The 113246-nt window shown below is 64.2% G+C and carries 110 protein-coding genes and 1 tRNA gene (1 of these 111 cut by a window edge); 57 read left to right on the forward strand and 54 right to left on the reverse strand.

The window, feature by feature from the left end; genetic code table 11:
* The first annotated feature begins 43 nt into the window (after positions 1-43).
* Entirely contained in the window at positions 44-1606 is a 1563-nt protein-coding gene (locus P9217_RS10100) for a sugar ABC transporter ATP-binding protein (protein ID WP_278086924.1), read from the forward strand.
* Positions 1606-2601 (forward strand): ABC transporter permease, encoded by a 996-nt coding sequence (locus P9217_RS10105; RefSeq protein WP_278086080.1) that lies wholly within the window; start codon positions 1606-1608, stop codon positions 2599-2601. Before P9217_RS10100 ends, P9217_RS10105 begins: the two co-directional genes overlap by 1 nt.
* Before the next feature lie 142 nt (positions 2602-2743).
* Here P9217_RS10105 and phnN read toward each other — a convergent pair whose 3' ends face one another.
* The 9 genes from phnN to P9217_RS10150 all read right to left on the reverse strand — a co-directional run bounded on the left by phnN (position 2744) and on the right by P9217_RS10150 (position 12421).
* Entirely contained in the window at positions 2744-3370 is a 627-nt protein-coding gene (phnN, locus tag P9217_RS10110) for a phosphonate metabolism protein/1,5-bisphosphokinase (PRPP-forming) PhnN (protein ID WP_278086079.1), read from the reverse strand.
* Complete coding sequence (locus tag P9217_RS10115) at positions 3367-4506, reverse strand: alpha-D-ribose 1-methylphosphonate 5-triphosphate diphosphatase (protein WP_278052251.1); 1140 nt, start codon at positions 4504-4506, stop codon at positions 3367-3369. Before P9217_RS10115 ends, phnN begins: the two co-directional genes overlap by 4 nt.
* Before the next feature lie 30 nt (positions 4507-4536).
* Entirely contained in the window at positions 4537-5244 is a 708-nt protein-coding gene (locus P9217_RS10120) for a DUF1045 domain-containing protein (protein WP_095799078.1), read from the reverse strand.
* 149 nt (positions 5245-5393) lie between these two features.
* Complete coding sequence (iolB, locus tag P9217_RS10125; protein WP_095825587.1) at positions 5394-6206, reverse strand: 5-deoxy-glucuronate isomerase; 813 nt, start codon at positions 6204-6206, stop codon at positions 5394-5396.
* A gap of 14 nt (positions 6207-6220) precedes the next feature.
* Positions 6221-6433: a hypothetical protein gene (locus P9217_RS10130; protein WP_067003268.1), complete on the reverse strand. Its 213-nt coding sequence runs from the start codon at positions 6431-6433 to the stop codon at positions 6221-6223.
* Positions 6434-6495: 62 nt separating this feature from the next.
* Positions 6496-7410 carry a myo-inosose-2 dehydratase gene (iolE, locus tag P9217_RS10135; RefSeq protein ID WP_278086078.1) on the reverse strand — a complete coding sequence of 305 codons (915 nt, stop codon included), beginning with the start codon at positions 7408-7410 and terminating at the stop codon, positions 6496-6498.
* A 173-nt stretch (positions 7411-7583) separates the two neighbouring features.
* The gene (gene iolD / locus P9217_RS10140; protein ID WP_127215321.1) at positions 7584-9434 is read right to left on the reverse strand and encodes a 3D-(3,5/4)-trihydroxycyclohexane-1,2-dione acylhydrolase (decyclizing); all 1851 of its coding nucleotides are present in this window, start codon (positions 9432-9434) and stop codon (positions 7584-7586) included.
* A gap of 51 nt (positions 9435-9485) precedes the next feature.
* The gene (gene iolC, locus P9217_RS10145; RefSeq protein ID WP_127240034.1) at positions 9486-11420 is read right to left on the reverse strand and encodes a 5-dehydro-2-deoxygluconokinase; all 1935 of its coding nucleotides are present in this window, start codon (positions 11418-11420) and stop codon (positions 9486-9488) included.
* A gap of 155 nt (positions 11421-11575) precedes the next feature.
* Positions 11576-12421: a MurR/RpiR family transcriptional regulator gene (locus P9217_RS10150; protein ID WP_067323921.1), complete on the reverse strand. Its 846-nt coding sequence runs from the start codon at positions 12419-12421 to the stop codon at positions 11576-11578.
* A gap of 158 nt (positions 12422-12579) precedes the next feature.
* On the opposite strand from P9217_RS10150, the gene P9217_RS10155 reads away from it, so the two are divergent.
* Complete coding sequence (locus P9217_RS10155) at positions 12580-13689, forward strand: Gfo/Idh/MocA family oxidoreductase (protein ID WP_067323919.1); 1110 nt, start codon at positions 12580-12582, stop codon at positions 13687-13689.
* Positions 13690-13701: 12 nt separating this feature from the next.
* Here the strand turns inward: P9217_RS10155 and P9217_RS10160 are convergent, their stop codons facing one another.
* Positions 13702-14403, reverse strand: coding sequence for a YafY family protein (locus P9217_RS10160; protein WP_067323916.1), 702 nt, complete (start codon positions 14401-14403; stop codon positions 13702-13704).
* Positions 14404-14530: 127 nt separating this feature from the next.
* Here P9217_RS10160 and P9217_RS10165 point away from each other — a divergent pair, with 127 nt between their 5' ends.
* Positions 14531-15166: a LysE family translocator gene (locus P9217_RS10165; protein WP_278086077.1), complete on the forward strand. Its 636-nt coding sequence runs from the start codon at positions 14531-14533 to the stop codon at positions 15164-15166.
* A 21-nt stretch (positions 15167-15187) separates the two neighbouring features.
* Here the strand turns inward: P9217_RS10165 and P9217_RS10170 are convergent, their stop codons facing one another.
* The 10 genes from P9217_RS10170 to P9217_RS10215 form a co-directional block, all read right to left on the reverse strand.
* Positions 15188-16279, reverse strand: a complete 1092-nt coding sequence (locus tag P9217_RS10170) for a 3-deoxy-7-phosphoheptulonate synthase (protein WP_127240036.1) — start codon at positions 16277-16279, stop codon at positions 15188-15190.
* 87 nt (positions 16280-16366) lie between these two features.
* Positions 16367-16549, reverse strand: a complete 183-nt coding sequence (locus P9217_RS10175; protein WP_127240037.1) for a hypothetical protein — start codon at positions 16547-16549, stop codon at positions 16367-16369.
* Positions 16550-16564: 15 nt separating this feature from the next.
* Positions 16565-16987 (reverse strand): type II toxin-antitoxin system VapC family toxin, encoded by a 423-nt coding sequence (locus P9217_RS10180; protein WP_127240038.1) that lies wholly within the window; start codon positions 16985-16987, stop codon positions 16565-16567.
* Entirely contained in the window at positions 16984-17250 is a 267-nt protein-coding gene (locus P9217_RS10185) for a type II toxin-antitoxin system Phd/YefM family antitoxin (protein WP_067323907.1), read from the reverse strand. The genes P9217_RS10180 and P9217_RS10185 overlap by 4 nt, the downstream gene beginning before the upstream one ends.
* Positions 17251-17404: 154 nt before the next feature.
* The gene (locus P9217_RS10190; RefSeq protein WP_095825527.1) at positions 17405-18199 is read right to left on the reverse strand and encodes an SDR family oxidoreductase; all 795 of its coding nucleotides are present in this window, start codon (positions 18197-18199) and stop codon (positions 17405-17407) included.
* Positions 18200-18231: 32 nt separating this feature from the next.
* Positions 18232-19224: an inositol 2-dehydrogenase gene (gene iolG / locus P9217_RS10195; protein ID WP_067002875.1), complete on the reverse strand. Its 993-nt coding sequence runs from the start codon at positions 19222-19224 to the stop codon at positions 18232-18234.
* 83 nt (positions 19225-19307) lie between these two features.
* Entirely contained in the window at positions 19308-20078 is a 771-nt protein-coding gene (locus P9217_RS10200) for an ATP-binding cassette domain-containing protein (protein WP_067003269.1), read from the reverse strand.
* A gap of 2 nt (positions 20079-20080) precedes the next feature.
* Complete coding sequence (locus P9217_RS10205) at positions 20081-21157, reverse strand: ABC transporter permease (protein WP_067323903.1); 1077 nt, start codon at positions 21155-21157, stop codon at positions 20081-20083.
* Positions 21158-21337: 180 nt separating this feature from the next.
* A complete protein-coding gene (locus tag P9217_RS10210) occupies positions 21338-22279 on the reverse strand; it encodes a sugar ABC transporter substrate-binding protein (RefSeq protein WP_067323901.1) in 942 nt (313 codons plus the stop codon).
* Between the two features lie 369 nt (positions 22280-22648).
* Positions 22649-23680, reverse strand: coding sequence for a LacI family DNA-binding transcriptional regulator (locus P9217_RS10215; protein WP_127241363.1), 1032 nt, complete (start codon positions 23678-23680; stop codon positions 22649-22651).
* A gap of 176 nt (positions 23681-23856) precedes the next feature.
* Here P9217_RS10215 and P9217_RS10220 point away from each other — a divergent pair, with 176 nt between their 5' ends.
* Genes P9217_RS10220 through P9217_RS10235 form a run of 4 tightly spaced genes read left to right on the forward strand, consistent with a single transcriptional unit; the run spans position 23857 to position 27405 of the window.
* Positions 23857-24963 (forward strand): fatty acid desaturase family protein, encoded by a 1107-nt coding sequence (locus P9217_RS10220; protein WP_127241364.1) that lies wholly within the window; start codon positions 23857-23859, stop codon positions 24961-24963.
* A gap of 46 nt (positions 24964-25009) precedes the next feature.
* Positions 25010-25324 (forward strand): MocE family 2Fe-2S type ferredoxin, encoded by a 315-nt coding sequence (locus tag P9217_RS10225; protein WP_067002880.1) that lies wholly within the window; start codon positions 25010-25012, stop codon positions 25322-25324.
* Positions 25325-25340: 16 nt separating this feature from the next.
* The gene (locus P9217_RS10230) at positions 25341-26558 is read left to right on the forward strand and encodes an FAD-dependent oxidoreductase (RefSeq protein ID WP_245322441.1); all 1218 of its coding nucleotides are present in this window, start codon (positions 25341-25343) and stop codon (positions 26556-26558) included.
* A 37-nt stretch (positions 26559-26595) separates the two neighbouring features.
* Positions 26596-27405, forward strand: coding sequence for a 3-methyl-2-oxobutanoate hydroxymethyltransferase (locus P9217_RS10235; RefSeq protein WP_067323895.1), 810 nt, complete (start codon positions 26596-26598; stop codon positions 27403-27405).
* An 18-nt stretch (positions 27406-27423) separates the two neighbouring features.
* On the opposite strand, the gene P9217_RS10240 is transcribed toward P9217_RS10235, so the two are convergent.
* The 5 genes from P9217_RS10240 to hslV form a co-directional block, all read right to left on the reverse strand.
* Positions 27424-28383 (reverse strand): DUF1402 family protein, encoded by a 960-nt coding sequence (locus P9217_RS10240; protein WP_278086076.1) that lies wholly within the window; start codon positions 28381-28383, stop codon positions 27424-27426.
* A gap of 129 nt (positions 28384-28512) precedes the next feature.
* Complete coding sequence (hslU, locus tag P9217_RS10245; RefSeq protein WP_067323891.1) at positions 28513-29823, reverse strand: ATP-dependent protease ATPase subunit HslU; 1311 nt, start codon at positions 29821-29823, stop codon at positions 28513-28515.
* A gap of 5 nt (positions 29824-29828) precedes the next feature.
* Positions 29829-30428, reverse strand: coding sequence for a DUF2585 domain-containing protein (locus tag P9217_RS10250; protein WP_067002893.1), 600 nt, complete (start codon positions 30426-30428; stop codon positions 29829-29831).
* 5 nt (positions 30429-30433) lie between these two features.
* A complete protein-coding gene (locus tag P9217_RS10255) occupies positions 30434-30958 on the reverse strand; it encodes a GNAT family N-acetyltransferase (RefSeq protein WP_067324669.1) in 525 nt (174 codons plus the stop codon).
* A gap of 49 nt (positions 30959-31007) precedes the next feature.
* Positions 31008-31559, reverse strand: a complete 552-nt coding sequence (hslV, locus tag P9217_RS10260) for an ATP-dependent protease subunit HslV (protein WP_067002895.1) — start codon at positions 31557-31559, stop codon at positions 31008-31010.
* A gap of 203 nt (positions 31560-31762) precedes the next feature.
* Here hslV and hisB point away from each other — a divergent pair, with 203 nt between their 5' ends.
* The 9 genes from hisB to coaA all read left to right on the forward strand — a co-directional run bounded on the left by hisB (position 31763) and on the right by coaA (position 37536).
* On the forward strand, positions 31763-32362 hold the full coding sequence (gene hisB / locus P9217_RS10265) for an imidazoleglycerol-phosphate dehydratase HisB (protein WP_095825521.1): 600 nt from the start codon (positions 31763-31765) through the stop codon (positions 32360-32362).
* A gap of 4 nt (positions 32363-32366) precedes the next feature.
* Positions 32367-32840, forward strand: coding sequence for a DUF2628 domain-containing protein (locus tag P9217_RS10270; protein WP_127216636.1), 474 nt, complete (start codon positions 32367-32369; stop codon positions 32838-32840).
* A 1-nt stretch (position 32841) separates the two neighbouring features.
* The gene (gene hisH, locus P9217_RS10275; protein ID WP_095827266.1) at positions 32842-33492 is read left to right on the forward strand and encodes an imidazole glycerol phosphate synthase subunit HisH; all 651 of its coding nucleotides are present in this window, start codon (positions 32842-32844) and stop codon (positions 33490-33492) included.
* Positions 33493-33789 carry a DUF1330 domain-containing protein gene (locus P9217_RS10280; RefSeq protein ID WP_067323883.1) on the forward strand — a complete coding sequence of 99 codons (297 nt, stop codon included), beginning with the start codon at positions 33493-33495 and terminating at the stop codon, positions 33787-33789. It abuts the gene before it with no gap.
* Positions 33786-34532 carry a 1-(5-phosphoribosyl)-5-[(5-phosphoribosylamino)methylideneamino]imidazole-4-carboxamide isomerase gene (hisA, locus tag P9217_RS10285; RefSeq protein WP_127239625.1) on the forward strand — a complete coding sequence of 249 codons (747 nt, stop codon included), beginning with the start codon at positions 33786-33788 and terminating at the stop codon, positions 34530-34532. Before P9217_RS10280 ends, hisA begins: the two co-directional genes overlap by 4 nt.
* A complete protein-coding gene (locus tag P9217_RS10290; protein WP_095799059.1) occupies positions 34529-35368 on the forward strand; it encodes an arginase family protein in 840 nt (279 codons plus the stop codon). Before hisA ends, P9217_RS10290 begins: the two co-directional genes overlap by 4 nt.
* Positions 35365-36159, forward strand: a complete 795-nt coding sequence (hisF, locus tag P9217_RS10295; protein WP_278086923.1) for an imidazole glycerol phosphate synthase subunit HisF — start codon at positions 35365-35367, stop codon at positions 36157-36159. Before P9217_RS10290 ends, hisF begins: the two co-directional genes overlap by 4 nt.
* A gap of 9 nt (positions 36160-36168) precedes the next feature.
* Positions 36169-36492 carry a phosphoribosyl-ATP diphosphatase gene (locus P9217_RS10300; protein ID WP_278052198.1) on the forward strand — a complete coding sequence of 108 codons (324 nt, stop codon included), beginning with the start codon at positions 36169-36171 and terminating at the stop codon, positions 36490-36492.
* Positions 36493-36576: 84 nt separating this feature from the next.
* Positions 36577-37536: a type I pantothenate kinase gene (coaA, locus tag P9217_RS10305; protein ID WP_067002907.1), complete on the forward strand. Its 960-nt coding sequence runs from the start codon at positions 36577-36579 to the stop codon at positions 37534-37536.
* Between the two features lie 114 nt (positions 37537-37650).
* On the opposite strand, the gene P9217_RS10310 is transcribed toward coaA, so the two are convergent.
* The 4 genes from P9217_RS10310 to P9217_RS10325 form a co-directional block, all read right to left on the reverse strand.
* Complete coding sequence (locus P9217_RS10310; RefSeq protein ID WP_067323875.1) at positions 37651-38775, reverse strand: phosphatase PAP2 family protein; 1125 nt, start codon at positions 38773-38775, stop codon at positions 37651-37653.
* A gap of 58 nt (positions 38776-38833) precedes the next feature.
* The gene (locus tag P9217_RS10315) at positions 38834-39454 is read right to left on the reverse strand and encodes an alpha-ketoglutarate-dependent dioxygenase AlkB (protein WP_067324667.1); all 621 of its coding nucleotides are present in this window, start codon (positions 39452-39454) and stop codon (positions 38834-38836) included.
* Between the two features lie 86 nt (positions 39455-39540).
* A complete protein-coding gene (arfB, locus tag P9217_RS10320) occupies positions 39541-39978 on the reverse strand; it encodes an alternative ribosome rescue aminoacyl-tRNA hydrolase ArfB (protein WP_067002912.1) in 438 nt (145 codons plus the stop codon).
* Between the two features lie 81 nt (positions 39979-40059).
* Complete coding sequence (locus P9217_RS10325) at positions 40060-41670, reverse strand: phosphoenolpyruvate carboxykinase (protein ID WP_278086075.1); 1611 nt, start codon at positions 41668-41670, stop codon at positions 40060-40062.
* A gap of 341 nt (positions 41671-42011) precedes the next feature.
* Here P9217_RS10325 and P9217_RS10330 point away from each other — a divergent pair, with 341 nt between their 5' ends.
* From P9217_RS10330 to P9217_RS10390, 13 genes are all read left to right on the forward strand, one after another.
* Positions 42012-42713 (forward strand): response regulator transcription factor, encoded by a 702-nt coding sequence (locus P9217_RS10330; protein WP_006201274.1) that lies wholly within the window; start codon positions 42012-42014, stop codon positions 42711-42713.
* Between the two features lie 116 nt (positions 42714-42829).
* The gene (locus P9217_RS10335) at positions 42830-44614 is read left to right on the forward strand and encodes a sensor histidine kinase (RefSeq protein WP_278086074.1); all 1785 of its coding nucleotides are present in this window, start codon (positions 42830-42832) and stop codon (positions 44612-44614) included.
* A gap of 25 nt (positions 44615-44639) precedes the next feature.
* Positions 44640-45101, forward strand: a complete 462-nt coding sequence (locus P9217_RS10340) for an HPr kinase/phosphorylase (RefSeq protein WP_278086073.1) — start codon at positions 44640-44642, stop codon at positions 45099-45101.
* Positions 45102-45266: 165 nt separating this feature from the next.
* Positions 45267-45668 carry a PTS sugar transporter subunit IIA gene (locus P9217_RS10345; RefSeq protein ID WP_067002921.1) on the forward strand — a complete coding sequence of 134 codons (402 nt, stop codon included), beginning with the start codon at positions 45267-45269 and terminating at the stop codon, positions 45666-45668.
* Positions 45665-45961: an HPr family phosphocarrier protein gene (locus tag P9217_RS10350; protein ID WP_067323867.1), complete on the forward strand. Its 297-nt coding sequence runs from the start codon at positions 45665-45667 to the stop codon at positions 45959-45961. The genes P9217_RS10345 and P9217_RS10350 overlap by 4 nt, the downstream gene beginning before the upstream one ends.
* Before the next feature lie 171 nt (positions 45962-46132).
* Positions 46133-47533: an adenosylhomocysteinase gene (gene ahcY, locus P9217_RS10355; RefSeq protein ID WP_127239634.1), complete on the forward strand. Its 1401-nt coding sequence runs from the start codon at positions 46133-46135 to the stop codon at positions 47531-47533.
* A gap of 188 nt (positions 47534-47721) precedes the next feature.
* The gene (locus tag P9217_RS10360) at positions 47722-50277 is read left to right on the forward strand and encodes a PAS domain-containing sensor histidine kinase (RefSeq protein WP_278086072.1); all 2556 of its coding nucleotides are present in this window, start codon (positions 47722-47724) and stop codon (positions 50275-50277) included.
* Positions 50278-50283: 6 nt separating this feature from the next.
* On the forward strand, positions 50284-51795 hold the full coding sequence (gene tsaE / locus P9217_RS10365) for a tRNA (adenosine(37)-N6)-threonylcarbamoyltransferase complex ATPase subunit type 1 TsaE (RefSeq protein WP_127239636.1): 1512 nt from the start codon (positions 50284-50286) through the stop codon (positions 51793-51795).
* Positions 51792-52553, forward strand: a complete 762-nt coding sequence (locus tag P9217_RS10370) for a nucleotidyltransferase family protein (protein ID WP_095799049.1) — start codon at positions 51792-51794, stop codon at positions 52551-52553. Before tsaE ends, P9217_RS10370 begins: the two co-directional genes overlap by 4 nt.
* Positions 52554-52613: 60 nt before the next feature.
* A complete protein-coding gene (gene addB, locus P9217_RS10375; RefSeq protein WP_278086071.1) occupies positions 52614-55733 on the forward strand; it encodes a double-strand break repair protein AddB in 3120 nt (1039 codons plus the stop codon).
* Positions 55730-59242: a double-strand break repair helicase AddA gene (gene addA, locus P9217_RS10380; protein WP_278086070.1), complete on the forward strand. Its 3513-nt coding sequence runs from the start codon at positions 55730-55732 to the stop codon at positions 59240-59242. The genes addB and addA overlap by 4 nt, the downstream gene beginning before the upstream one ends.
* Before the next feature lie 74 nt (positions 59243-59316).
* Positions 59317-59640 carry a thioredoxin gene (trxA, locus tag P9217_RS10385; RefSeq protein ID WP_041000044.1) on the forward strand — a complete coding sequence of 108 codons (324 nt, stop codon included), beginning with the start codon at positions 59317-59319 and terminating at the stop codon, positions 59638-59640.
* 130 nt (positions 59641-59770) lie between these two features.
* Complete coding sequence (locus P9217_RS10390) at positions 59771-60052, forward strand: cupin domain-containing protein (RefSeq protein WP_067002933.1); 282 nt, start codon at positions 59771-59773, stop codon at positions 60050-60052.
* A gap of 18 nt (positions 60053-60070) precedes the next feature.
* Here the strand turns inward: P9217_RS10390 and P9217_RS10395 are convergent, their stop codons facing one another.
* The 6 genes from P9217_RS10395 to P9217_RS10420 form a co-directional block, all read right to left on the reverse strand.
* The gene (locus tag P9217_RS10395) at positions 60071-60490 is read right to left on the reverse strand and encodes a VOC family protein (RefSeq protein WP_127239640.1); all 420 of its coding nucleotides are present in this window, start codon (positions 60488-60490) and stop codon (positions 60071-60073) included.
* Positions 60491-60519: 29 nt separating this feature from the next.
* Entirely contained in the window at positions 60520-61845 is a 1326-nt protein-coding gene (locus P9217_RS10400; RefSeq protein ID WP_095827280.1) for a folylpolyglutamate synthase/dihydrofolate synthase family protein, read from the reverse strand.
* 215 nt (positions 61846-62060) lie between these two features.
* Entirely contained in the window at positions 62061-62987 is a 927-nt protein-coding gene (accD, locus tag P9217_RS10405; protein WP_095799044.1) for an acetyl-CoA carboxylase, carboxyltransferase subunit beta, read from the reverse strand.
* A 97-nt stretch (positions 62988-63084) separates the two neighbouring features.
* Positions 63085-63924 (reverse strand): tryptophan synthase subunit alpha, encoded by an 840-nt coding sequence (trpA, locus tag P9217_RS10410; protein WP_067002941.1) that lies wholly within the window; start codon positions 63922-63924, stop codon positions 63085-63087.
* A gap of 2 nt (positions 63925-63926) precedes the next feature.
* The gene (gene trpB / locus P9217_RS10415; RefSeq protein ID WP_095831871.1) at positions 63927-65177 is read right to left on the reverse strand and encodes a tryptophan synthase subunit beta; all 1251 of its coding nucleotides are present in this window, start codon (positions 65175-65177) and stop codon (positions 63927-63929) included.
* An 89-nt stretch (positions 65178-65266) separates the two neighbouring features.
* Entirely contained in the window at positions 65267-65926 is a 660-nt protein-coding gene (locus tag P9217_RS10420; protein WP_278086069.1) for a phosphoribosylanthranilate isomerase, read from the reverse strand.
* A gap of 110 nt (positions 65927-66036) precedes the next feature.
* Here P9217_RS10420 and P9217_RS10425 point away from each other — a divergent pair, with 110 nt between their 5' ends.
* Positions 66037-66255, forward strand: coding sequence for a hypothetical protein (locus tag P9217_RS10425; RefSeq protein ID WP_278086068.1), 219 nt, complete (start codon positions 66037-66039; stop codon positions 66253-66255).
* Between the two features lie 44 nt (positions 66256-66299).
* Here P9217_RS10425 and P9217_RS10430 read toward each other — a convergent pair whose 3' ends face one another.
* The 4 genes from P9217_RS10430 to P9217_RS10445 form a co-directional block, all read right to left on the reverse strand.
* A complete protein-coding gene (locus tag P9217_RS10430) occupies positions 66300-67058 on the reverse strand; it encodes a M48 family metallopeptidase (protein ID WP_278086067.1) in 759 nt (252 codons plus the stop codon).
* A 118-nt stretch (positions 67059-67176) separates the two neighbouring features.
* Positions 67177-67659 (reverse strand): DUF2852 domain-containing protein, encoded by a 483-nt coding sequence (locus tag P9217_RS10435; RefSeq protein WP_067002952.1) that lies wholly within the window; start codon positions 67657-67659, stop codon positions 67177-67179.
* Positions 67660-67775: 116 nt separating this feature from the next.
* On the reverse strand, positions 67776-68918 hold the full coding sequence (locus P9217_RS10440) for a benzoate/H(+) symporter BenE family transporter (protein WP_278086922.1): 1143 nt from the start codon (positions 68916-68918) through the stop codon (positions 67776-67778).
* A gap of 2 nt (positions 68919-68920) precedes the next feature.
* Complete coding sequence (locus P9217_RS10445; protein WP_067324660.1) at positions 68921-69691, reverse strand: alpha/beta hydrolase; 771 nt, start codon at positions 69689-69691, stop codon at positions 68921-68923.
* Between the two features lie 214 nt (positions 69692-69905).
* Between P9217_RS10445 and infC the strand changes: the two genes are divergently transcribed.
* The 8 genes from infC to P9217_RS10485 all read left to right on the forward strand — a co-directional run bounded on the left by infC (position 69906) and on the right by P9217_RS10485 (position 77100).
* Positions 69906-70442: a translation initiation factor IF-3 gene (infC, locus tag P9217_RS10450; RefSeq protein WP_067003282.1), complete on the forward strand. Its 537-nt coding sequence runs from the start codon at positions 69906-69908 to the stop codon at positions 70440-70442.
* Positions 70443-70847: 405 nt separating this feature from the next.
* The gene (locus tag P9217_RS10455) at positions 70848-71495 is read left to right on the forward strand and encodes an isoprenylcysteine carboxylmethyltransferase family protein (protein ID WP_067324658.1); all 648 of its coding nucleotides are present in this window, start codon (positions 70848-70850) and stop codon (positions 71493-71495) included.
* Positions 71496-71734: 239 nt separating this feature from the next.
* Positions 71735-71938, forward strand: coding sequence for a 50S ribosomal protein L35 (rpmI, locus tag P9217_RS10460; protein WP_027166935.1), 204 nt, complete (start codon positions 71735-71737; stop codon positions 71936-71938).
* A 38-nt stretch (positions 71939-71976) separates the two neighbouring features.
* The gene (rplT, locus tag P9217_RS10465; RefSeq protein WP_040968947.1) at positions 71977-72378 is read left to right on the forward strand and encodes a 50S ribosomal protein L20; all 402 of its coding nucleotides are present in this window, start codon (positions 71977-71979) and stop codon (positions 72376-72378) included.
* Positions 72379-72563: 185 nt separating this feature from the next.
* The gene (gene pheS, locus P9217_RS10470) at positions 72564-73616 is read left to right on the forward strand and encodes a phenylalanine--tRNA ligase subunit alpha (RefSeq protein ID WP_067323841.1); all 1053 of its coding nucleotides are present in this window, start codon (positions 72564-72566) and stop codon (positions 73614-73616) included.
* Positions 73613-74053, forward strand: coding sequence for a GFA family protein (locus P9217_RS10475; protein ID WP_278055028.1), 441 nt, complete (start codon positions 73613-73615; stop codon positions 74051-74053). The genes pheS and P9217_RS10475 overlap by 4 nt, the downstream gene beginning before the upstream one ends.
* Entirely contained in the window at positions 74050-76458 is a 2409-nt protein-coding gene (gene pheT, locus P9217_RS10480) for a phenylalanine--tRNA ligase subunit beta (protein ID WP_278086066.1), read from the forward strand. Before P9217_RS10475 ends, pheT begins: the two co-directional genes overlap by 4 nt.
* Before the next feature lie 39 nt (positions 76459-76497).
* Positions 76498-77100 carry a nucleotidyltransferase family protein gene (locus P9217_RS10485; RefSeq protein ID WP_278086065.1) on the forward strand — a complete coding sequence of 201 codons (603 nt, stop codon included), beginning with the start codon at positions 76498-76500 and terminating at the stop codon, positions 77098-77100.
* An 81-nt stretch (positions 77101-77181) separates the two neighbouring features.
* Here the strand turns inward: P9217_RS10485 and P9217_RS10490 are convergent, their stop codons facing one another.
* On the reverse strand, positions 77182-78177 hold the full coding sequence (locus tag P9217_RS10490; RefSeq protein WP_278086064.1) for an aldo/keto reductase: 996 nt from the start codon (positions 78175-78177) through the stop codon (positions 77182-77184).
* A 96-nt stretch (positions 78178-78273) separates the two neighbouring features.
* Between P9217_RS10490 and P9217_RS10495 the strand changes: the two genes are divergently transcribed.
* The 6 genes from P9217_RS10495 to P9217_RS10520 all read left to right on the forward strand — a co-directional run bounded on the left by P9217_RS10495 (position 78274) and on the right by P9217_RS10520 (position 84818).
* Positions 78274-79164 (forward strand): LysR family transcriptional regulator, encoded by an 891-nt coding sequence (locus tag P9217_RS10495; RefSeq protein WP_127215307.1) that lies wholly within the window; start codon positions 78274-78276, stop codon positions 79162-79164.
* 64 nt (positions 79165-79228) lie between these two features.
* Entirely contained in the window at positions 79229-79801 is a 573-nt protein-coding gene (locus P9217_RS10500) for a cytochrome b (RefSeq protein WP_278086063.1), read from the forward strand.
* A 67-nt stretch (positions 79802-79868) separates the two neighbouring features.
* Positions 79869-80444, forward strand: coding sequence for a YceI family protein (locus tag P9217_RS10505; protein ID WP_278086921.1), 576 nt, complete (start codon positions 79869-79871; stop codon positions 80442-80444).
* A 267-nt stretch (positions 80445-80711) separates the two neighbouring features.
* Positions 80712-81698 (forward strand): Gfo/Idh/MocA family oxidoreductase, encoded by a 987-nt coding sequence (locus P9217_RS10510; RefSeq protein ID WP_278086062.1) that lies wholly within the window; start codon positions 80712-80714, stop codon positions 81696-81698.
* 32 nt (positions 81699-81730) lie between these two features.
* Complete coding sequence (locus tag P9217_RS10515; protein WP_278086061.1) at positions 81731-83386, forward strand: FAD-binding dehydrogenase; 1656 nt, start codon at positions 81731-81733, stop codon at positions 83384-83386.
* Positions 83387-83624: 238 nt separating this feature from the next.
* Complete coding sequence (locus tag P9217_RS10520) at positions 83625-84818, forward strand: caspase domain-containing protein (RefSeq protein WP_278052134.1); 1194 nt, start codon at positions 83625-83627, stop codon at positions 84816-84818.
* 232 nt (positions 84819-85050) lie between these two features.
* Here P9217_RS10520 and P9217_RS10525 read toward each other — a convergent pair.
* Both P9217_RS10525 and P9217_RS10530 read right to left on the reverse strand, forming a co-directional pair.
* Positions 85051-85127, reverse strand: a tRNA-Arg gene (locus P9217_RS10525).
* 202 nt (positions 85128-85329) lie between these two features.
* On the reverse strand, positions 85330-86823 hold the full coding sequence (locus tag P9217_RS10530) for a HAMP domain-containing sensor histidine kinase (protein ID WP_067002984.1): 1494 nt from the start codon (positions 86821-86823) through the stop codon (positions 85330-85332).
* A 255-nt stretch (positions 86824-87078) separates the two neighbouring features.
* Between P9217_RS10530 and rpmH the strand changes: the two genes are divergently transcribed.
* Genes rpmH through yidC form a run of 3 tightly spaced genes read left to right on the forward strand, consistent with a single transcriptional unit; the run spans position 87079 to position 89415 of the window.
* On the forward strand, positions 87079-87213 hold the full coding sequence (rpmH, locus tag P9217_RS10535) for a 50S ribosomal protein L34 (RefSeq protein ID WP_008833937.1): 135 nt from the start codon (positions 87079-87081) through the stop codon (positions 87211-87213).
* A 16-nt stretch (positions 87214-87229) separates the two neighbouring features.
* Entirely contained in the window at positions 87230-87583 is a 354-nt protein-coding gene (gene rnpA / locus P9217_RS10540; protein ID WP_067323826.1) for a ribonuclease P protein component, read from the forward strand.
* A 14-nt stretch (positions 87584-87597) separates the two neighbouring features.
* Entirely contained in the window at positions 87598-89415 is a 1818-nt protein-coding gene (gene yidC / locus P9217_RS10545) for a membrane protein insertase YidC (RefSeq protein WP_067002989.1), read from the forward strand.
* 347 nt (positions 89416-89762) lie between these two features.
* Here yidC and P9217_RS10550 read toward each other — a convergent pair whose 3' ends face one another.
* The 3 genes from P9217_RS10550 to P9217_RS10560 are packed head-to-tail and all read right to left on the reverse strand — an operon-like array spanning position 89763 to position 92972.
* On the reverse strand, positions 89763-91304 hold the full coding sequence (locus tag P9217_RS10550) for a DHA2 family efflux MFS transporter permease subunit (protein WP_278086060.1): 1542 nt from the start codon (positions 91302-91304) through the stop codon (positions 89763-89765).
* The gene (locus P9217_RS10555) at positions 91301-92593 is read right to left on the reverse strand and encodes an HlyD family secretion protein (protein WP_278086059.1); all 1293 of its coding nucleotides are present in this window, start codon (positions 92591-92593) and stop codon (positions 91301-91303) included. The genes P9217_RS10550 and P9217_RS10555 overlap by 4 nt, the downstream gene beginning before the upstream one ends.
* Positions 92586-92972, reverse strand: coding sequence for a hypothetical protein (locus tag P9217_RS10560; protein WP_245466600.1), 387 nt, complete (start codon positions 92970-92972; stop codon positions 92586-92588). Before P9217_RS10560 ends, P9217_RS10555 begins: the two co-directional genes overlap by 8 nt.
* 35 nt (positions 92973-93007) lie before the next feature.
* Here P9217_RS10560 and P9217_RS10565 point away from each other — a divergent pair, with 35 nt between their 5' ends.
* From P9217_RS10565 to yihA, 3 genes are all read left to right on the forward strand, one after another.
* Positions 93008-93322, forward strand: a complete 315-nt coding sequence (locus tag P9217_RS10565; RefSeq protein WP_278086058.1) for a hypothetical protein — start codon at positions 93008-93010, stop codon at positions 93320-93322.
* 96 nt (positions 93323-93418) lie between these two features.
* Positions 93419-94057 carry a CatB-related O-acetyltransferase gene (locus P9217_RS10570; protein WP_127324171.1) on the forward strand — a complete coding sequence of 213 codons (639 nt, stop codon included), beginning with the start codon at positions 93419-93421 and terminating at the stop codon, positions 94055-94057.
* Positions 94054-94725, forward strand: coding sequence for a ribosome biogenesis GTP-binding protein YihA/YsxC (gene yihA / locus P9217_RS10575; RefSeq protein ID WP_278086057.1), 672 nt, complete (start codon positions 94054-94056; stop codon positions 94723-94725). The genes P9217_RS10570 and yihA overlap by 4 nt, the downstream gene beginning before the upstream one ends.
* A gap of 157 nt (positions 94726-94882) precedes the next feature.
* On the opposite strand, the gene P9217_RS10580 is transcribed toward yihA, so the two are convergent.
* Entirely contained in the window at positions 94883-97336 is a 2454-nt protein-coding gene (locus P9217_RS10580; RefSeq protein ID WP_278086056.1) for a DNA translocase FtsK, read from the reverse strand.
* 216 nt (positions 97337-97552) lie between these two features.
* The gene (locus P9217_RS10585) at positions 97553-98251 is read right to left on the reverse strand and encodes a TetR/AcrR family transcriptional regulator (protein WP_067323814.1); all 699 of its coding nucleotides are present in this window, start codon (positions 98249-98251) and stop codon (positions 97553-97555) included.
* Positions 98252-98386: 135 nt separating this feature from the next.
* Here P9217_RS10585 and P9217_RS10590 point away from each other — a divergent pair, with 135 nt between their 5' ends.
* Together P9217_RS10590 and P9217_RS10595 are read left to right on the forward strand one after the other, a co-directional pair.
* The gene (locus P9217_RS10590) at positions 98387-99571 is read left to right on the forward strand and encodes an HlyD family secretion protein (protein WP_127241619.1); all 1185 of its coding nucleotides are present in this window, start codon (positions 98387-98389) and stop codon (positions 99569-99571) included.
* Between the two features lie 116 nt (positions 99572-99687).
* A complete protein-coding gene (locus P9217_RS10595) occupies positions 99688-101292 on the forward strand; it encodes a DHA2 family efflux MFS transporter permease subunit (protein ID WP_067003293.1) in 1605 nt (534 codons plus the stop codon).
* Positions 101293-101386: 94 nt separating this feature from the next.
* Here P9217_RS10595 and msrB read toward each other — a convergent pair whose 3' ends face one another.
* From msrB to P9217_RS10615, 4 genes are all read right to left on the reverse strand, one after another.
* Positions 101387-101890 carry a peptide-methionine (R)-S-oxide reductase MsrB gene (gene msrB, locus P9217_RS10600; protein WP_067323811.1) on the reverse strand — a complete coding sequence of 168 codons (504 nt, stop codon included), beginning with the start codon at positions 101888-101890 and terminating at the stop codon, positions 101387-101389.
* 195 nt (positions 101891-102085) lie between these two features.
* On the reverse strand, positions 102086-102643 hold the full coding sequence (locus tag P9217_RS10605; RefSeq protein ID WP_278086055.1) for a fasciclin domain-containing protein: 558 nt from the start codon (positions 102641-102643) through the stop codon (positions 102086-102088).
* A gap of 207 nt (positions 102644-102850) precedes the next feature.
* Entirely contained in the window at positions 102851-103573 is a 723-nt protein-coding gene (locus P9217_RS10610; protein ID WP_278086054.1) for an anti-sigma factor, read from the reverse strand.
* On the reverse strand, positions 103570-104109 hold the full coding sequence (locus P9217_RS10615; RefSeq protein ID WP_095831850.1) for a sigma-70 family RNA polymerase sigma factor: 540 nt from the start codon (positions 104107-104109) through the stop codon (positions 103570-103572). The genes P9217_RS10610 and P9217_RS10615 overlap by 4 nt, the downstream gene beginning before the upstream one ends.
* Before the next feature lie 176 nt (positions 104110-104285).
* On the opposite strand from P9217_RS10615, the gene P9217_RS10620 reads away from it, so the two are divergent.
* Both P9217_RS10620 and argB read left to right on the forward strand, forming a co-directional pair.
* Complete coding sequence (locus tag P9217_RS10620) at positions 104286-105782, forward strand: amidase (protein WP_278086053.1); 1497 nt, start codon at positions 104286-104288, stop codon at positions 105780-105782.
* Positions 105783-106022: 240 nt separating this feature from the next.
* The gene (argB, locus tag P9217_RS10625) at positions 106023-106916 is read left to right on the forward strand and encodes an acetylglutamate kinase (RefSeq protein ID WP_067003018.1); all 894 of its coding nucleotides are present in this window, start codon (positions 106023-106025) and stop codon (positions 106914-106916) included.
* 7 nt (positions 106917-106923) lie between these two features.
* Here argB and bchE read toward each other — a convergent pair whose 3' ends face one another.
* On the reverse strand, positions 106924-108492 hold the full coding sequence (gene bchE, locus P9217_RS10630) for a magnesium-protoporphyrin IX monomethyl ester anaerobic oxidative cyclase (protein WP_278086052.1): 1569 nt from the start codon (positions 108490-108492) through the stop codon (positions 106924-106926).
* Positions 108493-108817: 325 nt separating this feature from the next.
* Between bchE and P9217_RS10635 the strand changes: the two genes are divergently transcribed.
* Positions 108818-109888 (forward strand): class I SAM-dependent methyltransferase, encoded by a 1071-nt coding sequence (locus P9217_RS10635; RefSeq protein ID WP_067323801.1) that lies wholly within the window; start codon positions 108818-108820, stop codon positions 109886-109888.
* Positions 109889-110011: 123 nt separating this feature from the next.
* Here P9217_RS10635 and P9217_RS10640 read toward each other — a convergent pair whose 3' ends face one another.
* Both P9217_RS10640 and P9217_RS10645 read right to left on the reverse strand, forming a co-directional pair.
* The gene (locus tag P9217_RS10640; protein WP_278086051.1) at positions 110012-111991 is read right to left on the reverse strand and encodes a GGDEF and EAL domain-containing protein; all 1980 of its coding nucleotides are present in this window, start codon (positions 111989-111991) and stop codon (positions 110012-110014) included.
* Positions 111992-112377: 386 nt separating this feature from the next.
* Complete coding sequence (locus P9217_RS10645; RefSeq protein WP_067003023.1) at positions 112378-112854, reverse strand: Lrp/AsnC family transcriptional regulator; 477 nt, start codon at positions 112852-112854, stop codon at positions 112378-112380.
* A gap of 142 nt (positions 112855-112996) precedes the next feature.
* Here P9217_RS10645 and phhA point away from each other — a divergent pair, with 142 nt between their 5' ends.
* Positions 112997-113246 carry the 5' end (the start) of a phenylalanine 4-monooxygenase gene (phhA, locus tag P9217_RS10650; protein WP_278086050.1) on the forward strand. It continues 584 nt past the right edge of the window, so only the first 250 of its 834 coding nucleotides appear in the window; the start codon lies at positions 112997-112999; its stop codon lies off the right edge, out of view.

The raw sequence follows: 113246 nt of genomic DNA on the forward strand, positions 1-113246 counted from the left end.
TGCAGCCCACCGGCTGCCGATAAGCGCGATGAACAATGGCGTGATGAATTATTCCGACCCATCCATCGTCCAATCCGCTCCGTTCCTGAGCCTCGAGGCCGTGCGCAAGACCTATCCCGGCGTGGTGGCGTTGGACGGGTTCTCGATGGAGGTCAGGCCGGGCGAGGTGATCGGGCTGGTCGGCGAGAACGGCGCCGGCAAATCGACATTGATGAAGATCCTCGGCGGCGTGACGCGGCCGGACAGCGGCTCCGTCACCGTCGACGGCGTCGCGCATGACGGCTTGACCGTGGAAGCCAGCATCGGCTCCGGCATCGCCTTCGTGCATCAGGAGCTCAACCTGTTCGAAAATCTCGACGTCGCCGCCAACATCTTCTTCGGCCGCGAGCCGCTGAAGGCCGGGCCGCTGAAGCTGGTCGACCGCGCCAAACTGCGCGAGATGGTGGCGCCGCTCCTGAAACGCGTCGGCGCCAATTTCTCGGCCGACGCGCCGGTCGCCTCGCTGTCGCTGGCGCAGCAGCAGATGGTCGAGATCGCCAAGGCGCTGTCGATCAAGGCGCGGCTGGTGATCCTCGACGAGCCGACCTCCAGCCTGCCGATCGCCGAGACCGAAAAGCTGCTCGACGTGATCAAGGGGCTGCGGACGGAAGGCATCAGCGTCATCTTCATCTCGCACCGCCTGCACGAGGTCGAGCGGGTCGCCGACCGCGTCGTGGTGCTGCGCGACGGCATGCTGGCCGGCACGCTGCCGAAGAGCGACATCAACCACGACCAGATGGTCAAGCTGATGATCGGGCGCATGCTTAAGGAGCGCGAGAAAGCAGCGGAGGCAGGGCGCGCGCCCGGCGGCGTCGCGCTTTCGGCGACAGCGGTGCGCACCAGCGTCTATCCCGACCACCCGGTCGACCTGGCGCTTCGGCGCGGCGAAATCCTCGGGCTTGCCGGCTTGGTCGGCTCCGGCCGCACGGAGCTCGCGCGCGTCCTGTTCGGCATCGACGAGCGGCTCGGCGGCAGTGTCGCGCTGGACGGCAAGGCGCTCAATGTCGGATCGGCCGCCGACGCGGTGGCGAGCGGCATCTTCCTGGTGCCGGAAGACCGCAAGCTGACCGGCATCCTGCTCGATCTCTCGATCGCGCAGAACATTTCGCTACCCAATCTGCCGGCGCATGCGAAGCGCTCGCTGGTGTCGACCAGCGCGGAGCTCGCCACCGCCGAGAAGCAGAAGAAGGATCTCGGTATCAAGGCGCCGTCGGTCCTGAGCCGCACCGGCACGCTGTCCGGCGGCAACCAGCAGAAGGTGGTTCTGGCCAAATGGCTGGCGATGAACCCCAAGGTGATGATCCTCGACGAGCCGACGCGCGGCATCGATATCGGTGCCAAGGCCGAGATCTACGCGCTGATGCGGGCGCTGGCCGATGCCGGCGTCGCGGTGCTGATGATCTCCAGCGACATGGAAGAGGTGATCGGCGTCTCGGACCGCATCGCGGTCATGCATGAGGGGCAGATCTCCGGCATTCTCGACCGGGACGATTTCAGCCAGGAGAACGTGCTGTTGCTGGCGGTGGGCAAGAAGCCGAAGCTGGCGCAAGCCGCGGGAGGAGCGTAATGAGCAAGAAAGACCTCGGCCTGCTGGTCCTGATCCTGGTGGTCGGCGCGGTGGTCACGGCTATAAATCCGCGCTTCCTGTCGACGATCAATCTCGCCAACACCTCCAACCTGGTCGCGCTGTTCGGCATCCTTTCGATCGGCCAGGCCTTCGTCATCATCACCGGCGGCATCGAGCTTTCGGTCGGTTCGCTGATCGCGCTGCTCGGCACGCTGTTCATCGACTTCATCGCCGTGCGCGAGATGGACTGGCCGTTGGCCTTCGTGCTGATCATCGTGCTCGGCGCCATCATCGGCTTCGTGCATGGCTGGCTGATCACGCGGCTCAAGATGCAGCCCTTCGTGGTGACGCTTTGCGGCCTGCTGATCTACCGCGGCGTCGCCCGTTTCTACACCGCCGACGGCACGGCGGGCTTCGCTTTCGGCCAGAATTTCCCGGATCTGGAATTCCTGACCGCCGGCCGCTCCGGCGGGTTGCCGAATTCCTTCATCGCGCTGATCGTGATCGCCATCATCATGTGGGTGGTGCTGCACCGCTCGGTGTTCGGGCGCTATCTCTATGCCATCGGCAAGAATGAGGAAGCGGCGAAGTATTCGGGCATCCGCACCGGACGCGTGGTGATCGCGGCATACGTGATCTGCGGTGTGCTGACGGCGCTGTCGGCGATCTACTTCGCCATGTACACGCGCTCGATCTCGCCGGCGAGCCACGGCCAGTTCTATGAGCTCTACGCCATCGCCGCGGCGGTGCTCGGCGGCTTCTCGCTGCGCGGCGGCGAGGGCTCGCTGGTAGGCGTCATCCTCGGCACCGTGCTGCTGCAGGAACTGCAAAACCTCGTCAATCTGCTCGGCATCCCGTCCTCCCTGAACTTCGCGGTGATGGGCGGCGTGATCCTGATCGGCGTGCTGGTCGACCAGCAGTGGGGTGTGTTCCGCGCCCGGCGCCGGATGATGGAGGCGTCGCGCCGGAACGTCGCCGGCGCGCCGGCGGAGTAGCTTCCCTCGTCCGATCTCGGCAGGCAGCGGGGCAGATTTCAACTTCGCGTGCTGCACACATTTTTTGGACGTTGGCGCCGACATCAACAAGTCTCGGCCCAACCTCCCACTCGCAAGCCGGCATCACCTGAATCAATACACCTCAGATCATGTCCGAAAGGTCCGAAAACGCCATCGCCTTGCGCAGCACCTCGGCGAAACGGTCGCCGGCGATCTCTCTGGCGCCGCTGTTGTCGATGGAGGTGACATCCAGCCCGGAAAGCGTCACGCTGGTGCTGCGCGCCAGACGCGCCAGCACCTCGCCGCGCGATTCACGGCCGCGCGCCGCCAGCCGCTCGGCGAGGATCTCCGGCGCAGCGGTGATCTCGACCACCGCCAGGTTGGCATAGCGCTCACGCAGCAACGGGATGACGGCACGGGAGACGTTGGCAACGGCAACATGACCATTGGCGATCGCCCAATCGACATCGGCCGGCAGGCCATAGCGCAGGCCGTGCGCGTCCCAGCAGATGGCGAAGGCGCCGTCCGCTTCCGCCTCGGCGAAGGCGGCGTCGGCCAGCGTATCGTGGTCCTCACTGGCGGAGTCGCTCGGACGGGTGATGACGCGGCGGACGAACTCCAGCCGCGTCTCGCCGGCAAAATGCGCCTTGGCGTAGCCGATCACCGTGTCCTTGCCGGCGCCGCTCGGCCCGACCACCGCGACGAACACGCCGTTGCGGATCGGAGGCGTTTCGGTGAGTTCGCGTTCGATCAGCGCAGAAACCATCATGCGACGCACCTGCCCTGACGCCAGACGTTGCGCACGACCGGCACATGCTGGTCGACGCGCACGCGCACGAGGTCGGCGCGCCGGCCGGGCTCGATGACACCGCGATCGCTAAGGCCGACCGCTTCCGCCGGGTTCTTCGAGACCATGGCGACCGCCTGCGGCAGCGAAATGCCTTCCACGACATCGCCGAGGAAGAAGGCGGACTGAATCAGGCTGAAGGGGATATAGTCCGACGACAGGATGTCGAGCAAACCGTCGCCGGCAAGCGAGCGCGCCGACACATTGCCCGAATGCGAGGAGCCGCGCATGACGTTGGGCGCGCCCATCAGCACGCCGAGCCCTGCCGCCTTCGAGGCTCTCGCTGCTTCCTCGGTGGTCGGGAATTCGGCAACGCGCACACCCTGCTCCACCGCCTCGTCGACATGGCCGGCTGTCGCATCGTCGTGGCTGGCAAGCACGATGCCGCGCTCGCGGCAGGCGGCGGAAATGAAGACGCGGTTCGGCCCGGAATTCTTGGCCGATTCGGCCATACGCTTCGCGCAGAATTTCTCGAAGTCGCGGTCGGTCAGCTTCAGTTTGCGCTGGTAGTAATAGGCGTAGGTCTCGAGATCGACGAACTGGCGCTGGCCCGGCGCGTGGTCCATCAGCGAGGCGAGCTTCACCCTGTCGTCGGTCTCGAAATTGGCGAAGGCCTCGAGGCAGTCCGGCGCCGAGACCTCGCAGCGCAGATGGATGAAGTGGTCGGCCCTGAGCCGATCCTGGCGCACGCTGTCCTCGATCGCATCGGCGAGCTTGCGCACGTCGTCGGACTTCAGGTCGGCATCCTCGTCCATGCCGACGCGCAAGGCGTCGAGCACCGTGGTGATGCCGGCGGTCGCCACCTGCGCATCGTGGGCGAGCACGGCGGCGATCGGGTTCCAGCGCACTTTCGGACGCGGCGCGTAATGGCCTTCGAGGTGATCGGTGTGCAGTTCTACGAGACCTGGGATGATGTAGTCGCCGCCCATGTCCTCGCCGGTGCGGGCCGCACCCAGCTCGATCGCGGCGATCAGCCCATCGCGCAGCAGCAGCGAGCCCGCGACGATCTCGTCGGGCAGCACGATGCGGGCATTGTTCAAAACGGTCTCGGCGGTCATTTCAGCAGTCCTATCTCAGGCGGGCGGACATCAGGCGGTTTTTCTGGCCGGGCCGCGTCCAAGCACGTGGTGCGAGAGCACCATGAAGGGCGCGCCCGGTTCGGTTTCGACGAACAGCGTCAGCGCATCCACCGGCACCGGACGCTGCAGCACATCCGCGAACAGGCTGTCGATTGCAGCGCGAAGGCGCGGGCTTTCCTGTGGCCCGACCCGTCCGGAGAGCGTCATGTGGAAGCGGAACGTCTCGAAGACGTAGGGATAACCCCACTGGCAGAGGTTGCGGAACTCATCCGGCTTCAGCGAGTCTGGGCTGCGGCGCTCGATCTCGGCCTCGGTCAGCGGCGCACGGAAGCGGTCGAAAGCGCGCACGACCTCGCCGGCGAAACTGTTGAGCGGCTCGAAAGGACTTCCCGGCACGAGCGCGAAAAAGCCGTCGATCTGGCCGACGACCAGACGCGGGACGACGACTGGTGCCGTGGCCTCGGCGAAATCGTCGAGCGCCGCCCGCAGCGAGGCTTCCGTTTCGCTGGGCGCCAGCCGGAACGGCGCCTTCAGCGTCGCGTGGAACCCATAGCGCCGTGCCGAGGCGGTGTGGAAGGCAACTTCCGCCGCCGACAGGTCACCCACACCCTCGACCGGCCGCGTCGGCGCGCCGAACGGGTCGCGCCCCAGCCAGTTAGCGGCAATCCGCGCCAGCGGCTCATCCTGCCTCGGGGTAAAGTAAATGGCATAGCGCATCGAAAATCCTCGTCAGACCGCTGCCATAGGTGATTTCCATGACGGATTGACGAAGCTTTCATGGGTTTTCGAAGGCAACCCAGGCTCCGGCGGTCCTTAGCCGACGATTTTCCCGAACTGGACCAACAGGTTGAGGGCTATGAAAAATCTCACGCCTTCATCAGCCACTCATGCTCGGCGGCGTTGTGGAATTTCCATGTCCGCTTCGGGCCGGCCATGACATTGAGATAATAGAGATCATAGCCGTGGCAGGCCGCACACGGGTGGTAGCCCTTCGGCACCAGCACGACATCGCCGTCCTCGATCGCCATCGCCTCGTCCAGATCGCGCACGCCATTTCTGTCGGCGTCGGTGTAGACGCGCTGGAAGGCGAAACCCTGCGGCGGGTTGAGGCGGTGATAATAGGTCTCCTCGAGATAGGACTCGGCCGGCAGATTGTCCTGGTCGTGTTTGTGCGGCGGATAGCTGGAGGTATGGCCGCCGGGCGTGATGACCTCGACCACCAGCAGCGAGTCGGCCGGCTTGCCCTCGGGCAGGATGTTGGTGACGTAGCGGGTGTTGGTGCCCTTGCCGCGCACTTCCTGACCGAGATCGTCGGGCGCAATGACGCGGGCGGGCAGGCTGCCGCCAAGACCGGGCGCCGAGCAGACGGCAAGCTCCAGCTCGGTGTCGGCGGTCACTGCCCAGTCGGAGCCTTGCGGCACATAGACCGACCAGGGCTTGCCTTCGAAGGGCGACATGCGCTCGCCGAGCAGGCCGAGATCCTTGCCGCCGGCCGCAGCCTTGCCCTTGCCGGTGACGAACACCAGGCAGACCTCGCGCTCGCCCGTCTTGCCGGCGGCCGTCTCGCCCGGCCGCAACCGGTGGAGATCGAAACCCACGTAAGTCCAGCCCGCGCTTTGCGGGGTGACGTGGGCGACGTGGCCGTGGCCCTTGTCGGCCTTGACGAGCAGTTTCGACATTTTTGTCTCCTGGGTCATTCCTTCGGCTCGGCCGGAGGCTTGGGCTCCTCGGCCGGCTTGTAGAGGTAGAAGAACTGCCACACCGCGTAACCGGCGAAGCCGAGCGCGATTACCCCCCAGAACGGCGTGCCGGAGGCGAATTCGATCACCGACCAGATTAGGCAGACGGCGACGACGGCAATGCGCCGCCACAGCGGTCGGAAGAAGGGGTGTTCATAGTCTTTCATCGCGCCAATCCGGGACTTGTCCAAACGCATCAGATAGAGCGAGCGGCCGGACGATCCACCGCTTACGCCGGGAAGCCCTGCGTCTCGACCGTATAGCCGGCGGCCGTCATCACCCGCATCAGCTCCTTATGGCCGACCTCAGCCATCCTCAGCGGCGGGTTCTTTTTCGGATCCTGCTCGGCCTCGACCACGAACCAGCCTTCATAGCCGTAGTCGGCGAAGCGTTGGACGATCGCGCCGAAATCGAGCGAGCCGTCGCCGGGCACGGTGAAGGCGCCGAGCGCAACGGCATCGAGGAAGGACTGTTTCGTGCGGTCGAGCCCGTCGATCACGTTCATGCGCACGTCCTTCACATGGACGTGGTTGATGCGCTTGTGGTGGTTGCCGATGGCGCGCAACACATCGCCGCCGGCGAAGGCGAGGTGGCCGGCATCGAGCAGCAGCGGGATGCCCTCGCCGGAATGATGCATGAAGGAATCGAGTTCCGGCTCGGTCTCGATCACGGCCGCCATGTGATGATGGTAGGAAAGCGGCATACCCTGGTCGGCGCACCATTCGCCGAATTCGGTGACGCGGCGGGCATAGGCCTTCATCTCGTCGGCCGAAAGCTTTGGCTTGGTGGCAAGAGGCTTGGAGCGGTCGCCCTGGATGGAGCGGCCGACCTCGCCATAGACGATGCAGGGCGCGTTGACCGCCTTGAACAGGTCGATCATCGGCTGGATGCGATCCTTGTTGCTTGCCAGGTCGTCATCGACCAGCGTGCCGGAGAACCAGCCGCCGCAGAGCGTGACGTCGGCCTCTTTCAGGATCGGCAGCATCACCTTCGGGTCGTTGGGGAAGCGGCGGCCCATCTCCATGCCGGTGAAGCCGGCCGAGCGCGACTGGCGCAAACACTCCTCCAGCGACACATCATCGCTCAATTCCACGAGATCGTCGTTCCACCACGCGATGGGAGACATGCCCAGTTTGGCTTTCAAGTCGTCACTCCAGGTTTGGATCGTTCAACTTTCGCTCATCGGCGCTGCCCTCATCCGCCTGCCGGCACCTTCTCCCTGGAAATGAGGGGGAGAAGGGACAGGCTTCAGCGGTGGCGGCCCCCTGCTCCCCGTTCTTTACGGGGAGAGGGCAAGGGTGAGGGGCAGTGCCAGCTTCAATCACCTAAGCTCCGCATGAGCTTTTTCTCGTCATACGCCTTGCGCGCGGCGTTCACCTGCGGCCGCGACGAGACTTCCGGCACGGCAACATCCCACCAGTGGCCGCCGGCCTCGGTCGACACCAGCGGATCGGTGTCGATGACCAGCACGGTGGTCTTGTCGTTGCCCTTCGCCTTGGCGAGCGCCGTCTCGAGTTCAGCAATCGAGGCCACCTTCTCGGCGACGGCGCCGAGGCTGGCCGCATGGGCGGCGAAGTCGACGTCGGGCATCACCTCGTGGCGAGCGTCCTTCAGGAGATTGTTGAAGTTGGCGCCGCCGGTCGCCATCTGCAGCCGGTTGATGCAGCCATAGCCGCGATTGTCGAGCAACACGATGGTGAGTTTCAGGCCGAGCATCACCGACGTCGCGATCTCGGAATTGAGCATCAGATAGGAGCCGTCGCCGACCATGACGACGACTTCCTGGTCGGGTTTCGCCATCTTGACGCCGAGCCCGCCGGCGATCTCGTAGCCCATGGTCGAGAAGCCGTATTCGGCGTGATAGGAACCGGGCGCGCCCGCTTGCCAGAGCTTGTGCAATTCGCCGGGCAGCCCGCCGGCGGCATGCAAAAGCGTGACGCCCGAGCCCATCGCGCGCTGCACGGCGCCGATCACCTGCGCGTCGGAGGGATAGGCGGCGTTGGTCGAGGCCGTCACCTTGGCGGCAGCAGCCTGCCATTCCGTCTTGCCCTTCAGCGCACTGTCGGTCCAGGCGGTCGGCGCCTTCCAGCCCTTCAGCGCGGCGGAAAGCTCGGCGAGCCCCTCGGTGGCGTCGGCAACCAGCGGCAGCGCCCAGTGCTTGCCGGCATCGAAGACCTGGGTATTGAGCCCGATGATGGTGCGGCCGGCATTCTTGAACAGCGCCCAGGAGCCGGTGGTGAAGTCCTGCAGCCTGGTGCCGACGGCAAGAACCACATCGGCCTCTTCCGCCAGCCGGTTGGCCGCTGATGTGCCGGTGACGCCGACGGCCGCCATGTTGAGCGGATGATCGTCGGGCAGCGAGGATTTGCCGCCTTGGGTCTCGCAAACCGGAATGCCGGCGCCCTGCACCAGCTTGGCCAGCTCTCCGGAAGCCTGCGAATAGAGGACGCCGCCGCCAGCGATCACCAGCGGCTTCTTGGCGTTCTTCAGGGCCGCCACGGCGACGGCCAGTTCGTTGCGATCCGGGCGCAGCCGGCGCGGCGTCCAGACGCGCTCGGCAAACAGGCTTTCCGGATAATCATAGGCCTCCGCCTGCACGTCCTGGCAGAGCGAAAGCGTGACCGGGCCGCATTCGGCCGGATCGGTCAGCACCTGCATGGCGCGGTTCAGCGCCGGGATGATCTGCTCCGGCCGCGTGATGCGGTCGAAATAGCGCGAGACGGGGCGGAAGCAATCGTTGACGCTCGCCGTGCCGTCGGAGAAATCTTCGGCCTGCTGCAGCACCGGGTCGGGCAAGCGGTTGGCGAAGACATCGCCGGGAAGCAGCAGCACCGGTAAGCGATTGACGTGGGCGAGCGCCGCAGCCGTCACCATGTTGAGCGCGCCGGGGCCGATCGAGGTGGTCGCGGCCATGAAGCGGCGGCGGAAATTCGCCTTGCCGTAAGCAATCGCCGCATGCGCCATCGCCTGCTCGTTATGGGCGCGGAAGGTCGGCAGCTCGTCGCGGACCTGGTAGAGCGCCTCGCCGATGCCGGCGACATTGCCGTGGCCGAAGATCGCCCAGACGCCGCCGAAGATCGGCACCTTCTTGCCGTCGATCTCGGTCATCTGGCGGCTGAGAAAGCGGGTCAGCGCCTGCGCCATCGTCAGGCGAACGGTGTTGGTCATTGTCGTTTCCTCCGGCTTTCCCTGTGCCGCCTAATATGCTGCCCGTTCTTCTTATGCTGCTTTGCGGCCGCGCGCTGCAAGCCATGCCTCGGTCAATTGCTCGAAGCGCGAGGCCATGTCGGCGACAGCCTCGTCATCCGAGATCTTGCCGGCCAGCCATTGTTCGGCGGCATTGACAAAGATGGTGCGACCGACTGCAAATCCCTTGACGATCGGCGCATTGGCGGTGGCGGCAAAGGCGGCGACCAGCTCATCCTGCGGCGCCTCCAGACCGAGCAGCACGACGCCGCGGCACCACGGATCATTCTTGACGATCACCTGCTCTATCCTGGCCCAGGCGCCTGCCGAGGCCTGCGGCTCGAGCTTCCACCAGTCGGGCTTGATGCCCAGCGCATAGAGTTCTTCAAGGGCGCGCGGAATGGTGGTGTCGTCGAGCGTGCCGTGCTTGCCGGCGATGATCTCGACGAGCAGTTCCCTGCCGACTTTCCGCGCCGCCTCGAACAGGGCTCGCAGTTTTTGCTGCTGCTCTGTCTTCAGCGCCTCCGGATCATCCGGATGATAGAAGCAGAGGCACTTGATGCAATGGTCGACCGGCCATTCGGTGAGCTGCGAGCCGACGTCCTGCGAGAATTCGAAGCGCAGCGGCCGCGATCCGGGCAATTCGACCGGCCGACCGAGCCAGGCAAAGGGATGGCGGGCGAACTCGAACATGGCATCGCGGCCGTATTTCTCATCGATCAGCATGCCGTAGCCGTCGCGACCGGCGGCGACCTTGGCCGCCGCCTTGACGGTGAGCACCTTGAAGTCGGGGATGCGCGAGACATCTGCACCGACCCTGGCGGCGACATCTTCCAGCTGGACGCGGTGGTCGCAAGCGAGCGCCATCAGCGAAGGGATGTCGCGCCGGCGCGTCGTCGCCCAGTGGATGTGGTTGATCGCCTCGTCCTTGCGCAGCGCCAAGTGCTTGCTGCCGTGCTTCAGAAAGAACTGCAGCTCCTCGAAGGTGGGATATTCCGGCGCGCATAGCAGGCGCGACACGGCGAAGGCGCCGCAGGCATTGGCCCAGGTCGCCGCCGTGGCAAAGCTTTCGCCGCCGAGCCAGCCGCGCAGGAAGCCCGACATGAAGGCGTCGCCGGCGCCGAGCACGTTGTAGATCTCGATCGGGAAGCCCTCACCGACGATACCGTCCTCGAGGTCGTCGCTGATCGGCCCGTCATAGACGATGCAGCCTTTGGCACCGCGCTTGAGCACGATGGTAGCGGCCGACAGCGTGCGGATCGTCTTAAGCGCGCTCAGACAATCGTCGGCGCCGGAGGCGATCATGATTTCCTCCTCGGTGCCGACGATGAGGTCGCAATCGGGCAGCACCGTCTTCAGCTGCGCCGAGACCCGGTCCGACTTGACGTAGCGCTCGAAGCCCTCGGCATGGCCGGCGAGCCCCCAGAGGTTCGGGCGGTAGTCGATGTCGAACACGACCTTGCCGCCCTTGGCCTTCATCAAACGGATCGCCTTGCGCTGTGCGGCATCCGAGTTGGGACGCGAGAAATGGGTGCCGGTGACGACCGCGGCGCGCGCCGAGGCGATGAAAGCCTCGTCGATGTCCTCTTCGGCGAGCGCCATATCGGCGCAATCCGAACGATAAAAAATCATCGGCGAGACGCCTTCGTCCTCGACGGAAAGCAGCACCAGCGCCGTCAGCCGTTCCTTGTCGGTCTTCAGGCCGTCGACCGAGACGCCCTCACGCCTGAGCTGCTCGCGGATGAAACGGCCCATCTGCTCGTCGCCGACGCGAGTGAGCAGCGCCGAGCGCAGGCCGAGCCTTGCCGTGCCGACGGAGATATTGGCCGGGCAGCCGCCGACCGACTTGGCGAAGGAGGTTATGTCCTCCAGACGCGAGCCGATCTGCTGGCCGTAGAGATCGACAGAGGCGCGGCCGATCGTGATGACGTCGAGCGGCGGATATTTCGCTTCCACGGCTTCGCCCATTCGAACCTCCCATCGGCTTTGTTGTGCAGAGCAGCGTCGTTTTGGGCAGCACGCGCGAACGGCGGCGTGGCACCGTCAATATGAAATAATAATTCCAATCCATAGTCAATATGGAATGAGTGTTCCCTGATGGAAAAACGCCCGTTCGGGGCCGCTCAGGCCTTGCGCTTGCGGCCGGCGTCGCGCCGCTTTTCGCCGACGGCAACGGTCAGCGCCATGGCAAGCGCCATCGTCGCCGACAAAGAGCGGAAGCCGCCGAAATCGGATTCGGCCACCTCGAACCAGACCTTGGCGAATTGGGCGAGCGGCGAGAACGAGCTGTCGGTGATGGCGACGATGGGCACGCCCTGCTCGGCGATCGAGCGCGTCTCCTCGATGGTCGCAGGCGCGTAAGGCGAGAAGCTGATGGCGATGACGGCGTCGCGCGGCGTGGCGAAGCCGATCATCTCGGCGTTCAAGCCCGCGGCCGACTCGATCAGTTGGTTGCGGATCTTGAGCTTGCCAAGCGCGTAGGCGATGTAGGAGGCGACCGGATAGGAGCGGCGCTTGGCCAGCACATAGATTGTCTCGGCCTTTGCCAGCAGCGTGATCGCCTGTTCGAAATGCGCATCGTTCAGCGCGCGCGAAATGTCGCTGAGCGAGGTGCTGGCGGCAGCCACGAAGCCGTCGAAGATCGCCCGGTGTCCAGCGCCTTCCTCGGCCTTGGCGCGCAGTGCCGCCAACCGCTCGTCATAGGAGGAATTGCGTTCGCGCAGCCGCTCGCGAAACACCTGCTGCAGGCTAGTGAAACCATCGAAGCCGAGCTGCTGGGCGAAGCGGATCAACGTCGAGGGCTGGACGCCGGCGGAAGCCGCGATACTCGCCGCCGTGCCGAAGGCGATGTCGTCGGGATTGTCCAGCGCATAGGCGGCGATCTGCGCGATGCGCTTGGGCAGACTGGTGCGCCGCTCCAGGATCGTCGTGCGCAAGGTCTCGAAATCGCGAGGCACCCGTCCGTCCATCGTCGCTCCGCCCACGGCCATGCTGGTGTTCCCTCTCCTGCCTCATCATAGCGGTTTCGCGCAAGAACACCATAAAAAATGATTTGGACGTTCCATTCTCGGCTGAAATGGATTAATTCATCCATGCGAATTCTTCCCCTTCAGCGGAGACAATCGACATGGTCGGAGTGGGCCTCATCGGCACGGGCTTCATGGGCAAGTGCCACGCCATTGCCTGGAACGCGGTCGGCACCGTCTTTCCCGATGTCGAGAAGGCGAGGCTGGTGCATCTGGGTGAGGTCAATGACGAGCTTGCAAAGCGCAAAGCGGCCGAGTTCGGCTTCACTCGAGGCTCGGGCGACTGGCGTGCCGTCGTCAACGATCCGGAGGTCGATGTCGTGTCGCTGACCACGCCCAACCAGTTCCATCCGGAAATGGCGATCGCCATCCTCGAAGCCGGCAAGCACCTGTGGTGCGAGAAGCCGATGGCACCGAGTTTTGCCGAGGCCGAGGCGATGGCGAAGGCAGCGACCAAATCCGGCAAGGCTGCCGTGCTCGGCTACAACTACATTCAGAACCCGGCCATCCGCCACATCGGCGCGCTGCTTGAGGAAAAGATCATCGGCGATGTCAATCTCGTGCGCATCGAGATGGACGAGGATTTCATGGCCGATCCCGAGGCGCTGTTCTTCTGGAAGCATGAGGCGGCTTCCGGTTATGGCGCGCTCGACGATTTCGCGGTGCATCCGCTGTCGCTGATCAAAGTGCTGTTCGGCCGCGTCGCTCGCGTCATGTGCGACATGGCGAAACCCTATGCCGACCGGCGCGTCGCCTCCGGCGGCCGCCGTGCGGTCGAGACCTACGATATCGCCAGTGTTCTGATGCATCTGGAGAACGGTGTCGCCGGTACGCTGCTGGTCAACCGCTCGGCCTGGGGCCGCAAGGGCCGTATCGCCCTCCAGATCTTCGGCTCGAAAGGCTCGATCCTCTACGACCAGGAGCGAATGAACGAGTTCCAACTTTATCTGACCGCCGACCGGCCGACCGAGCAGGGCTACCGCACGATCCTGCTGGCGCCGCACCACAAGCCCTACGATTCCTTCGTGCCGGCGCCCGGCCACGGCCTCGGCTTCAACGACCTTAAGATCATCGAATGCCGCGAGCTTTTGATGCGGATCGCCGGCAAGCCGGCGCGGACCATCGACTTCGACGAGGGGCTGGAGATCGAGCGGACCGTGCATGCGATGGCGCGTTCGTTCCAGGAACAGCGCTGGGTGGATGTGAGGTGAGCTGGCTCCCCTTCAGGTGCCGGCGGCGGCTGCTGCATTGATCTCCCAGCCGTCCACCCAAACCTGCCGCAGTTGATCGCCTTCGCCTTTGAACCATAGGCCGGTCGGCTGGCAATCCTCGATGCGGTCGCTGCGGAAATTGCGGATGGCCTGGCGCAGTTCGCACCAAGCGACGATGTTGGCGGTCTCGGCGTAGTAGATCAGCGCGATCGGACGGACGATACGCTGTGTGTCGCGGCCGGCTTCGTCGCGGTAGGCAAGGTCGAGCTTCTCCTCGTCGCGGATGGCGCGGCGCACCAGAGCCAGATCGACCGCCGCGGCCGCAGGCGCAAAACCCCAGGCATGAAGTGCGTTGGCGTCGAGCGTCTGGCGCAAGGGCGGCGGCACCGCGCCGGAGATCTTGGCGCCGACGCGCTTTGCCGCCTGCTTGAGCTCGTCATCGCCGGTGCGTTCCAGCAGCGCCAGCGACAGCACGATCGCCTCCATCTCCTCGATCGAAAACATCAGCGGCGGCAGGTCGAAGCCGGGGCGCAGGATATAGCCGATGCCGCGCCCGCCCTCGATCGGCACGCGCATCGCCTGCAGGGCTGCGATGTCGCGATAGACGGAGCGCACCGTCACTTCCAGTTGCTCGGCAATCGTCGCCGCGGTCACCGGCTTCTTGGCCAGCCGCAGGATCTGGATAATTTCGAACAGACGCGAGGCCTTGCGCATTTTTCCACTCGATCGTAACGCAACTGACACACCCCCGTCAGTTGGGACGACCTATAGGGCCGCGCATCGGTTTGAAAATCAACAGATTCCTCAGCGTCCTTGGCGGGCGCTGCGACAGGCAACTGACATGAGTTACACGGAAAATCTCTGGCTATTCTTCATCCTGCTGTTCGGCATCATCGCCGTTCCAGGCATGGACATGCTGTTCGTGCTGGCCAATGCGCTGACCGGGGGGCGCGACAGGGGGCTGGCGGCGACCGGCGGCATTATGCTCGGCGGCGTAGTGCATACGTTGAACGGGGCGATCGGCGTCGGGCTGCTGATTCATTTCGTGCCGGTCCTGTTCAAACCGCTGCTGATCGCCGGCGCCGCTTACATGGCCTATATCGGAATTTCGCTGATGCGCAGCTCGATCACCGTCAGCGATGACGGGCCCGCCGGCAGCCGCTCCGCCTGGAAAGCCTTTCGCCAGGGATTGATCACCTGCCTGATCAACCCCAAGGCCTATCTGTTTATCCTTGCCGTCTATCCGCAGTTCCTGAAGCCGGTTTACGGTCCGATCTGGATGCAGGCGACCATCATGGGACTGCTGACTGTCGTCACACAAGCAGGAATCTACGGCGGCCTCGCCATCACCGCCGGGCGCAGCCGGGCGCTTCTGGTCGGCAATCCGCGGGCAACGGTCATTGCCGGCCGTGCGGCCGGGCTGCTTCTATTCGCGGTCTCGGTATTCACCGCATGGGAGGGGCTGGGGGCCGCGTGAACGCCGCCCTCGCCAGGGTTGTCAGGCGGCGCCCTGACGGGTGGCGAGCAGTTCGCGCTTCACCGACCGGCGCCACTCGACGGCGCCGGCAAGTCCGTGCAGCACCGTTTCGGTGGTCGCCCAATCGATGCAGCCGTCGGTGATGCTCTGGCCGTAGGTGAGCTGCTTGCTGGGCACGACGTCCTGACGGCCGGCGACGAGATTGCTCTCGATCATGACTCCGATGATGCGCTCGTCGCCCGCTGCGACCTGGCCCGCCACGTCGTGCGCGACTTTCGGCTGGTTCTCCGGCTTCTTGCCGCTGTTGGCGTGGCTGACATCGATCATCAGGCGCGGCGCGATGCCGATGCGGCCGAGCTCCGCGGCGGCCGCGTCGACGCTTGCCGTGTCGTAGTTCGGCGCTACGCCGCCACGCAGAATGACATGGCAGTCTTCGTTGCCGGTCGTCGCCGCGATCGCGCTGCGGCCGCCCTTGGTCACCGCCATGAAATGATGCGGCTGCGCAGCGGACTTCACCGCCTCGCCGGCGATTCTCAGATTGCCGTCGGTGCCGTTCTTGAAGCCGACCGGGCAAGAGAGGCCCGACGCCAGCTCGCGGTGGATCTGGCTTTCGGTCGTGCGCGCGCCGATGGCGCCCCAGGCGACGAGGTCGGCGATGTATTGCGGCGTCGTCATGTCGAGGAATTCGGTCGCCGCCGGCAGGCCGAGATTGTTGACGGCGGAAAGCACGTTGCGCGCCATCCGCAAGCCTTTGTCGATGTTGAAGCTGCCGTCGAGGTCGGGATCGTTGATCAGGCCCTTCCAGCCAACCGTGGTGCGCGGCTTCTCGAAATAGACGCGCATGACGATCTCGAGCCGGTCGGCCAGGGCCTCGCGCAGCGCCGCCAGACGGCTGGCGTAGTCCACGGCGGCGACCGGATCGTGGATGGAACAAGGGCCGACGATGACGACCAGTCGATCGTCGGCCCCGGTCAGGATGGAATGGATGGCGTTGCGTGACGCAGCAACGGTGCGCGTCGCCGTGAGCGAGCGCGGTATCTCGCGCATCACGTCGTCCGGCGTGCTCAGGACTTTGAGTTCCTTGACCCGTAGGTCGTCTGTGGTGGTCAACACGGCTTTCTGCTCCTGGTTAGGAGACCTGCCGGCTGAAACGAAAAAGCCGCCAGGTCTGGCGGCTTTTCGGATTAGATGCTGCAATCTTCAGATCGAGCGCAATCCTCCCGCCGCCAGCGAGCTACCGTAGCTAAAGTACCAAAACGAGGCGGTCAGGTGGATCATGCGGCTCATATAGTCGATGCCGAGGCGCTTGTCACGTCCCCATGAAGCTAAGCATTTGCTTGGTTTGCGCCGTGCTCCGTGGCCTCGGGAAAAATAGAGCATCATGCAGCGGTTCACGGTTCATGCAGACCATGGATCGAAAAGTTCGATTGCAAAGCCTTCGAAATCCTTCGAATTACGCGTTGCCAAGGTGAGCTGCTTCGCAATCGCGGTGGCGGCGATCAGACCGTCCATCGACGACAGACCGCGACCGCGGCGCTTGGCAATGCCCATCAGGTCGCCCCAGGCCAAGGCAACGGCTTCGTCCACCGGCAAAACCCTTTGCTCGAAGCGCTGCGGCAAATCTCGAGCGAGCCATTCGGCCAGTGCCTCTCGTTTGCGGCCCTCATCCATGAGGGAAACGCCGCGCCGGATCTCGGCGATCGACACGACGCTGATGAATGATCGATCCTCATCAAGCCCGTCCAGCCACTTTAGAACGCCTACATCCGGCGCCGGCCTCGTCACCTCTGACAGGACATTGGTATCGAGCAGAAGCCTCAAAGCGGCTGATCACGCGGTTCGTCGGGTTGACGCTCAAGGTCGAGATCGGCGCCGCGCAGCGGCGACTCCAGGAGGAACTCAGCAAGCGTTCCTTTGCGGGCGGTCTTCCGCCGCCATTCCTCTGCGGACACGACGACAACGCTTGGTTTGCCGTTACGGGTGATCGTCTGAGGCGAAGATTGCGCCCGATCTATTACCTCCGAGAGCCGGGCCTTTGCCCCAGCGACCGTCCAGCTCGTATCTTCTTTCGGTCCGGGCAGCATCTCAATCTCATGACTCTCTGACCATCTTGACTATACCGGAATAGCGATGCTGCGGCAACAGGGGCTCTCAGGGGCCGCGTACCTTTGGGCGCACGAGGCTGATCACATCTCCACCCACAGCTGGCCGGCTTCTGGCGTAAGGCTACTCGTGTCACTACTCCCCGATCACGCCAGCTATGTTTTGATCATAATCAACCAGCGAGCCGGTCATGACGCCGGCCTGCGGGCTGAGCATATAGGTGATCAGCCGGGCAAGCTGCGCCGGCTTGACCAACTGGCCCATCGGCTGCGCGGCCTCGGCCTTTTCCAGCCAGTCGTCCGGCGCATCGTGCCACTTCTTCTGCACGATCGCCTCGCCCTCGGTATCCATCCAGCCGGGCAGCACCGCGTTGCAGCGGATGCGGTTTTTCCGGTAGGAGCTGGCGACATTCTTGGTCAGCGTCATCAGCGCGCCCTTGCTGGTCGAATAGGGCGTCAGGAAGGACTGGCCGGCATGCGCCGACATCGACAGCACGTTGACGATCGAGCCCGGCGCCCTGCGCTCCAGGAGATGCGCGACGAGGCCTTGCATCAGGAAAAAGGGGCCGCGCACATTGGTGTCGAAGATCTGGTCGAAAAGCTCTTCCGATGTCTCGACCAACGAGCCGCGGGCCGAAGTGGCGGCGGCGTTGACCAGCGCGTTCAAAGTGCCGAAATGCGCGAGCGCCGTTGCGACGGCGCGCTTGCAGTCGGCGACCTTGGCGACATCGGCGCTGATGAAGATGGCATCGACACCGTTCTTCTTGAGCGCTGCGACCGCCTTGTCACCTTTGTCCTGCGAGCGGCCGACCAGCGCCAGCGCGCGGCAACCCTCGTCGGCCAAGGCTTCCGCCACGGCGAAGCCGATGCCCTGCGCGCCGCCGGTGACGATGGCGCGCGTTTCTGAATTGCGACCGGCTAGACCGTTCATCGCTCTGGCTCCTGTAATCGAGTTTCAAACCTTCAGGCGACGCGGACGGTCTTGCCTGTCTTGGCAGACTCCAAGGCGGCATCAGCCAGCTTCAAGGCGACCAGCCCGTCCTTGCCGCTCGGCGCCGCCTTCTTGCCGGCAGTCGCGGCGGCGATGAAGGAAGCGATCTCGTTGGCGTAGGCGTCGATGTAGCGGGTCATGAAGAAATCGTGCAGCGGCGGGCGCGTGTAGCCCTTGTCGTTGGCGAGTTCGATCGACACCGGCCGCTGATTCTCGGCCGCAACCATGCCCTTCGAGCCGTGCGCCTCGATGCGCTGGTCGTAGCCATAGGTCGCGCGGCGCGAGTTGGAGATGACGGCCTGCTTGCCGGACGCGGTTTCCAGAATGACGCTGACGGAGTCGAAATCGCCCGCTTCGCCGATCTTCTTGTCGACCAGCACCGAGGCGTGCGCGCTGACGGCAACCGGCTCTTCGCCGAGCAGGAAGCGCGCCATGTCGAAATCATGGATGGTCATGTCGCGAAAAATGCCGCCGGATCGCGCGATGTAGTCGAGCGGCGGCGCGCCCGGATCGCGCGAGGTGATGGTGACCATCTCGACATCGCCGATGGCGCCGTCGTCGATCGCCTTGCGGACGGCGGCGAAATGCGGGTCGAAGCGGCGGTTGAAGCCGACCATCAGCGTAGCGCCGGCCTTGTCGACCACGGCCAGGCACTGCTCGACGCGCTTGACGTCGAGGTCGATCGGCTTCTCGCAGAAGATCGCCTTGCCGGCCCTGGCGAAGCGCTCGATCAAGTCGGCGTGAGTGTCGGTCGGCGTGCAGATGATGACGGCGTCGATGTCCTTGGCCTGCTCGATGGCGTCGATGCTGCGCACCTCGGCCCCATAGGCGGAGGCAAGCTCCGTCGCCGCTTTCTCGAAGGCGTCCGCCACGGCCACCAGCTTGGCCTGCGGGTTTGAGGCTACGGCGCGGGCATGCACCTTGCCGATACGGCCGGCGCCGAGAAGAGCGAAGCGGAGAGTCATGGAATGTCCTTTGAGGGTGGCTCTAAAACGTGTCCGCGCCGGCCGGCGCGGACGATTTGGTCTGGTCCCGTCGTGGCGCCTGGTCAGGCGGCCTGAAGCTCCGCCTGCCCGGTCTTGGCGCCGGTGATGTAAGCGACGATGTCGTTGCCGTCGGTGTCCTGCTTGCGCAAATTGGCGACGATGCGGCCGCGCCGGAATACGACGATGCGGTCGACCAGGTCGAAGACCTGGCGCATGTTGTGGCTGATCAGGATCAGCGGCTCGCCGTTCTCCTTCAGCGTGCGGATGATGTTTTCGACCTGCGCCGTTTCCTGCACGCCAAGCGCTGCGGTCGGCTCGTCCATGATGATCAGCTTGGAGGCGAAGGTTGCGGTCCTGGCGATCGCCACGCATTGGCGCTGGCCGCCCGACATGTGGCGGATGGTGCTGGAAAGGTTCGGGATCTTCACCGCGGTGCGGATCAGCGCCGCCTCCGTCGCCCTGCGCATCGCCTTGCGGTCGAGAATCGAGAAGGGGCCGAGGTTGAAAAGCACCTTCTCCCGGCCGAGGAAGAGGTTCGACGGCACGTCGAGGTCGTCGGCCAGAGCCAGGTTCTGGAACACGGTCTCGATGCCGGCCTCGCGCGCCTCGATCGGGCCGGCGAAGTTCACTTCCTTGCCGTCGAACCAGATCTTGCCGTCGGTGCGCTGCTCGACGCCGGTGATCTGGCGCACGAAGGTCGACTTGCCGGCGCCGTTGTCGCCCATGATGGCGACATGCTCGCCCTTGCGCAGCTCGAAATTCGCCTCCTGCAGCGCGTGAACGCCGCCATAATGCTTGGTGAGGTTTTCGGTCTTCAGAACGATATCGGACATGGTCAAGCTCCTATCGCCCGGCGGCGCTGGCGCCATTGATCAAGAACGACTGCGCCGACAATGATCACGCCCTTGACCATCTCCTGGTAGTAGGCGTCGAGGCGCAGGAAGGTGAAGCCGGAAATGATAACGCCGAAGATCAGCGAGCCGATCACCGTGCCTATGATAGACCCGCGGCCGCCCGAGAGCGAGACGCCGCCGATGACCGCCATGGCGATGGCGTCGAGCTCGTACATCACGCCCATGCCGGCCTGGGCGGTGAGGTTCTTGGAGGAAAGCACCACCGCGGCGATCGAGGCGAGGATGCCGGCAATCACATAGACCAGCACCTTGTGGTTGGCGATCTTGATGCCGGACATGCGCGCGGCGTCCTCGTTGGAGCCAATGGCGTAACAATGCTTGCCGTATCGGGTGTAGCTCAGGACGAGCTGGAACAGGATCGCCAGTGAAATGAAGATGATGACCGGCATCAGCCCCTTGCCGATGGCCGCGAAGCTATCGGTCGGGAACGAGATCGGCTGGCCCTTCGACCACCATTTGGCGATGCCGCGCGCCGTGACCATCATGCCGAGCGTGGCGATGAACGGCGGAATGCGCGTGTAGGCGATCAGGGCGCCGTTGATCAGGCCGGCAATCAGCCCGCAGCCGATCGCGACCAGAAGCGGCACGATGACCGGCAGGTCGGTCCATCCGTAGTCAATGAACATCGCCTTCGGGTTGGGATTGCCGTTGACGGTCGCAACCTGCGCGAAACTCATGGCGATCATGGCGGTGGCGCCTACGATCGAGCCCGAGGACAGGTCGATGCCGCCGCAGATGATCACCTGCGTGACGCCGATGGCGATGATGCCGACGATCGACACCTGCAGGATGATGATCTGCAGCCGCTGCTCGTTGAAAATAGCATCGACGTTATCGCGGGTGTTGAAGAGGAAGCTGTCGCCGAGGAAGACGCGGCCGATCAGCTCGAATGCGCCGACCAGGATGACCAGCGCCAGAAACACGTTGAACTCGGCAGGCCAGGGGCGCTTCTTGGCGTCATAGCTCAGCCCGCCAATGCCATGCGATGTCTGTGACACGTCTTCTTCCTCCGAATGACCGCGCCCGCTCTCCCGCCCGGTCGGGCGGGAGAAGGAAGGGAGCGACGCTGCTCTGTCTGCAGCCGATTTCAGCCAACTCGATGCGTCGGAGCGCCGCTCCAGGGTTTGTCCTCACGCAAGTCCGTACGGAAAACTTCCTGGAATTGCGTTGGCGCGGCGTCAGTTCTTCTTCAGGAACTTGTCGATGTTCGCCGGCGTCACGAGCTGGAAGGGGATGTAGACCTTGCGCTCCACCTTCTCGCCCTTGGCGAGCTTCAGCGCCGCATCGAGCGCGCCCGCGCCTTGGCCAGCCGCATCCTGGAAGACCGTGACGTCGAGATCGCCCGCCTGCATCGCGGCCAGCGCGTCCTGGGTTGCGTCGACGCCGCCGACCACGACCGACTTCATGTCGATATTGGCGGCCTTCATCGCCTGGATGGCGCCGATGGCGCTTTCGTCATTGTTGGCGATGACGCCGTCGAACGGCTTGCCGGACGACAGCCAGTTGGTCATCAGGTTCTGCGCTTCGTCACGCTTCCAGTTCGAGGTCTGCTTGTCGATGATCTTGATGAAGTTGCAGTCGGGCGTGGCAATCACTTCATCGATATCCTTCGTGCGCTGCACCGCCGCCTGATTGGATAGCTCGCCCATGATCACATAGACATTGGCTTCCTTCTTGCCGGCTTCCTTGAACAGGCGGCAGATTTCCTTGGTCTCGAGCGTGCCGGACTCGGCCTCATTGGACGCGACGAAAGCCTGGTTGTCGGGCAGCTTGTCGACATTGACCGGCTCGCGGTTGACATAGACCAGCGGGATCTTGGCCGCGGCCGCCGCATCCGACATCGCCTGGGTGGCCGAAGTGTCGACCGGGTTGACGATGATCGCGTCGACGCCCGAAGCGGCGAAGTTCTTGATCTGGTCGAGCTGCTTGGCCACGTCGTTCTGCGCGTCCTCGACCTGCAGTTCGACGCCGTCCATGCCCTTGGCCTGGGCGATCATGCCGTTGCGCAGCACGGTCAGGAAATTGTCGTCGAAAAGAGCCATCGAAACGCCGATCTTGGCGGCGAAGGCGGACGAACACATCAGCGCCGAAAGCGCGACGCCCAAAAGCAGTTTCTTCATTTTAGTTTCTCCTCCACTTGGTGTCCGGCTGCACCGATTGAACCGGAATCCCCGATGTTACCGGGGAATCTCTCCCATGGCCCTTCCGGCGGCGTTTTCCTCGCATGATGGAACGCCTGGTCCTCTGTTTGAAACAGACGTTCCGGAACGAAAGAACCAAAATACCCAGTTGGTGAAATATTTATTCCATTTCGCTTACAGCCGTCAAGGGTGATTCGAAATGGACGTGCCGGTTTTTCGATGGAGGCAAGCGTGCAGCGCCCTCGCGGCCGGGCATGCAAACGTTCTGCGGCGGAATCCCCGGGCGATTTCACGTCGCGAAAGAATTCCATCAGCCTGATGGATCACATCATTCCGACGGAAGACGGCTTAGATGTTTTCCGGCAGATAGATGTCGAAGGGGAGAAAGGTCTGGCCGGGCGCATTGGCGGCGCCGGTCTCGATGGCATGCGCCATCAGGCCGACAAGCTCGCGGCAGAGCGCCGCCAGCGGGGTCGAGATCACCATGGTCAGGATGTTGTCGGCAAGTGCTGCGCGCGACTCCGCATTGATCTCGTTGCAGACGACCACCGGCATATGCGCCGGTCTCGCCGCCCTCAACGCCGCGACCGCGCCCTCCATGCCGCCGCCGGCGACGTAGCAGCCGGCAAGGTCGGGATGCCGAGCCAGAAGCTCGAGCATCGCATCATGCGTCACCTGGTTGGCCTCCAGGTTGACCAGCGTCTCCATCACCGTGAAATCCGGCGCATGCTCGCGAAAATAGGAGCGGAAGCCGATCTCGCGCAGCTCGTGACCATGAAAACGGTGGCTGCCGACGAAAAGGGCGACCTTGCCTGGCTTGCTGGCGGCCTTGGCGATCATCCAGGCCGCGGTGCGTCCGACCTTGCGGTTGTCGAGCCCGACATAGCCTTCACGGATGCCGGCGGCGAAGTCGGAGAGCAGCGAAAAGACCGGCTGCCCTCGCGCCTTCAGCGCCTCCACCGCCGCCGTCAGCGTCGGATGATCCGGACCGACCACGGCGATGGCCCTGGATTTCGCCGCCAGCTTGCGCATCTGGGCGGCGATCTCATCGGGCGCCAGCGAAGCGGCGAAGTCGATCGTCGCAGTGCCCCGGAAACGTTGCGATTGCGAGACCGCAAGCTCCAGCTCGCGCGCGAAATCGCCGTAGAAAACGTCATTGCCGCGCAGCAGCAGGAAGCCGAGACGATATTCGGGCAACTCCTGGCGCATGCGCTGCCTGATCAGGCCAGCGGCGTGATAGCCGATGTCGGTCGCCGCCTCGTAGACGCGACGCGCCGTCTCCTCGCGCACCGGCAGGCGATTGTTCAACACCCGGTCGACCGTGGCGACGCTGAAGCCTGAAACGCGCGCGAGATCGGTGATTGTCGGCCGCTTTGCCATGAGTGCTCCATCGCTTGCCCGACTCAGATTAGCCCAATCTGATAGAAAATGATAGAATCTATCTTTGTGACATTGAGGCTATCATGACTTGGCGCTATGGTGAAGTCGAAGCCAGCCATGGGCGAGGCGCGGCATTGCCGAGGGCCATTCGCCAGGTGCTGATGGAGGACCCCGCAATGACGGCAATCACGTCTCCGGCGCCGTCCGGACGCGACTACAGCCTGACCGGCCGCGACGCCAAGCGCGCGGTCGAGAACGGTCTTTCGGCGGCCCAGTGGTACCACACCGAGATCCCGCGCAAGCAGATGAAGGAGCTGATGCAGCGCTCCGACCAGCCCGCTATCCGAGACACCATCATCTGGCTCGGTGCGCTGTTCCTCAGTGGCGCGGGCGGCGCTTGGTTCTGGGGCAGCTGGTGGTGCGTGCCGTTCTTCTTTGTCTATGGCACGCTCTACGGTTCCTCGACCGACTCCCGCTGGCACGAATGCGGTCACGGCACGGCCTTCCGCACCCAATGGATGAACGATGCGGTCTACCAGCTCGCCTGCTTCATGATCATGCGCAATCCGGTGACCTGGCGCTGGAGCCATACACGCCACCACACCGACACCATCATCGTCGGCCGCGACCCGGAGATCGCCGTCATGCGACCGCCGGACCTTTTGCGCGTTGTGCTGAATTTTTTCGGCGTGCTCGATGCCTGGCATGCGATGACCGACATGGTGCGCAATGCCGCCGGCGTCATCAGCGCCGCAGAACAGACCTTCATCCCGGAACAGGAGCAGCCCAAGGCCATCCGCATCGCCCGTATTTGGCTCGCCATCTATGTCGCGACCATCGCGCTGGCGCTCTATCTGCATTCATGGCTGCCGCTGATGCTCGTCGGCCTGCCCCGCCTCTACGGCGCCTGGCATCACGTCATGACCGGGCTGCTGCAGCATGGCGGGCTGGCCGACAATGTCATCGACCATCGGCTGAACAGCCGCACCGTCTACATGAACCCGATCAGCCGGTTCATCTATTGGAACATGAACTACCATGTGGAGCACCACATGTTCCCGATGGTGCCCTACCACGCGCTGCCCAAGCTGCATGAGCTGATCAAGCACGATTTGCCGGCGCCGACGCCGTCGATCCTGGCCGGCTACCGCGAGATGATCCCGGCCTTCCTGCGCCAGCTGCGCAACGAGGACTACTTCCTCAAGCGCGAGCTGCCGCCGACGGCAAAGCCCTACCGGGAAGAGCTGCACAACGACAATCCGGTAGCGGCCGCGGCCGAGTGACCGGATCCGACACAACCGACAACGAAGAATTTCGCCGGAGGACGACATGAGCGACTGGGTCGAGGCCTGCGCGGCCGGAGACATCGACGAGGAGGACGTAATGCGGTTCGATCATGCCGGCCGCACCTACGCCATCTATCGCAGCCCGGAGGACGAGTATTACGCGACCGACGGCCTGTGCTCGCATGAGAAAGTGCATCTGGCCGATGGGCTGGTGATGGACGACATCATCGAGTGTCCAAAACACAATGGCCGCTTCAACTACAAGACCGGCGACGCGCGCGGGGCGCCGGTCTGCGTCAATCTCAAGACCTATCCGGTCAAGGTCGACGCCGGCAAAGTCCTCATTCAGCTTGGGTGACGGCATGGCGGGAGGAATGGTCATCATCGGCGCCGGCGAGTGCGGCGGTCGTGCCGCGCTTACCCTGCGCGACCTTGGTCATGAAGGGCCGGTGACGCTGGTCGGCGACGAGCCGCATCTGCCCTATGAACGGCCGCCGCTGTCGAAGGAGGCGATGACCAGCGAGGCGCCCCTCATCAAGGCGATCGCCAGCGACGAGCTTTTGGCCGAACACTCGATCCGCCACATCCATTCCGTTCGGGCCGTCGCTATCGACCGCGCCGCGCATCTCGTGCGCCTCTCCGACGGCTCTTCGCTTGGCTATGGCAAGCTGCTGCTCGCGACCGGGTCCGTGCCGCGCAAGCTGCCGATGCCTGGTCTGGGCGGCCGCTGCGTTTATCTCAGGACCTTCAACGACGCGCTCGCGATCCGCGCCCATCTCAAGCCGGAGAACCGCGTCGCCATCATCGGCGGCGGTTTCATCGGCCTCGAGCTTGCCGCTTCGGCGCGCAAGCTAGGCGCAACGGTCACAGTGCTCGAGGCGCAGCCGCGCATCCTGATGCGCGGCGTGCCGGCCGAGATCGCGGAAATCATTCATAAGGCGCATCAGGCCGAAGGCGTGAAGGTGCTTACCGGCCAAGGCATCACGGCGATTGCCGATGACGGCACGCAAGTTCGCATCACGCTTGCCGACAGGCAGGACATCGTCGCCGATCTTGCCGTGATCGGCATCGGCGCGGTGCCGGTGACGGCGCTCGCTGCCGAAGCAGGACTTGCGATCGACAATGGTATCGCCGTCGATGAGAACCTTTGCACCGCGGATCCGGATGTTTTTGCCGCCGGCGACTGCTGCTCGTTCCCGCTCGCCGTCTATGGCGGCCGGCGCGTGCGGCTGGAAGCCTGGCGCAACGCGCAGGAGCAGGGCGCGCTCGCCGCGAAGAACATGCTGGGCGCCAACGAGGCGCATGCCGCGGTGCCGTGGTTCTGGTCGGATCAATATGGGCTCACGCTGCAGATCGCCGGGCTTTCGGACGAAGGCCGCTCGACCGTACGGCGCGACCTCTACGACGGCGCCTTCATTCTGTTCCACCTGGCCGAGGACGGCAGGCTGGTCGCCGCCAGCGGCATCGGGCCCGGCAATGCGGTGGCGCGCGACATACGGTTGGCCGAGATGCTGATCGCGAAGCGGGCGACGCCCGCGCCTGAGGCGCTCGGCTCGCAATCGGTCAAGCTGAAGTCGCTGCTGGCGGCATAGGCCCGAGTAATCGCTGGAAACGAGGGGATCCACGGACATGGCACGCAACAGACCGACCGTCGCCGATTTGCAATTGCTGAAGGGCAAGCGCCAGCTTTCGAAGCTGCGCGTTTTCTCGCTGGAGGAGGCCGAGGCCGCCGAGCGTGCCGGCATCGACATCATCTCGGTCCCCTATGATCTTATCTTCGATCCGCGTTTTCGCGACGCCGCACCCACTTGCTTTGCCATTCCCGGCGACGAACGCATCAAGCTGGGCGCAACCACCGACGAGATCCTGCGCATGGCGGTGAAGCTGCGCGCGGCCAGCGCCGACGCCATGTATTGCGCGGCCAGCCTGCAGACCATCCGCCGGCTGCGCGACGAGCATATTCCGGTCTGCGGTCACGTCGGGCTGATCCCGGCGCATGCGACCTGGACGGGCGGCTTCAAGGCGGTCGGCAAGACGGCCGAAAGTGCTGCCTTCGTCTGGAAGCAGGTCAAGGACCTTGAAGCCGCCGGCGCCTTCGCCGCCGAGATCGAAGTTGTGCCGGCCCCGGTTGCAAGCGCGATCTCGCGGCGTACATCGCTGATCATGATCTCGATGGGCGCCGGCGCGGGCTGCGATGCGCAATATCTGTTCTCCGAAGACGTGCTCGGCAGCAATCGCGGCCATTATCCGCGCCATGCCAAGCGCTACCGCGACTTCGCGGCGGAGTTCGACCGCCTGCAGAGCGAGCGCATCGCGGCCTTCCGCGAATATGCAGACGATATCCAGGCGGGCGCCTATCCAGAGCCGCGGCACATGGTCGAGGCGGATGCCGACGAAATGCGCAAGTTCGAGGCGTTTCTCGCCTCGGAAGGCTACTGAGCCACCCGGCTCAGCCGGCTAGAACAGCGTCTTCAGCTCGTCCAGCTTGTCGTTGACCAGCCAGCCGTAATAATTCTCCTCGGGCAGCTTTTCCGCTTCCCCGGCGGCGCGACGCTTCTCGTTCTCCTCCTCCAACGCATAGGCGCGCTGCTCGGGGTTGCCGACATTGTAGAGCGTGGCGGTCAGGCCCGGATTGTGCGAGATGTCGAAGCCGGCGATGCTGTTGTAGGCGTCGATCGACTTCCTGATGGTCGCAGCGACGTAAGGCAGCGTGAGGTCGGGATCCATGATGGTCTTGTAGACCGTGTTCGGATCATTGACGTCGAGCTCGGGCAGGCCGGAGACCTTGTGCACGAGATCGCTCATCTGCAGCGCCGTCAGCGGGTTGAGCTGGCCGAGTCCGAAAGTCTGGCCGGCATAGTAGGGTTGGAAGAAAGTGGCTCCGAAGCGGTCGTTGGGGAAGCTGGTCCCGCCGACGGTCTTGCCGCGGAAGGAATGGTTCCACACCTGCTCGCGGCATTCCCAGAGATCGTAGCTGTCGGTTATGCCGGCGCATTTCTGGAATTGCGGCCGCTCAACGAAATCGCTGACGTCCTCCCCTTCATAAGCAAAGGTGAGCTTGCTCGACAGGTAGGACATCGCCTTGACGTAATAGGTCTGCAGCCGATCATAGGCGTCGACATTGTAGGTGTGCTCGCCGACGATGGCGCCGACGATGTGCATCGGATCGATGTCGTAGGCGGCCGCCACTTTCCTGATCTTGCCGCGCAGCTCGGCATCGTTCTGCAAGAGCGCGTAGACCTTGCGATACTTGGCCTGGAAGCTGGTGTTGGTGGCCTGGGTGCGCCGGCTGGAAGCGCCCGGAATATCCGGCTGCACGCTGTTGCGATTGCCCGGCGGCACCATGGTCGCCGCGTCCGCCGTTGCCAGCGCCGCGGCCAATGCCAGCCCAACAAAAAGAAGTATGCGTTTCTTCATCCACCGCCGCCTTCAAGTCGGCGGCAAACTAGGTAAAGCGCGTGGGAGAGTCGAGACGAGGCAAGCTTCCGACGGGACGAAAGGTGGCCAGATGGTACCATCTGGCCACACATCGCCGGGCTTCGCCCGTTAGAGGATGAACCGCGACAGGTCGGTGTTGCGCGAGAGATCGCCGACATGCTTCTGCACGTAGTCGGCATCGATGGTGACCGCCGTGCCGTGGCGGTCCGGCGCGTCGTAGGAAATCTCGTCCAGCACCCGCTCCATCACCGTCTGCAGGCGTCTGGCGCCGATGTTCTCGACATTGGCGTTGAGGTCGACGGCAATGCCGGCGAGCGAATCGATGGCGTCGTCGGTGAAGGCCAACTCGACGCCTTCGGTCTTCATCAGCGCAATATACTGCTTGATGAGGCTGGCCTCCGTTTCGGTGAGGATGCGGACGAAATCCTGCTTCTCCAGGGCACGCAATTCGACCCGGATCGGCAAGCGGCCCTGCAGCTCCGGAAGCAGGTCCGAAGGCTTGGAGACGTGGAACGCGCCCGAGGCGATGAAAAGAATATGGTCCGTCTTGATCGGCCCGTATTTCGTCGCAACGGTGGTGCCTTCAACCAGCGGCAGCAGATCGCGCTGAACGCCTTCACGTGAGGGACCGCCCGAAATGTCGCTCCTGGCCGCGATCTTGTCGATCTCGTCGAGGAACACGATGCCGTCATTCTCCGTCGATTCCAGCGCCTGGCGAACCACCTCGTCCTGGTCGAGCAGCTTGTCGGACTCGTCATTGATCAGTAGCGCGTAGGATTCCTTCACCGTCGTCTTGCGGGTCTTGGTCTTCCTGCCGCCCATCGCCTTCGACAGCATGTCGTTGATGTTGAGCACGCCGATATTGGCGCCCGGCATGCCGGGGATCTCGAAGCCCGGCATACCGCCGGTGCCGGTGTCCGCCACCTCGATCTCGATCTCCTTGTCGTCGAGCTCACCGTCGCGCAGCCGCTTGCGGAAGCTGTCGCGCGTGGCCGGGCTCGCGGTCTTGCCGACCAAAGCTTCGAGCACGCGCTCTTCGGCATTGATGTGAGCGCGCGCCTTGACGTCCTCACGCATCTTCTCGCGCGTCAGCCCGATGGCGACCTCGACGAGATCGCGCACGATCTGCTCGACGTCGCGGCCGACATAGCCGACCTCGGTGAACTTGGTGGCCTCGACCTTGACGAAAGGCGCGCCGGCCAGCCGCGCCAGCCGGCGCGAGATCTCGGTCTTGCCGACGCCGGTCGGGCCGATCATCAGGATGTTCTTGGGCATCACCTCTTCGCGCATCTGGCCCTCCAGCTGCTGGCGGCGCCAGCGGTTGCGCAAGGCGATCGCCACGGCGCGCTTGGCGTCTTTCTGGCCGATGATGAAGCGGTCGAGTTCCGAAACGATTTCGCGGGGAGAAAAGGTGCTCATATTACTCAAATTCCACTTTGCCACTGCCTGATGGACTCGAACGGATGCAGCAGCATGATCACGTTGAGCGTCAGATTGTCCCGGATGATGTAGCCCGTGCCGAATTCGAAAATGAGCGCCAGAGCCACGATCACCCATATAGGGAGCTTTCGCGCCATCACAAATCCGAGCGCCATGAACAGCGTGTCGGACACCGAATTGATGATGCTGTCGCCGTAGTAGTTGAGGGAGATGGTGCCGGCGCGGTAGCGGTCGATGATGAAGGGGCTGTTCTCCAGGAGTTCCCAGCCGCCTTCGATGAGGACGGCGAAAGCCAGCCTCAGCCCGACGGGCGAGCGCGGGAACAGAGCCCAGGCCAGCGCATAGAACAGGAAGCCGTGGATGATGTGCGAGAAGGTGTACCAGTCGGCGATGTGCTGGGAATTCTCCGAGCTGTTCACCACACCGTGCCAGAGCTTGACGTAGCCGCAGGTGCAGATCGGCGGATGGCCCATGCCGTAGAGAATGCCGGCCTGGAAAACGACGAGAGCCAGCACCAGCAGCAGCCCCATGCGCCAGCTGTCTTCATAGGCCGACAGCGTCTTGTCTCCCCCGGATGCGGTCATTGTGATCAGTCCCCCTCTTGTTGGTCGATTTCGGCCGCATCGACGGCCATCAGCACGACGTCCCCATATTCCGAATGCCTGCGGCCGATCGGCCTGAAGCCGGCCTTTTCATAGGCGCGGATGGCGCGGCCATTGCCGGGATGCGGATCGATGACGACGCGCGGCGCGCCTTCCTCGAACAGTTCCGCGACGAACTGGCGGACGATGGCCGAGCCGTGGCCGATGCCGACCAGGTCCGGCGGCCCGATCGACAGATCGATACCCAGCGTGCCGAATGGCTGGTCGGCGTAAGGATGGTTGTCCTCGAGATGCGGATCGTAGCTCTGCAGATAGGCGATCGGCTTGCCGCCCAATTCGACGATCAGCGGCTCCACCGAAACCGACCCGATATGCTCGCGTATCTCGGCGATCTCCTTTTCCGGATCGCCCCACCATTCGGCGATATGCGGCTCGGCAAGCCAGCGGGCGATCATCGGCAGATCCTTTTGGGTGACCGGCCGAAAATCGTAGCTGTCTTCCTGTTCGACCATGATCTGTTCCAGAAGCCGATTCCCATTTTTCGGGATCATGGCCGGCCGCCTAGGCGGCATCGAGCGTTTCGACGACGAAGCTGCTGTTGGTGTAGACGCAGATATCGGCGGCGATCTGCATCGCCCTGCGGGCGATCTCCTCGGCGTCCTTGTCGGTGTCCATCAGCGCGCGGGCGGCGGCGAGCGCGTAGTTGCCGCCGGAGCCGATGGCCATGACGCCATGTTCTGGCTCGAGCACGTCACCGGTGCCGGTCAGCGCCAGCGAGACCGACTTGTCGGCGACCAGCATCATCGCTTCCAGGCGGCGCAGATAGCGGTCGGTGCGCCAGTCCTTGGCGAGCTCGACGCAGGCGCGGGTCAGTTGGTCAGGATATTGTTCGAGCTTGGCTTCGAGGCGTTCGAGGAGGGTGAAGGCGTCGGCGGTGGCGCCGGCAAAACCGGCAATGACACTGCCGCCCTTGCCGATGCGGCGCACCTTGCGGGCGTTGCCCTTCATGATGGTCTGGCCAAGACTGACCTGGCCGTCGCCGGCGATGACAACCTTGCTGCCCTTGCGCACGGTGACGATGGTCGTGGCGTGCATGGTCAGTTCATTCGACATTTCCTGCTCCGAGTCGCGCTATCCCTCAAAGGCGATTGGCGCGGTACGAGTGACTTTGATCGGCCATATGTATGCATAGGGCGAGTGATTGCAAACCGTCCGCGGCAAGGCCGATACAGTCCGGAATGGCAACTGGCAATCGCCGGATCATGCTGATAGAAGGCTCTCGTTTTCAAGCCCGCGCCTCTGAACAGGACAGACTGATGCCGCCCCGTTCCGCAGAAATCAGCCGCAAGACCAAGGAAACCGAGATTTCCGTATCGGTCCATGTCGACGGCACGGGTAAATCCGACATTTCGACGGGTGTCGGCTTCTTCGACCACATGCTCGATCAGCTGTCGCGCCATTCGCTGATCGACATGACGATCGAGGCCAAAGGCGATCTTCACATCGACGACCATCACACGGTCGAGGATACCGGCATTGCCATCGGCCAGGCGCTGAGCAAGGCTTTGGGGGAGCGGCGCGGCATCATGCGCTATGCCTCGATCGAGCTCGCTATGGACGAGACGCTGACCCGGGCGGCGATCGACGTTTCCGGCAGGCCGTTCCTGGTCTGGAACGTTTCCTTCTCGTCGCCGAAGATCGGCACATTCGACACCGAGCTGGTGCGCGAATTCTTCCAGGCGCTGGCGCAGAATGCCGGCATAACGCTGCATGTGACCAACCACTACGGCGCCAATAACCATCATATTGCGGAAACCTGCTTCAAGGCCGTGGCCAGGGCGCTGCGCGTGGCGCTGGAGCCTGACCCGCGCCAGCCCGATGCGGTGCCGTCCACCAAGGGATCCCTGAAAGGATAACCCTATGGCCATCTATGTCGTGATGGAGCCGCCTGCGGGGGGCAACGAGGAGGACGCCGCCCTGGTGCGCGACAGCTTCACCTGGCTCGGCTTCCTGTTCTCGCCGATCTGGCTCGCCTGGCACCGCCTCTGGATCGAGGCCCTGCTCACCTTCGCGGCCATGGCCGCGTTGTCCATGCTCGGCGAGAAACTAAGGCTTGAATGGGCTGGATCGGCGCTCTCGCTGCTGGTGTCGCTCTATATCGGCTTCGAAGGCCAAGCCCTGCGGATCGCGGCGCTCCGCCGCCGCGGCTGGCGGGAATGGGGCGTCGTCGAGGCCGGCAGGCTCGGCGATGCCGAGGTCCGTCACGCGCTCGAAGCCAGCGAGCGCACGCAGGAACAGGCGCCGATGCCGCACATCGTGCCCGACACCAACCTGGCGCGGCCTGCGCAGACGGGCATGGCGCTGGGGCTGACCCATACGCCGGGAAGGCCCTGACATGCGGGTAGCGATCATCGACTATGGGTCGGGCAATCTGCGCTCGGCCACCAAGGCCTTCGAGCGCGCCGCGCATGAGGCGGGCATCGCCGCGACCATCGATCTCACGGCCGACGCCGAGCGGGTGCGCAGCGCCGACCGCATCGTCCTGCCGGGCGTCGGCGCCTATGCAGACTGCGCGGCCGGCCTGCATGCCGTCACCGGCATGTGGGAAGCGGTGGAAGAGGCGGCGCTTCGCAAAGGGCGACCGTTCCTCGGCATCTGCGTCGGCATGCAATTGATGTCGGAACGCGGGCTGGAAAAGACCGTCACCGAGGGTTTTGGCTGGATTGCCGGCGACGTCAAGGAAATCACGCCGAAGGATCCGGCACTGAAGATCCCGCAGATCGGCTGGAACACGATCGAGCTCGCGCGCAAGCATCCGCTGTTTTCGGGCATCGAGACCGGTCCGAAAGGGCTGCACGCCTATTTCGTCCATTCCTACCACCTGGAGGCGAGGAACCCGGCCGAGGTGCTGGCGACGGCCGACTATGGCGGGCCGGTGACGGCGGCCGTTGCCCGCGACAACTTTGCCGGCACGCAGTTCCATCCCGAGAAAAGCCAGGCGCTCGGCCTGGCGCTGATCACCAATTTCCTGAATTGGAGGCCCTGAATGACCAAGAAGGGCTACTGGATCGCCATGATCGATGTCCGCGACCCGGACACCTACAAGAAATACATCGAGGCCAACGCGAAGGCCTTCGCCAAATTTGGCGCGAAGTTTGCTGTTCGGGCCGGCCGCCATACCGACCCGGAGGGAGCAACGGGAAACCGCCATGTCGTGGTGGAGTTCGATTCTTACGACAGGGCGCTCGCCTGCTATCAGTCGCCCGAGTACCAGGAAGCCTTGAAATTCCGGCTGGCGGCATCGACCGGCCACTTCGCCATCGTCGAGGGCGCCTGGTCGTGATCCTGTTTCCGGCAATAGACCTCAAGGACGGCAAATGCGTGCGCCTGAAGCACGGCGACATGGCGACCGCCACCATCTACAACGATGACCCGGCGGCCCAGGCACGAGCCTTCGAAGAGCAAGGCTTCGAATGGCTGCACGTCGTCGACCTCAACGGCGCCTTCAAGGGCCAGAGCGTCAATTCCGCCGCGGTCGGCGCCATCCTCGAGGCGACGAAGAACCCGGTGCAGCTCGGCGGGGGCATCCGCACGCTGGCGCAGATCGAGGACTGGCTGGACCGCGGGCTGGCGCGAGTCATCCTCGGGACCGTGGCGGTGCGGGAGCCCGAACTGGTGAAGGAGGCATGCAGGACCTTTCCCGGCAAGGTAGCAGTCGGCATCGACGCCAAGGGCGGCAAGGTGGCGGTCGAGGGCTGGGCCGAAGCCTCGGAACTCGGCGTCATCGAATTGGCGAGGAAGTTCGAAGGTGCGGGCGTGGCCGCCATCATTTACACCGACATCGACCGCGACGGCGTGCTCTCCGGCATCAACTGGGATGCCACCATCGACCTTGCCGAGGCGGTGTCGATCCCGGTGATCGCTTCCGGCGGATTGGCCTCCATCGCCGACATCGTGCGCATGACCATGCCCGATGCGAAGCGCCTGGAGGGTGCGATCTCCGGTCGCGCGCTCTATGACGGGCGCATCGACCCGGCGGAGGCGCTCGCCATCCTGCGCGGCAACCACGCGGAGGCACGAGCGTGAACATCTCGATCATCCTGGCGTCCTATGACAGCGGCCACTTTCACGGCCGCTGTGGCCAAGGCCCCGATGCGCTGATCTCCGGCGGGCTGGCCGAGGCGCTGAAGCTTGCCGGTCACGACGTCGAGGTGCGCGACATCGGCAAGGTCGTCGAGGACGAGCAGGAGCGCGAGATCGGCACGGGATTTGCCGTCTGCAACGTCGTTTCGGGCGAGGTTCGCATCGCGCTGGACAATGGGCGCTTTCCCATCGTTCTGGCCGGCAATTGCCTGACCAGCGCGGGCGCGGTGGCCGGTGAAGGCGCGGACGCCATCATCTGGGCCGACCAGCATGGCGACCTCAACACGCCGGAAACCTCCACCTCCGGCTTTCTCGACGGCATGGCGCTGGCAACGGCGCTTGGATTGTGCTGGCGGCGCATGGCGGCGCAGATTCCCGGCTTCAAGCCGATCGAGCCGGCCCGCTGTGTCCTGGTCAACGCACGCGACCTCGATACGGCCGAGAAAGAGCTTTTGGAGAAGCTGCCGATCATTCGCACCGAGTGTCCGGACTGGGCAGCCGCCGCGGCGAAGCTGAAGGCCACGGGTGCCGAGCGCATTCATATGCATGTCGACCTCGACGTGCATGATCCGGAAAAGCTGCAGGCCAATCGTTACGCAACGCCTGGCGGCCCGGCGCCGGAGCAGGTCCGCACCGCGATGTGCGGCCTTGCCGGCCCGCTCAGCATCGCCGGACTTACCATTTCCGCCTACGATCCGGCGTTCGACCCGAAGGGCGAGGTGCCGCCGCAGGTCGGCGAGCTGGTGGTCGACCTTTTGTCGACCATGGAGGGGCGCTGATGCTGAAAGCCCGCGTCATTCCCTGTCTCGACGTCAAGAACGGCCGCGTGGTCAAGGGCGTCAATTTCGTCGACCTGGTCGATGCCGGCGATCCGGTCGAGGCGGCCAAGGCCTATGACGCGGCGGGCGCCGACGAGCTCTGCTTCCTCGACATCACCGCATCGTCCGACGATCGCGAGACGATCTTCGACGTGGTCGCCCGCACGGCCGAACAATGTTTCATGCCGCTCACCGTCGGCGGCGGCGTGCGCCAGGTGGCCGACATACGAAGGCTGCTTCTGGCCGGCGCCGACAAGGTATCGATCAACACGGCGGCGGTGAAGAACCCGGATTTCGTCGCGGAGGCTGCCGACAAGTTCGGCAACCAGTGCATCGTCGTCGCCATCGACGCCAAGAAAGTATCGGCTGCCGGCGAGGCCGACCGCTGGGAGATCTTCACGCATGGCGGGCGCGAGAAGACCGGCATCGACGCGGTCGAGTTCGCCAAGAAGATGGTCGATCGCGGCGCCGGCGAGATCCTGCTGACCTCGATGGACCGCGACGGCACCAAGGCCGGCTACGATATCGCGCTGACCCGCGCGATCGCCGATGCCGTGCGTGTGCCGGTCATCGCTTCGGGCGGCGTCGGCACGCTTGATCACATGGTGGAAGGCATCCGCGATGGCCATGCCGCCGCCGTGCTTGCCGCCTCGATCTTTCATTTCGGCACCTACACCATCGCCGAGGCCAAGGCGCATATGGCGGGCGCCGGCCTGCCGATGCGGCTGGACTCGACCGTTCATCGGACTTAAACCACTGCTATGGCTCAATTTTCGCTCGCCGAGCTGGAAACGATAATTCATCAGCGCGCCCATTCCGGTGATCCGGAGTCATGGACGGCGAAATTGTTCGCCAAGGGCATGGACAAGGCGGCGCAGAAGCTCGGCGAGGAAGCGGTCGAGGCTGTGATCGCCGCCATTCGCGGCGACCGGCAGGCCCTCGTTTCGGAAAGCGCCGATCTTCTATATCATTGGCTGGTCGTCCTCGCGATCGCGGGCATTCCGCTGCAGGACGTGCTGAAGGAGCTCGAGGGCCGCACCGGCCGCTCGGGCGTCGCTGAAAAGGCGTCCCGGCCCCGGGGCTGACCGCTAAAGACGGATAGAGCATGATGTCGTCCGAAAACCGCTCCACACTTTTCGGCATCATGCTCTAGGAGGGCAGGAGACTCGATGGACCAGCTTGCTCCGACCGAGAAATACTCCCCCTTTCGTTTCTTCTCGGCCGAGCAATGGTCGCAGTTCCGCGCCGACACGCCGCTCACGCTGACCGAGGACGAGATCGACCGGCTGCGTTCGCTCAATGACCCGGTCGACCTCGAAGAGGTCAAGCGCATCTACCTCTCGCTTTCCCGTCTGCTTTCGGCGCATGTCGAGGCGAGCCAGCTGCTGTTCAGGCAGCGCCAGGCCTTCTTCAACGCGCAGGACGTCGTCAAGACGCCGTTCATCATCGGCATCGCCGGCTCGGTCGCCGTCGGCAAATCGACCACCGCTCGCGTGCTTAAGGAATTGCTGGCGCGCTGGCCGTCGAGCCCGAAGGTCGATCTCATCACCACCGACGGCTTCCTCTTGCCGAACGAGATCCTGCGCCGCAACAATCTGATGGAGCGCAAGGGCTTTCCAGAAAGCTACGACGTCGGCGCCCTGCTCCGCTTCCTTTCCGGCATCAAGTCGGCGCAGCGCGATGTCCGGGCCCCGGTCTACTCGCACCTGACCTACGACGTCATTCCGGGCGAGTTCGTCACCATCGACAGGCCGGACATTTTGATCTTCGAAGGCATCAATGTTTTGCAGCCGGGCAAGCTGCCGAAGGACGGCAAGATCGTGCCGTTCCTGTCGGATTTCTTCGACTTCGCCATCTATATCGATGCCGACGAGAAGCTGATTCACCAGTGGTACACCCAGCGCTTCATGCGACTGCGCGAGACTGCCTTCCGCAACCCGGACTCCTTCTTCCACCGCTATTCGCAGCTGTCGGAGGATGCCGCCCGCGCCATCGCCGAGGGCCTGTGGAGCAACATCAACCTGAAGAATTTGCGCGAGAACATCCTGCCGACCAGGGCGCGCGCCGACCTCATCCTGCGCAAAGGCGCCAACCACCTGGTCGAAGAGGTGGCATTGCGGAAACTCTGATCGAATCCGGCGGACCGGCGCCTAAAGCGCATGGCCCTGGCGTCGATTCAGGCGACGCGCTTTCAAATTAGTCTTTGTTCTTAGTCGGCGGCAGCTTCGATAAGGAGCCGGGTCTCAGCAGACCGTAGCGGCCGCCACGGGACGGTTGACGGCTCCGATCGGCATGTTCGGCACGAGGCGACGGTCCGCGGGGATCAGCTTGCGAGCGACGATGTAAATCACAGACACGACGATGACGGCGACATAGCTGTCTATTGCATAGTGCCATGCCAGATAGACCGAGCTGACAGCAACAAAGGCCACGTAGAGCAGAGCGAAGGCGCCGAGGAGGCGGCTGTATTCGCGCACGAACAATGCATTGAGCATTGCAAGGCCGACGTGAACGCTGGGAAACGCCGAGATACCCGTGGCAAAACCGGTCTGCTTGGCCTCATACAGCGACCATAGATACTGCTGGTAGGCGGCCGCGGAGTTGCTTGACCCAGCCCCGCGGGCCAGGAATGCAAGCTGTTCACCAAATCGCGCCGTGTCTCCCGTGACCGCGCCGTAAAATGCCGGACCCGCCGAGAGGAACAGCGCCGCCAGGATGTTCCCGACCAGGATCCAGACTGCCATAAAGCAGGCGAGATAGCGCGTTCGGACCGATGCCACCATGGGCGATGTGGCGACGAAGAACAAGCCGACGAAATTCAGCAGAAACCAGAAGACGTTGTAGTTCCATTCTATTATGGCGCGCACCAGATCACTTTCGGCCACGGAGTAGAGCCAGCGCCACGGATCGGCGCCCAAATGGAGGAAAGCGTCGATGTCCGCGTGCAGGACATCGAATTGAAAACCGCCTTGCCAGGCCGACATTCCGTTTTTCACGGAAGTGAAATTGCCCTGAAAGATCATGAGCGCCATCAGAAGGCACAATCCCGATAGCGAATATGCCAACCGCCCGGTCGAAAACACTCTTTTCGCAACCAAACGTCGCCGGGAATTGAAGCGATGCATAATGAGAATTGCGTCGGCAAGGATTGCTATTGTGGGCAGTGCGAAGCCGTTGAGGGAGATCCAGGACCCGAAATATATCGAGAACGCGAGGCGGTCGGCCGCGCCAATCGCGTTCAGAAAGATCAGCCCGGCCAAAACATAAATGACGATGGCCAGATAGAGGCCCGAATCCCTCCGAACGAGTTGGGCTGCCTCCGTGACGATTGCCCACAGGCCGCGGAGGACCGAATAGCTTTGCGTCATTGCCGAGCCCCAAGCTGCAATAGCTGCCCGTCTTTATGAGGAAAACTTCTAGATTTCGTTAGCTTGCGGGCACCGTTACCCGCCGCAGCGTCAGATTGATACGGCCGCCACTCCTCAACAGCGCCGAGGTCGCTGGGTAGATGCGGTCGACGCCGTGGAAACAGAGGCGTCCCTCCCCGCCAAGCACGACGACATCGCCGCTCTTCAGCCTGAACGACTTGGTGCCGCCTTCGCGCGTGGTGTGACCGACCCGAAACAGGCAGTCGTCGCCGAGCGACACCGAAACGACGGGTGCTGCGAAATCCTGCTCGTCGCGGTCCTGGTGCAGACCCATCTTGGCCTCGCTCGAATAGAAATTGACGAGGCAGGCTTCCGGCGCGTGCGAATAGGCCGACACCTCGCACCACACTTTTATCAGGGCTTCGGGGATCGGCGGCCAGGGCTCGCCTGTCACCGGGTGCATCGGCTGGTAGCGATAGCCGCGCTCGCGGTCGGTCACCCAACCGAGCGTCCCGCAATTGGTCATGCGCACGCTCATTTCCTTGCCTGTGCGCGGCATGGCAGGCACGTAAAGCGGCGCCGCCTGCACGACGCGCCTGATCTCCTCGACCAGCGCTTCCTGCTCCGTGCGCGACAGATAGCCCGGCATATGGCGAACGCCCTTGGGCAGAACGAGCATGGGATTCGATCCGATCAGTCCGTCCGAGCATGCCACCGGCAGAACGGCTTCGCGACCCGAAAGCGGCCGTCGTCGGATCTCGGCCCCTAGTCGCTTTCGACCCGGCCGCGCAGCTTCTTCACCGTCGAGCGCCCGGCCTTGGTCTTGAGGCGCCGCTCGACGGCGCCCTTCGAAGGCTTCGTCTTCTTGCGCGGCGGCGGCGGCGGCTCGGCCGCCTTGGCGACCAGTGCCGTCAACCTGGCTCGCGCGTCGGCGCGATTCTGTTCCTGAGTGCGGAAGCGCCCGGCCTCGATGACGATGACGCCATCCTTGGTTGCGCGCTGGCCGGCGAGCTTGATGGCGCGCTCCCGCACCCGCTCCGACAGGCCCGGCGCATTGGCGGCGTCGAAGCGCAGCTGGACGGCGGTCGCTACCTTGTTGACGTTCTGGCCGCCCGGGCCGGAAGAGCGGATGAAATCCTCGTGCAGGTCGTCCGGATGGATGACCGCGTCACTGGCGATGATGATCCTGTCGTCGGCATTCATGCGCACAGTCATGGCGCGGCGGCGGGAAAAAGAAAAGGCCCGGCCAAAGCCGGGCCCTGGAGGAAGATGTTGGAGCGGCAGCTATTCCGCCGCCTCCTGCAGGCGCGGCGCGGCGCCGCGGATGGCCGCGTCGACATGTGTTTCGAATTTCTCGAAGTTGGCGGCGAACATGTTGACCAGCTTGGAGGCCTGCCGGTCATAGCCCGCCTTGTCGGCCCAGGTCGAGCGCGGATCGAGAATGGCGCCGTCGACGCCCGGCACCGCCACCGGGACCTCGAAGCCGAAATTGGCATCGGTGCGGAATTCGGCGGCATTGAGCGAGCCGTCGAGCGCCGCGCCGAGCAGGGCGCGCGTCACCTTGATCGGCATGCGACGGCCGGTACCATAGGCGCCGCCGGTCCAGCCGGTGTTGACCAGCCAGCAATCGACGCCATGGCCGGCGATCAGCTCGCGCAGCAGATTGCCGTATTCTGACGGATGGCGCGGCATGAAGGGCGCGCCGAAGCAGGTCGAGAAGGTCGCCTCGGGTTCAGTTATGCCCTTTTCGGTTCCGGCGACCTTGGCGGTATAGCCTGAAAGGAAGTGATACATCGCTTGCGCCGGCGTCAGCCGGGCGATCGGCGGCATGACGCCGAAGGCGTCGGCCGTCAGCATGATGATGTTCTTCGGATGGCCGGCGCGGCCGGTCCTCGAGGCATTGGGAATGTAGTCCAGCGGATAGGCGCAGCGCGTGTTCTCGGTGAGGCTGCCGTCGTCGAAGTCCGGCACGCGGGCGGCGTCGAGAATCACATTCTCCAGCACCGTCCCGAAGCGCTGCGTGGTGGCGAATATCTCGGGCTCCGCCTCGGCCGACAGCCTGATCGTCTTGGCGTAGCAGCCGCCTTCGAAGTTGAAGATGCCGTGCGGCCCCCAGCCGTGCTCGTCGTCGCCGATCAGCGTGCGCGATGGATCGGCCGACAGTGTCGTCTTGCCTGTGCCGGAAAGGCCGAAGAAGACGGCCACGTCGCCGGCGGGTCCTTCGTTGGCCGAGCAATGCATCGGCATGACGCCTTTTTGCGGCAGCAGGTAGTTCAGCACGGTGAATACCGATTTCTTCATCTCGCCGGCATAGGACGTGCCGCCGATCAGCACGATCTTGCGGGTGAGGTCGACCGCGATAACCGTCGCCGCGCGGGTGCCGTGGCGGGCCGGGTCGGCGCGGAAGGACGGCAGGTCGATGATCGTCATCTGCGGCACGAAGCGGTCGAGCTCGGCGGCTTGCGGGCGGATCAGGAGATTGCGGATGAACAGCGAGTGCCAGGCGAATTCCGTCACGACGCGAACCGGCAGCTGGAACTCGGCGTCGGCGCCGCCGACGAGATCCTGCACATAGAGATCCTTGGCCGCAGCATGGGCGCGGAAATCGGCGAGGAGCGTCTCGAACTGCGCCGGCGAGATCGCCTTGTTGTTTTCCCACCAGACATGCGGGGCGGTGCTGTCGTCACGCACGACGAACTTGTCCTTCGGCGAGCGTCCGGTGTGCTGGCCGGTCTCGGCAACCAGCGCGCCCTGCGCCGTCAATTTCGCCTCGCCGCGGCGGATCGCTTCCTCATAGAGCTCGGCAGCGCCGAAATTATATCGCACCGTGCCCGTGGTCCTCAGGCCGATCGCGTCAATGGCGCAGTCGGGGTTGCGTTTGCCGGCTTCCGACATCAAATTTCCTCTCCGGATTTTGGCCGCGTCTGACCGGTCATTGCCGGAACGCGCAAGGGACTAGGTAGGGTGAGAACCAGAAAAGGCGAATGATATCAAATCATTAATCGATTTAAAAATTTTGAAAGTTGTTTAAATCGTTTATATGTGCAAAAAATCACAGAGGTTGCCCAAAGGATTGGCAGGCTTCGTTCGTCCAATCCGGTTATGGGTGCGATCGTGTGTAGCGGCAGGCCGCCCGTGACTTCGGACAAGGCCCGTGCCACATTTTGTACCCAATTTGTCCTGCAAAAGCCCTTTCTCGACGACAGAAGGGACAGCTCATGAGGGAGCCGCTTGAAATGGCAACAATCGCGCTTGTCGACGACGACCGAAATATTTTGACTTCGGTGTCGATCGCGCTCGAATCCGAGGGCTACCGCGTCGAAACCTACACCGACGGCGCGTCGGCACTCGAAGGCCTGGCGGCGCGGCCGCCCAACCTCGCCATCCTCGACATCAAGATGCCGCGCATGGACGGCATGGAGCTGTTGCGCCGGATGCGGCAAAAATCCGACTTGCCGGTGATCTTCCTGACCTCGAAGGACGACGAGATCGACGAATTGTTCGGCCTCAAGATGGGGGCCGACGACTTCATCCGCAAACCGTTCTCGCAGCGCTTGCTCGTCGAGCGGGTGCGCGCGGTGCTGCGCCGCACCAGCGCCCGCGAGGCGGCCGCCAAGGCGCCCAGCCAGCAGGCGCGCTCGCTCGAGCGCGGCCAACTGGTGATGGACCAGGAGCGGCACACCTGCACCTGGAAGGGCGAGCCGGTGACGCTGACGGTAACCGAGTTCCTGATCCTGCATTCGCTTGCGCAGCGCCCCGGCGTGGTAAAAAGCCGTGATGCGCTGATGGACTCGGCCTATGATGAGCAGGTCTATGTCGACGACCGCACCATCGACAGCCACATCAAGCGGCTGCGCAAGAAGTTCAAGGCCGTCGATGACGACTTCGAGATGATCGAAACCCTTTACGGAGTCGGGTACCGGTTTCGGGAAGCTTGATATAGTGAATAGTCAATGGTGAATGGTGGATGGTGCGAGCGGCCCACTGGGCTCTATCTAATCGCCCCATTTTTCCATTCGCCATGCACCATTCACCGGACAGGGACTGCTAGTTGATGGCAGTGGAAGCAGAGCGAGGCAGGCGGGCGGGCGCGGCGAAGCGCCCGTCGCGTATCGTGCCTTCATTCCTGTCGAAGATCACGGTGCCGATGCGCCGCTTCCTCGGCCACCACATCTTCTCCAGCCTGACGCGGCGCATCCTGTTTCTCAACCTGGCCGGCCTTGCCGTGCTGGTCACGGGCATCCTCTACCTCAACACCTTCCGCGACGGGCTGATCGACGCCCGCGTCGAAAGCCTGATGACGCAAGGCGAGATCATCGCTGGCGCCATCGCGGCCTCGGCGACGGTCGAGACCGACTCGATCAGCATCGATCCGGAAAAGCTGCTCGAGCTGCAGGCCGGCGAAAGCCTGGGGCCAGGCTCGGACCAGCTCGACAATCTCGACTTCCCGATCAATCCCGAGCGCGTGGCGCCGGTGCTGCGGCGGCTGATCTCGCCGACCCGCACGCGCGCCCGCATCTACGACCGCGACGCGAACCTGCTGCTCGATTCGCGGCATCTCTATTCGCGCGGCCAGATCCTGCGCTACGACCTCCCGCCTGTCGACGACGAGCAGCCCGGCCTTTTGGAGCGCGTCGAGAAATTCGTCTTCGACTTCTTCCGCAACAAGGACCTGCCCGTCTATCACGAACAGCCCGGCGGCAATGGCGCGGCCTTCCCCGAAGTGGTCAAGGCGCTGACCGGCAGTCCCTCGACCATCGTGCGGGTAAGCGAGCAGGGCGAACAGATCGTCTCGGTAGCGGTGCCGATCCAGCGCTTCCGCGCCGTGCTCGGGGTCTTGATGCTGTCCACCGAAGGCGGCGACATCGACAAGATCGTCGCGGCCGAACGCAAGGCGATCCTGCGCGTGTTCGGCATCGCGGCGCTCGTCACGGCCATCCTCTCGCTGCTGTTGGCCTCCACGATCGCCAATCCGCTGCGGCGGCTGTCGGCTGCCGCCGTACGGGTGCGGCGCGGCGTCAAGAACCGCGAGGAGATCCCTGACTTCTCCGACCGTCAGGACGAGATCGGCAATCTGTCGATCGCGGTGCGCGACATGACAAACGCGCTCTATGCGCGCATCGAGGCGATCGAAAGCTTCGCTGCCGATGTCTCGCACGAGCTCAAGAATCCGCTGACCTCGCTGCGCAGCGCGGTCGAAACGCTGCCTCTGGCCAAGAACGACACCTCACGCGAGCGTTTGATGGAAATCATCCAGCACGACGTGAAGCGGCTCGACCGGCTGATCACCGACATTTCCGATGCCTCGCGGCTCGATGCCGAATTGGCGCGCGAGGATGCCTCGACGGTCGACCTGAAGAAGTTCATCACCGATCTTGTCGCGGTCTCGCGCGAGACGACGCGCAACAAGAAGTCGGTCGAGATCGAGCTCAAGGTCGCCAAGCTGCCGCAGGGCGTCAAAGCCTATGTCGTCGTCGGCCATGATCTGAGGATCGGCCAGGTCATCACCAACCTGATCGAGAACGCGCGTTCCTTCGTTCCCGAGGAACACGGCCATATCACCATCTCGCTGGCGCGCGCCGGCAAGTTCAACATCGTCACCGTCGACGACAACGGTCCGGGCATCAGAGCCGAAAAGATCGATCGCATCTTCGAGCGCTTCTATACCGACCGGCCCGCCGGTGAGGCCTTCGGCCAGAACTCCGGCCTGGGCCTGTCGATCAGCCGCCAGATCGTCGAAGCGCATGGCGGCACGCTGACGGCGGAAAACATCCCCGGCACCAAGCCGGGCGAGATCAAGGGCGCGCGCTTCGTGGTGACCCTGCCGGCCGAAGGCTGATCTCCGTTCCCAGACAGAAACGATCATGTCCGATCTTGCCGTGAAGCCCGAAAATATCCACGCAACGGCGATCCTGATCGGCGATCGCGGCGTCCTCATCACCGGGCCGTCCGGCGCCGGCAAGACGACGCTGGCGCTGACGCTCATCGATCATTGCCGGGTGCGCGGGCTGTTTTCGCGACTGATCGGCGACGACAGGCTGCTTGCCGCCCCGCGTCACGGGCGGCTGGTCTGCCGGGCGCCGGCCATCATCGCCGGTCTCGCCGAAGTGCCCGGCTTCATTCCGAGCCCGCTGCCGTTCGAGCCGGGCGGCGTGATCGACCTGCACGTCCGGCTGGTGCCGAAAGAGGAAATGGCCCGCTTCCAGGAAGAAATCAGCGAGCCGGTCGCGGGCTGCCTGGTGCCGCGCATCGATCTTGCGGAGCGCAATGTTGTCACAGGCGTGCCGGCCGTGATGGCGCGGCTGTCGATAGCGCCTTTTTCATGATCCGGGTCCGGATTTTTTGCTGCAATGCGTCAAAATGGACCGGGCCGTCGCAATTTTGGGCTTGTCAACCGGCCGTGCGTCGACAAGATAGCGCTCCCGCCGCCTGGAATGGTTGGCGAACATAAAATACGCCAGTAAAGCGGCGATGACGGGAGCCACCAAAGAATGATCGGACTCGTGCTCGTGACGCACGGTCAACTCGCCACCGAGTTCCGGCATGCCGTCGAACACGTGGTGGGGCCACAGGACAATTTCGAAACGGTCGCGATCGGCGCCGACGACGACATGGAGAAACGCCGGGCCGACATCGTCGACGCGGTGGCACGCGTCGACACCGGGGCCGGCGTCATCGTGCTCACCGACATGTTCGGCGGCACGCCTTCCAACCTCGCCATCTCGGTGATGGAATCGGGCCGCACCGAGGTCATCGCCGGCATGAACCTGCCGATGCTGATCAAGCTCTCCTCGGTCCGCAAGGGCGACAACATGGCCGCCGCGCTCGACGAGGCGCAGGCCGCAGGGCGCAAGTACATCAACGTCGCCAGCCAGCTTCTGAGCAGCAAATGAACGCCCATGCGCCGGAAAAAGACGAGGTTGTGCGTGAGTTCCCGATCGTCAACCAGCGCGGCCTGCATGCCCGCGCCTCGGCCAAGTTCGTCCAGGTCGCCAGCGGCTTCGACGCAACCATCCATGTCGAGAAGGACGGCGTGAAGGTCGGCGGCACCTCGATCATGGGCCTGATGATGCTGGCGGCAAGCCCCGGCTACTCGATCCGCGTCACCGCCACCGGTCCGCAAGCCGGTCCGGCCATGGACGCGCTGGAGCAATTGGTCGCCTCGCGCTTCGGCGAGGAAATCTGAAGGCCGCCGATCGCTGCTCGCATTGTCTCGAAAGACATGCACGAATAAAGATTTCTTTATATCCCATTGTCGTTTGGCAGCCGATCTGCTAGTCAGGCCGGCAATCCGCGCCCTCCATGCGCCGTCCCGGCGCCGGCGCGCTTTTGAAGACAATCACACCGGAGCACTGCCATGACGGGTAGCAAGGACTATGTGGTCGCCGACATTTCGCTTGCCGGCTGGGGCCGCAAGGAGATCGAGATCGCCGAAACCGAGATGCCGGGCCTGATGGCCTGCCGCGAGGAATTCGGCGACAAGAAGCCGCTCAAGGGCGCGCGCATCACCGGCTCGCTGCATATGACGATCCAGACCGCGGTGCTGATCGAGACGCTGAGAGCGCTGGGCGCCGATATACGCTGGGCCTCCTGCAACATCTTCTCCACCCAGGATCACGCCGCCGCGGCGATCGCCGAGGCCGGCATTCCGGTCTTCGCCATCAAGGGCGAGTCGCTGGAGGACTACTGGGATTACACCGACCGGATCTTCCAGTGGGCCGACGGCGGCACGTCCAACATGATCCTCGACGACGGCGGCGACGCCACCATGTACATCCTGCTCGGCGCGCGCGCCGAGGCGGGTGAGGACGTGCTGTCCAGTCCCGGCAGCGAAGAGGAAGAGATCCTGTTCGCCCAGATCAAGAAGCGCATGAAGGCTTCGCCGGGCTTCTTCGCCAAGCAGAAGGAAGCGATCCGCGGCGTCACCGAGGAGACGACCACCGGCGTCAACCGCCTCTACCAGCTGCAGAAGAAAGGCCTGCTGCCCTTCCCGGCGATCAACGTCAACGACTCCGTCACCAAGTCGAAGTTCGACAATAAATACGGCTGCAAGGAATCGCTGGTCGACGGCATCCGCCGCGGCACCGACACGATGATGGCCGGCAAGGTCGCGGTCGTCTGCGGCTATGGCGACGTCGGCAAGGGCTCGTCGGCCTCGCTGCGCGGCGCCGGCGCTCGCGTCAAGGTGACCGAGGTAGACCCGATCTGCGCGCTGCAGGCGGCGATGGACGGCTACGAAGTGGTCACGCTGGAAGACGCAGCCCCCACCGCCGACATCGTCATCACCACCACCGGCAACAAGGACGTCGTCACGCTCGACCATATGCGGGCGATGAAGGACATGGTGATCGTCGGCAACATCGGCCACTTCGACAACGAGATCCAGGTGGCGTCTCTGCGCAACCTGAAATGGACCAACGTCAAGCCGCAGGTGGACATGATCACCTTCCCGGACGGCAAGCGGATGATCCTTCTGTCCGAAGGCCGCCTGCTCAACCTGGGCAACGCCACGGGCCATCCGAGCTTCGTCATGTCGGCTTCGTTCACCAACCAGGTGCTGGCTCAGATCGAGCTCTTCACCAAGCACGGCCAGTACCAGAACCAGGTCTATGTGCTGCCCAAGCACCTCGATGAGAAGGTGGCGCGGCTGCATCTCGACAAGCTTGGCGCGCGCCTCACCGAGCTCTCTTCCGAGCAGGCGGCCTATATCGGCGTGACGCCGCAGGGCCCGTTCAAGCCTGAGCACTACCGCTATTAACCAAAACGAAAATATCTACAACATATTGAAGCCGGGTGTTGACTTTCTGCCCGGCTTCATTTTTTGCACCTGTGATTCTTCACGCCGATTCCGGCAGGCGTTATTGTTGTGATTCGCGGTCCGGGGACAGTTGGGCCGGGGACGCATTCAGGGCGGTCTTGCATTCAAGCGGCGAAGAGGACCAAGACATGCCGGGGGATAACCCGCCACGCGCGGGAAAGGCCGTTTCCGGCGGCCACGAGGATTCGATCACGACCGGCTCCGCCGCGGCGGGCGGAGCTCTCTCATGGCGTGCCGGCGCCCGTCTCGGCACGCTCCTTGCCACCGCCATGTCTGCCGCCCCATTGCTTAGCGTTGCGGCGCATGCCGATACCGGCGTGGCCGCGGCGGTCAGCACGGTCGAGGTGATGCAACTTGCGATGTTTGCCGGCGTCATGGGGGCAGCCCTTGTCTCGGCCATCTTCCTGATCCGCGAGCGGGCACGGACGGCGTCGCAAAATGTCCAGCTCAGGGCGCGAATCGCCGACGTCAACGCGGCCCTGCAGCGCTCCGAGGCGCTGCTCAATTTGCGCGACCAGCGCGTCGTCGTGTGGAGTTCCGAGATCAAGAAACCGGAGCTGATCGGCAGCCTGCCGCTCGAAAGCGGCGCACCGGACGAGCGGTCCGCCTTCCTCGCTTTCGGCCGCTGGCTGATGCCGCGCTCCGCCGCGGCGCTCGAGAACGCCATAGCGGCGCTGCGCGACCAAGCGAAAACTTTCGATCTCGTCATCGAAACGCAAGCGGGCATGCCGCTGGAGGTGCATGGCCGCAAGAGCGCCGCGCATGTCTTGGTCCGCTTCATATCGCTGTCGGAAAGGCTGCGCAGCCAGGCCCGGCTGAAGGTCGAGAATCAGCGGCTCAGCGCCGACTACGATACCATGCTCGGCTTGCTCGACGCGCTGAAGATGCCGACATGGCTGCGGGCGGCCGACGGGCGGCTGAAATGGGTCAACCGCGCCTATGCCGAGGCGGTCGAAGCGGAAAGCGCGGAGGCCGCCGTGCGCGAAGCCAAGGAGTTCCTCGGCGGACAGGCGCGCGAGCAGATTGCCGAACAGCACAAGTCGCGCCCCGTCTTCGAGCAGACATTGTCGACGGTCATCGAGGGTGATCGCCACATGTTTTCGGTCACCGACTTTGCGAGCGCCGACGGCTCGGCGGGGCTCGCCTGCGACATCAGCGCGATCGAGACGATCCGCGCCGAATATGAGCGCACCGTGCGCAGCCATGCCGACACGCTCGACCAGCTCAACACGGCGGTGGCGATCTTCGATACCGACGAAAACCTGCGCTTTTTCAACCAGGCATTCCAGAAACTGTGGGGCCTGGACGGCGGCTTTCTGCACAGCGCCCCCTCCAACGCGCTGCTGCTCGACCGGCTGCGCAGCGAAGGCAAGATCGCCGAACAGCCGGAATGGCGGCGCTGGAAGGAGAACCTGCTCGGCGCCTATCGCGCCGTCGAATCGCAGGAGCATTGGTGGCACCTGCCGGACGGCAAGACGATCCGCGTGGTGGCCAACCCGCAGCCCAAGGGCGGCGTCACCTGGGTGTTCGAGAATCTGACCGAGAAGATGGACCTCGAAAGCCGCTACCAGACCGCCGTGCGTGTGCAAGGCGAGACGCTGGACAATCTGGCGGAGGGCGTGGCGGTGTTCGGCCCGGACGGACGGCTGCGCCTGTCCAACCCCGCCTTTATCGCGCTGTGGGGGCTGGCGCCGGACGCGATCAAGGCTAACGTGCATGTCTCGGCGATCCGCGATCTTTGCGATCAACGCGCGGCAGACAGTCCGTGGGGCGGCTTCGTCGCCGCCATCACCGGCTTCGACGACGAACGCCGCGACCGCCACGGCCAGGCGGAACTCGTCAACGGCACGGTGCTGAGCTATGCCGTGATCCACCTGCCCAACGGGCAAGTGATGATGACCTTTGTCGACGTCACCGACACCGTCAATGTCGAGCGGGCGCTGAAGGACAGGAACGAGGCGCTGGAGAAGTCAGACCAGTTGAAGAACGAGTTCGTGCAGCACGTCTCCTACGAACTGCGCTCGCCGCTGACCAACATCATCGGCTTCACCGAACTGCTGTCGCTGCCGACGACGGGACCGCTGACGCCGAAGCAGCGCGAATATGTCGAGCATGTCGGCTCGTCGTCCTCGGTCCTGCTCACCATCGTCAACGACATACTGGATCTCGCGACGGTCGATGCCGGCATCATGCAGCTCGACATTTCCGAGATGAGCATCGACAGGACGATCGCTGCGGCCGCCGAGCTGGTCGCGGACCGGCTGGAGGAGCATCAGATCAAGCTCAAGGTCGACGCTGCATCGGCGCCGAAGAGCTTCCACGGCGACGAGATCCGGGTCCGCCAGATCCTCTACAATCTCTTGAGCAATGCCGCAAATTATGCGCCAGCGGCGAGCACGATCACGCTCGCTTGCCGTCAAATGGCAGACGGCGTCGAATTCTCGGTGCATGACGACGGGCCGGGCATGCCGCCGGACGTGCTGGAATCGGTCTTCCGACGCTTCGAGCCGCGCGCCAATGGCGGCCGCCGACGCGGCGCCGGGTTGGGACTGTCGATCGTCAAGAGCTTCGTCGAATTGCACGGCGGAACGGTGCGTATAGAGACCGGAGCGGACAAGGGCACGACCGTGATCTGCACCTTCCCGGAGACGCCCTCCGGCGGCATCCGCGAAGCGGCCGAGTAACGCGCTTTGGCAGAAACGGTGTTGGAACGATTTCTGGCCGACGAGGCGGCGACCGCGAGGCTTGGCGAAGACCTTGCCATGGCGCTGCGGGCTGGCGACGCGATTGCGCTGAAAGGCGATCTCGGCGCCGGCAAGTCGACGCTCGCCCGCGCGCTCATCCGGGCGCTTGCCGACGACGCCGGCCTCGAAGTGCCGAGCCCGACCTTCACGCTGGTGCAGAGCTACGAGACGCGGATACCCGTGCACCATTTCGACCTCTACCGCCTGTCCTCGCCGGACGAGCTCGACGAGCTCGGCCTCGACGACGCGCTGGCGCAGGGCGCGGCACTGATCGAATGGCCGGACCGAGCCGGCGACCAGCTGCCGGCAAATGCGCTCCAGGTCGAGCTTATCGAGCAGGGCGCGGGCCGGTCGGCAAGGATCTCCGGACAGGGAGCCGCCTTCGAGCGCGCGGCGCGCTCGCTGGCGATGCGTGATTTCCTGGCCTCGGCCGGCTGGGGCGAAGCGAGCCGCCGTCATTTCGTCGGCGACGCGTCCGCCCGTTCCTACGAGATCGCCTCGCTTCCCGGCGGGGCGCCGCGGGTGCTGATGAACTCGCCGCGCCTGGTGCTCGGACCGCCGGTGCGCGACGGCAAGCCTTACGCCGTGATCGCTCACACCGCACAGTCGGTCGCCGCCTTCGTCGCCATCGACCGGGCGCTTCTCGCCGCCGGCGTCAGCGTGCCGCTTATCCATGCGCAGGACCTCGATCAGGGCTTTCTGCTGCTCGAACATCTCGGCTCGGAAGGATTTTTGGGCGGCGACGGCCAGCCGATCGTCGAGCGCTATGAGGCAGCGGCGGAGCTGCTCGCCATGATGCATGGCAAGGCCTGGCCGGACCGCATGGAGGCCGCGCCGGGCGTATACCACGGCGTTCCGCCCTTTGACCGCGAGGCGATGCTGATCGAGGCCGACCTTCTGGTCGATTGGTATGTGCCGATGGTCACCGGCGAGCCGGCAAGCGATGCATTGCGGGCCGGCTATCATAACGCATGGAATGCGGTGCTCGACCGGCTCGAGGGCCAGGAATACACGCTGATGCTGCGCGACTTCCATTCGCCCAACATCATCTGGCGGGCAGAGCGTTCCGGCCTCGATCGGCTCGGCATCGTCGACGTGCAGGACGCGCTGATCGGCCCGGCGGCTTACGACGTCGCCTCTTTGGCCATGGATGCGCGTGTCACCGTCTCGACCGAGATCGAGCGGCGGACGGTCGAAGCCTATGTCGCGGCGCGGCGTTCGGCCGGCGCCTTCGACGAAGCCGGCTTCGCCGAGGCCTATGCGATCATGGCGGCGCAGCGCAATTCGAAGATCCTGGGCATCTTCGTGCGGCTCGAAAAGCGCGACGGCAAGCCCTACTATCTGAAGCACCTGCCGCGCATTCGCGACTATCTGAGGCGGGCGCTGGCGCACCCGGCGCTTGCCGGCCTGAAGGAATTTTACATGGCCCACGGCCTGCTCGAGGAGCGCTCGCCATGAAGCCGAAGACCGCGATGGTGCTTGCGGCCGGTCTCGGCAAGCGCATGCGGCCGATCACCGACACGATGCCGAAGCCGCTGGTGAAGATCGCCGGCAAGGCCTTGCTCGACTGGGGGTTGGACAGCCTGGAAGCCGCCGGCGTCGCCAGCGCCGTCGTCAACGTTCACTACCTGCCGGAGCAGATCATCGCCCATGTCGCCGGCCGCCGGGCGCCGAAGATCGACATTTCCGACGAGCGCGCGGGCCTGCTGGACTCGGCCGGCGGCATCGTCAAGGCGCTGCCGTTCCTGGGGGGCGAGCCTTTCTACATCATCAATGCCGATACGTTCTGGATCGACAGCGGCGAGCCCAGCCTCGAGCGCCTCGCCCTTGCATGGGACGCCGCTAGAATGGATATTCTGCTGATGCTCACCGATCTCGACTCAGCGATCGGACACTGCGTCGGCACCGACTTCCTCGTGGCGCCGGACGGCGCGCTGCACCGGTCCAAAGGCGACCCTGCCGGCTTGATTTATGCCGGTGCCGCGATCATCCATCCGCGCATCTTCAAGGATGCGCCCGAAGGCCCGCATTCGATCAACGCCTATTTCGACAAGGCAATCGCCGCCGGCCGCCTGTTCGGCATGAAGATGAGAGGCCGCTGGATCACCGTCGGGACGCCGGATGCCATTCCGGCGGCCGAAGCGGCGGTCACCGGCGCGCCCGCGACCGCATCGGCCCAAAAATCGGGTCCGATTTTTGGAAAGCACGATGCGTAGACTCAAAGAGTTAGATCGTCGTTTGTGCGCCCAAACGGGCGCACAAAGATCTAATGCGGTATGAGCGGCTCGCGCCGCGTCTTTTCCATCCCGTCCGGAGCGCCGTTCCTGCCGACGCTGGCGGAGGCGTTGCTCGAAGGCCGCCTGATCCCAACCTTCCGCTTCGACGGCGAGCCGCTGGCGCTGGCTGACGCGACTATCTATGTGCCGACGCGGCGCGCGGCGCGCGCCCTGCGCGGCGCCTTCGTCGACATCCTCGGCAGACGCTCGGCCATCTTGCCGACGGTGCGGCCGCTCGGCGAGTTCGACGAGGACGAGGCCGCCTTTGACGCCGAGGCGGCACCGGCAATAGACCTCGCACCGCCGATCGCCGCGCAGGAAAGGCTGCTGTTGCTGGCGCCGCTGGTGCGCGCCTGGAAGGAAAGCCTGCCGGCGCACGTCAGGGCGCGCTTCAACGAGGAGTTCGTTGTGCCGACCTCGGCCGCCGACGCCATTTGGCTTTCGCGCGACCTTGCCCGGCTGATGGACGAGATCGAGACCGAGGGAACGGATTGGGCGAAGCTCGCCACGCTGGTCACCGGCAACCTTGCGGGCTGGTGGCAGGTGACGCTCGATTTCCTCGGCATCGTCACCGACAACTGGCCGGAGTTGCTCAAAGAGCGTGACCGCTCTAATCCGGCCGCGCACCGCAGCGCGCTGATCCGGCTGGAAGCGGCGCGGCTGAAGCGCAGTCCGCCGACCGGACCGGTGATCGCCGCCGGTTCGACCGGCTCCATTCCAGCCACGGCCGAGTTGCTTGCCGTGATCGCCGGCTTGCCGAACGGCGCCGTCGTGCTGCCCGGGCTCGACCGTGAGCTCGACGACGCGTCCTTCGCGGCGATAACCGCGCCCGGCGCGCGGCCGGCAACACTTGGTCACCCACAATACGGCCTCGCCAAGCTGATCGGCAGCATTGGCATTGAGCGCCGCGATGTCGAGGAGATCGGCGCTGCATCACGACCGCTCGCATTACGCGCCGCCCTTGTCGGCGAGGCGCTGCGGCCGGCCGAGACCACCGAGCTTTGGACGGAGTCGCGGCCGCGTTTCTCGGTCAATGATGTCGAGCAGGCGCTGGCCGGCGTGACGCTGGTCGAGGCTGCAAATGAGCGCGACGAGGCGGCAGCGATTGCCATTGCGCTTAAGCGCGCAGTGGAAATGCCGGGCAAGCGCGCGGCACTCGTCACCGGCGACCGCGCCCTGGCGCGACGCGTCTCGGCCGAGCTGCTACGCTTCGGCGTCGTCGCTGACGATTCCGGCGGCACGCCGCTAGCCAACACGCCGGCCGCCAGCCTGCTCAGGCTGGCGCTAGGCGCAGCATTCCGGCCAGGCGATCCGGTGGGTCTATTGTCGCTGCTCAAGCATCCGCTGCTTGGCCTCGGTCTCGAACGCCAGAGCGTGCGCAAGGCTGCCGAGCTGATCGAGCTGGTGGCGCTGCGCGGCGGCACCGGCCGGCCGGACGTCGCTTCCCTCGACGCGCTTTTCGAGACGCGGCTCGCGGGCCTTGGCGGCGACAGCCGTCAGCCCTTCTGGTTCCAGCGCCTCACGGTACGCGGTATCGAAGAGGCGCGGGCAGTGCTCAATCGCCTCACCGATGCGCTATCCCCGCTCACTGCGATGCGCGGCGAGAAGGATGCCGATATCGCGACATTGACGCGGGCGAGCGTCGTGGCGTTAGAAGGTCTCGGCCGCGCGGCCGATGACAGCCTGACCAGCCTCTATGCCGGCGACGCCGGCGAGAAGCTCGCCGCGCTTCTGCGCGGGCTGGTTGCCGTGTCATCGCCGTTTATGATCGGTGCGGGCGAATGGCCCGACGTGATGGAGGCGCTGATCGCGCCGGAAACGGTCAAGCCGGCGCAAGGCACCGACCGCAACATCGCCATCTGGGGAGCGCTGGAAGCTCGCCTGCAAAGCGTCGACACGCTGGTCATCGGCGGCCTCAATGAAGGGGTCTGGCCGCGCAAGCCCGAGAGCGACCGGTTCATGTCGCGGCTGATGAAGACCGGCATCGATCTCGAGCCGCCGGAGCGGCGCATCGGCCTTGCCGCGCATGATTTCCAGATTGCGATGGGTACTGAAACGGTGGTGCTGACGCGCTCGGCCCGATCCGGCGACGCGCCGGCGGTGCCGTCGCGCTGGTTGCAGCGCATCGTCACCTTCATCGGCAAGGACCAGGCGACGGCAGTTCGCCGGCGCGGCGACGCGCTGCTTGTCTGGGCGCGCGCGCTCGATGCCGGCGACAGGAAGGATTTCGCGTCCCGCCCACAGCCGAAGCCGCCGCTGCACCTGCGGCCACAGCATTTCTCGGTCACCGAGATCGAGACGCTGCGCCGCGACCCCTATGCGATCTATGCCAGGCGGATTCTCGGCCTAATGCCGCTCGACCCGGTGATCCGCGACCCCGGTGCTGCCGAACGCGGCACGCTGTTCCACGAAATCCTGCATTTGTTTTCGCGAAGGGTGGAAGATCCGAGGGCGCCGGGCGCGCTGGCAGCCCTCATCGAGGCCGGTCGCGCGTGCTTTGCCGACGCGGCACTTCCGCCCGATATCGAGGCGGTGTGGTGGCCGCGCTTCGAAAAGCTCGCGGAAAACATCATCGAATGGGAGCATACCCGCGCCGACGCCGTCGCCCGGCGCTATGCCGAGGAACGCGCCGAAAAGACCGTTGTCGGCCGCACCGGCATCACGCTTTCGGGCTATGCCGACCGGGTCGACCTTCTCGCAGTCGGCATGGCCGACATCCTCGACTACAAGACCGGTTCCTCGCCTTCGAAGGCGCAGGCGCATACGCTTCTGTCGCCGCAGCTGGCACTCGAGGGCGCGCTTCTTCGGCGGGGCGCCTTCAAGGAGCTCGGCATCTGCGAGCCCTCGCAGCTTGCCTTCGTGCGGCTGAAGCCGAACGGCGAGGTGTTCGAGGAATCGATCCTCGAATACAACCGCAAGCCGAAGACCGCCAACGAGCTTGCCGAGGAAGCGTGGGCGCGGCTGGAAAGGCTGCTGTTCCACTATGCTGACCCGACCACCGGCTATCTGTCACGCGCGCTGCCGTTCCGCGAAGGCGAGGCCGATGGCGACTACGACCATCTGGCGCGCGTGCTGGAATGGTCGGCCGGCGGCGCAAGCGAGGACGAGGCGGAAGGATGAGATATCCGATCCCCTCCGACACCGCCGCCAGCCAGGCGCGCGCTTCCGATCCGCAAAATTCCGCCTGGGTCTCGGCCAATGCCGGCTCGGGCAAGACCCATGTGCTGGCGCAACGCGTCATCCGGCTTCTGCTCAACGGCACCGATCCGTCGAAGATCCTGTGCCTGACCTACACGCGCGCCGCCGCCGCCAACATGTCGAACCGCGTGTTCTCGACGCTGTCGGAATGGACGGCGCTTCCCGACGCCGAGCTCGCGACACGGATAGCCGCGCTCGACGGGCGGGCGGCCGATCGCGATACGATGCGACGCGCGCGCCGATTGTTTGCCGAGGCGCTGGAAACGCCGGACGGCCTGAAAATTCAGACCATCCACGCCTTCTGCGAATCGGTGCTGCATCAGTTCCCGCTGGAAGCCAACATCCCGGCGCATTTCGAGATGCTCGACCCGCAGATGGAGGCCTCGCTTTTCGCGGATGCGCGACGCGACATGATCTCGGGTGCCGGCGCCGGTGTCGAAGGCCTGGCGGAAGCCTTTGCCACGGTGCTGGAGCGCGGCGGCGAATTCGGGCTCGACATGCTGCTCTCCGAGATCGTCGGCAAGCGCGACGAACTGCGCGCCTTTATCGAAAAGCTGGGCAGGGACCGGGAATTCCGGCTGCTGTTCGCCGAATTCGGCTTCAAACCCGGACAGACGGCAGCCGGCATTGCCGCTTCGGTCTGGCCGCTGCCGGGCTTTGCGCCGAGCCATTTCGCTGAATTCGCGGGCGCCGCCGAAGCCGCCGACGCGCGGCAGGTGCTGAACAACGTGCTGCCCTATGCGCAGACCGCTTTTGCCGAAGCCGATCCTATCAGGCGACTGCGACTGCTCGCCAAGGCATTTCTGCGCTCCGATGGCGACCCTTACGATCCACCGAAGATCTTCAAGAAAGCGCTGGTGGACAGGCTGCCCGACCTGCCCGAGCGCTATCTCGCGGCGGCCAAGGCGATCCTCGATGTATCGGACCGGCTGGGGCTGTTCCGCATGCTCGAAGGCACGGCCGCTGCGCTCACCGTCGCCGGCTGGCTGATCGCCCGCTACGAGCAGCTGAAGCGAAGCCGCGGTTTCCTCGACTTCAACGATTTGATCACCCGCACGGTCAGCCTGCTGTCGCGGCCCGATGCCGGGCCGTGGGTGCAGTTCAAGCTCGACCAGGGCATCGACCATATCCTGCTCGACGAGGCGCAGGACACCAGTCCCGACCAGTGGGAAGTGGTGAAGAAGCTGACGGAAGAATTCTTCGCCGGGTTCGGCCAGCGAGAGACGGTGCGGCGCACGGTGTTCGCCGTCGGCGACGAGAAACAGTCGATCTACTCCTTCCAAGGCGCGGCGCCCGATTCCTTTGCCGAAAGCCGGCTTTTGTTTGCCGGGCGGGTGCGCGACGCGGAGGCTTCGTTTGCCGACCTGAAGCTCACCTGGTCGTTCCGCTCGAGCGACGACGTGCTTGCCGCCGTCGACCGCGTCTTCGCCGAGCCAGGCGTGCGACGCGGCATCAGCCACGATCCCGATCCGCTCAGCCACAAGGCGATCCGCACCGATGCGCCGGGCTATGTCGAGGTGTGGCCCTCGATCGGCGCCGAAATGGTCGAAGAGCCCGACGACTGGACCTTGCCGGTCAACCACGCCAGCGCGCCCGCCGTGCGCGTGGCCGAACATGTGGCAACGACGATCCAGAACTGGCTGCGCAACGGCGAGGCCATCGAAGGCAAAGGCCGCAAGCTGACCGCCGGCGACATCCTGGTGCTGGTGCGCAAGCGCGATCGCTTCGTGCACGCGCTGTCGCGCAGCCTCAAGAACCGGCAGATCCCGGTTGCCGGCGCGGACAGGCTGAGCCTTCCCGGCCATATCGCCGTGCAGGACCTGATCGCGCTCGGCCATTTTTTGATTCAGCCGGAGGACGACTTGTCCCTGGCCGCCGTGCTGCGCAGCCCGATCTTCGAGGTTTCCGAGGAGACGTTGCTCACGCTCGCTGGCGAGCGGCCAAAGGGCCAGTCGCTGATCGCCTCGCTCCGGCAGCATGCCGGCGGAGACGAGGTCTTGGCCGCCGTTGTTAGCCGGCTCGATGGCTGGGCGACTGAGGTGGCGTTCAAGCCGGTGTTTGAATTCTATGCCGCCGCGCTTTCGCGTGACGGCCTGCGCCGCAAGATGACGGCCCGGCTCGGGCCGGAAGCCGGCGACATCCTCGACGAGTTCCTGAGTTTCTGCCTGGCTGAGGAACGTACCGGCCTGCCGGGGCTGGAATCCTTCCTCTCGACGCTGGAAAACAGCGGGCCGGAGATCAAGCGCGAGATGGACCAGACCCGCAACGAGGTGCGCGTCATGACCGTGCACGCCGCCAAGGGCCTGGAGGCGCCGGTCGTCTTCCTGGTCGACGGCGGCTCGGCGCCGTTCAGCGACCAGCACCTGCCGCGGCTGATGGCCTTCGAAAGCTCGGGCGCTGATTGGAAGGGCAAGGGCTATCTCTGGCGCTCGGCGAGTGACGTCGTCAACGGCGTTTCGAAAGCGGCCTCGGCGCGGGCGCGCGCGCTTGCCGACGACGAATACCGGCGGCTGCTCTATGTCGGCATGACGCGCGCCGAGGACCGGCTGATCGTCTGCGGCTATCACGGCAAGCGCGCGCCGAGCACCGGCACCTGGCATTCGATTGTCAGCCGGGCACTGCTGGGTGCGCCGGAAAGCGCTGAGCGGCGGCATCCGGCGACACCCGACGTGGCGGTGCATCGCTTCCATATGACCAAGCTGCCGCCGATGGCGCTCAATCAGGCTGAGGAGACGATACTGTTCGATCATGCCGCGCCGCTGCCGGACGGCCTGTTCCGGCCGCTCCCGCCCTATGAGGACTTGCCGCGGCCGCTCTCGCCTTCAGGCGCCTCGGCGCTGATCGACGAAGCGACGGAAAGCTTGCCCGACACGCGCTCGCCGGTGCTCGCTGCGGAAACCGAACCCGGCTTTGCGGTGATGCGCGGGCTGGCACTGCACAAATTGCTACAGATGCTGCCCGGCATCGCCGAGGACGAGAGGCGGAGCGCGGCCGAGCGCTATCTAGCGCGCGCCGGCGCCGACTGGCCGGCCGAAGAGCGCGACACGGCGCTGGAAGCCGTGCTTTCCATCCTGTCCGACAGAAGCTTCGGGGCGCTGTTCTCGCCGTCCTCGCGGGCGGAAGTCGCCGTCATGGGCGGCCTGGAGGTAAGGGGCAGGCTGCGCTCGATCTCCGGCAAGATCGATCGGCTGGCCGTCACCGCGGAAACGGTCTCGATCGTCGACTACAAGACCAACCGGCCGGCGCCGGCCAGCCTGGCCGAAGTGCCGCCGGCCTATGTCCTGCAGCTTGCGCTCTACCGCGCGCTGCTTCAGCCGCTCTATCCGGGCCGCACGGTGACGGCCGCGCTGCTGTTCACCGAGGCGCCGCGCCTGATCGAGCTGCCGGCAGCGGCCATGGACGGTGCCCTTGCCCGACTCACGGGAGCGTGACACAAGAACTGCTTGAACATCGCCACCACAGCCACCACATTTGGTGCAACCCGAGTTTTCGAAAGGATTTCAGCATGGCCACCGTCAAGGTCGACAAGGGCAATTTCCAGGCCGATGTGCTCAATGCCAAGGAGCCGGTTGTGGTGGATTTCTGGGCCGAGTGGTGCGGTCCGTGCAAGATGATCGCCCCGGCTTTGGAAGACATCGCCAAGGAGCTCGGCTCGAAGGTGAAGGTCGCCAAGCTCAACATCGACGAGAATCCCGAGTTGGCCGCCCAGTACGGCGTGCGCTCGATCCCGACGCTGATGATCTTCAAGGGCGGCGAAGTGGCCGACATGAAGGTGGGTGCGGCGCCGAAGACGGCGCTGTCGCACTGGATCAATGGCAGCCTCGCCTGAGCCAATCCGAATATCAGAAAGATCGAGCCCGGCCATCGCGCCGGGCTTTTTCCTTGGCGCCATCGCTGACGGCGCTCTGGCCCTGACGCTTCGGGCAGCCATCTCCTTTCCTTAAGAAAAGGAGAGTCCCATGACCGGAACAGCCAAGGCCACAGTTCACGTCGACAATGAGCGCGTGATCGTCACCGAATACCGCTTCGCCCCGGGCGCCAACACCGGCTGGCACCGCCATGGCCACGACTATGTCATCGTGCCGCTGATGGACGGCAAGGTGAAGCTGGTGACCAAGGACGGCGAATCCTTCGCGGAGATGAAGCAAGGCGCGCCCTATTTCCGCCGGGAAGGCGTCGAGCACGATGTCATCAACGCCAATGACGGCGAATACGCCTTCATCGAGATCGAGCTGAAATAACCTTCGAGGCAGGCGCCGCTACCAATCGGCGACGCGATCGCCGCCGATGAATTGCGCGCTTTTGGCCGTGTATTCGAACAGCTCGATCTTGACGCCGTTGGGGTCTTTGATCCAGGCCTGCCAGGTGCCGTCGCAAGCGAGCTTCTTCGCCGTCACCTCGACCGCTTTCGACCGGATATGGGCGATCGCGGCGTCCATGTCTTCCACCTCCAGGCAGAAGTGGTTGACCTGGTTCGCCTCGCTGTAGCGGGCTTCGGTCTTCTCGAACACCTCGACATGGCTGCGGCCGCCGCAATTGAGATAGAAACCGAAGATCTTGCCGTCGCGCAGGAAGTTGAACTGCGTGTCCATGCCGAGCACATCCCGGTAGAAGCCGCGCGTCGCCTCAAGGTCATGCGCGAAGATGCAGACATGGGCCAGTTGGTTCACCTTGATCACGATTGCTCCTCGCGACTGCCTCGGCGCTATCAGGTCGGCGGCGTGCCGTTCTCGTCCAGCACGGCGCCGGCGAAATAGAGCGAGCCGCCGATGAGGATGCGCGGCGCCGGACCGTCCCAGCTGTCGCGCAACAGCATAAGCGCATCGGCGACGGAGTTGACCGGCTCGGCCGACAGGCCGGCCTCGGTGGCGCGCAGCGCGAGCTCGTCATTGGGCACGCCGGCATCGCTCTTGCTCACCGGCACCGTGTAGACATGGCGGGCAAGCCCCTTGAAGGCGCTGAAATAGCCGGTCTGGTCCTTGGTGTTGATCATGCCGGCGATGAGGATCAGCGGGCGCGGGTTCTTTTCCTCCTGCTCGGCCAGCGCTTCGGCGATGACGACGCCGGCGCCCGGATTGTGGCCGCCGTCGAGCCAGATCTCGGCGCCCTTTGGGGCAAGCTCAACCAGCCTGCCCTGCGTCAGCTTTTGCATCCGGGCCGGCCACGCGGTGCTGGTCATCGCTTTTTCGGCAGCCCGATGGCTTATCTCGAAGCCGGCGGCCTTGACCGCGGCGATCGCCGCGGCGGCATTGGCGAACTGATGCCGACCGGGCAGGCGCGGCAGCGGCAGGTCCATCAGACCGTCCTCGTCCTGATAGACCATGCGGCCGTTCTCCTCGAAGGCCAGGAAATCCTGACCGTAGACAACGGTCGGGCAATCCAGCCGCTCGGCGGTCTCGATCAGCACCTCCAGCGCGGTCTCGCTTTCCTGCGCGCCGATCACCACCGGGCAGCCGCGCTTCATGATGCCGGCCTTTTCGGCCGCGATCAGCTCGACGCGGTCGCCGAGATAGGCTTCGTGATCCATCGACACCGGCATGATCACCGAGACGGCAGGCCGCGAAATGACATTGGTGGCATCGAAGCGGCCGCCGAGCCCGACCTCGATGATCGCCGCCTCGGCCGGATGCTCGGAAAACAGGATGAAGGTGACGGCGGTGAGGATCTCGAAAACGGTGATCTTCTGGCCTTGATTGGCCTTGGCGACGCGCGCGATGGCCTCGGCAAAGACATCGTCGTCGACCAGCTTGCCGCCGCCCTCGGCGGCCAGCCGGTAGCGCTCGTGCCAGTTTACCAGGTGCGGCGAGGTGTGCACGTGGACGAGATGACCGGCCGCCTCCAGCAGCGCCCGCGAGAAGGCGGCGCAGGAGCCCTTGCCGTTGGTGCCGGCGATGTGGATGACCGGCGGCAGCCGGTCCTGCGGGTTGCCGAGACGCTCGAGCAGGCGGGCGATGCGGTCCAGCGAAAGGTCGAAACCTTTCGGATGGAGCGTCATCAGATGTTCAATTTCACGATCGGCGGCGAGCGTTGTCATGGCGGAATCCTAGAGCATTTGCGGCGAAAGAACAGGATCGCCTTCAATGCTTTTCGTTCGTGTGCAATTCCGGACGCAAAACCGCTACGCACTCTTGCTGGAATTGCTCTGGCGCATGAGCCCGAACCGGGATCGGTTTTGGAAAGGGATCATGCGCAAACGGCTACTGCGCAGCGCAGCTGGCGCAATCGCGGTGGGCGGCAAACGGTGTCGCGTCAGGCCTGCGGCCGGGCTTCGGCGTTGACGACCGCCGGCGGCAGGATCTCAGGCTCCAATGGCTTCTCGGCCACTGGGGTCTTGAGCAGCATCTTCAACAATCGTGCGATGGTCGGGCGCATCTCCAGACGCGAGACCACCATATCGACCATGCCGTGTTCCATCAGATATTCGGCGCGCTGGAAGCCGTCGGGGAGCTTCTCGCGGATCGTCTGCTCGATGACGCGCGGGCCGGCGAAGCCGATCAGCGCGCCGGGCTCGGCGATGTGAACGTCGCCCAGCATGGCATAGGACGCGGTCACGCCGCCGGTGGTGGGGTTGGTCAGCACCACGATATAGGGCAGGCCGGCTTCCTTCAGCCGGTCGACGCCGACCGTGGTGCGCGGCAATTGCATCAGCGAGAGGATGCCCTCCTGCATGCGGGCGCCGCCCGAGGCGGCGAACAGGATCAGCGGCCGCCTGCGCTGCAAAGCGACCTCGAAGGCATGGACGATGGCCTCGCCCGCGGCCATGCCGAGCGAGCCGCCCATGAAGGCGAAGTCCTGCACGGTAACCACCACCGGCAGACCTTCGATGGTGCCGACTGCGTTAAGAATCGCGTCCTCGAGGCTTGTCTTGGCCTTCGCCTCTTTCAGCCGATCGGTGTAGCGCTTCTCATCGCGGAACTTCAGCGGATCCTGCATGACCTTGGGGTTTTCCAGGGTCTCGTATCTGCCGTCGTCGAAGAAGTATTTCAGCCGCTCCTTGGCCGAGATCTTCATATGGTGGCCGGAAGACGGGATGACGAACTGGTTGGATTCGAGGTCCTTGTGGAAGATCATTTCGCCGGTCTCGGGATCCTTGATCCAGAGATTTTCCGGCATGTCGGTGCGCCGGCCGAGCATCGAATTGATCTTCGGTCGAACGTAGTTGGTGATCCAGTTCATCGCTTCGGCTCCTGTCCCGACGAAGAGACGTCCAGCAATTCCAGGAAAAGTGTGTGGCGGTTTTCCGTCCGGAATTGCGTAAAAACAGATAGTCAGACTATTCGGCGGCAGCAAGGCGGGCCGAGCGGACGCCCTGGGCAAGCCCGCTGACCAGCGTGGCGACCGCTTCGGCCGGATCGGCGGTCTTCTCGCCCTTGGGCCCGAGCACATTGGCGACCGCGTTGACAATCGCCGTGCCGACGACGACGCCGTCGGCGGAGGCGCCGATGGTACGCGCCTGCTCGGCGGTCTTGACGCCGAAGCCGACGCAGACCGGCAGCGCGGTGTGACCCTTGATGCGTTTGACCGCCGCCGACACCTTGGCAGTGTCGGCCAAGGCCGAGCCGGTGATGCCCGTCATCGACACGTAGTAGACGAAGCCGGAGGTGTTCTCGAGCACCTTCGGCAGGCGCTTGTCGTCGGTGGTCGGCGTCGCCAGGCGGATGAAATTGATGCCCGCCTTCAACGCCGGAACGCAGAGCTCCTCGTCCATTTCCGGCGGCAGGTCGACAACGATCAGGCCGTCGATGCCGCTCGCCTTGGCGTCAGCCAGGAAACGATCGACGCCGTAAATGTAGATCGGGTTGTAGTAGCCCATCAGCACGATCGGCGTTTCGTCGTCGCCGGCGCGGAATTCGGACGCCATCTTCAGCGTCTTGACCAGCGTCTGGCCGCCTTTCAGCGCCCTGAGACCCGCCGCCTGAATGGCCGGGCCGTCAGCCATCGGATCGGAGAACGGCATGCCGAGCTCGATGACATCGCTGCCGGCGCCGGGAAGCGCCTTCATGATAGCCAAAGATGTCTCGTAGTCGGGATCGCCGCCCATGAAATAGGTGACCAAAGCCGGACGGCCCTCGGATTTGAGCTTCGCCATGCGGCGGTCGATGCGGGTCGTCATTGTCAGATCTCCATGCCCAGCATCTTGGCCACCGTGTGCACGTCCTTGTCGCCGCGGCCGGACAGGTTGACGATGACGATCTGGTCCTTGTCCATTTTCGGCACGATCTTCATCGCATGCGCGATGGCGTGCGCCGATTCCAGCGCCGGGATGATGCCTTCGACCCGGGTCGTCAGTTGGAAGGCCTCCAGCGCCTCGTCGTCGAGGATCGGCTCATATTCGACGCGGCCCGAATCGCGCAGCCAGGCATGCTCGGGCCCGACGCCCGGATAATCGAGACCGGCCGAGATCGAATGGCCGTCGAGAATCTGGCCGTCCGCATTCTGCAAGAGATAGGTGCGATTGCCGTGCAGCACGCCCGGCGCGCCGGCATTCATCGAGGCGCAGTGCTCGACGCCGTCGAGGCCGCGACCGCCGGCCTCGATGCCGATGATGCGCACATCCTTGTCGTCGAGGAACGGGTGGAACAGGCCAATGGCGTTGGAGCCGCCGCCGACGGCGGCGATGATGACGTCGGGCAGCCGGCCTTCCTGCTCCAGCATCTGGGCGCGCGCTTCCGTGCCGATCACCGACTGGAAGTCGCGCACCAGCTCCGGATAGGGATGCGGGCCGGCGGCGGTGCCGATCAGGTAATAGGTGTCCTCGACATTGGTGACCCAGTCACGCAGCGCTTCGTTCATGGCGTCCTTCAGCGTGCCGTGGCCGGCGGTGACCGGGCGCACCTCGGCGCCGAGCAGCTTCATGCGAAAGACGTTCGGGCTCTGGCGAGCGACGTCGGTGGCACCCATGTAAACCACGCAAGGATAGCCGAAGCGCGCAGCGACCGTGGCGGAAGCGACGCCATGCTGGCCGGCACCGGTCTCGGCGATGATGCGCTTCTTGCCCATGCGCTTGGCGAGCAGGATCTGGCCGAGGCAATTGTTGATCTTGTGCGAGCCGGTGTGGTTCAGGTCCTCGCGCTTGAAATAGACCTTGGCGCCGCCCCCGAGGCCCTTCGCCGAGGAAACCTCCCGAAGATGCCTTGTCAGGCCTTCGGCGAAATAGAGCTTGGACGGTCTACCGGCATAATGGGTCGAAAGGTTCTCCAGCTCCGCCTTGAACTCCGGATCATTCTTGGCCTTGTTCCACTGCTCTTCGAGATCGAGGATCAGCGGCATCAGCGTCTCGGCGACGAAGCGGCCGCCGAAAATGCCGAACATGCCCTGCTCGTCGGGCCCGGTGCGGAAGGAATTGGGCATAGCCGGCCTGTTCATCGCCGATCTCCTGAGTCTTTGCTTCTGAGCACGTCCTTAGGAAAACCGGTTCCCACTTTTCCGGGACATGCTCGGGTTTGAAAACTTCCTCAGGCGGCGCGGTCGTCGCGCGCGGCCCTGACGGCCCGGAAAAACTGCTCGATCAGCGCCGGTTCCTTGACGCCCGGAGCGCTCTCCACGCCGGAGGAGATGTCTATCCCGGGCGGATTGGCCAGTCTGAGGGCATCGCCGACATTGGCGGCGTTGAGTCCTCCGGAAAGCATGTAATCGAGGCCGGCGTCAAGGCCGGCAAGGATGCGCCAGTCGAAGGCGACGCCATTGCCGCCCGGCAATTGCGTTCCCTTGGGCGGCTTGGCGTCGAACATCAAGCGGTCGGCAACGCCGACATAGGGCTTTATCCGCTCGAGATCCGCGGCTTCGCTGACCGACAGCACCTTCATCACCGGCAGGCCGTAGCGGGTCTTGAGCTCGGCCACCTGCACCGGCGTTTCGGAACCATGCAGTTGCAGCATATCCGGCTGCATCCTCGCGACAATCTCGTCGAGAAGGGCATCATCCGCATCCACGGTGACGGCAACCGCCTTGGCCTTGCCGATGGCCGCCTGGCGCAGACGGCCAGCCTCGGCCGGATCGACGAAGCGCGGGCTTTTGGCAAAGAAGATGAAGCCGACATGGCTGGCCCCGCCGGCAAGCGCGGCGGCCATCGCGGTGTCGGTCTTCAATCCGCAGATCTTGATGTCGAGCGTCATGGCGCGGGATTGGCACGAAAAGCCGCAAGAGTCGAGAAAAAGCATGCCGTTGCCGGGCCGGCGGAAAGCGCTACCTTTCGAATAGGGACACAGGCGGGAGCAGGAAGATCATGACCGACAAGACCGTCGCCGAACTCAGACAGAAGATCGCGCAGGCGCGCGAGGTGATCGCGCATCTGATGGACAAGTCCGCTTTCAACGGCGCCGAGGCGCACCGGGCGCTCGAATATTTCGGCAGCGACGCGTTCGACCGGAATTTTTTGCCGTGGCCGCATGCGAGTGAGGAAGGGCTGCGGCCGGAGGAACTCAACGCGGCGAATGACGATTGAGCGGCTGCGCTGGGCCGCCAGCTATACGGGTGCCAGGGCGACGCCTACTCAAACACGATCGCCTGCAGCGCGCCGCCGTTGCGCTTCAGCCAGTCCTTGCAGCGATCGGTGTCGGGGCAGAGCTTTTCGCACAGCTTCCAGAATTTCGGTCCGTGGTTCATCTCTTTCAGATGCGCGACCTCATGCGCCACCAGGTAATTGATGACCGGCGGCGGCGCCATCATGATGCGCCACGAGAAGGACAGATTGCCCTCCGAGGTGCATGACCCCCAGCGGCTGGAGGTATCCTTGTAGCGGATCGCCTTGGCGCGCTTGCCGATCGCCTCGGTGTGCTTGACCACCAGCCTCTCGATCTCGCGCTTGGCCTCGCGTTTCAGATAATCGGCGATGCGGCGCGGCAGGTGGACACGCTCGCCATGGATGATGAGCAGCGGGCCGCGCTCGTCGCGCGCGATGGTGACGGTGCCGCGTTTCGCCGGCTCATGGACGATGCGGTGCGGCACGCCGCGGATCGGGATCTTGATGCCGGGCCGCACCTGCGGGCGCATCGGCACCTTGGCCAGGCGCTGCTCCAGCCAGTCCTGATGGCGGTCGAGGAACTTCTCCACCTCGCCGCGGCGCAAGCCGGGCGGCACGGTTATGCGCAGCCCCTGGCCGCCGGAATCGATACGCAGCGTCAACCGCCGGGCCCTCGCGCTCTCGACGATTTTGAGCGGCAGGGTGCGGCCGGCGACGCAATGCTCGCGCTCCACGACGGGCTTGGGTTCTGGCTTGGTCAGATTGCGAAAGAAGCCGAGGGTCATGGCCGGACGATACGCGATTCGAGAAAAACGACCAGTAGAGTGAGGCTACATGGAGAACAAAAAAGAAACGGCGCCGCTCGCGCGACGCCGCATGTCGGCCGAGCCTTATGATTGAGGCTCAGTCGTCAAGGAGGTTCGACCCCTTGCCGCGCTTCGGCCCCGTCGCTCCGGTCGGACCACTCGTCGTGGTTGGCGCGGTCCGCTTGTTACGCTCGGCCATGAAGCGGTCGAACTCTTCCTGGTCCTTGGCACGGCGCAGCTCGCGGGCATACTCGTCGAACTCGTTCAGCATCTCGTCGAGCTTGCGGCGCTCCTCGGCGAGGCGCTCAAGTTCCTTCTCGCGCCAGTCGTCGAAAGCGACGTTGCCGGTGCGGGACGAGCCATGGCCCCAGCGGGCCGCCTTTTCCGAGCCACGGCGGCAGCCGGCGAAGATGCCGTCGGTGGCGCGGTTGACATCGCGCTTGAAGCCTTCGAGCCGGTCGCCCCAGATGATGTAGGCAAGCATGGCGAAGCCCAGCGGCCAGAACACCATGAAGCCGATCACCATCAGCGCGATGGTCGCCGGCGTCCAGGCCGGACGGATCAATGCACTTGTGTTCATTTTCTCCCAATCCTTCCGTTGGAGACAGCCAAACCGGCTGCGTGGAATCGAAATGGGAAGGCGAAATCGGCGATTCAAGGCAAGTCCGGCCAAAACCGGCGAAAGGCCTGAAATGATTATCGCTTTTTGAGTTTCTCGAGGAAAAGCACTGCCATTCCGGCGACCAGCCCCCAAAAAGCCGCGCCGACGCCGAACAAGGTGAGCCCCGAGGCCGTCACCGCAAAGGTGAGCGTGGCCGGCATGCGCTCGCCCGCATCATGGAGCGCGATCGAGAGCGCGTTGGCCAAAGGCGCCATCAGTGCCAGGCCGGCGACCAGCACAATCAGGCTCTGCGGCAGGACGGCGAAGATCGCCACCAGCGAAGCGCCGAAGATGGCGAAGACCAGATAGGCGAGCGCATAGAACGGACCCGTCTTCCAGCGCTCGGCGGGATCCGGATGGACATCCGGGCCGGTGCAGATCGCCGCGGAGATCGCCGCCAGATTGGTCGTCGAGGCGCCGAACGGCGCCGAGAGCAGCGAGAACAGCCCGGTGACGCCGATCAGCGGGCCAGGTTCCGGGTGGTAGCCGGCGGCTTTCAGCACCGCGAGACCGGAGAGGTTCTGCGAGGCCATGGTGACGAGGTAGAGCGGCAAGGCCAGGCCAATGATCGCCGAAACGGTGAACTGCGGAGCGATCAGCGTCAGTGTCGACAATTCCGGCGCCGGCAGGCCGCCGACGCGGCCGGTGAGGAAGGCGGCAAGGCCGCCGCCGATCAGCACGACAAGGACCGAAACCGCCGGGTTGAACAGCCGGATGACAAAGAAGGCGGCGATCAGCGGCAGGATCAGCCACGGATCGGCGGGAATGGCCTTGACCGCACTGATGGCGAAGCCGACCAGGATGCCGGCCAGCATGCCGGACGCCACCGAGGCCGGAATCTGCGCGATCAGCCGGGTCAGCGGCTTGAACAGGCCGGTGGCGATCAAGAGGATGCCGGTGACGATGAAAGCGCCGACGGCTTGCGCCATGGTGAAGCCGCTGGAGGCCGCGATCAGCGCCAGGCCCGGGGTCGACCAGGCGGTGATGACCGGCATTTTCGTGCGCCAGGACAGCCACAGGCATTCTAGGGCCATGGCCAGGCAGATCGCCGTCACCCCGCTCGCGGTCTCGATCTGAGTGGCGCCGGTCGCCTTGGCGGCGGCAATGACGATGGCTAAAGTGCCGCCAAAGCCGACGATGGCCGCAACGAAGGCGGATATCGGGATTGAAATGCGCATGCTCATGAAACCCGCTGGACCAGGTCGCCGACGGCGCGGTTGAGCATGTCGAGATCCTCCGGGCGGGAGAGGCGATGATCGCCGTCGGGGATAAGCGACAGCGTGACGTCATCGGCCGGCAGCAGTGCGGCGAGCTTCAGCGCATGGCCGGAAGGCACGTCGGGATCGGCGAGACCCTGCAGGATATGCACCGGGCAATGAGTGTCGATCGGCCTGGTCATCACCCGGTTCGCGCGGCCGTCCTCGATCAGCGCGCGCGTGTAGATATAGGGCTCGGCGGAATAGTCGGACGGTTCCTCGAAAAATCCCTTTTTCGAAAGGTCGCGCTTTTGCGCCCTGGTCAGCACCGGCTCGATCAGCTCGACGGTAAAGTCGGGCGCCGGCGCAAGCAGCACCAGGCCGGCGATGCGGTCGTCGCCGGCCTTGCGCAATTCCTGCACCATGCGCAGCGCAATCCACGCCCCCATCGAGGAGCCGACCAGGATCTGCTTGCCCTTGCTGAAGCGGCGAAAGACGGCGAGGCTCTCGGCCAGCCATTTCGAGATCGTGCCCTCGGCGAATTCGCCGCCCGATTCGCCGTGGCCGGAATAGTCGTGGCGCAGATAGGCGCGGCCTTCGCGGCTCGCCCAGGCCGACAGCGCCTCGGCCTTGGTGCCCAGCATGTCGGACTTGTAGCCGCCCAGCCAGACGATGCCCGGCGCTGAGCCCGGCGCCTGCCTGACAGCGATCTGCGTTCCGTTCACGTCGATGAAAACTGGTGCGCTGGCGTCCATGACCTCGTCCTTCCGGCCGGTCTTTTGGCACATCCGGCGGTTCGCGGAAAAGTGCTCGCACCTTTTCTTTGCTTGGTGCAGGCAATGGCAAGCTTTGAGGTGATTTCCTGGCGAGGCTGTGCTATTGACTCCGGCCGCGCGCTCACCACATAGGCGCGTCCAAGCGATTGAACTCAAAGAAACCCTGAACGAAACGGCCGAGGAGACCACGACCATTCGCAGACCTTTCAAAGCAGCGGCCCCGACCAAGGACGGTCCGCGCTCCAATCGAGACATCCGGGTGCCCCGGGTCCAGCTCATCGACGCAGAAGGCCACAACCGTGGCGAAGTTTCCATCAACGACGCGCTGCTGCTGGCCGAAGAGGCCGGGCTGGATCTCGTCGAGATATCGCCCAACGCGCAGCCGCCCGTCGTCAAGATCCTCGATCTCGGCAAGCTGAAATACGCCAACCAGAAGAAGGCGGCCGAGGCGCGCAAGAACCAGAAGGTCATCGAGATCAAGGAGATCAAGATGCGCCCGAACATCGACAGCCATGACTACGAGACCAAGATGAAGGCCGTGCGGCGCTTCTTCGAGGACGGCGACAAGGTCAAGCTGACGCTGCGTTTCCGCGGCCGCGAAATGGCGCATATGGAACTCGGCATGCAGCTCCTGAACAAGGTGCGCGAGGAAGTCGCGCCGATCGCCAAGGTCGAGGCCGAGCCGAAGCTCGAAGGCCGACAGATGATGATGGTGCTGGCGCCCCGCTGACGGTGCGCCTCACGTTTCCTTTCCGTCCTGGAGCCATTCCGGCGCGATCGCCGCAAACTGTCGCGCCGATCACGGTTTCGCGAAGGAGAATTGACCGGCCGGCGCTGCTTGGTGCTCCAAAATCCGCCTGAATTGCCGCGCAGGGCGACCCGACGATCGGCGGGGCGCCTGTTTTTCTATCCGATCGCCGGCTTCTCGACGATCGAGTCTTCGATCGCGAGCAAATCGACGATCGGATTTTCCCGATCGCGAGCAAATCGACGATCGGATTTTCCCGATCGCGACCAAATCGACGATCGGATTTTCCCGATCGCGACCAAATCGACGATCGGATTTTCCCGATCGCGATCAAATCGACGATCGGATTTTCCCGATCGCGATCAAAACACGACGATCGGATTGGCCATGGTCGATGAAACAAAGATCCCGACCGACAACCAGATAGAAGGGTTGGGCGGCTACCAGTATATGCGCCGCATCGTGCTGGCGGTGCTCATCGTGGTGCTGTTTGCGGCACTCCTGTTCGGCCAGTCGACGTTCCCTCCCGAGACGCCCGTGCACGAGACGATCGAGATGTTCGGCGTGCTCCTGATCTTCCTGGGCATCGTCGGGCGCTTGTGGTCGACGCTCTACATCGGCGGCCGCAAATCCTCCGAAGTGGTCACCGGCGGGCCCTATTCGATCACCCGCAACCCGCTCTATCTGTTCTCGACCGTGGCGGCAGCCGGCGTTGGCGCGCAGATCGGCTCGTTTTCCGGCATCATCCTCTTCGCGGTCCTTTGCGCCGGCGCGTTCCACATCGTCATCCTGCGCGAGGAGCGCTATCTCAAGGAAGTCCTCGGCGCTCCCTACAAAGCCTATCTGGCGCGCGTGCCGCGCTTCTTTCCAAAGCTTTCGCTCTACCAGGAAGGCGACACCGGCAGCTTCAAGCCGCGCCTGCTGTTGAACACGCTGCTCGACGGGCTGGTATTCCTGGTGGCGCTGCCGGCCTTCGAACTGATCGACGGCGCGCAGCAGTCGGGGGTGCTGCCGGTGTGGTTCACGCTGCCCTGAACGGGACAGCGCGCCGCAGGGCGTGAGGTGTTGCGCACGAGCCCTGTTTGATCTATAGGACCGCCGTTCTGCGTATCGGGTCGGAAATCATCTCTGATTTACGGAAAGCACGATACGCAGAGCAAAAACAAAAACCGCCCGGCAGGGCATGCCGTGGCGGTTTCATTTGCTTTTCGGGCTCTGGTCGGCCCGAAGCGAGAAAAGAAGCGCGATGGTGCGCCACATTACGGAGTAGCAAAATGCCCAAGATGAAGACCAAATCGGCCGCCAAGAAGCGGTTCAAGATTACCGCCACCGGCAAGGTGCTGTCGGCTGCCGCCGGCAAGCGCCACGGCATGATCAAACGTTCCAACAAGTTCATTCGCGATGCCCGCGGCACGATGGTTCTGGCTGAACCGGACGGCAAGAAGGTCATCAAGAATTTTCTGCCGAACGGCCTTTAAGCATTCGGTCCGGAACAGCGTTTTAAGGAGATCATGACATGGCACGCGTAAAGAGAGGCGTCACCGCCCACGCCAAGCACAAGAAGGTCCTGAAAGCCGCCAAGGGCTTCTACGGCCGTCGCAAGAACACCATCCGCATCGCCAAGCAGGCGGTGGAAAAGTCGCTGCAGTACGCCTATCGCGACCGCAAGAACCGCAAGCGCTCGTTCCGCGCGCTGTGGATCCAGCGCATCAATGCAGCGGTGCACGAGCACGGCCTGACCTATGGCCGCTTCATCGACGGCCTCAACAAGGCCGGCATCGAGATCGACCGCAAGGTTCTTTCGGACATGGCCATCCACGAGCCGCAGGCTTTCGCAGCCCTTGTGGCCAAGGCCAAGGTGGCGCTCGAATATCTGAAGAACACCACGCCGAATGCTTTTGAGAGCGCTGTCGCCTAAGCCAGCGCTTCCCAAGCATTCGCTATTCTGATTTGGGGAACCCGCGCTGGCACGGCTGGCGCGGGTTTTTCTTATGCCTGATGCAACCAAATTGGTGACGCGCCGGACCCCGGTGGTTGCCCGATCGAGAGAGTTTCGCCGTGAACGCCACCGCTGGAAATCTTGAAACCCTTGAAGCTTCTTTGATGGCCGACATCGCGGCCGCGGCCGACGAGCAGGCGATCGAGGCTGTGCGCGTCTCGGCGCTGGGCAAGAAGGGCTCGGTCTCCGAGATGCTGAAAACGCTCGGCGCGATGAGCGCCGAGGAGCGGCAGGTCAAGGGCCCGGCGATCAATGGGCTGAAGAACCGCGTCACCGAGGCGCTGACGGCGCGCAAGTCGGAGCTGAAGGACGTGGCGATCGCGGCGCGGCTCGCCGCCGAAACGGTCGACGTCACGCTGCCGGTGCGCCAGTCGCCGGCCGAGCGCGGCCGCATCCATCCGATCAGCCAGGTGATCGACGAGATCGCCGCGATCTTCGGCGACCTCGGTTTCGCGATCGCGGAAGGTCCGGACATCGAGACCGACTACTACAATTTCACCGCGCTCAATTTCCCCGAAGGCCACCCGGCGCGCGAGATGCACGACACCTTCTTTTTCCAGCCGGACGAGAACGGCGAACGCAAGCTTTTGCGCACGCACACCTCGCCCGTGCAGATCCGCACCATGGAGCAGCAGAAGCCGCCGATCCGCATCGTCATCCCCGGCAAGACCTACCGGCAGGATTCGGACGCCACGCACTCGCCGATGTTCCATCAGGTCGAGGGGCTGGTGATCGACAAGACCGCCAACATCGCCAACATGAAGTGGGTGCTGGAGGAATTCTGCAAGGCCTTCTTCGAAGTGCCGAGCGTCAAGATGCGCTTTCGGCCGTCCTTCTTTCCGTTCACCGAGCCCAGCCTCGAGGTCGACATCCAGTGCGACCGCTCGCGGCCGGGCGAAGTACGCTTCGGCGAAGGCTCCGACTGGATGGAGATCCTGGGCTGCGGCATGGTGCATCCCAACGTATTGCGTTACGGCGGGCTCGATCCCGACGAATACCAGGGCTTTGCCTGGGGCATGGGCATCGATCGCATCGCCATGCTGAAATACGGCATGCCGGACCTGCGCGCCTTCTTCGACGCCGACGTGCGCTGGCTCACGCATTACGGCTTCCGGCCGCTCGACATGCCGACGCTGTTCGGGGGTCTTTCCACATGACTGCTCCCCACACCGGGGGCTGCCGCTGCGGTGCGGTGCGGTTCGAGGCCTCGGCCGAGCCGCACCACATCAGCTATTGCCATTGCGGCGATTGCCGGCGCGCCAGCGGCGCGCCGGTGTCGGCCTTTATCGGCTTCGCGGCCGACCAGATCGCGCTCGAAGGCAAATCGCTGAAGAGCTACCGGAACGGCCCGGTGGCGCGCTCGTTCTGCGGCATTTGCGGCTCGCCGATCGCCTATAGCGACGAGCGGCTCGCCGGCCATATTTACTTCACGCTCGGCGCCATGGACATGCCTGCCTATTTCAGGCCGACGCTGCATGCGCATGTGCGCGAGCAGCTGCCCTTCCTGCATATGCCCGATTCACTGCCGCGGCACCTCAAGACGAGCGTGGCTAGACCTGACGCGCAAAGCCATTCCTACGGAACACAGTCATGAAATTCACCCTCTCCTGGCTCAAGGACCATCTCGAGACCGACGCTTCGCTTGCCGAAATCGTCGAGCGGCTGACGGCGATCGGCCTCGAAGTCGAACATGTCGACGACAAGGCGGGCCTAAAACCCTTTGTCATAGCCAAGGTGCTGACTGCCGTGCAGCATCCCGACGCCGACCGGCTGCGGGTGCTTACGGTCGATACCGGCGACGGCAAGCCGCCGTTGCAGGTGGTGTGCGGGGCGCCCAACGCCCGCGCCGGCCTGGTCGGCGCTTTTGCTGCGCCCGGCACCTATATTCCCGGCATCGACGTCACGCTTTCGGTCGGCAAGATCCGCGGCGTCGAGAGCCATGGCATGATGTGCTCCGAACGCGAGCTGCAGCTTTCGGACGAGCATACCGGCATCATCGACCTGCCCGAAGACGCACCGGTCGGCACCAGCTTCGCCGCCTACGCCCATCTCGACGATCCGGTGATCGAGATCAACCTGACGCCGAACCGCCCCGATGCGACCAGCGTCTACGGCATCGCGCGCGACCTCGCGGCGAGCGGCCTCGGCCGGCTGACCGGCGGCGCGATCATGCCGCATGCCGGCGACGGCATGTGCCCGGTCAAGGTCAAGATCGAGGCATCGGAACTCTGCCCCGGCTTCGCGCTGACGCTGGTGAAGGGCGTGAAGAACGGCCCGTCGCCGAAATGGCTGCAGCAGCGGCTGATCGCCATCGGGCTTCGGCCGATCAGCGCGCTGGTCGACATCACCAACTACGTCACCTTCGACCGCGGCCGGCCGCTGCATGTGTTCGACGCGAAGAAGGTCGCCGGCAACCTTGTGGTGCGCCGCGCGAGGGACGGTGAAAAGGTGCTGGCGCTCGACGGACGCGAATACTCGCTGACGCCCGAGATGTGCGTGATCGCCGACGACAACGGCATCGAATCGATTGCCGGCATCATGGGCGGCGAGCATTCGGGCTGCGACGAGAACACCACCGACGTGCTGATCGAATCGGCGCTCTGGGACCCGATCACGACGGCCCGCACCGGTCGCACGCTCGGCATCATCAGCGATGCGCGCTACCGCTTCGAGCGCGGCGTCGACCCTGAGTTCATGGTGCCCGGCGTCGAGCTCGCGACCAAGCTGGTGCTGGAATTGTGCGGCGGCACGCCGACGGAAATCGAGGTGGCGGGCTATGCCGGCCACAAGCCGAAGATCATTTCCTTCCCGCTGTCGGAAGTGAAGCGGCTGACCGGCATCGAGGTGCCGAGAGAAGAAGCGCTCACTATACTGACCCGTCTCGGCTTCGAGCCGCGCAGCTCAGGTGACGCCGTCGAGGTGAAGGTCCCCTCCTGGCGTCCGGATGTCGACGGCAAGGCCGATCTCGTCGAGGAAGTGATGCGCATCCACGGCGTCGACAACATAGCGCCGCAGCCGCTCACCTCGCATGACGCGGTCAACGGCAGGATCCTGACCATGCTGCAGGTGCGCACCCGGGCCGCCAAGCGCGCGCTCGCCGTGCGCGGCATGATGGAGGCGGTCACCTGGTCGTTCATTCCGGCGAAGCACGCCGAGCTGTTCGGCGGCGGCCAGAACCGGCTGAAGCTCGCCAACCCGATCGCCGCCGACATGTCCGACATGCGGCCGTCGCTGCTGCCCGGGCTGATCAGCGCCGCCCAGCGCAATGCCGATCGGGGCATCGGCGACGTGGCGCTGTTCGAGGTCTCCGGCACCTATGAAGGCGACTTGGCCGATCAGCAGCGGCGCGTCGCCGCCGGCGTGCGGCGGGGCACCGCCAAGCTCGACGGCTCGGGCCGCAGCTGGGCCGGCAATGCCGGGCCGGTCGGGGTGTTCGACGCCAAGGCCGATGCGATCGCGGCGCTCGAAGCCTGCGGCGCGCCGGTCGACAGGCTGCAGATCGAGCCCGGCGGCCCGGCCTGGTACCATCCCGGACGCTCAGGCACGATCAAGCTCGGGCCGAAGACCGTGCTCGGCACTTTCGGCGAGTTCCATCCAAAGACGCTCGAAGTGCTCGACGCCTCCGGGCCGCTCTGCGGCTTCGAGGTCTTTGTCGATGCCGTGCCGGAGCCGAAGGCCAAGCCGACGCGCACCAAGCCGAAGCTGGAGCTTTCACCCTTCCAGGCGGTGAAGCGCGATTTTGCTTTCGTCGTCGACCGGACGGTCGAGGCCGGCACGCTGGTGCGGGCAGCTTTGGCCGCCGACAAGAAGCTCGTCACCGGCGTTTCGGTGTTCGACGTCTTCGAGGGCGCTGCGCTCGGCGCCGCCAAGAAGTCGATCGCCATCGAAGTCTCGATCCAGCCGGTCGAAAAGACGCTGACCGACGAGGATTTCGAGGCGCTGGCCAAGCGCATCGTCGAGAACGTCAACAAGCAGACGGGCGGCGTGCTGAGAGCATAAAGGATTGCCGGAAGGTGGCGAATCGCCCTCCATTGGGCGATGCACCATCTCCGCTATTCCGGCCTGCCTTTCGAGGAGCAACGCGCGGCGTTCCTCGAAATCGTGGCGGCGGACCCGCTGCTGGCCAAAACGCTGGCGCGAGTGCGTGAACTGGCGTTGCCGGACTGGCTGGTGGTTTCCGGCGCGCTCTACAACAGCATCTGGAACCATCTCACCGGCAGGCCCTCAGGCTACGGCATCAAGGATGTCGATCTGTTCTATTTCGACGGCACCGATCTCTCCTACGAGGCCGAGGACGCGGTGATCCGCCGGGCGGCGCAGCATTTCGAAGGACTGACGCTGCCGGTGGAGGTGCGAAATCAGGCACGCGTGCACCTGTGGTATCCGGCCAAATTCGGGCAGGCATGCCCGCGCTACACGAGCGCGAGTGAATCGGTCGGCTATTTCGCCTCGAAGACGCATGCGGTCGGGGTGCGGTTCGACGCAGACGAGGCGTTGGAGCTGGTGGCGCCGTTCGGGCTCGACGACATTTTTTCGTTCCGCATCACGCCGAACCGGGTGCTGGACAACCAGCGGACGCATGAGGCGAAGGGGAAGAGGGCGCGAGAGAACTGGCCGGAGATCAGCGTGGTGCCTTGGTAGGTCAGCGCGAGGCGCCCCCCTCTGTCCTGCCGGACAGAGGGGGGCGCTGTCCCGCCAGCGTCTCAAAGCAAGCTGAAATGTCTAACCATTCACCAGCGCCAGCAGCTCTTCGGTATAGCGCTTGCCGACGACCTTGTCGGGCGACAGCGCGTCGCCGATGGCCGCGACCTCGGCGGCGCTCAGCTTGATCCCGGCCGCTGCCGTGTTCTGCTCCAAATGGCGGATCTTGCGCGCGCCGGGGATCGGCACGATGAAATCGCCCTGGTGCAGCACCCAAGCGAGCGCCAGTTGTGCCGCTGTCACGCCCTTTTCCATCGCCAACTTTTCCAGCACGGCAATGACGGCATTGTTGGCTTCCATGGCTTCGGCCTGGAAGCGCGGCAGGCCGAGGCGCCAGTCGCCGGCGCCGAGCGTATCGCGCTTGGCGATGGTGCCGGTGAGCAGGCCGCGGCCGAGCGGACTGTAGGGGACAAAGCCGATGCCGAGCTCGCGGCAAACGGCAAAGACCTCGTCCTCGGGATCGCGGCTCCACAGCGAATACTCGCTCTGCACGGCGGCGATCGGGTGCACGGCATGCGCCCGGCGCAGCGTGGCGCCGCTCACTTCCGACAGGCCGAGCGCCCGCACCTTGCCCTCGCGCACCAGTTCGGCCATGGCGCCGACCGTGTCCTCGATCGGCACGTTCGGGTCAACGCGATGCTGGTAGTAGAGGTCGATGACGTCGGTATCGAGCCGCTTCAGCGAGGCCTCCGCCACCGCCTTGACGTGCTCAGGGCGGCTGTCGACGCCGATCATGCGGTCGATGCCCGAACCGTGCTCGGATATCTTGAAGCCGAATTTGGTGGCGATGGTGACCTTCTCGCGTACCGGCTTCAGCGCCTTGCCGAGCAGGATCTCGTTCTCGTAAGGGCCATAGACTTCGGCGGTATCGAAGAAGGTGACACCGATCTCGATGGCGCGGCGCAGCGTAGCGATGGCTTCCGCCTCCGGCTGTCCGCCATAGACAAAGCTCATGCCCATGCAGCCGAGGCCGACGGGGAAGACTTCGAGTTCAGTTCCTAATTTGCGGGTTTCCATGGCGCATCTCCTTGTTGCGATGGAGATGAAATAGCGCCTAGGCATCCGTTCGATAATCATGTCTCTTTCGCACAGCTCGCTCTATAAGATAGATCAATGAACCGGACGAACCTTTCCCAGCTGGCCGTTCTCGCCGCGGTCGCGCAATGGGCCAGCTTCCGCGGCGCGGCCCGCGAGCTCGGCATCGCGCCGTCGGCGGTCAGCCATGCGGTGGCGAGCCTGGAGGCGCAGCTCGGCGTGCGGCTGCTGGCGCGCAGCACGCGCAGTGTCGCCCCGACCGAGGAAGGCGCGCGGCTGTTGGAGCGCCTGCGGCCGGCGCTGTCCGAGATCGACCTGGCGCTGGAAACGGCGGTCGAGGCGCGCGACCGCCCGGCCGGCAATCTCAGGCTCAGCGTGCCGCGCACCGCCGCGCATCTGGTGCTGACGCCGCGGCTCGCTGCCTTCACGGCCGCCTATCCCGAGATCGTGCTGGAGGTCGTCATCGAGGACCGCTTCACGGATGTGGTGGAGGGCGGGTTCGACGCCGGTGTCAGGCTGGGCGAAAGCCTGCAGCGCGACATGATCGCGGCGCGCATAGGGCCGAACATCCGCGGCGCGGTGGTCGGCGCGCCCTCCTACTTCGCGACCATGCCCAAACCGCGTCATCCGCGCGATCTCGCCGATCACCGCTGCATCCGCTTCCGCTTCTCCAGCGGCATCCTCTACCGCTGGGAGTTAGAGAAGGACGGCGAGGAAATCGAGATCGCAGCACAAGGGCCGCTGATCCTCGACGAGGACCATCTGATCGCCCAGGCCGCGATCGACGGCGCCGGGCTCGCCTTCGTCTTCGAGGACTATGTGAAGGCGCCGCTCGCCGATGGCCGGCTGATCCGCGTGCTGGAGGACTGGTGCCCCGCTTTCGACGGCTTCTTCGTCTACTACCCAAGCCGCCGCCAGATGCGGCCGGCGTTGCGGGCCTTCGTCGATTTCTTCAAGGTGAGCCCGTAGGGCTCCTCCGTTCCGCTTGTGGGGAGGGCTGGAAGAAAGGTGATTTCAGCGACGTTTTTCGACCATGCAATCGTCCATCACCAACACCGCCACCCGCTATGGCTGGGCGATGATCATCCTTCACTGGCTGATCGGCATCATCTTCATCGGCCAGTTCGTGCTCGGCTTCGTGATGATGCGCATCGATAGCCAGCGGACGTCCTTCGAGCTGATCCAGCTGCATAAGTCCGTCGGCTTCCTGCTGCTTGGGCTGGTCATCCTGCGCATCGCCTGGCGTGTCGGCAATGCGGCGCCAGCACTCCCGCCTTCGGTCGGAACATTGGAGCGCAAGGCAGCGCCGCTGGCGCATTTGGCGCTTTACGCCTTCCAGGTTGCGCTGCCGCTCTCCGGCTGGGCGCTGGTCTCGGTCTCGACGCTGGAAATCCCGACGATGCCGTTCAACCAGTTCGTCATGCCCGACCTGCCGCTCGCCGAATCCGACGCCGCGGAAAGCTTCTGGTCCGCCGCGCATTGGTATCTTGCCTATGCCGGCATCGCGCTGGTCGCGTTGCATATCCTTGCAGCGATGCGCCACCATTTCCTGCTGCGCGACGGCGTGCTCACGCGCATAATCACGCCTTCGTCTGCCCGGGAATAGAGCGGGCCGCCCGTTCGTTGGTGGCGGGAAGACAGCAATGCGCTGGTTCAGGATAGGAAAGATGTCGATGCATGCGCGCATCCTCGGATTGGCGGCCTTTGCCGCTTGCCTTGCCGCGCCGGTTTGCGCCGCGGTGGCGCTCAGTGACGCCGCCGGCAGCTACACGATCAGCCCGGCGGGCTCCTCGATCCGCTTCACCATCGGCAAGGCCGGCGGTGGCGGCTTCGGCGGCGCCTTCGGCCGCTTCAAGGGCACGATTCGCATCGACAATGCCGATGTCGGGCGCTCGAAGGTCAACCTCACCATCTTTCCGGAAAGCGTCGGCACCGGCCAGGGCCGCATCGATGCTTTCCTGCGTTCCGACGCCGTCTTCGACAGCGCCAACAATCCGGAGATCCAATTCCGCTCGATAAACGTGACCCGCACCGGCGAGACCACCGCCGTGGTCACCGGCCGGCTGACGGCGCGCGGCAAGACGTTTTCGGAAAAGTTCACGGCCGAGCTCGATGGGCTGAAGTCAGGAACCATCAAGTTCCATGTCACCGGCAAGGTGCTCAGATCGCGCTACGGCATGGATGTCGGCACGCCGATCTATTCCAACGTCGTCGACTTCGACATGACCCTGACGGGGAGAAGGGGTTAGCTCTGGTCGCGCATCCTCGGGTTCGTCATCCTAGGGCGGAGCAAGGAGCGAAGCGACGCGCGCAGACCCTAGGATCCATGGCGTGACGCTAAGGCGTTGCAACGGTTGCAGATCTCTGCATCCCTGCACTTTACGTCATAGGTCACGGAATGGATCCTCGGGTCAAGCCCGAGAATGACGAAGGCGCTTTGTGGCCCGCGTCTGCGATTGGCTTTTCTCCGGAATTGGGGCACACCTCCATCGACGTAACCGACATGGAGAAGCATGATGTTCCGATGGGGTGTTCTGTCGACGGCCAAGATCGGCCGCGAGCAGCTTTTGCCGGCGATCGTAGATTCGGAGAATGGCGTGCTGTCGGCGATCGCCAGCCGCGACCTGTCGAAGGCCAAGGCACTGGGCGAGCGTTTCGGCGCGCCGCATGCCTTCGGCTCCTATGAGGAACTGCTCGCTTCCAAGGAGGTCGATGGCGTCTATATCCCGCTGCCGACCTCGCAGCATGTCGAATGGACGGCAAAGGCAATCGAGGCGGGAAAACATGTGCTGGTCGAGAAGCCTCTTGCGCTCGACGCCAAGGACATCCCGCCGCTGATCAAGCTGCGCGACGAAAAGAAGGTGCTGGTCTGCGAGGCCTTCATGGTCGTCTACCACCCGCAGTGGATCAAGGTGCGCGACCTCATCGCCAGCGGCGCGATCGGCCGGCTGCGCCACGTCCAGGGCGCGTTTTCCTATTACAATGTCGATCCCAGCAACATGCGCAACCAGCTGGATCTTGGCGGCGGCGCGCTGCCCGACATCGGCGTCTATCCGACCGTGTCGACGCGCTTCTCGACCGGCAAGGAACCGGTCCGCGTGCAAGCCACCATCGAGCGCGACAAGACCTTCGGCACCGACATCTATTCCTCGATCCGCGCCGATTTCGGCGACTTTGAACTGTCCTTCTACCTGTCTACGCAGATGGCGGCGCGGCAGGTGATGGTGTTCCACGGCGAGAAGGGTTTCATCGAGGTCTTTGGCCCGTTCAATGCCGGGCTCTACGACCACCACCGCATCGAATTGCACAACCAGAACCACACCGAAGCGCAGGTGTTCCGCTTCCCGGGCACCCAGCAGTACCGGCTGGAATGCGAGGCCTTCGTACGCGCGGCCCAGGGCGGCAAGGACCGTGTCTTCACGCTGGAGGAATCGGTCCTCAACCAGAAGGTCATCGACGCCATCTTCCGCGCCGGCGGCAAGAACGGCTGGGAGCCCGTCTGACAGGCCGTCGGAAGGCGCTGGGGGGAACGAAAATGGCTGACGACGCGGATGTCATCATTGTCGGCGCGGGGCTGGCAGGCCTCGTCGCCGCGGCAGAACTTGCCGATGCCGGCAAGAAAATCATCATCGTCGACCAGGAGCCCGAGCAATCGCTGGGCGGCCAGGCCTTCTGGTCGTTCGGCGGGCTTTTCCTGGTCGACTCGCCCGAGCAGCGGCGCATGCGCATCCGCGATTCCCACGACCTCGCGCTCGCAGACTGGATGGGCACCGCCGCCTTCGACCGCCCTGAGGATTTTTGGCCGCGAAAATGGGCTGAAGCCTATCTCGGCTTCGCCGCCGGCGAGAAGCGCTCCTGGCTGATCGAGCGCGGGTTGAAATTTTTCCCCGTCGTCGGCTGGGCCGAGCGCGGCGGCGGCAATGCCAGCGGCCACGGCAATTCGGTGCCGCGCTTCCACATCACCTGGGGCACCGGGCCCGGCGTGCTGGAGCCCTTCGTGCTGCGCGTGCGCGAGGCGCAGAAGCGTGGGCTCGTCGAGTTCAAGTTCCGCTACCGGGTCAACGAGATCACGCGGACCGGGAAGACGGTGACCGGGGTGCGCGGCGACGTGCTGGAGCCAAGCACGGTCGAGCGTGGACGCAAGAGCTCGCGCAACGTGGCCGGGGATTTCGAGCTCCACGCCCAGGTCGTGATCGTCGCTTCCGGCGGCATCGGCGGCAACCACGAGCTGGTGCGCAGGAACTGGCCGCAGCGTCTCGGCGCGACGCCGAAGCGCATGATCACCGGCGTGCCGGACCATGTCGACGGCCGCATGCTGGCAATTGCCGAAGCAGCGGGCGGGAGGGTCATCAACCGCGACCGCATGTGGCACTATGTCGAGGGCATCAAGAATTGGGCGCCGGTCTGGACCGATCACGCCATACGTATCCTGCCGGGCCCCTCTTCGCTATGGCTCGACGCGCGCGGCAGACGGCTGCCGGTGCCGCTTTTCCCAGGCTTCGACACTTTAGCCACGCTCAGCCATATCATGAGCACCGGCTTCGATTATTCCTGGTTCATCCTGACGAAGAAGATCATCCAGAAGGAGTTTGCGCTGTCGGGCTCGGAGCAGAATCCGGACCTCACGAGCAAGAGCTGGCGGCAGGTGCTCGGCCGCGCCACGTCGGGCATTCCCGGGCCGGTGAAAGCCTTCATGGAAAAGGGCGAGGATTTCATCGTCGAGGCCAACCTTTCGAAGCTGGTGGCGCGGATGAACGGGCTGGCCGGCGAGCCGCTGCTCGATGTGGCGCAGGTCGAACGCGAGATCCGCGCCCGCGACATGCAGTTCGACAACCCGTTCTCCAAGGATGCGCAGGTCACCGCGCTGCGCGGCGCGCGCGCCTATCTCGGCGACAGGCTGATCCGCACCGCAAGGCCGCACAAGATGCTCGATCCGGCGAACGGCCCGTTGATTGCGGTCCGCCTCAACATCCTCACCCGCAAGACGCTGGGCGGCCTGCAGACCGATCTCGACAGCCGCGTGCTCGACGCGGAGGGCGGGCCGGTGCCTGGTCTCTATGCGGTGGGCGAGGTCGCCGGCTTCGGCGGCGGCGGCGTGCACGGCTATGCGGCGCTCGAAGGCACCTTCCTCGGCGGCTGCATCTTTTCCGGACGCAGCGCCGGAAGGGCGGCGACGAAGGCGGTCGGCTGAGCGATCGAACGGTGTTGCCAAAAGCTCGTGAGCTCGGCCCACCTTGTATGCTGCGGCCTCATTCGGGGTTTGATGTTGCTTGAAGTCGATGCCGGAAAGGGCGTTGACGATGCACGGAGACCTCATACCAAGCGGCCTCCGGCAAGTTTGGCCTCTTCCCCAAGCAAGATGGCCCTTACAACGGGTACCCACGCGCTTTAACGGATGGTAATATTCTCCGTTACTCGGGAAGGTCGCAATGTCCAAGGTTTGTTTGTTGTGCGCGTGCCTTCTTTTGCTGGCCGGCTTGTCGACACCGGCCTCCTCTGAGACCCAGATCGGTCAACGCAGCCATAGATATGCGCTCGTAATCGGTAACTCGGCCTACCGTTTTGCGTCATCGCTTCCCAACGGGGTAAATGATGCGAATGCCATCTCCCGAGTTTTGCAAGAGACGGGCTTCGACGTCACCCTTGGATTGGATACCGACGCATCAACGTTCAGGGAACTCATCGGAAAATTCAGGCGAAACTTGCGGCCGGGTGACGTCTCGCTTTTTTACTTCGCCGGACACGGGCTCCAAGCGAACGGGGAGAACTACCTATTGCCGGTTGACGCCGCCCTTCAACGTCCGGCCGACTTGGCTCTGGAGGCTGAGCGCCTGCAAGACATCATCGCCGCCATGACGGCCGAGGAAAATATCGCAATCGTCCTTCTCGATGCCTGTCGGGACAATCCTTTCGTTAAGCAATTGAGTGGACCGGGTCAAAGTCGCGGCCTTGCCATAGGAAAGGGGCTGGGAGCCTTGGATGCTGGCAGGGGAGTCTTTATCGGCTTTGCAACACAACCCGGCAACGTGGCTCTCGATGGAGCCGTCAATCATAGTCCGTTTGCAGACTCTCTTGTGAAGCGGATAAAGACTCCTTCGATCGACATTGAAATTCTCATGCGTCGCGTCCGGTTGGACGTCATGAACGCGACTTCTGGGAAGCAGGTTCCCTGGAGCAACTCGTCCCTGGTGGAGCCGGGATTCTCATTCAACCCGGATGCCGCGTCTAGTCCGTCTTCGGCAGACGCCTATCAGCCAGACATCAACGCGGCGGCAGAGCTCGAATTCTGGAAATCAATCAAGGATACATCCGATGTCTCGATGTATCGTGCTTATCTAGCGGCATTTCCGAATGGTGCATTCGTCGAAATTGCAAAGAGCCGAATTGCCAAGTTCCAAGCACCTACGCTGCCACGCAAAAAGATCCTGCCAAAGAAAGTCAGTCGCAAGCCGCAAGTGTCGTTGCCTGTCGATGAACCTTCCAATCGTTCGGCAAAAACGAGCGCACCAGCTAAACCAGAATCCGTGGGGCGATGCAGGGATGGCAACAAGGAGAGGTGTCGCCAGAGATGCCGTGAAGGCGCAAGGCGTGCCTGTCGCAAGCTGCAACAGCTAGGGGGTTAGTAACGCCGATGACTGCCTTGCGCGCGGTGGGACTTAGGCCGCGCCGCCGACTGCGGCTGGAGACGAGCAAGGGTGCATGAAAAAAAGCTGAACTCAAGAACGCTCGGGTATCACTGCCGACCCGATCGGGATCGTGGATTAATACGCCACGTGAACCTCGCCGCGTGAGCGTAGGCAGCCAGCGACTGCTTCGGCCGGCGAGGCAAATGCGCGGGAGTTCAGTTTGATTAATTGGCGCGCCCGAAGAGATTCGAACTCCTGACCCCCAGATTCGTAGTCTGGTGCTCTATCCAGCTGAGCTACGGGCGCGCATCAGGCCGTGTGAGACACAAGCCCCGCGATCCGGTCGAGACGCCGGCCGCGATGTGGAGTGTTCCCTAACGACTGAATTTCGGAAAAGCAAGCCGGCCCGGCAAAAGTTTTGTCGCAGGCGTTTACAGGATCACATTCCGACCGGGGTCTTTGCTTCACGGAACTCCGAAGCGGGAACGTCTTCCCTGGCCTGCCACGGTCAAGCCGGGCGGCGCAGGCCGTTGCGGGCCTGATCGAGCCGCACCGGCTGGTCGGGGATGGTGACGGCGAAGACCGTGCGGCCGCCGATCGATTCGACCAGCTCCACCGTGCCGCCATGGGCGCGGATCAGCTCATGGGCGATCGCCAGGCCAAGGCCGGTGCCGCCGCTGCGCGCCGAGCCGCGGAAGGCGGCGAACAGGTTCTCGCGCGCCTTGGGCGGGAGGCCGGGGCCGGTGTCGCTGACGGTGATGCGGCTGACGCTGCCCAAGCGCTCGGCCGAGACGGCTAGCCGACGCACCACCGCGCTCTCCGTGTCGGCCGCCATTGCCTGCACCGAGTTGCGGCACAGATTGGTGAGCACGCGGAAGAGCTGGTCGGAATCGGCGTCGACTTCGAAGGTGAGCTCGACGGCATTGATGAATTCGATGCCCTCCTCGATATCGAGCAGGCCGTGCACGTCGTCGACCAGCTGGCGCAGCCGCAAGCGGCGGCGCGACGGCGCCGGCTCCTGTGTGCGGCCATAGGCAAGCACGCCCTCCGAATAGGCGACGGCGCGGTCGAGCGCGCGCAACAGCTTCGGCGCGAAGGACTGGACGGTCGGATCCTTCACCTGGCGCAACCGGTCCGACATAAGCTGCGCGGAAGCCAGGATGTTGCGCATGTCGTGGTTGATCTTGGACACGGCAAGCCCGAGGTTGGCGAGGTGCTTCTGCTCGGCGAGCATTTTTTGCAGCCGATCCTGCATCTGCGACAACTCGCGCTCGGCGACGCCGATCTCGTCGGCACGCTCCGTCGGGCAAATTATGCGGCCGGGATCGTCCGGCGCCTCGGAGAAGGACAGGATCGAGCGCGTCATGGTGCGGATCGGGCCGATCATGATCAGATCGATCGCCGCATAGACGAGCATGGCGGTGAACAGCGAGATCAGCAGCGAGACGACGGCGACGTTGCGCGAATATCTGAGCATGGCGTTGCGCAGACTGTAGTCCGGCATGATCAGCTCGAATTCCTTGTCGCTGTCGCCGACCGGGCCGAAGACGCGCAGCATGCGGTTGCCGCCGGCGAACAGCGTTTCCAGCGCGCCGGTCATGCCGTTGACCAGGCCGACATTGGCAATATCGATATGCTCGTCTACCTTCGGCGGCATGTCGGCCACGACAAGCAGCCGCGAGACGCCGCCGTCGCGCACCGCGATCGCCTTGGCGCCGATCGCCATCAGCACGTCGTTCTGGGCGGTGTGCGACAGCGAGTTGGGCTCGCCCTGCAGCAACACGATCGACACGGCGGCGGAGGTGCTCAGCCGCTCCTTCAGCCAGTTCACCCGGTAGCTGGCGATCCAGGGCAGGAAGATCAGGATTTCGGCGAGCAGCACGAAGACGATGGTGAGAAGCAGAAGCTTGGTCGACAGACCGCGCGACAGCGGCACCCGGCGCGGCGAGCTTGCCGCCGCGGGGCGTGGCTTTTCATCCGTTGACAGGACTTCACTTGTCATGACGCGGTTTTCACGAAGGCTTGATCGAGCAAGATTATGCGATTTGCGGCTTTTTTGCCAATTTCGCCGCCGGCCAGTGAAAAAATGCCGTTGGGCGGGCTGGATTGACTTCCAAAATCCTTCTTCCTATAAGCCCGCTCACGCTCGGGCCTTCCGTCCCGGCGCGGTTTCGATCGCGCCTATAACCGGCCCGGCAAAGCTCCTGTTACAGAGTGACAGAATCAAGAAGGGCCGCACGCCGCGGTATTAAAACAAATGAAGCGTACCTACCAACCGTCCAAACTCGTCCGCAAGCGCCGGCACGGTTTCCGTGCCCGCATGGCCACCAAGGGTGGCCGCGGCGTCGTCGCAGCCCGCCGCAACCGCGGCCGCAAGCGGCTCAGCGCCTGAACGAAAGACGAGATCGTTGCCCGCAACCGGCAAGCCAAAGGGGAAAACTCCCGGGCGGCTTCTGAAACGCGCGGATTTCATGGCTGTGCGCGGCGGCGAGAAGCGCCGCGGGCGGCTTTTTCTCGTCGAGGTTCTCGACCGGGGCGACGATTGTGCGCCACGCGTCGGCTACACCGTGACCAAGAAGGTCGGCAACGCCGTGGTGCGCAACCGCGTCCGGCGGCGGCTGAGAGAAGCCGTGCGAACGCATGCCGCCGATGACATGGCGCCCGGCAGTGACTATGTCATCGTCGGGCGCGAAGACGTGCTTGCCATTCCGTTCGGCCAGTTGAAGGCCGAGCTTTCCCGCCGGCTGCGCGGAACACGATAGGCCAAGGGCTTTCGATGGAAAACAACCGCAATTTCTTCATCACCATCGCGCTGTCGGTGCTGATCCTGACGCTCTGGCAGGTGTTCTACATGAACCCCAAGATGGAGCAGCAACGCGAGCAGGCCCGCATCGAGCAGCAGCGCGTCGAGGCGCAGAAGAAGGAAGCGCAGGGGACCAATCCGGGCGCGGCCGGGACGCCGGCGCCGGCTCCGGGCGCCATCCCGACCGCACCTGGCGGCGAGACAGTCACTGTAGAGAGCCGTGACCAGGCGGTTGCCGCGACCAAGCGCATCAAGATCGACACGCCGAGCCTCGAGGGCTCGATCAATCTCACCGGCGCTCGCCTGGACGACCTCAAGCTCAAGCACTACACCGAGACGGTCGACAAGAATTCGCCCGAGATCCAACTCCTCAATCCGCAGGCGCTACCGACCGGCTATTTCGCCGAGATCGGGTTCGTCGGCACCGACAAGACCGGCGCGGTGCCGAGTTCCGACACGGTGTGGAGCGTTGAGGGCAATCCGACGCTGACCCCGTCGACGCCGGTGACGCTGACCTACACCAACGACAAGGGCCTGACCTTCAAGCGCACCATCTCGGTCGACAACGATTATATGTTCACCGTTTCGGACACCGTGCAGAATTCGGGAAGCGCTGCCGTCAGCCTGTTCAACTACGGTCGCGTCACGCGCTACGACAAGCCGGCGGTCGCCAGCACTTATGTGCTGCATGAAGGCCTGATCGGCGTTACTGGCACCGAGGGGCTGACGGAATACAAATACGCCGCCATCGAGAAGGACAAGGAAGTCAAGCCAGGCAAGTCGACCGACGGCTGGCTCGGCATCACCGACAAGTACTGGGCCGTCACCATGGTGCCGACCGAAAAGCAGCCCTTCCAGCCACGCTACGGCTATTTCGAGGACGGGCGCCATCGCTACCAATCCGACTTCCTCACTGATCCGATCAACATCGAGGCCGGCCAGTCCGCAACCATCGAAACCGAAGTGTTCGCCGGCGCCAAGGAAGTCGCCAAGATCAACGCCTATGAGGCTGACCGTCATATTCGCCAGTTCAATCTGCTGATCGACTGGGGCTGGTTCTATTTCATCACCAAGCCGATGTTCTGGCTGATCGACACGCTGTACAAATTCTTCGGCAATTTCGGCCTAGCGATCCTGGCCACGACCGTCATCGTCAAGGCCATCTTCTTCCCGCTGGCCAACAAGTCCTACGCGTCGATGGCGAACATGAAGAAGGTGCAGCCGAAGATGCTGGAAATCCGCGAGAAATACGCGGACGACAAGATGAAGCAGCAGCAGGCGATGATGGAGCTCTACAAGACGGAAAAGATCAATCCGTTGGCCGGCTGCTGGCCGGTGGCGCTGCAGATCCCGGTCTTCTTCTCGCTCTATAAGGTGCTCTACATCACCATCGAGATGCGGCACGCGCCGTTCTTCGGCTGGATCCACGACCTCGCGGCGCCCGATCCGACCTCGGTGTTCAACCTGTTCGGCCTGCTGCCCTTCGCGCCGCCGGCCTTCCTCCCGCATATGGGCGCCTGGGCGGTCGTGATGGGCATCACCATGTTCCTGCAGATGCGCATGAACCCGACGCCGCCGGACCCGACGCAGGCCGCGGTGTTCACCTGGATGCCGGTCCTCTTCACCTTCATGATGGGTTCCTTCCCGGCCGGCCTCGTCATCTACTGGGCCTGGAACAACCTGCTCTCGATCCTGCAGCAGGGCGTGATCATGAAGCGCCAAGGCGCCAAGATCGAGTTGTGGGACAATCTGGCGGCGATGTTCCGCAAGAAACCATCGCCGGCGGAATAGATGGCACCCCGGCCCTAACACCAAAAACCCCGGCATGACCGGGGTTTTTTCGTTGGCGGCTTGCCCTATGGCGCTCCGGACAGAACTTCGCGCAGCCGTCTTTCGGAATTTGGCCTGCCCCCGCGAAACTGCGGCATGGCCTGCCTCGTAGCTTCCCCGGTCCTCCCCAAAAGCCGCGACGGCTTCCGGCGCAGCGACGCCGGTGTTGGGAAGGCCGTCCGGCAGGCCGGGGTCCCGCGGGGGGACCCCGGTTTTCCTCCTAAAGCGCGACGCGCTTTAGGGACTTTGTTTTAATGCAGTGTCGTTTTCCCAAAACCGCTCCGCGCTTTTGGGCGACATGCACCAGCTCACTCCATGACGGCACTGTGGTCGACCTTGGTCGGTGTGCCAGGCTTGCGCAGCAGAAGCACAAGCGGGATGGCGGCGAGCGAGAGCAACATCATCAGCTCGAAGTCGTCGACATAGCTGATGATCGTTGCCTGCAGCGTGACCAGCCCGTCGAGCGCGGCGCGGCCGGCGGCGGTGTAAGGGCTCAGCGCCTGCGCGATCGCCGGATCGCCGAACGCCGGATTATAGGGCGTCACATAGTCGGCGATGTTGGCATGGTTGATCTGCTGGTTCTGCGTCAGAAGCGCGGTGACGACCGAGATGCCGACGCTGGAGCCGATGTTGCGCGACAGATTGTAGAGGCCCGTCCCTTCAGCGCGCCGTTCCGGCGCCAGCGTGGCGAAGGTGATGGTGGTGAGCGGCACGAACAGGAAGCCTAAGCCGGCGCCCTGGATGAAGCCGGTGCGGATGATCGTCCATTGCGAAACGTCCGGGGTCCAGCCGGTCATGTCGTACATCGCCCAGGCGGTGACCGCGAGCCCCGTGAACAGCAGCCAGCGCGTGTCGACCTTGCCGACCAGCCGGCCGACAAGGAACATGCAGGCCATGGTGCCTAGGCCGCGCGGCCCCATGACGATGCCGGCGGTCACCACGGGATAGCCCATCAGCGTTTGCAGGTAGGGCGTCATCAGCGCCAGCGAGGCGAGATAGGTGATGCCTATGATGAAGATGAACACCATGCCGACCGCGAAATTCCGGTCGAGGAACAGCCGCGGGTTCACGAAGGTGTCGCGGGCGGTGAAGGTGTGGACGATGAAGATATAGAAGGCCGACGCGCAGATCAGCGCCTCGACGATGATCTCGGACGAGGAGAACCAGTTGAGCTGCTCGCCGCGGTCGAGGAACATCTGCAGCGAAGCGATGGCGAGGCTGAGCATGCCGAAACCCAACCAGTCGAGCCGGGCCTTGAGGTCGAGCTTGGTCTCCTGCACGAACATCGAGACGCCGGCGAAAGCCAGCACGCCGATCGGCACGTTGATGTAGAAGACCCAGCGCCAGGAAACATTCTCGGTCAGCCAGCCGCCGATGACGGGCCCAAGCACCGGGCCGACCATCACCGAGACGCCGAACAGCGCCATGGCCGAACCGCGCTCCTCGACGCTGTAGATGTCCAGCAGGATACTCTGGGACAGCGGTACAAGGGCGGCGCCGAACAGGCCTTGAAGCAGCCGAAAGCCGACGATCTGCGGCAGCGACTGGGCAAAGCCGCACAGCACCGAGGCGACGACGAAGCCGGTGATGGCGACCAGCAGGATGCGCTTGCGGCCGAAGCGGTTGGCAAGATAGCCCGAAGGCGGCGTCATCACCGCCGCGGCGACGATATAGGAAGTGAGCACCCAGTTGATCTGGTCGGCGCTCGCCGACACGCTGCCCTGGATATAGGGCAGCGCCACATTGGCAATGGTGGTGTCCAGCGCCTGCATGATGACCGCCAGGATGACGCAGGCGGTGATGGCTCCGCGATTGGCGACCGCAGGCGTGCCCGTGGCGACGGTGTTCATGACTTTTGCTCAAATCGCCTGAAGAGGTCGGTCACGAAATCGGGCAGGCCGCGGGCATGGCCGGTGTCTATGCTGACAACCGCGCTCATGCCCCCGCGCAGCGGCGGCTTGCCTTGCGGGTCGTCGATCGTCACCCGCATCGGGATGCGCTGCACGACCTTGACCCAGTTGCCGCTGGTGTTCTGCGCCGGAAGCAGCGAGAAGCTTGACGACGAGGCCGGGCTGATGCTGCCGACCTCGCCATGCCAGACCTCGCCCGGATAGCCGTCGATGCTGATCGTCGCCTTCTGCCCCGGCCGGACATAAGTGAGCTCGGTTTCCTTCGGCTCGGCGGCGATCCAGATGTCGGTCGACGAGACCAGGCTGAAGGCCGGCTGCGAGGCGGGAAGGTACTTGCCGACCTGCAGCGCATCGACATTGGTAACGACGCCGTCGAACGGCGCCTTGACAACAGAATCGCCGAGATTGCGCTGGGCATCGTCCACCGCCGATTGGGCCTGCAGGTAGAAAGGGTTCTTCTCGACCGGCTGGTCGGCGTCGCCGCCGAGCTGGGCGAGCGTTGCCTGCGCCTGCGCCTTGGCGACGATGACTTTCTGCCGGGCGGCGATGAGATCGTGCTGGGCGCTGTCGAAAGTCGCCTTCGAGGCGGTTGAGGTCTTGAGCAGGTCCTGCTGACGCTGGAAGGCCGACTCGTAGTAGGGGATGTCGGCCTCGGCCTGGGCGATCTGCGCCAGCGACTGCTGGTAGCTCGCCTGCAAGGTCAGCACCTGGTTGCGCACCGTGCCGAGCTGCGCCTGAGCGCCGGCCAGCGCCGTCTCGAACGAGGCCGGCCGCAAGCGGAAGAGCACCTGGCCCTTCTTAACCGCCTCGTTGTCATGCACGTCGATCTCCTGCACGGTGCCGGAAACATCGGTGGAGACGCCGAGCGACTGCGCCTGGACATAGGCATTGTCGGTGGTCATGACCTGACCGCCGACGACGTAGTAATAGCCGCCGACCGCCAGCGCCACCGGAAGCAGCGCAAACAGGACAGACCGGGTTAAGCTGCGCCGCGGCTTGGCCCGGGCCGGCGAGGCTATCGTGACGGCGGCCGGCTTCGGCTGGGCCGAGGGTGCTTCGAGCGCAGCAGGTTCCGGCGCGACAGGGGCTTCCAGCTCATCGTTTTCGATCCCCGGATTGGCGGCACGCCTTTGCTCGCGCTGGCTGTCCAGGCGAATGACCTGGTCGCTGCTTCTGTCGCCGGCATTGTCGCCGTCGGCGGGTTTGCGTGGTGAGGCTGGTTCAGACATGGACTTTCTCCCGGTCGACAGCCGGCTGGGCGCAGGCCTCGAGCAGATTGGATTTGATCAGACAAAGTGTTTGCAGCTCCTGCCGCGCGTCCGCGGAAAGGTGAATGCCTTGCTGTCGAGACAGATAGGGCCGCACCTGCCAATGCCCGCGAGTCTGGCTCGAGCGGCGCGAGCGCTGCTCGAAGCGTTTTCCGGGCAGGCGCGCGACGTCGTGCAGGACGAAGCTGCTGGTGAGCGAGGAAGGCATGGGAGGAACTTCGGAGTCGGCAGACAAGCTTTCGTGAGCATGCTTATTATCATCATGCACATAATCCTGCTGGACGCGGTGCGCAAGACCAGCTAAGCCGCCTGGAGCAAACGTCGCGCCGACGTGGCGCAACTGAAGGCCGGCAGAGGCACGCACGAAAAATGAAGATGAACCGGCTCAGGATCGCGACCGTGGCTGCCCTGCTGACATGCGCGTTTCCGGCCGCCGCCAAGGAAGCGGTGAGCTGCGGCGGCGCGGCAATGCTCGGCGGCGCGCAGCTCAACTGCAGCCACGTGCAACCCAAGGCTCCGCCGCAGTTCTGCACCTATAGCTGGGCCCTGCACACCTCGGCCGGCGACCAGAAAGTCGTCGACGGCAGTTTCGCGCTGCCGCCCGGCGCCTCCAACGTCCAGGCCTATCAGGGCAGCGGTTTCGACAGCGCGCTTTCCAACCCGATCGTGATCTGTCGCGGCAGCCGCTGAGCGCGGGTTGGTGCTGCAGCCTGATCACGGTAGTTTGATCGGGAGACAGCGTCGCCAGGGCGCCGCCTCGTGCCTGCCAACTAAGGACTGACCGCGATGACCGGACCCAACCCCAACATCAAGCATCCCATTGCGATGCATCCGCGCGTCGGCTTCCTGAAGCCGCTGGTCAATGCGCCGAACATCGAGATCGGCGACTTCACCTATTACGACGATCCCGACGGCCCGGACAAATTCGCCGAGAGGTGCGTGCTGCACCACTATCCCTTCATCGGCGACAGGCTGATCATCGGCAAATTCTGCGCCATCGCCGAGGGTGCCCGCTTCATCATGAACGGCGCCAATCACGCCATGTCCGGCTTCTCCACCTATCCGTTCAACATCTTTGGCCATGGCTGGGAGGAAGGTTTTGACCCCGAGACCTGGTCGAAAGAGATCCGCGGCGACACGATCGTCGGCAATGACGTGTGGATCGGCATGGATGCGGTGATCATGCCGGGCGTCGAGATCGGCCATGGCGCGATCGTCGCAGCGAAATCGGTTGTCACGCACGACGTGCCACCCTATGCGATCGTCGCCGGCAATGCGGCCAAGGTGGTGAAGATGCGCTTCGACGAGTTCACGGTGCGACGGCTTTTGAAAGCGGCCTGGTGGAACTGGCCGGTCGACAAGGTCAGCCGCAACCTCAACGCCATTCGTGGCGCCGACATTTCCAAGCTGGAGGCCGCCGTTTGAACGCGCCGGATAAAACCACGAGCGAAACTGCCATAAGTCCGGAGCTGTTCACCCGCGCGTGGATCTTCATCCGCGGCGTGCCGTCGATGAAATTCCTGCCGCCGGAAGGGCCGCCGGAGATCGCCTTTGCCGGCCGCTCCAATGTCGGCAAGTCGTCGCTGATCAACGCGCTGGTCGGCCAGAAGGGGCTGGCGCGCACCTCCAACACGCCCGGACGGACGCAGGAGCTGAACTATTTCGTGCCGGACGGCTTCTCCGGCGAAGGCGCCGACCTGCCGCCGATGGCGCTGGTCGACATGCCGGGCTACGGCTACGCCAGCGCACCGAAGGATAAGGTCGATGCCTGGACGAAGCTGATCTTCGAGTATCTGCAGGGCCGCGTCACGCTGAAGCGCGTCTATGTGCTGATCGACGCCCGGCACGGCATCAAGGCCAAGGACGAGGAGGTGCTGTCGCTGCTCGACAAGGCGGCGGTGTCCTACCAGATCGTGCTGACCAAGACAGATAAGATCAAGGCGGCCGGCGTGCCGAAGCTGATCGAGGAGACGCTTGCCAAGATCAAGAAACGGCCGGCGGCGTTCCCGGCGGTGCTCGCGACTTCGTCGGAAAAGGCCTCAGGGCTCGAGGATCTGCGCACGGCGATCGCCTTGGTGGCGAACGGCGGCTGACGCATTTTTCGCCTTGGAGCAGGGCAGCCGCGTATGGTGCTCCCTCACCCAGCCTCCGCTTCGCCCGGCTGACTTCTTCCCCGACGGCCCCAGATCGAACAAGGACGGGCAGGACCAGGCGTGATCGGCCGACCTGACTGCGCCCTCAACGCCCCACTCAATCCGTCTCGTCGCGCTCCGAAACATGATCGCGCCGACCGGCAAGGATTTCGCGCTTGCCGACATGGTTGGGCGCTCCGACCAGGCCTTCCTTCTCCATGCGTTCGACCAGCGAGGCGGCGCGGTTATAGCCGATGCCGAGGCGGCGCTGGATGTAGGAGGTCGAGCATTTCTTGTCGCGCTTGACCACTTTGATCGCCTCCTCATAGAGGGCGTCGCCATCCTCGGCGTCGATCGAGCCCTTGTCGAAGACTGGACCCGTGTCGGCCGGATCTTCTTCCTCTTCCTCGCCGGCGGTGACCGTATCGAGATATTCCGGGCGGCCTTGCGCCTTCAAATGCGCCACGACGTGCTCGACCTCGAGATCGGAGACGAAGGGACCGTGCACGCGCACGATGCGCCCGCCGCCGGCCATGTGCAGCATGTCGCCCTGGCCGAGCAGCTGCTCGGCGCCCTGCTCGCCAAGGATGGTGCGGCTGTCGATCTTGGACGTCACCTGGAAGGAGATACGGGTGGGGAAATTGGCCTTGATGGTGCCGGTGATGACGTCGACCGACGGGCGCTGTGTGGCCATGATCAAATGGATGCCGGCGGCGCGCGCCATCTGCGCCAGCCGCTGGATGGCGCCTTCGATCTCCTTGCCGGCCACCATCATCAGGTCGGCCATCTCGTCGACGATGACGACGATGTAGGGCATCGGCGCGAGGTCGATCTCCTGCTCCTCGAACAGCGGCTCGCCCGTGCCCTTCTCGAAGCCGACTTGCACCTGCATCACCACGACCTCACCCTTGTCGCGGGCGGCCGCGGCGCGCTGGTTGTAGCCGTCGATGTTGCGCACGCCGAGGCGCGCCATCTTGCGGTAACGCTCCTCCATCTCGCGGACCGCCCATTTGAGCGCGGTGACCGCTTTCTTGGAATCGGTGACGACCGGCGTGAGCAGATGCGGGATGCCGTCATAGACGGACAATTCGAGCATCTTGGGATCGACCATGATGAGGCGGCACTCCGCCGGCTTCATCCGGTAGAGCAGCGATAGGATCATGGTGTTGATGGCGACCGACTTGCCCGAGCCGGTGGTGCCGGCGACCAGCAGATGCGGCATCTTGGCGAGGTCGGCGATGACCGGCTCGCCGCCGATGGTCTTGCCCAGCCCCAGCGCCAACTTGCACGATGTGTTGCGGAAGCCGGCCGATTCGATCAGCTCGCGGAAATAGACCGTCTCGCGCGTTTCGTTGGGCAGCTCGATGCCGATGACATTGCGGCCCGGCACCACGGCGACGCGCGCCGAGATGGCCGACATGGAGCGGGCGATGTCGTCGGCCAGGCCGATGACGCGGCTGGACTTCACGCCCGGCGCCGGCTCGAACTCGTAGAGCGTGACGACCGGACCCGGCCGGACATGGATGATTTCGCCCTTGACGCCGAAATCCTCCAGCACGCTTTCGAGCAGGTCCGCGTTCTGTTCCATCCGCTCCTGCGACATGTAGAAGCCCTGGCCTTCCGGCGGCATCTGCAGCAATTCCTCGGGCGGAAGCTCGTAGCCGGCCGAAGCGGGCTGCGGCGCGACCTTGCCGGCGACGGGCAGGGGCGGCGCGGGTCTGGCGGCCTTGGCGCTCTTTGCGATGGGACGCGGCGCGACGGACTCAGGCGCGGGCGCGCGCGATTCGATTTCCCCAGGAGCGGACCGGAGAGCGGGCAGATCGACCGGCGCCGTCAGCGGGGCCAGACTTGCGGCCGGCCCGTGCGAGCGCCATTCGATGACGCGGTAGAACGAGGTCGCCTCGCCGATCGCGGCGGGGCGGAACGGGCTCGGTTGCGCCGCAGGACTCATCCGCGCGGGAGCCGCGGGCGTCTGCAAAGGATCGTTCAGCCGTGCCCGCGCCAGGCGCTCGGCGAGCAAGGGCAGGCTGAACTCGAAAAACGCATCGTCGGAAAGATAGGACCAACGAAATTTCGGCGGCTGCGGCTTTTGTGCCGGAGTGGCTACGGCCCGTGGCGGCGGCGCGGCGCTGGCCTGCTGCGGCTTGACGATGGCCTGCGGCGGCTTGGCCGGGGCGGTGGCGGCCGCGCCGGGGACTGCCCGGCCCGGATTGGTCGGCTGGGGCGCCAGCGGCGCCGGACGAATGGGAAGCCCGCGGGAAGCCACCGCCTTGGCCGGCGCTTCATCAACTGGCTCCGGTGCGGGCCGTTTGTCGGAATCCGGCGTGCGAGTGAAGCGCACATTGGGCGCGAGGAAGAAATATTGCTGCCAGGCCTGGCCGCCGAACTCGTCGCCGCCAGCCGAATCGGCGGCGTTCGATTCGCCGTCAGCGGCGGCTCGCAGCGTGACGACCTGCCCCGTTTGCCGCTGCGGCGGCACGGCAGCGCCATGATGCCGCGCGTCTTCCGAGCTGCTGTCGTCGTTGTCGCCGTAAGCGGAAGCGCCGGAAGGATTGGCACGGGTAAAACGCATGGATGTCACACTCGAGATTCGTCGAACAAACGTGTCCCGAGACATAGGAACCGATGGTTAACAAGCTCTTCCGGAAGGGTCCGGGAAAAGTGCCGGTCGACGGTTCGAGTTGGGCTGGAAGAAGGAGGTGACCGGTGGCATCGAAGTCGGCTGCCGCGGCGCCGTAGCGTCGTCAAAGCGCCTCGCGTTCCTTCGCAATCGCTGCGCGCCGCAGGTTCACGCCGAGAGCGACGCCTGCTCCTCGGCCGCGAGCTTCTCGGTGCCGTAGGCCTTCAGAAAGACGTTCACGCCGGAGCGAACGACATGCTCGATCTCGGCTTGGCTCGGCGCCTTGGTGCGGTAGGAAAAAATGCACTGGCGGAAGAGGCCGGCGAGGCAGAGCTCGGTGAACTGATAGGCGGCGAGATCGACATCGTCGATCTTCAGCAGGCCGCGTTCGACGGCTTCGTTGAGGAAGATCATCACCTTGTCGTGGCCACGCTTGGGACCGCGCTCGTAGAAGCGGGCGCCAAGCTCGGGAATCCTGTCGGAAGCGCCGACCACGGTGCGCTGCGCCTGGATGACCTTGGCCGAGGTGATCTTGGCGGAGAGCACCATGCCGAACTTCACCAGCGTCTTGCGCAGGTCGTCGAAATGGTCGAGCACCTCATACATATTCTTGAAGATGGTGCCACGCTCTTCCTCGATGAGAGCCTCGAACAGCTCTTCCTTGTTGGCGAAATAGACGTAGATCGTGCCCTTGGAAACGCCGGCCTCGCGCGTGATGTCGTTCATCGATGCGGCTTCGAAGCCCTTGTCGATGAAGACGCGGCGCGCGCCTTCGATGATCTGGGCCCGTTTGATCGGATCCTGCCCGGCCGCGGGACGGCCTTTGCGCAGGTCGAGCAGATCGCTATCGGCTGTCGTTTCGACCATCGACGTCAAACCTCACGAAATATTTCGAACCAACCGGTTCGATTTGCTCTTGATATGGGCCTCTTTCCGCGCTATGTCAATCACCAATTCGAACCGAACGGTTCAGTCTGACTGACTTGTCCCAGAGAGATTATCATGTCCTCGAACGCGCCCGCTACCGCCGAAGTCCGCAATTTCCCCAACGCCAAGGTCCAGCCGTCGACCGAAGCTCCGGAAGCGCCTGTACTGCCCGCTCCTCCCGCGCCTGCCGAAGCGCCGGCCAAGAAGAAGCGCTCTGTCCGCTCGCTGCTGCTGCCGATCATCGGGCTGGGCCTCCTCGGCGCCGGCTCCTGGTACGGCTACGATTACTGGACCGACGGCCGGTTCATGATCTCCACCGACGACGCCTATGTCCAGGCCGACATGTCGTTCGTGTCGCCGAAAATCTCCGGCTATGTGGACAAGGTGCTGGTGAGCGAGAACCAGAGCGTCAAGGCCGGCGATCCGCTGTTCGTCATCGATGACGGCGACTACAAAATCGCGGTCGGCCAGGCGGAGGCGCAGATCGCCACGCTGGCGAAGACGCTCGACCGCATCGATGCGCAAACCAAGGCGGCGCAGGCCTCGCTGGCGCAAGCACAGGCGCAGAAGATCGCCGACCAGGCGGCGGCCGACAATGCGGCACGCGCACAGGCCCGCGCGGCGCAGCTGCTCAAGACGCATGTCGGCACGCAGGCACAACTCGACGACGCCCAGACGGCGCTCGACCAGGCGAAGGCAGCCCTCGCCGGCGCCGACGCGCAGATCACCGCCGCGCAGGCCAATATCGGCGTGCTCGAAGCCCAGCGTGCGGAATCCGCCAGCACGCTCGCCTCGCTGCAGCTCACCCGCGACAAGGCGCAGCGTGACCTTTCCTTCACCGTGCTCAAGGCGCCCTATGACGGCGTCGTCGGCAACCGCTCGGTCGAACAGGGCGACCTCGTCACGCCCGGCCAGAAGCTCGCCGTCGTCGTGCCGATGGATAAGCTCTACATCGTCGGCAACTTCAAGGAGACGCAGCTTGGCCGGCTGGTGCCTGGCGAGAAGGTCCGCATCACGGTCGATGCCATCGACGGCCAGACCTTCGAGGGCACGGTTTCGTCGCTGGCGCCGGCTTCGGGCGCGGTGTTCTCGCTGCTACCGCCGGAAAACGCCACCGGCAACTTCACCAAGGTGGTGCAGCGCGTGCCGGTCCGCATCGACGTGCCGGCCGACGTGCTGAAGACCGGCAAGTTGCGCGCCGGCCTCAGCGTCATCGTCGCCGCCGACAGCCGCACCGCGCCGGCCGCGACGACCAACTGAGCAGTTTGGGGGGCGGCCCGGTGGCCAATTGAGCGCCGAGCCGCCCAGCCTGTTTTGACGCAGTTCCGGGCGGAAAACGCCGCGCACTTTTGGAGCTGCCGCAGGGAGGCCATGAGATGGCAACCGCAACCATTACCGCAGGAGCAGCGCCGGCACGTCCGGCAGCCGCCGCCCCCGCCGACCACATGCCGGCGCGCCGCGTCATCGCCTTCCTGGCGATGGTGTTCGGCATGTTCATGGCGATCCTCGATATCCAGATCGTCTCGGCATCGCTGGCCGAGATCCAGGCCGGCCTCAGCGCCAGCTCCGACGAGATCCCGTGGGTTCAGACCGCCTATCTGATCGCGGAAGTGGTGATGATCCCGCTGTCGGGCTTCCTCAGCCGCATGCTGTCGACCCGCGTGCTGTTCACGACCGCGGCCGCCGGCTTCACAGCAGCAAGCGCGCTGGCCGCGACCGCCACCAACATCGACCAGATGATCGTCTACCGCGCCATCCAGGGCTTTATCGGCGGCGGCATGATTCCGAGCGTGTTCGCTGCCGCCTTCACCATCTTCCCGCCGTCGCGCCGCGCCGTCGTCTCGCCGATGATCGGCCTCGTGGCGACGCTGGCGCCGACCATCGGCCCGACGGTCGGCGGCTATATCAGCCATGCCATGTCCTGGCACTGGCTGTTCCTGATCAATGTCGTGCCGGGCATACTGGTGGCGACGGCTGCCTGGTCGCTGATCGATTTCGACAAGCCGAACCTCAAGCTGTTCTCCAAGTTCGACTGGTGGGGCCTGATCGGCATGGCCGCCTTCCTCGGCTGCATGGAATACGTGCTGGAGGAAGGCCCGAACCATGACTGGCTGCAGGAGCCGGCCGTCTTTGCCTGCGCCATCATCATGACCATAGGCGGTCTCATCTTCTTCTGGCGCGTCTTCACCGCCGAGGAGCCGATCGTCGATCTGCGGGCCTTCAACAATGTCAATTTCGCCTTCGGCTCGCTGTTCTCCTTCGTGGTCGGCATCGGCCTTTACGGGTTGACCTACCTCTATCCGGTGTTCCTCGGCCGGATCCGCGGTTACGATTCGATGATGATCGGCGAGGCGCTGTTCGTCAGCGGCCTGGCGATGTTCTTCACCGCGCCCGTTGCCGGCATCCTGTCGAACAAGATCGATCTCAGGCTGATGATGATGGTCGGCTTCATCGGCTTCGCCACCGGCACATGGTGGATGACGCATCTCACCGCCGACTGGGATTTTTATGAGCTCTTGATCCCGCAGATCCTGCGCGGCTGCTCGATGATGCTGTGCATGGTGCCGATCAACAACATCGCGCTCGGCACGCTGCCGCCGGAACGGCTGAAGAATGCGTCGGGCCTGTTCAACCTGACCCGCAATCTCGGCGGTGCCGTCGGCCTGGCAGTCATCAACACGGTGCTGATCGACCGCAATGCCTTTCACTATGCAAGGCTTTCCGAGCATGTGCAGTGGGGCAGCGAGGCCGCGCAGACCAAGCTGCAGAACATGACGCTGACCTTCCAGCAAAACGCCGGCCTCGACGCCACGACCGCCGCCATTTCAAAGCTGTCCGGCATGGTGCAGCAGCAGGCGGCGCTGTTGTCCTTCATGGACGTGTTCATGATGCTGACCGTGCTGTTCGCCTCGCTCGGATTTTTCGTGCTGTTCATCAACAAGCCGGCACAGCAAGGCGGCGGTGGCGGCGGAGGCCATTGAGGAGCCGGAACCCCCACCTGGCGTCCTCAACGCATGACCCCGGAAATCGTCGCCGATTTTCCGGGGTCATTTCTTTGGACAGATCGCAGTCCGCTCAGGCCGCGGCGGGCTTGAAGGTCAGCGCCACGCCGTTGATGCAGTGGCGCAGGCCGGTGGGCGGCGGGCCGTCGTCGAAGACATGGCCAAGATGACCGCCGCAACGGCGGCAATGCACCTCGGTGCGCGTCATGCCGAGCGAACGGTCTTCGGTCTTGCCGATGGCATTGGGGATCTCCTGCCAGAAGCTCGGCCAGCCGGTGCCGGAATCGAACTTCGTTTCCGACGGATAGACCGGCAGGTCGCATCCGGCGCAGGCGAAGATGCCCTTGCGGTGTTCGTTGAGCAGCGGGCTGGTGCCCGGATATTCGGTGCCCTCCCTGCGCAGCACGTCGAAGGCGGCATCCGAAAGGATGGCGCGCCATTCGGCGTCGGTCTTGGTGATCTCGAAGGTCTCGGCGGCCAGAGCCGGCTTCGCGCCGCCCATGTGCAACGCCGCTCCGGCTCCGATTGTGAGGGCAGTGGCGGCGGCACCGCTCCAGAGAAAGTCGCGACGGTTCATGGCCTTTCCTCCTGACGTGATCTTACAAACTAGGACGCCACCGGAAAAGCAAAAGCCGGTGACGGTTCGCGCGCCACCCCGCGTCGACCCAAGCCCTGGCGATGCGGAGCGGCGCTTGACGGCAGCACGGATCGTGGGAGGGAGACCGTGCGGCCGGCGCGGACATACGCCACTTCGCCGGCCGCACGCGCTTTGTTACATCTTCGGCAGAAGAACCTTGTCGATGACGTGGATGACGCCGTTCGACTGGCGCACGTCGGCGATTGTGACATGAGCGACGTTGCCGTTCTCGTCGGTCGCCGTGACCTTGCCCTTTTCGGACTTCAGCGTCAGGGCGCAGCCGCCGACGGTCTTGACCTCATGCGCACCGCCATCGGCCTTGGCCATCTTGGCGACGTCGGCGGCCAGCGCCTTGGCGGCAATGACATGGCAGGTGAGGATCTTGGTCAGCTTGTCCTTGTTCTCGGGCTTGAGCAGCGTCTCGACGGTGCCGGCCGGAAGTGCAGCGAAGGCCCCGTTGGTCGGGGCAAAGACGGTGAAAGGACCGCGGGTCTGCAGCGTGTCGACCAAGCCGGCGGCCTTGACGGCGGCGACCAGCGTGGTGTGGTCCTTCGAATTGACGGCATTCTCGATGATGTTCTTCTTGGCATACATCGGGGCGCCGCCGACCATCGGATTGGCGGCATAGGCAACGGCGCCAAGCGCGGAAAGGCCGATTGTAGAGGCAAGCAGAAGGGTGGCGAGTTTACGCATTGTATCAGTCTCCTCGGGTTGTTTTCCCCATCCTTGGGAACGCGAGGAGATACGAGGCGTCAAAAACTTAGTTTCGCGAACTTCGAAGATTTTTTATTCGTCGGCCCGGATGCAAACGTACCGCGTCTAAGCGCACGAAAGCGCTGCTGCCGACACATCTCGGGTGGATAGACTTGGGATAGTCTCCAATTCTTTTCCGAAATGTCGTCAGATGCCCTTCAGATCGCCGGCGGCGACGACGGGGCCGGTCGGCTGGCCGGTCGGCGAACCGCCGGCCGGCTCAAGACTGACGGCGAGCACGGCGCCTTGCGCCAGCTTCTCCTGCACGGCCGGCGTGACGGCCATGCGCGCGGTCTGACCGGCCGGGATGACGCCCATCGAGACCGGCGCAGTCTTGCCCTCGATCATCCACAGCTCGAAATCCTTGCCGGCGCCGCGTTCGCCGGAAACATGCGAGAGGCCGACCTCCTGGCGCGCCGCGTCATAGACGGCAAGGTATTTGACGTTGCTGTTGTCGGCGGCGAGCGAGGCGACCAGCCTGGTTTCGGGCTGCGGCAACGGCGGATTGACGAGAGGCAGGGCGACAAAGACGGCCAAAGCGGCAAGCGCGGCCGCGGCAAGCCCGCGCCAGAAGGCGAGGCTCCCCAGCAGGCCGGTGCTGGGCGCGGCGGGGGTGGCCACTGATGAGGCAAACAGCCGCCGGTCGATCGCCGCCTTGACCGAAGCCCGCGCCTCGACCGCAGCGTAGGCGGCTGCCATCGGCGCGAAATGGGCTTCCCAGGCATCGACCAGGCGGGCAAAACCCGCCTCGGTATCGATGCGGCGGGAGGCGATCTGGCGTTCGTCGGCTGCCAGAACGCCGAGAACGTATTCGGCGGCGAGCAGGTCGTCGCCTCCGCGTTCCGGTCCGTTTTCTTCCGCCAGCGTCATCTTTCCAGGCATTCTCTCAGTTTGAGCAAGCTTCGCCGCAGCCAAGTCCGCATCGTGTTCAGCGGGACCTTGTGGCGCTCCGCCAACTCGGCATAGCTTTCGCCGTTGAGATAGGCGCCCCGGACCGCCGCCGCCCGGTCTTTCTCCAATTCGTCGAGGCAATGGTAGATGCGTTCGGTCTCGCCGCCCGCGACAGCCATGGCCTCAGGCCCCGGCGCCGGATCGGCGACCTCGAGCGCTGCATCGATATTGGCGGAAGGACCGCGCCGGGCCCTGATGCGGTCGATCGCATGGTTGCGCGCAATGGCCACCAGCCAGGAAATCGGGCTGAGATCGGAAATCGCGAAACGATCGGCCTTGGTCCAGATCTTGACGAAGACCTCCTGCAGTGCTTCTTCCGCCTCACTCTTGTCCCTCAATACACGAAGGCAGACGCCGAAAAGTTTCCCGCTGGTCTGCTTGTAGAGCAGATCGAACGCAGCCCGGTCCTTCATCGAAGTCCGGACGATCAGCTTGCTGATGTCCTGAGGCCCCATGCAGGCAAATTAGAAGATTGCGATTTATTTGCAACGGCGCGGGCGGTGTTGTCCACCCAAGGCTGCCGCGGCGTCAGTACGTGAAGTCATCTTCCGCAATGCGAGATGAACAACGCAAATCCGGATTTCGATTTGCGGCTTCATGCGATAGCCTTCGCCAAAACAGGGGAGCGGCGATGTCGATCGAACGCGTGCTTTGGGAACAGGATGCGACCGGACTTGCCGAACTCATCCACAAGGGGGAAATCTCGCCGCAGGAGCTGGTCGACGCCGCGATCGCCCGCGCCGAGGCGACAAGACCCGACATCAACGCCATAGCGACGCCGCTCTATGACGCCGCCAGGGCGCGGGCGAAGGCGATCGACCGCAAGCAGCCGCTCGCCGGCGTACCCTTCGCGCTGAAGGATCTCGGCATCGGCATCAAGGGCGTGCCGATCCATGGCGGCAGCCGCATTCCGGCCTTCACGGCCGATTTCAACTCGGTGATGGTCGAGCGCTATCTGGCCGCGGGCCTGATCCCGATCGCTACCAGCACCTCGCCTGAGCATGGGCTGCGGCTGATGACCGAATCGGCCCGCTTCGGCATCACCCGCAACCCCTGGAACACCGGCCACACCACCGGCGGCTCGTCCGGCGGATCGGCGGCGCTGGTGGCGGCCGGCGTGGTGCCGGCGGCGCACGCTTCCGACGGCGGCGGCTCGATCCGGGTGCCTTCGGCCTGCAGCGGCTTGGTCGGGCTCAAGACCTCGCGCGGCCGGGTGCCGCTGACGCCGCTCACCAGCGAGAGCTGGTACGGCATGGTCGTCGACCATGCGGTCAGCCGCTCGGTGCGCGACACAGCCCTCCTGCTCGACCTGACGCACGGCGCCGATCCGCTGTCGCCTTATGCGGCGCGGGAGCCCAAGGGCGCCTTCACCGCCGCAGCGGCGCGCGATCCAGGCCGGCTCAGCCTCGCCGTCTACCGCAAATCGCCGCTCGGCCTGCCGATCTCGGCTGAGACGCTCGAGGCGCTGGACACCGCGGTGGCGCTGGCGCGCGAGGGCGGGCACACGGTGGAAGAGATCGACCTGCCCTATATCGGCCGCGACTTCATCGCCGATTTCTGCAAGAGCGTCGCCTCGGCCGTCGCAGGCATGATGCGTGCCGAGGCGAAGCGCGTCGGCCGCCCGGTGACCGGCGAAGTCGAACGTGCGACGCGCGTGCTTGGTCGCCTCGGCGAAATGCTGTCCGCCGGCGAGGTCTATGACGCCGTGCAGCGGCTCAACGCCACCGCGCGGCAGATGATCGAAGACACGGCGCGCTTCGATGCCGTGCTGATGCCGATCATTGCGCACCCGCCGCTCGCCTGCGGCGCGATGGACCCGAAAGGCGCCGACGAGCTCGTCGAGAACGTCCTCGACAAATTGCATCTTACCGGGCTGCTCAGGATCAAATCGTTTTTCGGCCAGCTGATGGACAAGAGCCTGTGGTTCACTCCCTGGCCGGCGATCCACAATGTCAGCGGCCAGCCCTCGATCGCGCTGCCGGTGCATGTCACCGCAGGTGGCCTGCCGCTCGGCATCCAGGCCGCGGGACGGCCAGGCGACGAGGAGACGCTTTTGTCGCTCGCAGCGCAAATGGAGAAGATTTCAGGATGGCTGAAACGCCGCGCACCGCTCAAGGTGCCCGGCTAGGTCTGTCGATACTCAGGTGATGCCGGCCTGCGAATGGCGGTCTTCTGCGCTTCCGTACTCACGTACCAGAAATACGCTCCGTTCCGGTTCTCGAAATCCGCCATTCTCGGCCGACCTGACCTGAATCTCGACAGACCTTGAAACCCGCCGATTTCGTCATTGTGAGCGCAAAGCCGTTTGCGACCTGCGGCAATTCCCGCTAAGACGCCCGCCATCCTTGCCACCTAGGGAAAAGCACCGATGACGGACATCGCCGCCAACGCCGAAATGCAGGCCGCGCTGCTCTCGCGCGCGCTTCCTTATATGCAGCGCTACGAGAACAAGACGGTGGTGGTTAAGTATGGCGGCCATGCCATGGGCGACAACGAGCTCGGCAAGGCCTTTGCGCGCGACATCGCGCTGCTCAAACAGTCCGGCGTCAACCCGATCGTCGTCCACGGCGGCGGGCCGCAAATCGGCGCCATGCTCAACAAGATGGGCATCGAATCCAAGTTCGAGGGCGGGTTGCGCGTCACCGACCAGAAGACGGTCGAGATCGTCGAGATGGTGCTGGCCGGCTCGATCAACAAGGAAATCGTGGCGCTGATCAACGCCGAAGGCGAATGGGCTATCGGTCTCTGCGGAAAGGACGGCAACATGGTCTTCGCCGAAAAGGCGCGCAAGACCATGATCGACCCGGATTCCAACATCGAGCGGGTGCTGGATCTCGGTTTCGTCGGCGAGCCGGTCGAGGTCGACCGCACTCTGCTCGATCTGTTGGCCCGTTCCGAGATGATCCCGGTGCTGGCGCCGGTGGCGCCCGGCCGCGACGGCCATACCTACAACATCAACGCCGATACTTTTGCCGGCGCCATCGCCGGCGCCTGCCGCGCCTCGCGCCTGCTTTTCCTGACCGACGTGCCCGGCGTGCTCGACAAGAACAAGAAGCTGATCGACGAGCTGACGGTCGGCGAGGCCAAGGCGCTGATCAAGGACGGCACGATATCGGGCGGCATGATCCCGAAGGTCGAGACCTGCATCGAGGCGATCGAGCGCGGCGTCGAGGGCGTGGTCATCCTCAACGGCAAGACGCCGCATTCGGTGCTGCTCGAGCTGTTCACCGAGCACGGGGCCGGCACGCTGATCGTGCCGTAGCGATTATTTAGCCGGCTAGCCTTCTGCTTTCGGCGACCCGCTTATCTTCCGCGACGGGCAGGGCCGGCTTTCGCGCCGGGCGCTGAAAGACCATCGATTCCTCGTCGGCGTCCTGCGGCGCGCCCCAGAATTCGGCAAGCGTCGGGCCCGCGGCCACGCGGCGGTCGCGGACCAGAAAACCCCAAACCTCGCGGAACCAGACGCGGCGGCCCATCTTGGTGTACCAACGCATCGAATGCCGCTGCTCTGGGTCCGGATGGAAAAGGACGCGCGCCAGCGCTTTCGGCCGTGACTGCACGGCAAGCTCGATCAGCTTGACGGCGAAGAACAGCATCCACGGCTTCAGCCGGGTCATATGCAGCACCTGGTGCTTGTAGTCCCAGAGCCGGATGTCCTTCTGGATCACCCTGCGATCCTTGGCGATGCGGAAGAACGGCGTCCAGCGATGCGGCGTCACATAGAGCGCCTGGATCTGGTCGGGATCATAGGCGATGAGCTGGCGAAAGCCGCGCCAGAGATCGCGAAAACCCTCATCCTCGAAGCCAGCGACCCAGGTCGCCATGGACAATATGCCGTGCCGGCGAAGCAGCCGGATCGCTTCGCGATCGGACTTGGTGCTGCCGCCCTTGCGGATCAGCGACAGTGTGGCCTCGTCGGTGTTCTCCATGCCGAGCAGCCAGCGGATGACGCCGGCCTTGCGATAAAGGTGCAGGATATCGGCATCGCGCACGATATCGTCGGCGCGCGTCGAGCCGACGATCAGAACCGGCACGTTCTCGGCGATCATCGCATCGAGAAAGGCGCGCCAGGCCTTCTTCGAGGAGGTGGGGTTCTCGTCTGCCAGATTGACCAGTTCGACGCCATACTCGCGGTGCAGCCAGGCGATCTCCTTGGCGAAGCTGGCCGGATCGCGATGTCGCCAGCGGGTCCAGAAGCCGCGCTGGCCGCAATAGTTGCACAGATGCGGACAGCCGCGCGAGAACTGCATGACCACGGCGCGCTTGCCGCCCCAATAGCTGTAGCGGCCATGGTCGATCAGCTCCCAGCCGATGCGGCAGGCGTCGAGATCGGTAATCGTCATCGCAGGCGGCGCCGCAAAGGGTCGGCCGCAATCGTCGCGATAGGCGATGCCGGCGACACCCGACACCGGCCGGCGCCTTTCCAGCGCCTCGACCAGCGCCAGCGCGGTCGCCTCACCCTCGCCGCGCACGATGAAGTCGAAGACGTCCGTTGCGGCGAGCACGTCGCGCCAGTGATAGGTCGGGAAGACGCCGCCATAGAGGATGACGACCCCTAGCGCGCGGGCTTTGATCATTTCCGCGATCCGCAGCGCGGTCGGATGCGCCGAGGTCGAGCCGGAATGGCCGATCAGGACGAACTCCGGATTATCGCTCAGGGCCTCATCGACGAGCGTGGAAAGCGGCATCGGCCCGAACTCCGCATCGACCAGGCGCACCCGATGGCCGGCATCGAGCAGCGGACCGCCGATCGCCAGCAGACCCAAAGGCGGCAGGTGATCGTCGGGCACGCGGCTGCCGATGGCCGTATGCGGCGGGTTGACCAGCACGATGTTCATGGCGGACCTCCGTTGCGTCGGTCCGCCGGTCGTATTTGGCGATGTCGAAGCCGCCTGGGCGCGGTTCAGCAGTTTCGATGCAGCTTTCCCACAGATTTGATGGGCACACCCGAAACGTCGCGCAGAGCGGGAGACGGCGTCAGCCCAGTGCATAACAAAAGGTTAAGGACGTGCGCGTTGCGCAGCTCGATCGAGCTCTGGTTTTCGGCGCTTCAAACCTTCGGCAAGGAGAGTATTAGCAGAAACTAATGCAGTTGACCCTAAACTTTTATTAAAACTCTAAGCATTTATAATTGTCGGTGGGGGACCACAAGGAAATGCCCATATGGCGCTGAATCCCGATCTGAAAATCGATGAGGCGAGCCTCATCACATCGACGTTGATCAAGAAGCACAAGGCGGCGTCCGCGGAGGCGGTCGACGCCGCCGAGCTCAAGGCGCGGGCGGCCCAGCTCGCCCTGGTGCTGGACCTCGCTCATCAGGCTTTCGCGCGCCAGGAGCCCGCAGGGCAAATCGTCGAGCGCCTGGCGGGTCGACTGCATGAACTGCGCCGGGAGGTCGCTCCGGCTCTTTGGCAGGAACTGATCCCGCTCGCTCAGCAGCACCGCGTGGCGGCCTACCTGAAGCAGGATCCGTTCACGCGCTGGTCCTTCGAAAAGCCGCGCGGCTATTCGGGCGACGCGACGCTGCTGGACATCTACTACAAGCACCCGAGCGCCGACGAGATCGTGGCATCGTCGAGCGAACTCGGCCGCGAGATCTTTGCCTATACGAGCGAAGCGGCAAGCTCGGTGGCGGGGCGCGAGCGCCGCGAGATACTGGCCAAAACGGTCGACGAAACGGCTGCCCGGGTAGAAAACGCCGAGGTGCTGGCAATCGCCTGCGGCCATTTGCGGGAAGCCGAACTCTCAAAGGCGCTCGCCGAGAGAAGGTTAAAGCGCTGGATCGGTCTCGACCAGGATCCGGTGAGCGTCGGCACGGTCAACCGCGACCTCACCGGTACGGCAGTGGAAGCCGTGGACGGATCGGTGCGCGGTCTTTTGCGGCGCGCCTACCCGCTTGGCACATTCGATCTCGTCTATGCTTCCGGGCTGTATGACTACCTGCCGCTTCCGGTCGGCGCACGGCTGCTGCAGCGCGCGATGGAACTGGTCAAGCCGGACGGCGAATTCCTCTTCGCCAATTTCAGCGACGAGATCACGACCGACGGGTACATGGAAACGTTCATGGACTGGCCGCTCATCCTGCGATCGGCCGGCGACATGTGGGACATCATCAATGCCGCGGTGGATAAGAACCGCGTCGAAGCCGAGGTCTATTACGGATCGAATAGGAACATCGTCTACGGCAAGATCCGCAAACGCGTGGATTTCGCGGCGCCCGCCATGGAGCGGTAGCGGAGCCGCTTCACATCCGGATTTTCAAGTCGGGCCGTGCAGCGGCCCGGCTTTCTGATGCATCGCGCGGCGTCCTCGTTTCGCCGACATAGCGCCGCCTGTCCTCCTGCCGGACTGCTTAAGCTAAGCGACGAGGTCCTGCCTGGCCTGCATGATCTCTTCGATCGGGACGGGACGTCCGGTCAGGAAGCCCTGGATCGACTGAATGCCCATGTGCTGCAGCAAATTCTGCTGCTCTTTCGTCTCGACACCCTCGACAAGGACCGTATGGCCCAGATTGCGCAGCAGTCTGACCATGTCCTGCAACAGGCTCAGGCCTCGAACCGTCTGGCAATCGTGCAAGAAACTGCGATCGATCTTGACGACGTCGAACTTGAAACGACGGAGCCAGGCCAGACCCGCAAATCCGGTTCCGAAATCATCGAGCCAGATCTGAACACCCAGGTTTCGAAGCTGCTCGATACTTCTGGCGGCCTGTGCCTCCAGAGATATATCGCTGCCTTCAGTGACCTCGAGCGCCAGCCTCTGGGGCGCCATGCCATGCCGACCAAGGATCTCGGTGACGTGAAGCGGGAAATTCGGAGCCTTGAGCTGGACGACCGAGACGTTCACGGACACGACCGATCCCAATCCGTGCTCGACCATGTCGCCGCAAGCCCGATCGATCACCCACATCCCGAGTTCCTCGATCCCGCCGGTCTGCTCGGCGACAGGTATGAACACGGACGGGCTGATCACGCTGCCGTCGAAGTCGCGCAGCCGCATCAACGACTCATGGCCAAGCACCTTGCCGGATATCGCATCGCAGATCGGCTGATAGACCACGGAGACCAGTCCCTCCGAAACGGCTTGCTTGAGCAGTTCCGAAAGATTCTGGCTGGCGCGCTTCTGATCGATGGCCTGCGCATCATAGATGGTGAAGGTCGCGCGACCGGAAAACTTGGAGGCGTAAAGCGCGCGATCGGCCTCCTGCAACAAGATCCGAAGCTCTATGCTTTGATCGGCGCGCGTCAACGAGGCGCCAGCGCTGATGGTGACGATGTTGAGTTTATCGTCCCGATCGGGATGGGAGATGTTCAAGTCCTCGACGGCCCGGCAGAATTGATGGGTCACCTCGCGCAGGTGATCCGGTCCGGCGACCTTGCAGAGCACGACGAATTCTTCGCCGCCGTACCGTCCCGCGATGGCGTGATTGGACGCCGCCGTCTCGTCGAAGGCTCGGGCAAGCTCGATCAGGCAGTCGTCGCCGGCCTGATGGCCGAGCCGGTCGTTGAACCGCTTGAAGTAGTCCACGTCCATGAGAATGACGCCTATTTCGTCATTGTCCCTGGCCCATTCCTTGCACAACTCCGCGAATTCTCGGGTGATCGCCCTGCGGTTCTTAAGCCCGGTAAGCGGGTCGGTGTCTGCGATCTCGATGAGCTTTTGACCATTTTCGATGGCGACCTGCTCCTGGATCTGCGCCTGAAGGGCATGCAGGAAGGTTTGGTAGCGCTCCATGCTGAGGCGCCATGACAGATAAAGCGACAAAACAAGGCAATTCACGAAATAGGTTGCAAGCACCAGACGGGTGCCAAGATCGGCTTGAAGCAAGAACAGCGTGGCGCCGAGGAATGCTATTGTCACGGTTGCGGACGACAGCGCCGAGAGCCATAGCCGGAAGTTGAAGAAAAGATTGGCACCGAGAATGAAAACCGTGCCGAAGATGATGAAATGGGACAGCGCCTCCTGATGCTTCGTTTCGAGGGCCGACAGCAGCCATCCGATCGCGCCCGCCACGATCGCCAGAGCAGCAACGTAGTGCAGAGTGGTGACGGCAAAATCGCGTCGAGCAACAAGTTCGACAAGCACCAGGAAGGTCAATCCCAACGTCAGGCGCGTCAGAATCACACGGTCGGCAATGTCCGGGAAAAGGAACCAGTCAAAGGCCCCGTAGCATATGTAGCTCAACACGGCCGCCGCTATGCCCCAGCGCACGACCTTGCGATTCTGATCCGCGTTCTTCTGCAGCAGCATCGCAAAAAGCGTCGGATCGGCGGATTTCCACGGCGGGCGTGAAATCGCTTCAGTGACCCTCTGAGCCACGTCCTCCGTCAGTTGCATGCAATGCTCCTTTGCGATCATCCTCCGCATGAACGGGTTCGAGCAAGCGAAGTCCGTCAAGTCCTTACGGAAGGACGAAGGCAAGCCTGGTTCATTAAAAGACACTAATGTTGCTAACCGCCGGTAAACGGATCATGCGATTGCACCGGCACAGCGACCCGCTAAGGATTCCATGCAACAATCGTGAGTTACCGAATAATGCATGGTCACACTTTCTCCAGATCGCAAGAGACGACGCACGAAACATTGCGTAAATTTCCGAGCGCGTCTTTTGTTAAGGTTCGTGTAACCTTAATTTCAGTTGATATCGGGGAAATCGGCCCGAAGTAGATTCGCTCCCACCACATTGTCGGGCCGTTCTTTGCGGAGAACCGTTTCGGGTACGATTACCGCCGCAGATGGCTGAGCGGCACGTGGCCTGGCCCCTTGATGTTCTGCAGCACAAGCTGGGTATGGACGTCGCGGACGCCGGGCAGCCGCATCAGTCGGTGCATGACGAAAGCATTGAGATCGTCCACCGACGGCACCATCACATGCAGCAGGAAATCGTGGTCGCCGGTCATCGTCCAGCAGGACGAGACCTCGTCCATGCGCTGCACGGCGGCGATGAAGCTTTCCGGCGAGCCGTCGCTGTGGCTCACCAGGCGGACCTGGATGAACACCTCGACCGTCAGCCCCAGCGCGCGTCGGCTGAGCACGGCGGCGAAGCCCTTGATGATGCCGGCGCCTTGCAGCGCCTCGAAGCGCCGAGCGCAGGGCGTGGTCGACAGGCCGATCTCCTGCGCGAGTTCCGACACGGCCTTGCGCCCGTCGCGCTGCAGGGTGTCCAGCATTCTTATTTCGAACTCATCCAACTGAGGCATTTTCCCTCCTAAACGTTTAAATTTGAGCGAAGTTTACCTCAAAATCCCTCGCTTGGCTACAAAGAAGGCTGATTTGCCTCACGAGCCGCGGCTACGATGACGCCACCATCCGGGAACCGACGATTTTTTTCAGGAGGAAGAAATGACGATCAGCGTTGCCGACTATGCCCGCGAGTGCGCGGCGCAAGGCCTTCGCGGCGACTATTCGGTGTGCCGCGCCGACTTCACAGTGGCTCAGGATTATGACTATTCCGCCGACGAGCAGGCAGTGTGGCGCACGCTCTGCGATCGCCAGACGAAGCTGACGCAGAGGCTGGCGCACCGTTCCTATCTCGACGGCGTCGCGACGCTCGGGCTGCTCGACAAGATTCCGGATTTCGACGCCATCAGCG

The sequence above is a fragment of the Mesorhizobium sp. WSM4989 genome, assembly GCF_029625795.1.
GTDB lineage: Bacteria > Pseudomonadota > Alphaproteobacteria > Rhizobiales > Rhizobiaceae > Mesorhizobium.

Bases quoted from the DNA above. Each gene is read 5' to 3' on its own strand.
- P9217_RS10100 (WP_278086924.1), top strand. From the start codon at position 44: ATGAATTATTCCGACCCATCCATCGTCCAATCCGCTCCGTTCCTGAGC.
- P9217_RS10105 (WP_278086080.1), top strand. From the start codon at position 1,606: ATGAGCAAGAAAGACCTCGGCCTGCTGGTCCTGATCCTGGTGGTCGGC.
- phnN (WP_278086079.1), bottom strand. From the start codon at position 3,370: ATGATGGTTTCTGCGCTGATCGAACGCGAACTCACCGAAACGCCTCCG.
- P9217_RS10115 (WP_278052251.1), bottom strand. From the start codon at position 4,506: ATGACCGCCGAGACCGTTTTGAACAATGCCCGCATCGTGCTGCCCGAC.
- P9217_RS10120 (WP_095799078.1), bottom strand. From the start codon at position 5,244: ATGCGCTATGCCATTTACTTTACCCCGAGGCAGGATGAGCCGCTGGCG.
- iolB (WP_095825587.1), bottom strand. From the start codon at position 6,206: ATGTCGAAACTGCTCGTCAAGGCCGACAAGGGCCACGGCCACGTCGCC.
- P9217_RS10130 (WP_067003268.1), bottom strand. From the start codon at position 6,433: ATGAAAGACTATGAACACCCCTTCTTCCGACCGCTGTGGCGGCGCATT.
- iolD (WP_127215321.1), bottom strand. From the start codon at position 9,434: ATGACCAACACCGTTCGCCTGACGATGGCGCAGGCGCTGACCCGCTTT.
- iolC (WP_127240034.1), bottom strand. From the start codon at position 11,420: ATGGGCGAAGCCGTGGAAGCGAAATATCCGCCGCTCGACGTCATCACG.
- P9217_RS10150 (WP_067323921.1), bottom strand. From the start codon at position 12,421: ATGGACGGACGGGTGCCTCGCGATTTCGAGACCTTGCGCACGACGATC.
- P9217_RS10155 (WP_067323919.1), top strand. From the start codon at position 12,580: ATGGTCGGAGTGGGCCTCATCGGCACGGGCTTCATGGGCAAGTGCCAC.
- P9217_RS10160 (WP_067323916.1), bottom strand. From the start codon at position 14,403: ATGCGCAAGGCCTCGCGTCTGTTCGAAATTATCCAGATCCTGCGGCTG.
- P9217_RS10165 (WP_278086077.1), top strand. From the start codon at position 14,531: ATGAGTTACACGGAAAATCTCTGGCTATTCTTCATCCTGCTGTTCGGC.
- P9217_RS10175 (WP_127240037.1), bottom strand. From the start codon at position 16,549: ATGATGCTCTATTTTTCCCGAGGCCACGGAGCACGGCGCAAACCAAGC.
- P9217_RS10185 (WP_067323907.1), bottom strand. From the start codon at position 17,250: ATGCTGCCCGGACCGAAAGAAGATACGAGCTGGACGGTCGCTGGGGCA.
- P9217_RS10190 (WP_095825527.1), bottom strand. From the start codon at position 18,199: ATGAACGGTCTAGCCGGTCGCAATTCAGAAACGCGCGCCATCGTCACC.
- iolG (WP_067002875.1), bottom strand. From the start codon at position 19,224: ATGACTCTCCGCTTCGCTCTTCTCGGCGCCGGCCGTATCGGCAAGGTG.
- P9217_RS10200 (WP_067003269.1), bottom strand. From the start codon at position 20,078: ATGTCCGATATCGTTCTGAAGACCGAAAACCTCACCAAGCATTATGGC.
- P9217_RS10210 (WP_067323901.1), bottom strand. From the start codon at position 22,279: ATGAAGAAACTGCTTTTGGGCGTCGCGCTTTCGGCGCTGATGTGTTCG.
- P9217_RS10215 (WP_127241363.1), bottom strand. From the start codon at position 23,680: ATGGCAAAGCGGCCGACAATCACCGATCTCGCGCGCGTTTCAGGCTTC.
- P9217_RS10220 (WP_127241364.1), top strand. From the start codon at position 23,857: ATGACGGCAATCACGTCTCCGGCGCCGTCCGGACGCGACTACAGCCTG.
- P9217_RS10225 (WP_067002880.1), top strand. From the start codon at position 25,010: ATGAGCGACTGGGTCGAGGCCTGCGCGGCCGGAGACATCGACGAGGAG.
- P9217_RS10230 (WP_245322441.1), top strand. From the start codon at position 25,341: ATGGTCATCATCGGCGCCGGCGAGTGCGGCGGTCGTGCCGCGCTTACC.
- P9217_RS10235 (WP_067323895.1), top strand. From the start codon at position 26,596: ATGGCACGCAACAGACCGACCGTCGCCGATTTGCAATTGCTGAAGGGC.
- P9217_RS10240 (WP_278086076.1), bottom strand. From the start codon at position 28,383: ATGAAGAAACGCATACTTCTTTTTGTTGGGCTGGCATTGGCCGCGGCG.
- hslU (WP_067323891.1), bottom strand. From the start codon at position 29,823: ATGAGCACCTTTTCTCCCCGCGAAATCGTTTCGGAACTCGACCGCTTC.
- P9217_RS10250 (WP_067002893.1), bottom strand. From the start codon at position 30,428: ATGACCGCATCCGGGGGAGACAAGACGCTGTCGGCCTATGAAGACAGC.
- P9217_RS10255 (WP_067324669.1), bottom strand. From the start codon at position 30,958: ATGGTCGAACAGGAAGACAGCTACGATTTTCGGCCGGTCACCCAAAAG.
- hslV (WP_067002895.1), bottom strand. From the start codon at position 31,559: ATGTCGAATGAACTGACCATGCACGCCACGACCATCGTCACCGTGCGC.
- hisB (WP_095825521.1), top strand. From the start codon at position 31,763: ATGCCGCCCCGTTCCGCAGAAATCAGCCGCAAGACCAAGGAAACCGAG.
- P9217_RS10270 (WP_127216636.1), top strand. From the start codon at position 32,367: ATGGCCATCTATGTCGTGATGGAGCCGCCTGCGGGGGGCAACGAGGAG.
- hisH (WP_095827266.1), top strand. From the start codon at position 32,842: ATGCGGGTAGCGATCATCGACTATGGGTCGGGCAATCTGCGCTCGGCC.
- P9217_RS10280 (WP_067323883.1), top strand. From the start codon at position 33,493: ATGACCAAGAAGGGCTACTGGATCGCCATGATCGATGTCCGCGACCCG.
- P9217_RS10300 (WP_278052198.1), top strand. From the start codon at position 36,169: ATGGCTCAATTTTCGCTCGCCGAGCTGGAAACGATAATTCATCAGCGC.
- coaA (WP_067002907.1), top strand. From the start codon at position 36,577: ATGGACCAGCTTGCTCCGACCGAGAAATACTCCCCCTTTCGTTTCTTC.
- P9217_RS10310 (WP_067323875.1), bottom strand. From the start codon at position 38,775: ATGACGCAAAGCTATTCGGTCCTCCGCGGCCTGTGGGCAATCGTCACG.
- P9217_RS10315 (WP_067324667.1), bottom strand. From the start codon at position 39,454: ATGCTCGTTCTGCCCAAGGGCGTTCGCCATATGCCGGGCTATCTGTCG.
- arfB (WP_067002912.1), bottom strand. From the start codon at position 39,978: ATGAATGCCGACGACAGGATCATCATCGCCAGTGACGCGGTCATCCAT.
- P9217_RS10325 (WP_278086075.1), bottom strand. From the start codon at position 41,670: ATGTCGGAAGCCGGCAAACGCAACCCCGACTGCGCCATTGACGCGATC.
- P9217_RS10330 (WP_006201274.1), top strand. From the start codon at position 42,012: ATGGCAACAATCGCGCTTGTCGACGACGACCGAAATATTTTGACTTCG.
- P9217_RS10335 (WP_278086074.1), top strand. From the start codon at position 42,830: ATGGCAGTGGAAGCAGAGCGAGGCAGGCGGGCGGGCGCGGCGAAGCGC.
- P9217_RS10340 (WP_278086073.1), top strand. From the start codon at position 44,640: ATGTCCGATCTTGCCGTGAAGCCCGAAAATATCCACGCAACGGCGATC.
- P9217_RS10345 (WP_067002921.1), top strand. From the start codon at position 45,267: ATGATCGGACTCGTGCTCGTGACGCACGGTCAACTCGCCACCGAGTTC.
- P9217_RS10350 (WP_067323867.1), top strand. From the start codon at position 45,665: ATGAACGCCCATGCGCCGGAAAAAGACGAGGTTGTGCGTGAGTTCCCG.
- ahcY (WP_127239634.1), top strand. From the start codon at position 46,133: ATGACGGGTAGCAAGGACTATGTGGTCGCCGACATTTCGCTTGCCGGC.
- P9217_RS10360 (WP_278086072.1), top strand. From the start codon at position 47,722: ATGCCGGGGGATAACCCGCCACGCGCGGGAAAGGCCGTTTCCGGCGGC.
- P9217_RS10370 (WP_095799049.1), top strand. From the start codon at position 51,792: ATGAAGCCGAAGACCGCGATGGTGCTTGCGGCCGGTCTCGGCAAGCGC.
- addB (WP_278086071.1), top strand. From the start codon at position 52,614: ATGAGCGGCTCGCGCCGCGTCTTTTCCATCCCGTCCGGAGCGCCGTTC.
- addA (WP_278086070.1), top strand. From the start codon at position 55,730: ATGAGATATCCGATCCCCTCCGACACCGCCGCCAGCCAGGCGCGCGCT.
- trxA (WP_041000044.1), top strand. From the start codon at position 59,317: ATGGCCACCGTCAAGGTCGACAAGGGCAATTTCCAGGCCGATGTGCTC.
- P9217_RS10390 (WP_067002933.1), top strand. From the start codon at position 59,771: ATGACCGGAACAGCCAAGGCCACAGTTCACGTCGACAATGAGCGCGTG.
- P9217_RS10400 (WP_095827280.1), bottom strand. From the start codon at position 61,845: ATGACAACGCTCGCCGCCGATCGTGAAATTGAACATCTGATGACGCTC.
- accD (WP_095799044.1), bottom strand. From the start codon at position 62,987: ATGAACTGGATCACCAACTACGTTCGACCGAAGATCAATTCGATGCTC.
- trpA (WP_067002941.1), bottom strand. From the start codon at position 63,924: ATGACGACCCGCATCGACCGCCGCATGGCGAAGCTCAAATCCGAGGGC.
- trpB (WP_095831871.1), bottom strand. From the start codon at position 65,177: ATGAACAGGCCGGCTATGCCCAATTCCTTCCGCACCGGGCCCGACGAG.
- P9217_RS10420 (WP_278086069.1), bottom strand. From the start codon at position 65,926: ATGACGCTCGACATCAAGATCTGCGGATTGAAGACCGACACCGCGATG.
- P9217_RS10425 (WP_278086068.1), top strand. From the start codon at position 66,037: ATGACCGACAAGACCGTCGCCGAACTCAGACAGAAGATCGCGCAGGCG.
- P9217_RS10430 (WP_278086067.1), bottom strand. From the start codon at position 67,058: ATGACCCTCGGCTTCTTTCGCAATCTGACCAAGCCAGAACCCAAGCCC.
- P9217_RS10435 (WP_067002952.1), bottom strand. From the start codon at position 67,659: ATGAACACAAGTGCATTGATCCGTCCGGCCTGGACGCCGGCGACCATC.
- P9217_RS10440 (WP_278086922.1), bottom strand. From the start codon at position 68,918: ATGCGCATTTCAATCCCGATATCCGCCTTCGTTGCGGCCATCGTCGGC.
- P9217_RS10445 (WP_067324660.1), bottom strand. From the start codon at position 69,691: ATGGACGCCAGCGCACCAGTTTTCATCGACGTGAACGGAACGCAGATC.
- P9217_RS10455 (WP_067324658.1), top strand. From the start codon at position 70,848: ATGGTCGATGAAACAAAGATCCCGACCGACAACCAGATAGAAGGGTTG.
- rpmI (WP_027166935.1), top strand. From the start codon at position 71,735: ATGCCCAAGATGAAGACCAAATCGGCCGCCAAGAAGCGGTTCAAGATT.
- rplT (WP_040968947.1), top strand. From the start codon at position 71,977: ATGGCACGCGTAAAGAGAGGCGTCACCGCCCACGCCAAGCACAAGAAG.
- pheS (WP_067323841.1), top strand. From the start codon at position 72,564: ATGGCCGACATCGCGGCCGCGGCCGACGAGCAGGCGATCGAGGCTGTG.
- P9217_RS10475 (WP_278055028.1), top strand. From the start codon at position 73,613: ATGACTGCTCCCCACACCGGGGGCTGCCGCTGCGGTGCGGTGCGGTTC.
- pheT (WP_278086066.1), top strand. From the start codon at position 74,050: ATGAAATTCACCCTCTCCTGGCTCAAGGACCATCTCGAGACCGACGCT.
- P9217_RS10485 (WP_278086065.1), top strand. From the start codon at position 76,498: ATGCACCATCTCCGCTATTCCGGCCTGCCTTTCGAGGAGCAACGCGCG.
- P9217_RS10490 (WP_278086064.1), bottom strand. From the start codon at position 78,177: ATGGAAACCCGCAAATTAGGAACTGAACTCGAAGTCTTCCCCGTCGGC.
- P9217_RS10495 (WP_127215307.1), top strand. From the start codon at position 78,274: ATGAACCGGACGAACCTTTCCCAGCTGGCCGTTCTCGCCGCGGTCGCG.
- P9217_RS10500 (WP_278086063.1), top strand. From the start codon at position 79,229: ATGCAATCGTCCATCACCAACACCGCCACCCGCTATGGCTGGGCGATG.
- P9217_RS10505 (WP_278086921.1), top strand. From the start codon at position 79,869: ATGCATGCGCGCATCCTCGGATTGGCGGCCTTTGCCGCTTGCCTTGCC.
- P9217_RS10510 (WP_278086062.1), top strand. From the start codon at position 80,712: ATGTTCCGATGGGGTGTTCTGTCGACGGCCAAGATCGGCCGCGAGCAG.
- P9217_RS10515 (WP_278086061.1), top strand. From the start codon at position 81,731: ATGGCTGACGACGCGGATGTCATCATTGTCGGCGCGGGGCTGGCAGGC.
- P9217_RS10520 (WP_278052134.1), top strand. From the start codon at position 83,625: ATGTCCAAGGTTTGTTTGTTGTGCGCGTGCCTTCTTTTGCTGGCCGGC.
- P9217_RS10530 (WP_067002984.1), bottom strand. From the start codon at position 86,823: ATGACAAGTGAAGTCCTGTCAACGGATGAAAAGCCACGCCCCGCGGCG.
- rpmH (WP_008833937.1), top strand. From the start codon at position 87,079: ATGAAGCGTACCTACCAACCGTCCAAACTCGTCCGCAAGCGCCGGCAC.
- yidC (WP_067002989.1), top strand. From the start codon at position 87,598: ATGGAAAACAACCGCAATTTCTTCATCACCATCGCGCTGTCGGTGCTG.
- P9217_RS10550 (WP_278086060.1), bottom strand. From the start codon at position 91,304: ATGAACACCGTCGCCACGGGCACGCCTGCGGTCGCCAATCGCGGAGCC.
- P9217_RS10555 (WP_278086059.1), bottom strand. From the start codon at position 92,593: ATGTCTGAACCAGCCTCACCACGCAAACCCGCCGACGGCGACAATGCC.
- P9217_RS10565 (WP_278086058.1), top strand. From the start codon at position 93,008: ATGAACCGGCTCAGGATCGCGACCGTGGCTGCCCTGCTGACATGCGCG.
- P9217_RS10570 (WP_127324171.1), top strand. From the start codon at position 93,419: ATGACCGGACCCAACCCCAACATCAAGCATCCCATTGCGATGCATCCG.
- P9217_RS10580 (WP_278086056.1), bottom strand. From the start codon at position 97,336: ATGCGTTTTACCCGTGCCAATCCTTCCGGCGCTTCCGCTTACGGCGAC.
- P9217_RS10585 (WP_067323814.1), bottom strand. From the start codon at position 98,251: ATGGTCGAAACGACAGCCGATAGCGATCTGCTCGACCTGCGCAAAGGC.
- P9217_RS10590 (WP_127241619.1), top strand. From the start codon at position 98,387: ATGTCCTCGAACGCGCCCGCTACCGCCGAAGTCCGCAATTTCCCCAAC.
- P9217_RS10595 (WP_067003293.1), top strand. From the start codon at position 99,688: ATGGCAACCGCAACCATTACCGCAGGAGCAGCGCCGGCACGTCCGGCA.
- msrB (WP_067323811.1), bottom strand. From the start codon at position 101,890: ATGAACCGTCGCGACTTTCTCTGGAGCGGTGCCGCCGCCACTGCCCTC.
- P9217_RS10605 (WP_278086055.1), bottom strand. From the start codon at position 102,643: ATGCGTAAACTCGCCACCCTTCTGCTTGCCTCTACAATCGGCCTTTCC.
- P9217_RS10610 (WP_278086054.1), bottom strand. From the start codon at position 103,573: ATGACGCTGGCGGAAGAAAACGGACCGGAACGCGGAGGCGACGACCTG.
- P9217_RS10615 (WP_095831850.1), bottom strand. From the start codon at position 104,109: ATGGGGCCTCAGGACATCAGCAAGCTGATCGTCCGGACTTCGATGAAG.
- P9217_RS10620 (WP_278086053.1), top strand. From the start codon at position 104,286: ATGTCGATCGAACGCGTGCTTTGGGAACAGGATGCGACCGGACTTGCC.
- argB (WP_067003018.1), top strand. From the start codon at position 106,023: ATGACGGACATCGCCGCCAACGCCGAAATGCAGGCCGCGCTGCTCTCG.
- bchE (WP_278086052.1), bottom strand. From the start codon at position 108,492: ATGAACATCGTGCTGGTCAACCCGCCGCATACGGCCATCGGCAGCCGC.
- P9217_RS10635 (WP_067323801.1), top strand. From the start codon at position 108,818: ATGGCGCTGAATCCCGATCTGAAAATCGATGAGGCGAGCCTCATCACA.
- P9217_RS10640 (WP_278086051.1), bottom strand. From the start codon at position 111,991: ATGCAACTGACGGAGGACGTGGCTCAGAGGGTCACTGAAGCGATTTCA.
- P9217_RS10645 (WP_067003023.1), bottom strand. From the start codon at position 112,854: ATGCCTCAGTTGGATGAGTTCGAAATAAGAATGCTGGACACCCTGCAG.